Annotated in this window: 90 protein-coding genes, 1 tRNA gene and 1 riboswitch; of the genes, 71 read left to right on the forward strand and 20 right to left on the reverse strand. The window is 36.6% G+C overall.

The window, feature by feature from the left end; all coding sequences use genetic code 11:
* Positions 1–382: 382 nt before the first annotated feature.
* The 13 genes from QZR90_RS06255 to rpmH form a co-directional block, all read right to left on the reverse strand.
* Positions 383–520 carry a hypothetical protein gene (locus QZR90_RS06255; protein ID WP_295789935.1) on the reverse strand — a complete coding sequence of 46 codons (138 nt, stop codon included), beginning with the start codon at positions 518–520 and terminating at the stop codon, positions 383–385.
* Positions 521–638: 118 nt separating this feature from the next.
* Positions 639–914: a hypothetical protein gene (locus QZR90_RS06260; protein WP_295789937.1), complete on the reverse strand. Its 276-nt coding sequence runs from the start codon at positions 912–914 to the stop codon at positions 639–641.
* A 473-nt stretch (positions 915–1,387) separates the two neighbouring features.
* Positions 1,388–2,248: a methylenetetrahydrofolate reductase gene (locus QZR90_RS06265; RefSeq protein WP_295789938.1), complete on the reverse strand. Its 861-nt coding sequence runs from the start codon at positions 2,246–2,248 to the stop codon at positions 1,388–1,390.
* Positions 2,249–2,294: 46 nt separating this feature from the next.
* Positions 2,295–4,715: a homocysteine S-methyltransferase family protein gene (locus tag QZR90_RS06270; RefSeq protein WP_295789940.1), complete on the reverse strand. Its 2,421-nt coding sequence runs from the start codon at positions 4,713–4,715 to the stop codon at positions 2,295–2,297.
* 31 nt (positions 4,716–4,746) lie between these two features.
* Positions 4,747–5,412, reverse strand: a complete 666-nt coding sequence (locus QZR90_RS06275; protein ID WP_295789942.1) for a methionine synthase — start codon at positions 5,410–5,412, stop codon at positions 4,747–4,749.
* A gap of 143 nt (positions 5,413–5,555) precedes the next feature.
* A riboswitch (SAM riboswitch) is annotated at positions 5,556–5,651 on the reverse strand.
* A gap of 162 nt (positions 5,652–5,813) precedes the next feature.
* Entirely contained in the window at positions 5,814–6,533 is a 720-nt protein-coding gene (rsmG, locus tag QZR90_RS06280; RefSeq protein ID WP_295789944.1) for a 16S rRNA (guanine(527)-N(7))-methyltransferase RsmG, read from the reverse strand.
* 54 nt (positions 6,534–6,587) lie between these two features.
* Positions 6,588–8,462, reverse strand: coding sequence for a tRNA uridine-5-carboxymethylaminomethyl(34) synthesis enzyme MnmG (gene mnmG / locus QZR90_RS06285; protein ID WP_295789946.1), 1,875 nt, complete (start codon positions 8,460–8,462; stop codon positions 6,588–6,590).
* 306 nt (positions 8,463–8,768) lie between these two features.
* Positions 8,769–10,154, reverse strand: coding sequence for a tRNA uridine-5-carboxymethylaminomethyl(34) synthesis GTPase MnmE (mnmE, locus tag QZR90_RS06290; protein WP_295789949.1), 1,386 nt, complete (start codon positions 10,152–10,154; stop codon positions 8,769–8,771).
* Positions 10,155–10,259: 105 nt separating this feature from the next.
* On the reverse strand, positions 10,260–11,081 hold the full coding sequence (gene jag / locus QZR90_RS06295; protein WP_295789951.1) for an RNA-binding cell elongation regulator Jag/EloR: 822 nt from the start codon (positions 11,079–11,081) through the stop codon (positions 10,260–10,262).
* Positions 11,082–11,083: 2 nt separating this feature from the next.
* Positions 11,084–11,770: a YidC/Oxa1 family membrane protein insertase gene (locus QZR90_RS06300; RefSeq protein ID WP_295789952.1), complete on the reverse strand. Its 687-nt coding sequence runs from the start codon at positions 11,768–11,770 to the stop codon at positions 11,084–11,086.
* Positions 11,771–11,938: 168 nt separating this feature from the next.
* Complete coding sequence (gene yidD / locus QZR90_RS06305; RefSeq protein ID WP_295789954.1) at positions 11,939–12,181, reverse strand: membrane protein insertion efficiency factor YidD; 243 nt, start codon at positions 12,179–12,181, stop codon at positions 11,939–11,941.
* Positions 12,182–12,197: 16 nt separating this feature from the next.
* Positions 12,198–12,566, reverse strand: coding sequence for a ribonuclease P protein component (gene rnpA, locus QZR90_RS06310; RefSeq protein WP_295789956.1), 369 nt, complete (start codon positions 12,564–12,566; stop codon positions 12,198–12,200).
* 90 nt (positions 12,567–12,656) lie between these two features.
* Positions 12,657–12,791: a 50S ribosomal protein L34 gene (rpmH, locus tag QZR90_RS06315; RefSeq protein ID WP_006555255.1), complete on the reverse strand. Its 135-nt coding sequence runs from the start codon at positions 12,789–12,791 to the stop codon at positions 12,657–12,659.
* A 593-nt stretch (positions 12,792–13,384) separates the two neighbouring features.
* Here rpmH and dnaA point away from each other — a divergent pair.
* The 18 genes from dnaA (at position 13,385) to QZR90_RS06405 (ending at position 37,231) form a co-directional block, all read left to right on the forward strand.
* The gene (gene dnaA, locus QZR90_RS06320) at positions 13,385–15,298 is read left to right on the forward strand and encodes a chromosomal replication initiator protein DnaA (RefSeq protein ID WP_295789959.1); all 1,914 of its coding nucleotides are present in this window, start codon (positions 13,385–13,387) and stop codon (positions 15,296–15,298) included.
* A 287-nt stretch (positions 15,299–15,585) separates the two neighbouring features.
* A complete protein-coding gene (gene dnaN / locus QZR90_RS06325) occupies positions 15,586–16,692 on the forward strand; it encodes a DNA polymerase III subunit beta (protein WP_295789960.1) in 1,107 nt (368 codons plus the stop codon).
* Positions 16,693–16,789: 97 nt separating this feature from the next.
* Positions 16,790–17,026 carry an RNA-binding S4 domain-containing protein gene (locus tag QZR90_RS06330; protein ID WP_295789962.1) on the forward strand — a complete coding sequence of 79 codons (237 nt, stop codon included), beginning with the start codon at positions 16,790–16,792 and terminating at the stop codon, positions 17,024–17,026.
* Entirely contained in the window at positions 17,023–18,117 is a 1,095-nt protein-coding gene (recF, locus tag QZR90_RS06335) for a DNA replication/repair protein RecF (protein ID WP_295789964.1), read from the forward strand. Before QZR90_RS06330 ends, recF begins: the two co-directional genes overlap by 4 nt.
* On the forward strand, positions 18,104–19,009 hold the full coding sequence (locus QZR90_RS06340) for a DUF721 domain-containing protein (protein ID WP_295789966.1): 906 nt from the start codon (positions 18,104–18,106) through the stop codon (positions 19,007–19,009). Before recF ends, QZR90_RS06340 begins: the two co-directional genes overlap by 14 nt.
* A 195-nt stretch (positions 19,010–19,204) precedes the next feature.
* Positions 19,205–19,474 carry a hypothetical protein gene (locus QZR90_RS06345; protein WP_295789968.1) on the forward strand — a complete coding sequence of 90 codons (270 nt, stop codon included), beginning with the start codon at positions 19,205–19,207 and terminating at the stop codon, positions 19,472–19,474.
* Between the two features lie 152 nt (positions 19,475–19,626).
* A complete protein-coding gene (gene gyrB, locus QZR90_RS06350; protein WP_295789970.1) occupies positions 19,627–21,528 on the forward strand; it encodes a DNA topoisomerase (ATP-hydrolyzing) subunit B in 1,902 nt (633 codons plus the stop codon).
* Positions 21,529–21,605: 77 nt separating this feature from the next.
* Entirely contained in the window at positions 21,606–23,006 is a 1,401-nt protein-coding gene (locus QZR90_RS06355; protein ID WP_295790104.1) for an amino acid permease, read from the forward strand.
* 330 nt (positions 23,007–23,336) lie between these two features.
* Complete coding sequence (locus tag QZR90_RS06360; protein WP_295789972.1) at positions 23,337–25,091, forward strand: 1-deoxy-D-xylulose-5-phosphate synthase; 1,755 nt, start codon at positions 23,337–23,339, stop codon at positions 25,089–25,091.
* A gap of 71 nt (positions 25,092–25,162) precedes the next feature.
* Entirely contained in the window at positions 25,163–26,416 is a 1,254-nt protein-coding gene (locus QZR90_RS06365) for a hypothetical protein (protein ID WP_295789974.1), read from the forward strand.
* A gap of 246 nt (positions 26,417–26,662) precedes the next feature.
* Positions 26,663–28,420 (forward strand): 1-deoxy-D-xylulose-5-phosphate synthase, encoded by a 1,758-nt coding sequence (locus QZR90_RS06370; protein ID WP_295789976.1) that lies wholly within the window; start codon positions 26,663–26,665, stop codon positions 28,418–28,420.
* Between the two features lie 334 nt (positions 28,421–28,754).
* Complete coding sequence (locus QZR90_RS06375) at positions 28,755–30,116, forward strand: hemolysin family protein (RefSeq protein ID WP_295789978.1); 1,362 nt, start codon at positions 28,755–28,757, stop codon at positions 30,114–30,116.
* A gap of 402 nt (positions 30,117–30,518) precedes the next feature.
* The gene (locus tag QZR90_RS06380; protein ID WP_295789979.1) at positions 30,519–31,352 is read left to right on the forward strand and encodes an alcohol dehydrogenase catalytic domain-containing protein; all 834 of its coding nucleotides are present in this window, start codon (positions 30,519–30,521) and stop codon (positions 31,350–31,352) included.
* 6 nt (positions 31,353–31,358) lie between these two features.
* The gene (locus QZR90_RS06385; RefSeq protein WP_295789981.1) at positions 31,359–31,577 is read left to right on the forward strand and encodes a zinc-binding dehydrogenase; all 219 of its coding nucleotides are present in this window, start codon (positions 31,359–31,361) and stop codon (positions 31,575–31,577) included.
* Between the two features lie 226 nt (positions 31,578–31,803).
* Positions 31,804–32,412 (forward strand): MarR family winged helix-turn-helix transcriptional regulator, encoded by a 609-nt coding sequence (locus QZR90_RS06390; RefSeq protein ID WP_295789983.1) that lies wholly within the window; start codon positions 31,804–31,806, stop codon positions 32,410–32,412.
* Between the two features lie 268 nt (positions 32,413–32,680).
* The gene (locus QZR90_RS06395) at positions 32,681–33,778 is read left to right on the forward strand and encodes an efflux RND transporter periplasmic adaptor subunit (protein ID WP_295790106.1); all 1,098 of its coding nucleotides are present in this window, start codon (positions 32,681–32,683) and stop codon (positions 33,776–33,778) included.
* Positions 33,775–36,828, forward strand: coding sequence for an efflux RND transporter permease subunit (locus QZR90_RS06400; RefSeq protein WP_295789984.1), 3,054 nt, complete (start codon positions 33,775–33,777; stop codon positions 36,826–36,828). The genes QZR90_RS06395 and QZR90_RS06400 overlap by 4 nt, the downstream gene beginning before the upstream one ends.
* Before the next feature lie 85 nt (positions 36,829–36,913).
* A complete protein-coding gene (locus tag QZR90_RS06405) occupies positions 36,914–37,231 on the forward strand; it encodes a hypothetical protein (RefSeq protein ID WP_295789986.1) in 318 nt (105 codons plus the stop codon).
* A 144-nt stretch (positions 37,232–37,375) separates the two neighbouring features.
* On the opposite strand, the gene lnu(C) is transcribed toward QZR90_RS06405, so the two are convergent.
* Both lnu(C) and QZR90_RS06415 read right to left on the reverse strand, forming a co-directional pair.
* Positions 37,376–37,870: a lincosamide nucleotidyltransferase Lnu(C) gene (lnu(C), locus tag QZR90_RS06410; RefSeq protein WP_019543803.1), complete on the reverse strand. Its 495-nt coding sequence runs from the start codon at positions 37,868–37,870 to the stop codon at positions 37,376–37,378.
* Between the two features lie 23 nt (positions 37,871–37,893).
* Entirely contained in the window at positions 37,894–38,931 is a 1,038-nt protein-coding gene (locus tag QZR90_RS06415; protein ID WP_002837184.1) for an IS1595-like element ISSag10 family transposase, read from the reverse strand.
* A 679-nt stretch (positions 38,932–39,610) separates the two neighbouring features.
* Here QZR90_RS06415 and QZR90_RS06420 point away from each other — a divergent pair.
* From QZR90_RS06420 to QZR90_RS06440, 5 genes are all read left to right on the forward strand, one after another.
* Positions 39,611–39,687: transfer RNA gene (locus QZR90_RS06420), tRNA-Arg, on the forward strand.
* 196 nt (positions 39,688–39,883) lie between these two features.
* Positions 39,884–40,333: a hypothetical protein gene (locus QZR90_RS06425; RefSeq protein ID WP_295789989.1), complete on the forward strand. Its 450-nt coding sequence runs from the start codon at positions 39,884–39,886 to the stop codon at positions 40,331–40,333.
* A 190-nt stretch (positions 40,334–40,523) separates the two neighbouring features.
* Positions 40,524–41,903: a YfcC family protein gene (locus QZR90_RS06430; RefSeq protein ID WP_295789991.1), complete on the forward strand. Its 1,380-nt coding sequence runs from the start codon at positions 40,524–40,526 to the stop codon at positions 41,901–41,903.
* A gap of 50 nt (positions 41,904–41,953) precedes the next feature.
* Entirely contained in the window at positions 41,954–43,132 is a 1,179-nt protein-coding gene (locus QZR90_RS06435) for an amidohydrolase (RefSeq protein WP_295789993.1), read from the forward strand.
* A gap of 544 nt (positions 43,133–43,676) precedes the next feature.
* Positions 43,677–45,026: an NAD(P)-dependent oxidoreductase gene (locus QZR90_RS06440; RefSeq protein ID WP_295789995.1), complete on the forward strand. Its 1,350-nt coding sequence runs from the start codon at positions 43,677–43,679 to the stop codon at positions 45,024–45,026.
* Between the two features lie 352 nt (positions 45,027–45,378).
* On the opposite strand, the gene QZR90_RS06445 is transcribed toward QZR90_RS06440, so the two are convergent.
* A complete protein-coding gene (locus tag QZR90_RS06445; protein WP_295789997.1) occupies positions 45,379–46,572 on the reverse strand; it encodes a MalY/PatB family protein in 1,194 nt (397 codons plus the stop codon).
* A 253-nt stretch (positions 46,573–46,825) separates the two neighbouring features.
* Between QZR90_RS06445 and QZR90_RS06450 the strand changes: the two genes are divergently transcribed.
* Complete coding sequence (locus QZR90_RS06450) at positions 46,826–47,707, forward strand: PdaC/SigV domain-containing protein (protein ID WP_295789999.1); 882 nt, start codon at positions 46,826–46,828, stop codon at positions 47,705–47,707.
* A gap of 387 nt (positions 47,708–48,094) precedes the next feature.
* Here QZR90_RS06450 and QZR90_RS06455 read toward each other — a convergent pair whose 3' ends face one another.
* Entirely contained in the window at positions 48,095–48,754 is a 660-nt protein-coding gene (locus tag QZR90_RS06455; RefSeq protein ID WP_295790001.1) for a flavodoxin family protein, read from the reverse strand.
* A gap of 105 nt (positions 48,755–48,859) precedes the next feature.
* Here QZR90_RS06455 and QZR90_RS06460 point away from each other — a divergent pair, with 105 nt between their 5' ends.
* Complete coding sequence (locus tag QZR90_RS06460; RefSeq protein ID WP_295790008.1) at positions 48,860–49,528, forward strand: Crp/Fnr family transcriptional regulator; 669 nt, start codon at positions 48,860–48,862, stop codon at positions 49,526–49,528.
* Positions 49,529–49,789: 261 nt separating this feature from the next.
* On the opposite strand, the gene ychF is transcribed toward QZR90_RS06460, so the two are convergent.
* Positions 49,790–50,896, reverse strand: a complete 1,107-nt coding sequence (gene ychF / locus QZR90_RS06465; RefSeq protein WP_295790010.1) for a redox-regulated ATPase YchF — start codon at positions 50,894–50,896, stop codon at positions 49,790–49,792.
* A 464-nt stretch (positions 50,897–51,360) separates the two neighbouring features.
* On the reverse strand, positions 51,361–52,335 hold the full coding sequence (locus QZR90_RS06470; RefSeq protein WP_295790012.1) for a diaminopimelate dehydrogenase: 975 nt from the start codon (positions 52,333–52,335) through the stop codon (positions 51,361–51,363).
* A gap of 396 nt (positions 52,336–52,731) precedes the next feature.
* Between QZR90_RS06470 and rpsF the strand changes: the two genes are divergently transcribed.
* The 12 genes from rpsF to QZR90_RS06530 all read left to right on the forward strand — a co-directional run bounded on the left by rpsF (position 52,732) and on the right by QZR90_RS06530 (position 56,830).
* Positions 52,732–53,016 (forward strand): 30S ribosomal protein S6, encoded by a 285-nt coding sequence (gene rpsF / locus QZR90_RS06475; protein ID WP_295790014.1) that lies wholly within the window; start codon positions 52,732–52,734, stop codon positions 53,014–53,016.
* An 18-nt stretch (positions 53,017–53,034) separates the two neighbouring features.
* The gene (gene ssb / locus QZR90_RS06480) at positions 53,035–53,436 is read left to right on the forward strand and encodes a single-stranded DNA-binding protein (protein ID WP_295790016.1); all 402 of its coding nucleotides are present in this window, start codon (positions 53,035–53,037) and stop codon (positions 53,434–53,436) included.
* A gap of 18 nt (positions 53,437–53,454) precedes the next feature.
* Positions 53,455–53,637, forward strand: a complete 183-nt coding sequence (locus QZR90_RS06485) for a hypothetical protein (protein ID WP_295790018.1) — start codon at positions 53,455–53,457, stop codon at positions 53,635–53,637.
* On the forward strand, positions 53,630–53,986 hold the full coding sequence (locus QZR90_RS06490; RefSeq protein WP_295790019.1) for a hypothetical protein: 357 nt from the start codon (positions 53,630–53,632) through the stop codon (positions 53,984–53,986). Before QZR90_RS06485 ends, QZR90_RS06490 begins: the two co-directional genes overlap by 8 nt.
* Positions 53,986–54,402, forward strand: coding sequence for a dUTP diphosphatase (locus QZR90_RS06495; RefSeq protein ID WP_295790021.1), 417 nt, complete (start codon positions 53,986–53,988; stop codon positions 54,400–54,402). The genes QZR90_RS06490 and QZR90_RS06495 overlap by 1 nt, the downstream gene beginning before the upstream one ends.
* A 16-nt stretch (positions 54,403–54,418) precedes the next feature.
* Complete coding sequence (locus QZR90_RS06500; RefSeq protein ID WP_295790023.1) at positions 54,419–54,694, forward strand: hypothetical protein; 276 nt, start codon at positions 54,419–54,421, stop codon at positions 54,692–54,694.
* On the forward strand, positions 54,691–54,858 hold the full coding sequence (locus tag QZR90_RS06505) for a hypothetical protein (RefSeq protein ID WP_295790025.1): 168 nt from the start codon (positions 54,691–54,693) through the stop codon (positions 54,856–54,858). The genes QZR90_RS06500 and QZR90_RS06505 overlap by 4 nt, the downstream gene beginning before the upstream one ends.
* Before the next feature lie 268 nt (positions 54,859–55,126).
* Positions 55,127–55,363, forward strand: a complete 237-nt coding sequence (locus QZR90_RS06510; RefSeq protein WP_295790027.1) for a hypothetical protein — start codon at positions 55,127–55,129, stop codon at positions 55,361–55,363.
* Between the two features lie 35 nt (positions 55,364–55,398).
* Positions 55,399–55,812 carry a DUF3310 domain-containing protein gene (locus QZR90_RS06515; protein ID WP_295790028.1) on the forward strand — a complete coding sequence of 138 codons (414 nt, stop codon included), beginning with the start codon at positions 55,399–55,401 and terminating at the stop codon, positions 55,810–55,812.
* Positions 55,809–55,985, forward strand: a complete 177-nt coding sequence (locus QZR90_RS06520) for a hypothetical protein (protein WP_295790030.1) — start codon at positions 55,809–55,811, stop codon at positions 55,983–55,985. The genes QZR90_RS06515 and QZR90_RS06520 overlap by 4 nt, the downstream gene beginning before the upstream one ends.
* Before the next feature lie 11 nt (positions 55,986–55,996).
* Positions 55,997–56,455 carry a hypothetical protein gene (locus QZR90_RS06525; protein WP_295790031.1) on the forward strand — a complete coding sequence of 153 codons (459 nt, stop codon included), beginning with the start codon at positions 55,997–55,999 and terminating at the stop codon, positions 56,453–56,455.
* A 147-nt stretch (positions 56,456–56,602) separates the two neighbouring features.
* Positions 56,603–56,830: a hypothetical protein gene (locus QZR90_RS06530; RefSeq protein WP_295790033.1), complete on the forward strand. Its 228-nt coding sequence runs from the start codon at positions 56,603–56,605 to the stop codon at positions 56,828–56,830.
* Positions 56,831–56,958: 128 nt separating this feature from the next.
* On the opposite strand, the gene QZR90_RS06535 is transcribed toward QZR90_RS06530, so the two are convergent.
* Complete coding sequence (locus tag QZR90_RS06535) at positions 56,959–57,108, reverse strand: hypothetical protein (RefSeq protein WP_295790035.1); 150 nt, start codon at positions 57,106–57,108, stop codon at positions 56,959–56,961.
* Between the two features lie 377 nt (positions 57,109–57,485).
* Here QZR90_RS06535 and QZR90_RS06540 point away from each other — a divergent pair, with 377 nt between their 5' ends.
* The 34 genes from QZR90_RS06540 (at position 57,486) to QZR90_RS06705 (ending at position 82,983) form a co-directional block, all read left to right on the forward strand.
* The gene (locus QZR90_RS06540; RefSeq protein WP_295790037.1) at positions 57,486–57,920 is read left to right on the forward strand and encodes a terminase small subunit; all 435 of its coding nucleotides are present in this window, start codon (positions 57,486–57,488) and stop codon (positions 57,918–57,920) included.
* Entirely contained in the window at positions 57,917–59,173 is a 1,257-nt protein-coding gene (locus QZR90_RS06545) for a PBSX family phage terminase large subunit (RefSeq protein WP_295790040.1), read from the forward strand. The genes QZR90_RS06540 and QZR90_RS06545 overlap by 4 nt, the downstream gene beginning before the upstream one ends.
* A 9-nt stretch (positions 59,174–59,182) precedes the next feature.
* Positions 59,183–60,553, forward strand: a complete 1,371-nt coding sequence (locus QZR90_RS06550; protein WP_295790041.1) for a hypothetical protein — start codon at positions 59,183–59,185, stop codon at positions 60,551–60,553.
* Positions 60,516–62,006: a polymorphic toxin type 50 domain-containing protein gene (locus QZR90_RS06555; protein ID WP_295790043.1), complete on the forward strand. Its 1,491-nt coding sequence runs from the start codon at positions 60,516–60,518 to the stop codon at positions 62,004–62,006. Before QZR90_RS06550 ends, QZR90_RS06555 begins: the two co-directional genes overlap by 38 nt.
* Position 62,007: 1 nt before the next feature.
* Complete coding sequence (locus tag QZR90_RS06560) at positions 62,008–62,232, forward strand: hypothetical protein (RefSeq protein ID WP_295790045.1); 225 nt, start codon at positions 62,008–62,010, stop codon at positions 62,230–62,232.
* Positions 62,233–62,353: 121 nt separating this feature from the next.
* Entirely contained in the window at positions 62,354–62,965 is a 612-nt protein-coding gene (locus QZR90_RS06565; protein WP_295790047.1) for a hypothetical protein, read from the forward strand.
* A gap of 18 nt (positions 62,966–62,983) precedes the next feature.
* Complete coding sequence (locus QZR90_RS06570) at positions 62,984–63,904, forward strand: hypothetical protein (protein ID WP_295790049.1); 921 nt, start codon at positions 62,984–62,986, stop codon at positions 63,902–63,904.
* Positions 63,905–63,914: 10 nt separating this feature from the next.
* The gene (locus QZR90_RS06575) at positions 63,915–64,172 is read left to right on the forward strand and encodes a hypothetical protein (RefSeq protein WP_295790051.1); all 258 of its coding nucleotides are present in this window, start codon (positions 63,915–63,917) and stop codon (positions 64,170–64,172) included.
* Positions 64,165–64,620 carry a hypothetical protein gene (locus tag QZR90_RS06580; protein WP_295790052.1) on the forward strand — a complete coding sequence of 152 codons (456 nt, stop codon included), beginning with the start codon at positions 64,165–64,167 and terminating at the stop codon, positions 64,618–64,620. Before QZR90_RS06575 ends, QZR90_RS06580 begins: the two co-directional genes overlap by 8 nt.
* A complete protein-coding gene (locus QZR90_RS06585; RefSeq protein WP_295790054.1) occupies positions 64,574–64,978 on the forward strand; it encodes a hypothetical protein in 405 nt (134 codons plus the stop codon). The genes QZR90_RS06580 and QZR90_RS06585 overlap by 47 nt, the downstream gene beginning before the upstream one ends.
* 1 nt (position 64,979) lies before the next feature.
* Positions 64,980–65,420, forward strand: a complete 441-nt coding sequence (locus tag QZR90_RS06590; RefSeq protein WP_295790056.1) for a hypothetical protein — start codon at positions 64,980–64,982, stop codon at positions 65,418–65,420.
* A complete protein-coding gene (locus QZR90_RS06595; protein WP_295790058.1) occupies positions 65,420–65,938 on the forward strand; it encodes a phage tail tube protein in 519 nt (172 codons plus the stop codon). Before QZR90_RS06590 ends, QZR90_RS06595 begins: the two co-directional genes overlap by 1 nt.
* A 3-nt stretch (positions 65,939–65,941) precedes the next feature.
* Positions 65,942–66,328: a hypothetical protein gene (locus QZR90_RS06600; RefSeq protein ID WP_295790060.1), complete on the forward strand. Its 387-nt coding sequence runs from the start codon at positions 65,942–65,944 to the stop codon at positions 66,326–66,328.
* A gap of 176 nt (positions 66,329–66,504) precedes the next feature.
* On the forward strand, positions 66,505–66,678 hold the full coding sequence (locus QZR90_RS06605; protein ID WP_295790063.1) for a hypothetical protein: 174 nt from the start codon (positions 66,505–66,507) through the stop codon (positions 66,676–66,678).
* Positions 66,659–69,862, forward strand: coding sequence for a tape measure protein (locus QZR90_RS06610; RefSeq protein ID WP_295790065.1), 3,204 nt, complete (start codon positions 66,659–66,661; stop codon positions 69,860–69,862). The genes QZR90_RS06605 and QZR90_RS06610 overlap by 20 nt, the downstream gene beginning before the upstream one ends.
* A complete protein-coding gene (locus QZR90_RS06615) occupies positions 69,862–70,428 on the forward strand; it encodes a DUF2460 domain-containing protein (RefSeq protein ID WP_295790067.1) in 567 nt (188 codons plus the stop codon). Before QZR90_RS06610 ends, QZR90_RS06615 begins: the two co-directional genes overlap by 1 nt.
* The gene (locus QZR90_RS06620; protein ID WP_295790069.1) at positions 70,425–71,276 is read left to right on the forward strand and encodes a DUF2163 domain-containing protein; all 852 of its coding nucleotides are present in this window, start codon (positions 70,425–70,427) and stop codon (positions 71,274–71,276) included. Before QZR90_RS06615 ends, QZR90_RS06620 begins: the two co-directional genes overlap by 4 nt.
* The gene (locus tag QZR90_RS06625; RefSeq protein WP_295790071.1) at positions 71,276–71,725 is read left to right on the forward strand and encodes an NlpC/P60 family protein; all 450 of its coding nucleotides are present in this window, start codon (positions 71,276–71,278) and stop codon (positions 71,723–71,725) included. The genes QZR90_RS06620 and QZR90_RS06625 overlap by 1 nt, the downstream gene beginning before the upstream one ends.
* Positions 71,725–75,384: a phage tail protein gene (locus tag QZR90_RS06630; RefSeq protein ID WP_295790073.1), complete on the forward strand. Its 3,660-nt coding sequence runs from the start codon at positions 71,725–71,727 to the stop codon at positions 75,382–75,384. Before QZR90_RS06625 ends, QZR90_RS06630 begins: the two co-directional genes overlap by 1 nt.
* A 4-nt stretch (positions 75,385–75,388) precedes the next feature.
* A complete protein-coding gene (locus QZR90_RS06635) occupies positions 75,389–75,697 on the forward strand; it encodes a hypothetical protein (RefSeq protein ID WP_295790075.1) in 309 nt (102 codons plus the stop codon).
* Positions 75,684–75,851 carry a CD1375 family protein gene (locus QZR90_RS06640; protein ID WP_295790077.1) on the forward strand — a complete coding sequence of 56 codons (168 nt, stop codon included), beginning with the start codon at positions 75,684–75,686 and terminating at the stop codon, positions 75,849–75,851. The genes QZR90_RS06635 and QZR90_RS06640 overlap by 14 nt, the downstream gene beginning before the upstream one ends.
* Positions 75,852–75,921: 70 nt before the next feature.
* Complete coding sequence (locus QZR90_RS06645; protein WP_295790078.1) at positions 75,922–76,155, forward strand: hypothetical protein; 234 nt, start codon at positions 75,922–75,924, stop codon at positions 76,153–76,155.
* A 54-nt stretch (positions 76,156–76,209) separates the two neighbouring features.
* Positions 76,210–76,614 (forward strand): hypothetical protein, encoded by a 405-nt coding sequence (locus tag QZR90_RS06650; RefSeq protein ID WP_295790079.1) that lies wholly within the window; start codon positions 76,210–76,212, stop codon positions 76,612–76,614.
* Positions 76,589–76,825, forward strand: a complete 237-nt coding sequence (locus QZR90_RS06655; RefSeq protein ID WP_295790081.1) for a hypothetical protein — start codon at positions 76,589–76,591, stop codon at positions 76,823–76,825. The genes QZR90_RS06650 and QZR90_RS06655 overlap by 26 nt, the downstream gene beginning before the upstream one ends.
* On the forward strand, positions 76,826–77,284 hold the full coding sequence (locus QZR90_RS06660) for a hypothetical protein (protein WP_295790084.1): 459 nt from the start codon (positions 76,826–76,828) through the stop codon (positions 77,282–77,284).
* A gap of 131 nt (positions 77,285–77,415) precedes the next feature.
* On the forward strand, positions 77,416–78,339 hold the full coding sequence (locus QZR90_RS06665; protein ID WP_295790086.1) for a hypothetical protein: 924 nt from the start codon (positions 77,416–77,418) through the stop codon (positions 78,337–78,339).
* Positions 78,336–78,632, forward strand: a complete 297-nt coding sequence (locus QZR90_RS06670; RefSeq protein WP_295790089.1) for a hypothetical protein — start codon at positions 78,336–78,338, stop codon at positions 78,630–78,632. Before QZR90_RS06665 ends, QZR90_RS06670 begins: the two co-directional genes overlap by 4 nt.
* Before the next feature lie 58 nt (positions 78,633–78,690).
* Positions 78,691–78,903 carry a hypothetical protein gene (locus tag QZR90_RS06675; RefSeq protein WP_295790090.1) on the forward strand — a complete coding sequence of 71 codons (213 nt, stop codon included), beginning with the start codon at positions 78,691–78,693 and terminating at the stop codon, positions 78,901–78,903.
* Between the two features lie 9 nt (positions 78,904–78,912).
* Positions 78,913–79,248: a hypothetical protein gene (locus tag QZR90_RS06680; protein WP_295790092.1), complete on the forward strand. Its 336-nt coding sequence runs from the start codon at positions 78,913–78,915 to the stop codon at positions 79,246–79,248.
* 42 nt (positions 79,249–79,290) lie between these two features.
* Entirely contained in the window at positions 79,291–79,803 is a 513-nt protein-coding gene (locus tag QZR90_RS06685; protein WP_295790094.1) for an N-acetylmuramoyl-L-alanine amidase, read from the forward strand.
* A gap of 13 nt (positions 79,804–79,816) precedes the next feature.
* Positions 79,817–80,365: a hypothetical protein gene (locus tag QZR90_RS06690; RefSeq protein WP_295790098.1), complete on the forward strand. Its 549-nt coding sequence runs from the start codon at positions 79,817–79,819 to the stop codon at positions 80,363–80,365.
* A gap of 380 nt (positions 80,366–80,745) precedes the next feature.
* Positions 80,746–80,940 (forward strand): CPCC family cysteine-rich protein, encoded by a 195-nt coding sequence (locus QZR90_RS06695; protein WP_295790100.1) that lies wholly within the window; start codon positions 80,746–80,748, stop codon positions 80,938–80,940.
* 308 nt (positions 80,941–81,248) lie between these two features.
* Positions 81,249–82,070: a sulfurtransferase gene (locus QZR90_RS06700; protein WP_295790101.1), complete on the forward strand. Its 822-nt coding sequence runs from the start codon at positions 81,249–81,251 to the stop codon at positions 82,068–82,070.
* A 13-nt stretch (positions 82,071–82,083) separates the two neighbouring features.
* On the forward strand, positions 82,084–82,983 hold the full coding sequence (locus QZR90_RS06705) for a LysR family transcriptional regulator (protein WP_295790102.1): 900 nt from the start codon (positions 82,084–82,086) through the stop codon (positions 82,981–82,983).
* Positions 82,984–83,537 lie beyond the last annotated feature (554 nt).

Raw genomic sequence — 83,537 nt, forward strand, 5'->3', positions numbered from 1 at the left:
CTCTTCCTCTTCCTCTTCCTCTTCCTCTTCCTCTTCCTCTTCCTCTTCCTCTTCCAAAGATTATAACATTGTAAAATGGAGATTATTACACCACTAATAAACTCTAAATACTCTTTCTCTAAGTTCTAGTAAAAGTCGTATTCTATAACCTTTTGTAACTAAATACCAGACTTACAATAGTTCTACAGATTTAATTTATATAGATTATATTTTATTCGAAATCAACAGTCTTTCTTTCTCGAATAATTGAAAAGCTACTTTTTTCTCCATCAATTATTCCACTATCAATTAATCGATTTCTTAAATCGTGAAACGTATCATATGTCTTTTGAATAGAGTTTAAATTAGGCATATATTCAAAATCTACTTTCTGATGAAATTCTTAAATCTCTTTAATTAAAGCATATTTTTCATCTTCAGCTAAATTAGATTTTATAACTTCCGCTATAATATGAGCATATCCACCATGAAGAACTTCTATTGCCATATATAATTGATTTATGTATAATGCTTCTTCCATATTTACCTCCTAATTGAATAATAAAACTATATCATTGATTTCCCAAATCATCCTATTTATATGTACTAATTAATGTACTATTCGCCTATCAAATACACTAAAAAGCTCTAAAAAATAGTTAAATCTTTAAGCACTTTAAATCTAAATCCGAAATAGTTAATTGTTTCATAACTTGCTGATACGCGCCTTTTCTAATTAGCAAATCTTTATTAACCCATACGCCCTCACCTCGAAGTGATCCGCATATAGAAACTTTAAGGTAATTTTTATCAAATGACTCTGCATGTATAATCAAAGACTCCCGGTGTAATGAAAAATAAATTTCTAACAAATCTGCCACACTAATTTCTTGCATAAGCATAAACCGACTTAAATGACTCGTATCTTGTTCCATACTCACCTCTCAAGTTTTACACTACTCTCAAACAGAAAATTAAGACAAAAATCCTAAAGAATTATTCAACAATCTAACATTTACAATATCAACAAACTCAAAAACATACATCTCTGATTCCGTAATTCAATCATAAAATAAATGTTTCACGTGAAACATTTCATATACTCTCTTTTATTATATCCTCTATCTCATCTAAATATAAAATTACTTTAAGCAATTTATTAACTTTACTGTTTCACGTGAAACAAAGATCCCAGCAAATAGTAAAATGAAAATATTATAAATTTCATTTTACTATTCACTGGGATATAACTCTAAGAATTATGTACTGCCAATATAAATTATAGTCTTTAAATTAAACAAACATTAACCTATTTCTTTATACCTGAATTTACTATTTTACACTGCAAAATCTGTATAGAATAACTGCTATTTTGCAATATATATCAATATATTATTTCAACAAAGTTTTATACATGTTCAATTAAATACAGTACGGTTTGAATATTATTTAACGGCATAATATGTACGCCTTGCGCTATATTTTTGATTTCTCGCAAAGTCTCTACTGCAATCTCAAGACCTGCTTCTGCGCCTCCAATTTCCATGCGTTTTAAAATACTATCTGTTATGGAAATACCTGGCACTTTTGTATGAAGATATTGAGCCATTTTATAACTTTTTAAAGGTATTAAGCCTAACATAACTGGCACTTGTAGAGGAGCTATTAACTCAATAAATCGCTTAGCCTTTTCTAAATCATAAATAGGCTGTGTCTGAATAAAATGTGCGCCATGTTCCAATTTACGAATAATCTTTTCTTTTTCTAATTCTAAATCATCAGCACCTGGATTTCCTGTAGTCCCTATATAAAAATCTGTCGGCTCATCTAACTCATGGCCCATTAAATCCTTACCGCTATTTAATGAGCTGGCTAAATTTAAAAGTCCTAGGGAATCCATCTCAAATACAGCATGAGCTGAAGGATGATCTCCAGAAGCGGGCTTATCTCCAGTTAAAGTTAAAATATTATTTACCCCTAAAGCAGCCGCGCCTAACAATTCAGATTGAAGCCCAATACTATTTCGATCACGACAAGTTAAATGAAATATAGTATCAATTCCCTCCTTAACTTTAATTAAATGGGCTAATGCTATTGGGCTCATCCTCATTTTAGCCATGGGACAATCTGCAATATTTATTGCATCTACTTTTCCTCTTAATAAGCTGGCCTCTTCTAGTGTTTTTTGAGCTGATGCACTTTTAGGAGGATCTAATTCCACTGTAATAGTAAACTGCCCTTGTCTATGCTTTTCACGTAAAGTCTCCATAATTAAATATCCCCCCATTATGCACTTTTAAATATTAACTTTATACTTACTCATCGCCAAGAAGCTTTTTAACAATATTAACTGCTGTAATGCCATCTTTTGCATAGCAATCAGCACCAGCTTTATCTGCATACTCCTGAGTTAATACTGCGCCCCCTACTAATACCTTAGAAGATAATCCAGCCTCTCTAATGGCCTTTATAGTTACATCTATCATTGGCATTGTAGTAGTCATTAAAGAGCAAATTCCTATTACAGATGCGCCTTCTTTTTCAGCGACACTAACTATTTCCTCTGGTGAAACGTCTTTTCCTAAATCAATAACGCGATAGCCATTATTTTCTAATAAAGCTGCCACAATATTCTTCCCTAAGTCATGTATATCTCCCTTAACAGTCGCTACAATAACGGTATCTTTAGTAATGCCACCACTATCAGGTAATACTCTTTTTATAGTTTGAAAGGCTCCCTGCATTGCTTCAGCAGCTAACATAACCTGAGGTAGAAATACTATGCCACGACCAAATTTATCTCCCACTACATTCATTGCCTCAGATAAAGCTTGTTTAGTTATTTTTAGAGGATCTAGTCCATCAGCCAAGGCTTTTTCTACTAATTCTATAACTAATTCCTTTTCCCCTTGCTCCACGGCATGTTGAATAGACTCTAACGGATTATCACTGCTAAAGTCTTTTTTCTCTGCTACTAACTTTGGTGCAAGAGATACAGTTTCTGTTTCATGACCATAGGACTCAATAAATTCAGTTGTATCACAAAAACCTAATAAAGCACACCCAGCTACAAAGGCTTTTTTAACGGTTTCATTCAATGGATTCAGTATGGGAGCCGTCAATCCATGAGATAAAGCCATAGTCAAAAATTGCCCATTTAAATATGGTCGCTGTGGCATACCAAATGATACATTAGACAATCCCATTACAGTAGGAAATCCAAAAGTTTCTTTATACATAGCCAAAGTTCGCAAAGTTTGTGCTGCACTATCTTGTCCACTTGCTAAAGTTAAAACTAAAGGATCAAGTAATAAATCATTACTTCGCAACCCCACTTCATAAGCAGCTAATACAATCTCTTTAGCTAAGTCAATGCGTTCTTCTGCAGTAACTGGCAGCTCTCCTTGTCCTAAAGGCAGACAAAGTAAGGCTGCACCATATCGTTTAGCTAAAGGCAATACATTATTTAATTGCTCAGGTTCAGCATTAACTGAATTAATTAATGGACGCCCTGGATACGCTTTTAAACCGGCTTCAAGTGCTTTAGGATCTAAAGTATCTATAGCTAGCGGCACATCTACGAGCATAGTCAATTCCATAATAGCTCGTTTCATAGTCAATTCTGTATCTGTATCAGGTACTCCCATATTCACATCTAATACATTAGCCCCAGCTTGCACTTGCGCTAATGCATCGCGCTTAACCATAGCAAAACTACCATTTTTAATTTCTTGCGCTAATACTTTACGTCCTGTAGGATTAATTCGCTCACCAATAATAAGAGGCTTTTCTTTATGACCTACAGGAACTACTGCTGTACGGCTCGTAAAAGCTGTAAAAGGCTCAATGGCCATTCTTTCTTTAGGAGCATAATCGGCTAAAACACGCTTAATTTCACTAATATGATTTGGCGTACTACCACAACAAGCACCAATATACAGAGCACCGGCATCAGCTAATTGCCTTGCATAGGAGCTCATTTCAAGAGGTGTTAATGGAAATATTGTTTCCGTACCTACTAGCATAGGCATGCCTGCATTAGGCTGCGCACTAATTGGCAAATTAGTAACAGATGCAAAACGTGCCACTAAAGGAATCAACTGCTCAGGCCCTAAGGAGCAATTAATGCCTACTACATCAGCCCCCATAGCTTCCATTAAAATAGCAGCTGCCTCAGGAGGCGTACCTGTAATAGTACGACCATCTTCACTAAAAGAAAATTGGCAAATTACTTTTACCATTTCAGCTGTTTTTCCTAATTCCTCACGAGCATCTAAAGCAGCTAACAAAGCCGCCCTCATTTCCTGAATATCAATAATCGTTTCAATAATGATATAGTCTACACCTGCGGCAATCAAAGCTAAGGCCTGTTCTTTATATGTTTCATATACTTCATCAAAGGAAATATTCCCTAAAGGCTCTATAAATAAACCTGTTGGCCCCATAGAGCCTGCCACACGCGCTTTAGGATTCACTGCTTGAATAGCCGCTTTTGCAGCTTTAACAGCAGCTGTATTGATTTCTTCCACCCGATGCTGCAATCCATAATCTGCGAGCTTTAAACTACAAGCACCAAAAGTATTAGTCGTAATAATATCACTGCCACTTTTTAAATAAGCCTCATGAATCTCTTGTACTATATGAGGCCGTTCCACATTAAATAATTCCGGGCAATCCCCTTCTTTAAGCCCCGATTGTTGTAGCATAGTGCCCATAGCACCATCAAATATATACATAAAATCCCTCTTTCATACCAAAATTTAGAGATTACAATTTACGAGATGAGCAATCTCTTTGCGTACAAGATGTACAGCCTCGAGCTGTATTAAGTTGCTCTCCTTGAGGCATACAGCCAATAATAGCAGTAACAGATTTCCTAGGGAATAATAAACTAGCCTCTGTTACACTCAGCCCAATCGTATCTGTCCCTATAATATGAGCTAAGTCGCTTTGAACCCCTAAGTCCCAGTTACCATAGCCAGGGCTAAAACGCCAAGTTGTAGTATAGCCATGCTTGCTAGCTTCCTTGTTGATTAAATCATTGACTTGATCAGCTACTTGCTCCACGGCTGTTGTAGCGGCTGCATCTACAAGAAGGCCTAGCGTATAATTCCCGTCTTTAAATAATTCAGCACTGCGAAGTTCCACCCCTTCACCAATAGTAACGGCTAAGACAAATACACGCTTAGATTTTTCTAAATGCTTTCGAATAGAACTGCCTTCCACTTGCAAGGGTGGCTCACTCCCTATGATACCTGTTGAAGCATCATAGTCATATAGTTCGTATACCCCCTGTGGCACTGCTGCTAATTGGACTTCTAAACAAGCCTCTTTAATATATGTATCAGGAAAGTCTTCAGCATGTTTTAAACCTACATAGCGTCGTACTTCTGCTTCATTAATCTGCGTTAAACGACCATTATAAATTGCCATGGCAAAGACTTCCTCCCTTCTTCAACGATATGAGCTCATTATAATTAAAAGGACGATCTAAAATGAACCTAAACAAGTCTAAACTAAATTTAACAAAAAACCTCTATCTTGCTAGAAACACATCTTTTAAAACAGAGGATAACTCCTTATCTGTCAGTCTATTACTGTTGGATTTAGCACCGTGTAATCCGGTTGCTGGGCTTCCTAGGGCCAATTCCCTCCACCACTCTTGATAAGGTACTATATGAAATTAAATTACAATAAATTAAGAATACCCTGTATAGCCCTGAAAGTCAATAAAAGGCGCTCTAGAAATACCTTTTACCCTATATGTATAAATTATATATAGGTATAGATTAAATCTAGAACGCCTTCATAAGACAATCAATATTAATTTTGAACTATTTTTCTAAAGGTTTTGTCTTAATTTCCTTTGGTTTACGAGGATATTTTTTAGGTGTACTCTTAACTTTTTTAATATAAATAACAGCCCGTTTATCTTCTAACGTTGGCAAGCTTACGGTTTGTACTTCATCAATTGTGCCACCTAAGGTTTTGAGTGCAAAATCAGAAGCCTTTATTTCTTCCTCGTAAATAGCTCCTTTTAAAGCCACTACAGAGCCACCTACTTTTACATAAGGCAAAGCCCATTCCAATAAGATTGGCAAACGAGCTACAGCGCGACTCGTTACAATATCATAGGCTTCACGATGTTCCTGTTGGTGTGCCATATCTTCAGCGCGACCATGTAAAGTAGTAACTGAGGATAAGCCTAATTGATCAATTACAGTCTGCAAAAAATTAAGACGTTTTTGCAAGGAATCAAATAAAGTAATCTGTAAATCAGGTCGCCATATAGCTAGCGGAATCCCTGGAAACCCAGCCCCTGTGCCAAGGTCTAAGAACTTGGCTTCCTGCTTAAAAACGGGACTTAATGCTGTCAAGGAATCGACCATATGCTTTACCGCTACTTCATGAGGATCAGTAATCGCTGTTAAATTCAAAGTTTTATTTGTCTCAATGAGCAATTCATAATATGCTGTAAACTGCTCTAATTGCTTACTTGAAGGCTCAAAGCCAGCTGCTTGCAATTGTATTTCAAGATTTTTTGAAAAATCCACCCTATCCTCCTTCAGAGCGTACATACTTATTCGCGCCCTCACTATCTATGATTCTTAATCTTGTTCGCGGCGATATTGTTCTAATTGAATTAATAATACCGACACGTCCGCTGGTGATACACCAGAAATGCGACTTGCTTGGCCAATGGAATGAGGCTTAATCTTGGCTAATTTCTGCTTAGCTTCTAAAGAAATACCTTTCATAGATTCATAATCCCAATCTTGTGGAATAATCTTCTCTTCTAGTTTTCTAACCTTAGCCACTTGTTCCATTTGCTTTTTAATATACCCATCATAAGTAATCATAATGTCAATTTCTTCTTCCACTTCTGGGCTATAGCGTTTTAAATTAAAGGCCTCTGCTACATCACCATAGGACAATTCATTACGTTTTACTAAATCAAAGGCTTTAATACCAGTTTTAATCGGTGCTGTGCCTAAAGCTTCTAATTTAGCTTGCACTTCATTTAATGGATTAATTGGTGTATTTTTAAGCTCTTCTAAACCTTCTTCAATACATTCTTTTTTCGCCTTAAATCTAGCATAACGCTCTTCTGTTACTAAGCCGATTTCATAGCCCTTTTCAGTTAAACGCATATCTGCATTATCCTGACGAAGTAAAAGACGATATTCACTGCGGCTAGTCATCATGCGATAAGGCTCTTTAGTTCCCTTTGTTACTAAATCATCGATGAGAACGCCAATATACGCTTCAGAACGAGATAAAATAAATGGCTTCTTACCCTGTAAGTATAAAGCTGCATTAATACCCGCAATAAGACCTTGTGCGGCTGCTTCTTCATAACCAGATGTACCATTGGATTGACCTGCTGAATACAGACCCTTAATCGTTTTTACCTGTAATGCCGGTGTTAACTGCAATGGATTTAAGCAGTCATATTCAATAGCATAAGCTGGACGCATAATTTCCACTTCTTCTAGGCCTGGAATAGTGCGCAAGAACTTATACTGTACATCTATAGGAAGGCTTGTGCTCATGCCTTGTACATACATTTCATTCGTGTGATTGCCCTCAGGTTCAACGAAGAGTTGATGGCGATTCTTATCGCTAAAACGCACCACTTTGTCTTCAATGGATGGGCAATATCTAGGGCCTGTGCCTTCAATAATGCCAGTATACATAGGGGCACGGAAGAGATTAGCACGAATAATTTCGTGAGTTTCTTCACTCGTATAGGTAAGCCAACAAATTTGCTCATTTCGATCAGTCCAGTCGCTCATGAAGGAAAAGGCACGATACATAGAATCGCCTGGTTGTTCCGTCATCTGCTCTAAACTCAATGTACGTTTATCTACACGTGCTGGTGTACCAGTTTTAAAGCGCATCAATTCAATGCCATGTTTGCGCAAAGAATCAGATAAAAGCTCTGCTGTGCGCTGACCATTAGGGCCACCCGTATAGGTTAATTCGCCAGTAATAATCTTACCTTTTAAATACGTACCAGTACAAAGAATAATCGCCTTTGCTTCATACACTTCACCGAGTTCACCTAAAATACCTTTTACTTCGCCATTTTCGATGAGAATCTCATTCACCATAATCTGTTTTACATTGAGATTATCAGTGTTTTCCAGCGTTTCCTTCATTAAACGCTGGTACGCCACCTTATCGGACTGTGCACGCAAAGAATGAACAGCAGGGCCCTTACCTGTATTTAACATGCGCATCTGAATAGCGGTAGCATCAGCATTAATAGCCATTTGACCACCTAGCGCATCTAATTCATATACTAAATGGCTCTTGCCTGGGCCACCTATAGCTGGATTACATGGCATAAGCGCAATATTATCTAAATTAAGCGTGGCCATCAAAGTGCGTTGCCCCATGCGTGCTGTAGCAAGTGCTGCTTCACAACCGGCATGACCACCACCGATGACAATGACATCATACGTATCAACGGTATACATAGTATCTCCTATCTTTTTTCACTAAATTAGAACTGCCTAACTGCGAGTTCTAATTCTATTATATAACTTTATACTTCACGGTATAAACTAAGTCTGTAAAATTTCAAAATTACAGCTGCAGAAATTACAGAAACTGCACATTATAAAAACTATAAAATTATAGAAGTTGCATAATTACAATAACTTCTGAAATTACAAAAACTGCCAAATTACAAGTTTACAAATTATATGCCTTTATTAAAGAATAATAAAAATCTTAGCTTCAAACTCTTATTTGCAAACTATTAAATAAAAATACTATACACTCTATTTACCTAAACAGAAACGTGAGAATAGTTCATCCACCAAGGATTCACGCACACTATCCCCTGTAATATCGCCTAATTTTTCCCACGCGCTGCGCATATCAGTAACCACGAAATCTACAGCGATGCCATTTTCAATATTAGCTAAGGCCTCTTTCAATTGCTCTGAAGCTTCTTCCATGAGATTAATATGACGCACATTGCTAAGCATGGCTTGATTATCCTGATTTACAGTACCACCGCTGACTAGTTCCTTCGTTACTTCAGCGAGAATATCCATCCCCTCACCATTGGCTGCACTAATAGGAGCAATCATAGAAAACTCCCCTAATGGTGCTATATCAGCTACTGCAATCTGAGAGCCCATATCGGCTTTATTTAAAAATACAATCGTATGATCGCTAGCTGCCTCGGTTAAAATTTGACGCTCTTCCTCAGTTAATGGCTTAGATGCGTCAATGACACAAATAATAATTTGCGCCTTTTCTAAATATTCCTTAGCGCGATCTACACCTAATTTTTCTACTACATCTTCCGTATCGCGAATACCCGCTGTATCTACTAAGCGAACAGGGATTCCTTCAATAGTAATATTCTCTTCAATACTATCGCGAGTAGTCCCTGGAATATCCGTAACGATGGCGCGATTTTCACGAAGTAGCGCATTCATAAGGCTAGACTTACCTGCATTAGGTCGACCTACAATAGCCGTCATAATGCCATCGCGTAAGAGTCTGCCTCGATTAGCCGTGGCTAATAAATGCTCCATATTCTCTAAAATTGGGCGCACAGCCTCTCCCGTTTGCTCCATAGTCAGCTCTTCAATATCCTCCTCAGGATAATCAATCGCCACTTCTAATTGAGCTACTAAGGTAAGTAAGGATTCCCTAATTGTGCGAATCATGTGGGACAAAGTACCATCTAATTGATGGACTGCCACTTCTAAGGATTTCTCTGATTTTGCCTCTATAATATCTATAATAGCTTCTGCCTGCGTTAAGTCGATGCGACCATTTAAAAAGGCACGCTTTGTAAATTCCCCTGGTTCAGCTAATCGAACGCCTTGACGAAGCAATAATTTCAAAATTTCACGCACTACTACCATGCCACCATGACATTGTATTTCAACTACATCCTCTGCTGTGAAAGAGTGCGGACCTTTCATAAGCAATAAAAGTACTTCATCTAATACTTTATTCTCATGAGGATTGTAAATCTTACCATATTGAATGGTTCTATTTTGACGCTCTACTAAGGGAGCGGAATGACTATCTTTATATATAGAATTCACTATACTAAAGCTCTTTGCGCCGCTAACGCGAATAATGCCCACACCACCTATGCCAGGCGGTGTTGCGATAGCTGCTATGGTATCTTCTGTATACATAGTATATCTCCTATAAAGGATACAATTAATACAAATAAAACCCGATCAGAGACCGGGTTTTACTCGCTTTATAAATGCCGCGCGCCTCACGCACCAGTATTTATATTATCGCTTATATGCAATAACGATGTGACGATATGGTTCTTCACCTTCACTATCTGTCACAATATGAGGATCATTTTGAAGTGTCAAGTGAATCACTTTGCGCTCAAAAGCACTCATAGGCTCTAAGGCAATTTTTTGACGATTACGCTTAACCTTAGAAGCCAATCGTTTTGCTAAGTTTACGAGCGTCTCTTCCCGACGAGCTCGATAGTTTTCTACATCTACTACGATGTAAGCGCGACCAACACTGTCCTTGTTAGCCACTAAATTAGTCAAATATTGAATAGCATCTAATGTTTGACCATGTTTGCCGATTAAAATACCTAATTCTTCGCCATGAATTTGGTAGGTAATTTTTTCAGCAGTTACCATTTTTTCTATTTGAACAGATAGGCCCATATTAGCAAACATATCAGTTAAGAATTGTTTACCTTTATCAGCGATGACCATTTGCTCTTCTTTAGAAAGACTTGGTTTAGCTTCTTTTTTAGGCTCTGCCTCTACAGCAGTACGAGAAGATTCTTTACCAGTAGTTTTAGACTCTTCACTATCTGTAGTATCTTCTTTCACCATTGTATTAGCTGCAGGTGCCGCTTGAACAGCTGTTTCAACTGCTTCAACAGCCTCTTTAGCTGGCGCTTTATCTTCTTCAAAATAAATGCGCACTAAAGCATCACGACGGCCTACAAGACCTAAAAAGCCATTGGATGGTTCTTCCAATACTTTAGAATCTACCATTACTTTGCCTTCACTAGCAAGTTGAGTCTTTCCTTTAGCAAGTGCTTCATCAATTGTTTTAGCAGAAATCTCAATAAAATCCATACTTAAATCTCCTTATTATCATTGCGATAGATAAAGAATTGCTGAATCATTTGGAATATATTGGATACGACCCAGTATATTACCAAACCACTAGCGAAATTCAAGCTAATGTAACCAATGAATAGAGGCATGAAGATTTGCATAATCTTCTGTTGCCCTGCAGCCGCACCACCGCTAGCTGCACTGCCAGATTGTTTACTCATTACATATGTAGACAAGGCACTAAGTACTGGTAAAATATATAAATGGTCAGGCACACTAAGATTTGGTAACCATAAGAAAGCTTCATAACCAGCTTCATATGGGAAATCGCGAAGTGCGTAGAAAATGGCAATCAAAAATGGCATCTGTACTAGTAATGGTAAACAACCAGACAATGGATTGATACCAAGCTCTTTGTATAGACGACCCATTTCTTCTTGTAATTTCTTAGGATCATTTTTATATTTTTTCTGAAGCTCTTTAATTTTTGGCTGCAATGCTTGCATGCCACGCATGGATTTAATTTGCTTTACAGTTAACGGTGCTAAAATAGCTTTAATAACAATCGTCAACAAAATAATAGCAATACCATAGCTAGGAATCCCGATTAGTTTAGTAAAGTCAAAGCTATACATAACTAGGGATTGCATAAATTCAACTAATGCGTCAAAGATTCCCAATAGTCTTCTCCTATTTTGAGTATACATGGACGTATACCTTGCGCTGTCCCTTACGTGCCTATATATCGTTATGGTATGGTCTATATTTCATCCATACAGACACTTCGGTATCTCCAAAACTGTGTTATTTAAAAATCTATATTAAATTTATGAAAGTAATCTATTGTAATTAAACTATACACTGCCAAACTAAATTTAAGGTACTGGATCATAGCCACCCTTATGCCAAGGATGACATTTTAAAATCCGCTTAATTCCTAAATAACTACCTTTAAAAGGACCATATTTACGCAATGCTTCTAATGTATACGTCGAACATGTGGGATAAAAACGACAGGATTTAGGCTTCAATGGAGAAATACCATAGCGATACACCTGCACTAAAGCAATAAGTAATATATTAATAGTATATATTATATAATGTAGTACTTGACGCATGGTATACTCCTTCAGCTTAGGCCTTAGCGCTCTTAAGTAATTTAGATTTTCTAAATAAATAGAGCATCTCTTTTTCGGCATCCTTATAGGCTGCCTCACTTAATTTAGCACGACCAACGACAACTATGGCATAGCCTTCTTTAAGCTTATGTTGATTGAGTCGATATACTTCCTTCATCAACCGACGCGCTCTATTGCGCTGTACAGCACCGCCTACCTTTTTACCTGTAACAAAGCCAATACGCGTTGATTGTTTTGCTACGGGCATGCGGTATACAACACAGAGTCGCCCCACTTCATAAGTGCCATGCTTATAGACAAGACGATATTCATTATTTTTACGAATTCTCCGCTCTTTATCTAAACCATACAATACATCGTTCATCATTACTTCCTATGCTTCTATGAATGTCCCTATGAATAGAAAAACTTGGCAGCAGCGCCAAGTTTTTTCTCCTGCCTAAAAGCTATTATATTATGCAGATAATTTCTTTCTGCCTTTAGCACGACGTCTTTTTAAAACAAGACGACCGCCAATAGTCTTCATACGTTCACGGAAACCATGAGTACGTTTTCTCCAAAGCGTATTTGGTTGATAAGTACGTTTCATGTATAAAACACCTCCTTGAGATTGGTCTAGTAATTACTTATACCATAACAGTATAAGTATATGTATAAAGGACTATTCTGTCAATAGCATAAGTGTAAAAAACCTTGAAATAATGCTGTTTTTTATGATTAGTTTACATAGAAGAATAAAAAATTTTAACGAAATGAATTATTTTATAATTTCCATAATTTTTTTACATCTCATATATAGTATTGAAAGTATAAAATTTTTGCTATTTAATACTAAATAGTCTATGTGTATCTTTTTAATGTCTTATTTCAAGGGCTTCTTAGCTATAATGGACAATGACAAGGCATCTCTTTTCTGATAAAATGAAATAGATAAGAATAATAGAAAATATAAGAATCAGAATTTTAATACATGTGATTATATTGATAGGTTATAAACAAGATATACACAACTTATACACTTTTTATCCACAGTTTTGTTCATAAGTGTAAGAACCCCGTGTTTAAGGCTTGTAATAACCTTTTTATTTGTCTTTTTTTTACATTTTAAATAAGTTATCCACAAATTTTACCTATTTTATGTACAAAAGATATTCACATGTACACTCTGGGAAAGGAATTACTATGACGCTCATTGATCTTAATGATTTTTGGAGCCAAGTACGAGAAGAAACACGCAATCGTTTACCTGCTCAAATTTGGAAATCAACTATTTATTGGCTTTTACCAGTAGAATTAGATGAAACAAATAATAAATTAGAATTAACTACTATGCAGAGCTTCATTCAAGAAATCATAGAAACAGATGCTCGCATTAATCGCGAATTAACGGCCTCGGTTAATAAAATTTGGAAACAATTCAACCCTGATTCAAGCAAAACTATTAATGTTATTATTAATAGTGCAGAAGTTAAATTAGATGATACCGATTCAGATATTGTAAATTCCGGTGAATCTAATATATTAGTTGATAATACACAGGCTACAACTCATAGCTCAAATCATATAAATGATATATATATAGATTCTTCTATAGAGCCAGTGATGCCACAAACTTCAACAGTCGATGTAACATCAGCTCATATTCCTAATACGAGTTTAATGGATACAGCCACTACAGCTAATGAAATGCCAGCTGTACAGGCAATTAATACACCATCTGATGAATTTGTTGGTACGTATGAAGATATGGTTCATAAGCTAGGTTTTAAGTCCACAGCTCATACATCTTCAATCCAGACAATTAAACCTAATTATGAAGAGCCTGTATATATTGAACCGACTCGTCGCTCAAGAGACAAAATGCCTCATATTCCACAGGAAAGTCTATTTCCAGAAGAAACGGCACACCCAAGTATAACAGATTCCGCCTTTTCTCTAGATGATCCAAATCAAGAAGAACAACAATTAGCTTACGCTGATTCCACACTAGGTGCAATGAAACTAGGGACAAAAAAATCATTTACTAAGCAAGAAGAAAATATATTGTCGGCTTCCATGCTAAATCCGAAATACACTTTTGAAAATTTTATTGCCGCTGGTTCCACTTTATTAAACAAGTCTATTGCCCAAAGTGTAGCTAAAACGCCAGGTAAAATTAATCCATATTACATTTATGGACAAAGTGGGATGGGTAAAACACACTTAATGCATGCCATTGGTCATGAAATTTTAAAACATAATCCAGCTGCTCGCATTATGTGTATACCAGCTCAAAAATATGTAGAGTATTTTACCTCTTCTTTAACTAATAATAAGGATGTACCTAAGGATATTTTCCACGATATAGATGTGCTCTTATTAGATGATGTACAAGCATTCCAAAATAAAGTAGGTACACGTGCCGACTTTTTCCATCTATTCAATGATTTAATTGTAAAAAATAAGCAAATTGTACTCACCTGTGATGTATTGCCTGAAGACTTAGGCGATGTAGAAGAGCGTTTAAAAACACGCTTTGCTGCCGGCATGGTAACTACTATTGAACCACCAACACCAGAAGTATTGGAAGCCATTTTATTATCAAAGCTCGATAATGAAAGAACAACCAATCCTGATCTTCGCATGGATAATAGTGTTATCCGCTATTTAGCACAGGCCTATAGCATGGGCAGTATTCGTAAATTAGAAGGGGCTTTTACAAAACTTATTACTGTAGCCTTTATTGAGCATCGCAGTGATAATATTACAGTGGAATATGCTCTTGAAGTGTTGTCTGATTTGTTACCTAATAATGAACGACCTATTTTATCCATTAATTATATTCAAGATTTTATTGCCGATTATTTTAAAATCAAAAAAGAATTATTAGTAGGGCAAAAACGGAATAAACAATATGCACATCCTCGTCAAATTGCCATGTTCCTATGCCGCGATTTAATTAATGAAAGCTATCCACAAATTGCTTTAGCTTTTGGTAAAAAAGACCATACTACTTGTCTTCATGCATTTAACAAAATAGAAGCAGACCTAAAGAAAGATCAAGATTTAGTAAAAACCATTGAAGATATTAAGAAAAAAATTCAAGAAAATACATAAAATTCTATAGAATCAGTATTTTTTATCCTGTGTATAACTATGTGGATATACTGTGTATACTCTGTGTGTATAGTGTGCTCAACTGAGTAACTATTCACAGGGCCTAAACAGATTTGTGAATATGTGGATAAACGAAATTTTCCAGTCACAGAATTATCAACATGTGTATAGCTTTATATTTCGCTAGCTTTTAGCACTTTTCCACTTATACACAGCGCTTATTACTACAATGATTACTTAATTGAACCAATTAAACATTTTATTATTTATTAAGGAGCACGGCAGAAATGAAAATTCAGTTTTCAAAAGAGAATTTACAAAAAGCAATTAATGCTTTATCAAAAGTGAGTCAAAACAAAACAAGCTCAAACTTACCTGGCTCTATTTATATAACAACTAAAGATGGCAAAGTAGAAATGCAAGCCAATGATTATCAAATTGGTATTAAAATTATTATTGATGCCACTATTATTGAAGAAGGTACTATAGTACTAGCTATGCGTTATTTCCAAGACTGGATTCGCAAAACTCCAAGTGATATTATTACCTTAGAAACTAATGAAGATACTAAACAATTATTAATCAGCACTGATTCATCTCAATTTAAATTAGTTACTATGGATATCAATGATTTTACTTTAGTTGATCAAATTCACGATGAATACTATATCGATATTGATGGTGAACAACTAAAAGAAATGATTGATTTAACAAATTATGCCGCATCTACTGATGAAAATGCGTTTATGTATACCGGCGCTTTATTGGAAAGTTCAGATAATGAACTCACTATGGTTGCTACTAATACATATCGCATGGCTATTAAAAAAGTAACTTTAGACAATCCTATTGAAAATACGATGCGCATGATTATTCCTACTAAAACATTAGCTGAAGTATCTCGCTTATTGCCAACGGATAATCCAACAGTAGTTCGCATCGTTTGGAATCGCTCTCAAGTAGCATTTATCTTTGATACAGTGTACTTAATTTCTCGTTTAATTGAAGCGAATTTCCCTGATTATAATAAAGTTATTCCTTCTACATTTGACTCTAGTGCCGTATTAAATCGCCGTGATTTTGCTGGCGCTGTAGATCGCGTATCTCTATTAGCCAAAGATGCTGAATATAATGTAATTCGCTATGATTGGAATGAAACAGAAGTTACGTTAACAACGCAAAATGCAGAAATAGGCGCTGCTAAAGAAGAAGTTCTTTGTGAATTTAAAGGAACTCCATTTACAATTTCCTTTAACAGTAAATATATAAGCGATATTCTTCGTCATAGTACTGGCGATCGCATTCATTTATATTTAAAACAAAATGGACCTGTTGTAATTCGCCAAGATAACAATAGCAATTACACCTATGTTGTTACACCAATTCGTAAATAATTAGATACTATATAGTCTAAGTTGAGTCTTAATGGGCTACTCTTATATAGATGTATAGTCACTTAGCTTAGACTTATAGCTTGTAAGGAGGTATATTATGAAGAACACAACACCCGTTTTTATTCATACACCTTATATTAAATTGGACCAATTGTTAAAATTTGAAAGCATTATTGAAACAGGCGGTCAAATTAAATTTTTATTAGAAGAGTCTCAAATATTAGTCAATGGCGAAGTATGTACTCAAAAACGCAAGAAAATATACCCTGGTGATGTGGTGACTATCGAAGGTGTAGGTTCTTGGCAAGTGGAATTAGAGGAGGCTGAAGAGTGAATATTCACTCCTTAGAGCTCATTAATTTTCGCAACTATGAACATAAAGAATGGCAATTTAAACCCTCTATTATGGTTCTTTACGGACCTAATGGGGTGGGGAAAAGCAATCTCTTAGAATCTATTTATGTAAGTACTATTGGCAAAAGTTATCGCACCAATGAGACGAGCGATTTAATTCAATTTGGCAAAGAAGCGGCTGGGATTGTGGTCAATTTTGAAAAGAAAGAAACCAATCACAAGATTAATTTACGCCTTAGTGGCAAAGAAAAGAAAGAAATTCGACTCAACAGTAATCGAATTTCTCAAAAAGAATTGATGGGCACGCTAAATACAGTTATTTTTAGCCCTGAAGATTTACAGCTTATTAAAGGCTCTCCTTCACTTAGACGGCGTTTTATTGATATTGAAATTTCTCAGACTAGTGCCATGTATTACCAACAATTGCACATGTACAATAAGATTTTGCAGCAGCGCAATAAGGTGCTAAAAGATTCTTATGGCAAAGCAAATTTGAATTTAGAAGAATGGGATCAGCAATTAGCTAACACGGCCTCATTTATTGTAAAAAAACGCTTAGAGAGTTTGCGTAAAATCAATTTGCTCTTAGATTTAATGAATCGACGCCTTACGAATGGGAAGGAAAATTTGCGCATTATTTATGAACAAAGTTATGGCGATCAAAAATTAGTTGTAGAAGCCAAGGATTTTTATGAGCTGTTACAACAGGCCTTACCTCAAGATAGACGGCGCATGACGACATCGATTGGACCGCATCGAGATGATTTAAAATTCTTCTCTGATTCTATGGATTTAAAGCGTTTTGGCTCACAGGGACAACAGCGAACAGCTATTTTATCTTTAAAGCTAAGTGAGCTAGAATTTATAAAATCTGAAGTAGGAGAATATCCAATTTTACTTTTAGATGATGTACTCAGTGAGCTCGATAAGGAACGAAGACAGAATTTGCTAAAATTTATTCATCGCAGAATTCAGACTTTTATTACGACCACTGACCTTGATGATGTGGCAACGTTAACTGATGTGATGATTATTCAATGTGGGGAGCGTGGACAGCATGAGGAATCATAAATTAGAATCCTTTACTGAATGCATGGACTTTATTCAGGATTCCCAGTCCTATGAAGGCTATGAATTTTATGGCTTAGTTCCCCTTATGAAATTGCATTACTATTGGCCTGATGTAGTGGGCAAAAGGGTGAGCCAATACTGTAATATAGTGAGTATTAAACCTCCTACCATTGTAATTGGGACGAATACATCAGTATGGCTCAATGAATTGAAAATGGTGGCGCCTAAATTATTAAAGGTTATCAATGAGTTTTATAGTCCTTATTATAAACAGCCCATCATTACAGAAATAAAGCCTGTCATGAATAAAAAGAGCTCCATTCATGAGGTAAAAGTACAGCCTCTTGGCGTTTGGGAAGACTTTCGTCAACGAGAACGAATTGATTTTTCTAAAATTAATTTGAGTGATGAAGAAATAGCTATCATTGAGGATACTTGTGCGCAGATTAGTAATGAATCCTTGCGTAAGGCCTTTCGGGATGCACAGATAAAGCAATATAAAAAGCGTCATGTACTTCATGCTAAGGGCTATCATCCTTGTCCATCCTGTGGTTTATTGATTGAACCAGAAGATACGATGTGCAAGTCTTGCATTAATAAGGCACAGCGCGTGCGCATTAGTGATCTTCAAGAAGTATTATTTCAATATCCCTATTGGAAATATGATGAAATATTAAAAATATATCCTCATTGTTCAATGGAAGAATTTAATGAAGCTAAGCGTAATATGATTTATTATTTTTTAAATCAAATACGAGCTGGCTCAAAAGACAATTATGATTTATATATGGCGGCCATGTTGATTACGGCGAAAAAGGCGGAGGACTTAGATCCTAAATTTGTAGTGAATTTAACTAACAAATATCGCAAGCCAGAGTTTAAGAAAAAATAATTACAAAAAATTTTACTAAAAGATGATTAAATTATCATTTTATTGATAAATAAATAAAAAGTTGAAGAAAAATATGATAAAAATAAAGAAATAGGTACAAAAGTATAGATTAGTTTGATAAAATAATATAAAATATAAAAAATTAAATTGTTTTTTCATGTATATCATTGTATTATTTCAAAGAAAGAGAAGTTTATGTTTGTTCATATATCTGATACCTATAGTGTGGCCATGGATGAGATTATTGCTGTGGTGCAGACGATTCCCCTTATTAAAGGCAAGCGTCGTCGCAATAAACAATGGAATAATGCACGGGTTGTTACTGTTTTTCCCGATGAACCTGTGGAAAGTTATTTAATTACTGTGGATACTATTTATGCTCTCAGTATGTCTATTACAGGTGTAGGTAAGCGATTAGCAAAAGCTTCTAAGGGAATTCCAGTGTCCTTATACACAAAAAAATAAAATCATAGTATAATTAAATGTCTTTTTAGTATAAATAAATGTATCATAAAAGCCAGCTTAGCCTTTCGACATAAGCTAAGCTGGCTTATAACGATAAAATGGATGGATTTGATTAAGTCAAAACTAATAGATAGTTTTAGGGAGGAGCAAGTATGGCAGAACAACATTATGGAGCCCAGGATATACAAGTTTTAGAGGGTCTTGAAGCAGTTCGCTGCCGTCCAGGCATGTATATTGGTAGTACCTCAGCCAAGGGGTTACACCATCTTGTATACGAAGTGGTTGATAATAGTGTGGACGAAGCCTTAGCTGGTTACTGTACTCATATTGAAGTGAGTATTAATGAAGATAATAGTATTACCGTAGTTGATAATGGCCGTGGTATTCCTACAGGGATGCATGAAACAGGTGTACCAGCCGTAGAATTAGTATTAACTAAACTTCATGCAGGCGGTAAATTTGGTGGCGGTGGCTATAAAGTATCCGGTGGTCTCCATGGGGTAGGTATTTCCGTAGTAAATGCTTTAAGTGAATGGACGATCGTCAAGGTATGTCAAAATGGTAAAGAGCATGAAATTAGCTTTGAACGTGGTTACTTAAAGCAGCCATTAACGGTAATTGGCGAGGCTAAAGAAACAGGTACAACTGTTATTTTTAAGCCTGATGCTGAGATTTTTGAAACTACTATTTTTGATTTCAATGTACTTCGCACGCGCTTACAAGAATTAGCTTTCTTGAATAAGGGACTTCGCATTACTTTAACTGATAAGCGCGAAGAAGAAGATAAAGTTGAAAGCTTTATGTATGAAGGGGGTATTGTGTCCTTTGTACAGTTCTTAAATGAAAATAAGGATATCGTAAATCCTACGGTTATCGACATGGAAAATACCCGTGATGATGTAGTAGTAGATGTAGCCCTTCAATATAATGATGGGTATAGCGAAAATATTTTATCCTTTGTCAATAATATTAATACTATCGATGGTGGTACTCATTTGAGTGGCTTCCGCAGTGCCTTAACTCGTACGCTCAATGACTATGGTCGTAAAGCAGGACTCATTAAAGAAAATGAAGCCAATTTGTCCGGTGAAGACGTGCGTGAAGGGCTTACGGCTATTATAAGTGTTAAAGTGTTAAATCCTCAGTTTGAAGGCCAAACTAAAGCAAAGCTTGGCAATAGTGAGGTGAAGGGAATTACTGATACGGTAGTATCAGAAGGATTGAAGGTCTTCTTAGAAGAGCATCCAACTGAAGCTAAACGTATCATCGACAAGGCTACAACGGCTAATCGTGCTCGTGAAGCAGCTCGTAAAGCACGTGAGTTAACTCGTCGTAAAAATGCCCTTGAAATTAGCTCTTTGCCAGGTAAATTGGCAGACTGCTCAGAAAAAGATCCACATATGACTGAGATTTACTTAGTCGAAGGTGATTCGGCGGGCGGCAGTGCTAAACAAGGTCGCGATCGTCGCTACCAAGCTATTTTGCCTCTTCGCGGTAAAATTTTAAATGTAGAAAAAGCGCGATTAGATAAGATTTTAGCTAATAATGAAATTCGCTCCATGATTACGGCCTTTGGTACAGGGATTGGGGAAGATTTTGATCTCAGCAAGAGCCGTTACCATAAAATTATTATCATGACAGATGCGGACGTAGATGGTGCGCATATTCGTACTTTATTGCTCACATTCTTCTATCGTTATATGAAGCCATTGATTGAAGAAGGTCGCGTATATATTGCGCAGCCACCTTTATATCAAATTAAGAAGGGCAAGAGCCATTGGTATGTATATAGCGATGCTGAAATGGCTACTAAGCTCGATGAAATTGGCCGTGATAATATTACAATTCAACGTTACAAAGGTCTTGGGGAAATGAATCCTGAACAACTTTGGGAAACAACTATGAATCCTGAAAATAGAACTATTTTACAGGTAAGTTTAGAGGATTCTATTGAAGCAGATAAAATATTTAGTGTTCTCATGGGCGACAAGGTAGAACCTCGTCGTAAATTTATTGAAGACAATGCAAACTTGGTGAGAAACCTTGATTTGTAAATAGAGAAAGGGATGATGTTTACGTGGATGGACTATCTTCGGATAATAAATTACGTCGTAGTTTGAAATCACGCCATATGAATATGATTGCCCTCGGCGGATCCATTGGTACAGGCCTTTTTGTGGCCGGTGGTGAAGTTATTAGTACTGCTGGACCTGGTGGTGCTTTGGTAGCATATGGTTTTATTGGCATAATGGTATATTTCTTAATGACTAGTTTGGGGGAAATGGCAACATATTTGCCAGTGCCAGGGTCATTTGGAACTTATGCATCGCGCTATGTAGATCCAGCATTTGGCTTTGCTCTAGGCTGGAATTACTGGTTTAACTGGGCCATTACTTTAGCAGCAGAACTTGTAGCTGGTGCTTTGATTATGAAATATTGGTTTCCAGATATTCCTGCTATTATGTGGTCAGCTTTATTTTTAGTGGCCTTATTCTTGATGAATTATCTATCCACGCGTTCATTTGGGGAAAGTGAATATATTTTCTCTAGTATGAAGGTTATTACAGTATTCGTCTTTTTATTTGTTGGTTCCATGCTCATTATTGGTGTGGGCGGCAATTCACCAGGTTTTGAAAACTGGACTCGTGGGGAAGCCCCTTTTGTAGGTGGATTTAGCTCTATTATGGCTATTTTCATGGTGGCTGGTTTCTCCTTCCAAGGCACCGAGCTTATCGGCGTTGCTGCTGGTGAATCAGAAGAGCCGGAAACAAATATTCCTAAGGCGATTCACTCGATTTTCTGGCGCATTTTGATTTTCTATATTGGTGCTTTTATCGTTATTGGCTTCCTTATTCCTTACGATGATCCTAATCTTTTAAAATCCAGTGTAGAAAATGTTTCGATTAGCCCATTTACTTTGGTGCTTGATCGCTTTGGTTTTGCCTTTGCAGCTAGCTTTATTAATGCCATTATTTTAACTGCTGTATTATCAGCTGGTAACTCTGGTTTATATGCATCAACTCGCATGCTCTATGCTATGGCTAAAAATGGTGAAGCACCGGCAATGTTCACTAAGTTAAATTCTCGTGGCGTACCGTCTAATGCATTATTTGCTACAGCGGCATTTGGTCTATTTGCCTTTGCTACGTCTTTAATTGGTGAAGGGGCTGCATATACTTGGCTAATTAATATTAGTGGTATGAGTGGCTTTATTGCTTGGCTTGGTATTGCCATTGCGCATTACCGTTTCCGCCGCGCTTTTAAAGCGCAGGGTAAAGATCTTAAAGCAATTCCTTACCGCGCTTTATTATTCCCATTCGGTCCAATTTTTGCTATTATTCTCTGCTTAATTATTATGGCAGGTCAGAATTATACAGCTTTTATGGGCGAGTCTATTGACTGGTATGGTGTAAGCGTAGCCTACATTGGTATTCCAGTGTTCTTACTTGTATACTTTACGTATAAAACTAAAAATAAAACACGCGTTATTCCTTTAGAAGAAGTGGATTTAGCGCGAGACTATGATAAATAAGAAATTGTTTATCATGGGGTAGCTCATAAAGAGCGTATTGTAAAAATACTAAAAAGTATAAAAAGTAAAAAAGTAATATAAAGTACCTACTGAATATATTAACTTTGAGGAGTTAATAATCAGTAGGTATTTTTTTATACAGTTTTTTTTATAGTTTTTTATTTTTAGTATATAGTTTTCTCTTTTTGGTATTTAGTTTTTATTTTCTTTTATATATAGTTTCATTTGCTTTTGGTAGCAAGTTTTTCATTCGCTCTTTTTTACAAAATTTTATATAATAGAGAGTATATATAGTATGAGAGACAGAGTTGGACCTGGTCCATTGAAAGGATGAGTTTTTTGAATTTACTCAATAGGATTCATACACCAAGTGATGTAAAAGAATTATCACCAGCAGATTTACCAATATTGTGTGAAGAAATTAGAGAGGCTTTAATTGCAAATATGAAGGCTGTAGGGGGACATTTAGGACCTAATTTAGGCTTCCTAGAAGCAACGGTCGCTTTACATTATGTATTTGATTCACCAAGAGATAAAATTGTGTATGATGTGTCGCATCAATCTTATACTCATAAAATTTTAACAGGCCGTAAAGATGGTTTTGTAGATCCTGCGCATTATGGCAAGTATTCTGGTTATACTAATCCTAATGAAAGTGAACATGATATGTTTACCATTGGCCATACATCCACGTCAGTTAGCTTAGCTACAGGGCTCGCTAAAGGGCGTGATTTATTAGGTGGTACAGAAAATATTATTGCTGTTATTGGCGATGGCGCTTTATCTGGTGGGGAAGCTATGGAAGGCTTAAATATTGGCTCTACCTTAGATAGCAATTTAATCGTTGTATTCAATGATAATGATATGAGCATATCTCCTAATGTGGGTAGTATGTATAAGCATTTTAAAGCTTTGCGAGACCATAAGGGACAATTAGAACATAATTATTTTACTATTATGGGCTTTGATTATTATTTCGTAGAAGATGGTCACAATATAGATGAATTGATTAAGGCTTTTAAGGCCGTTAAAGATGTGCCGCGACCAAGCTTAATTCATGTAGTCACTACTAAGGGCAAAGGCTGGGCTGAAGCAGAGGCTGATAAGGAATCATTCCACTATATTAATGCAGCTCATAAGCCGAAAAAGGGCACCACTCTTACCTATGCTGGCGTAGTGGCAGATCATTTATTGGAGAAAATGAAAACTGATCCTGCCGTTATCGCTATGACTGCAGCGATTCCTGGTACATCAGGCTTTAATCCAGAGCGACGTGCTAAGGCAGGCAAACAATTTTTTGATGTAGGCATTGCAGAAGAGCATATGATTGCTATGGCAGCAGGCCTAGCTAAAAATGGAGCTAAGCCAGTTGTATTGGAAAATAGTACGTTCTTATCACGCACTTATGACCAGCTAAGCCAGGATCTTTGTTTAAATAGCAATCCTGCCACTATTATGTCCTATGGTTTAAGCGGTGGTATTGGCGCTACTGATGCTACTCATACAGGAGCCTTTGATTTAGCTATGATGGGCAGTATTCCTAATTTAATTGTCCTTTGCCCAGCATCAAAGGATGAAGTATTAGCTATGCTTGATTGGTCTTTAGAACAACGAGAACATCCCGTAGTTATTCGTGTGACAGGGGCTGTTCGGAATGAACCGAGTGGTATAGCTTTTTCAGGGAAGTTGACTAATGAAGTGACTCATAAAGGGCAAAAGGTAGCTATTCTAGGTTTAGGACCATTCTATTATTTAGGTAATCAATTGCGTGAAGCGTTAAAAGCAGAATTAGGCATTGAGGCTACTTTGATTAACCCGCGTTTAGCCTCTGATGTAGATTCTAATACATTAGATGCTTTAAAAGCAGACCATGAAATTATCATCACTTTAGAAGATGGCGTTTTAGCTGGTGGTTATGGACAGAAAGTAGCTCATTACTATGGGCCTACATCTATGAAAGTTCTTACTTATGGTATGGAAAAAGAAGTAAATGATCGAGTACCAAAAGATGAATTATATGCTCGTTATGGCTTAGAGCCTAAGTCTATAATTGAAGATATAAAAGCCTTGTTAAGAGAATTATAGTTATTATGATTGATTAGGAATAAGAGTGGTCTTAGACCAGATAGTTGATAGAATACAGTATAGAAAGGTCAATGATGGCAAATATATGGCGCATAAAAACAACTGAGGAAGCGAATAGCGAACTTTGTTTAAAAGAGCAGATGATTTGCATTGGTTGGCCTCCTTATATGGATGACGAATTATATACAACTATTGTGTCTGAGAAATTTAAATTTAAATCTGTTGAGTCTACATATATTGATACTGATGATGAACACACTAGTATGACCTCAAATATTACGGCAACTTCTGGTATTACGGCAAATTCTGGTGATTGTAATCAAGCTATTACACTTGAGGAGATTGAAAAAGAGTTTATTGCTATTAATACTTATGAAGCTTATGAAGCTGTAATTGCTAAATATGGGCTATATAGTGGACCTCAACATAAGGGGCGCAAATCCAGTGTTAATACATTTGCTAATAAGATGCAAGCTGGTGACTATGTATGGCTTAAATATAAAAGCCAGTATTATGTAGGTCAAATACGGGATGACAAACTGATTTTTAAGTATAATCAAGAGCAAGCGATATTAGATGATAAGCATGATTATATGAGGCGCTATGTACAGCGCTGGGTTCATATGGGTGATGAGAGTAAAGTGCCAGGTGCTGTTGTGAGAGCCTTTGCTTTTCGCGGTAGTACAGTACAACGCATTGTAGATGGTGAAGCAGCGGTAAAAGCATATTTGCAGTTTTTCTTAGATAGAAATAAGGCGGAACATTCTGAATTTTTACCTCCTTATAATGAAACAAATTTTTATGAGGAAGCCTATTCCTATGTGATGAAGCTTGATGAATCAATCTTAGAGGAAGCTAGTATATATGAAGCGTTTAAAAAACAATTTTTTGCTCTTTTAGGAACAGATGATTGTGAAGACTTGCTATGTTTTTTGCTATATTATACATATGGTTATATTCCTTGGCCTTCTACGAATAAAAGAAATATGGCAACATATGAATGTATTTTATTGGATCCTAAACAAGTGGGGAAGGAAATTTATATTCAGGTAAAAAGTGGCACATCGCAAATTTTACAGCCACAGGCTTATGAAGATTTAATTGCATTACATGATAGGAATGAAGTATATCTATTTAATGTATCAGACCAATATGGTGAGCCTTCAAAGTATAATCAAATACATATGATTGGAACTGATGAAATCTTTAAAGATTTGCTCAGTAAGCGAAAAAATGGGCGTGGCGAGATTCTTCTAGACCTTGTATCTGCGCGCATTATATATTGGCTGGCCATTGCATATAAGCAATTTGTTAAAAAATTTTAAAAATTATCCTTGACTTGAAGTCTACTTCAAGTTTTATAATGAATTCCGTAGTTAAGAAATTGAAACTGTTATATTTGAAAGGCAGCTATGAATTTCTTAATTATGGAATTTTTTTATCTCATAATTAGATGTAAGCGAATGCATGTAATTATGAATTATGTATTTACATGAAATTATAAATTATGTACTTACTAGATTTTAGATAGAACTGATTCAGTTCTTGTTATATATAGAAAGGAAGTATTTATGGATACATTACATTTATTAGATTCAGTAAATAGCCCTAAAGATATTAAACAGATGACAATTGAGGAATTGAAGCAATTAGCAGCTGAAATTCGCCAAGTACTTATTACACGAGTTACTGAAACTGGTGGCCATATGGCGCCAAATCTAGGTTTTGTAGAAGCTACATTAGCTTTACACTATGTATTTAATTCACCAGTTGATAAATTTGTATTTGATATATCTCATCAATCTTATATTCACAAAATTTTAACAGGTCGCAAGGAAGCCTTTACAGATCCTGCATCGTATACAAAATATTCTGGATTTACTAATCCTAATGAAAGTGAACATGATTTCTTTACTATTGGTCATACTTCTACAGCGGTTAGTTTGGCAACAGGTTTAGCAAAAGCGCGTGATCTTAAAAAAGAATCTGGCAATGTAATAGCTATTTTAGGTGATGGCTCCTTATCTGGTGGGGAAGCTATGGAAGGCCTTAATATAGCGGCTACATTAGATAGTAATTTTATAGTTCTTTTCAATGACAATGACATGAGTATTGCTCCTAATGAAGGTGGTATTTATAAACATTTAAAAGAATTGCGCGATACAAAGGGAAAGGCAAGTAATAATTACTTTAAAGCTATGGGCCTTAACTATGTATTTGTAGAAGATGGACATGATTTGGCTAGCTTAATTGAAACCTTTAAAGCAGTAAAAGATAGCCAAGAACCTATTGTTATTCACATGGTAACAGTGAAAGGGAAAGGCTATGCGCCAGCAGAGGCAGATAAGGAAACATATCACTATATTTTAGGCAAAGATTTTGATCCAGAAGTATATAGTCAAGAAGAACATTATGATGAAATTATTGCGAGTCATTTACTGGCTAAAATGAAAGCTGATCCTACCGTTATTGGCTTAACTGCTGGGGTTCCAGGTATTGCTGGCTTTGATGCAGCTCGTCGTGCAGAAGCAGGCGCTCAATTTGTAGACGTTGGGATTGCAGAAGAACATATGGTAGCTATGGCAGCAGGGCTTGCTAAAAATGGCGCTAAGCCTGTTATTTTAGATGCAGGTACTTTCTTACAACGTACATATGACCAATTGACACAAGATTTAGCATTAAATAATAATGCAGCGACTATTTTATCCTTCCCATTGGGCGGTGGTATCTCCTCTATGGATGCTACACATTCCAGTGCTTTTGATATGGCTATGATGAACAGCATTCCTAATTTAACAGTTCTATCCCCAGCTACTAAAGCTGAATTATTAGATATGCTTGATTGGTCATTGGAACAAACTGATGGTCCTGTTATGATTCGCGTTCCTGGTGGCGCTGTGAAGACTTATGAAGCAGGAAAAGCATTTGATGGTACCTTTACTAATGAAATCACTGTTAAGGGTGATACAGTAGCTATTTTAGGCCTTGGTGCTTTTTATGATTTAGGTATTCAAACTAAAGAATTATTAGAAAAAGAATGCCAAATTAAAGCGACTTTAGTTAATCCGCGCCTTTCCTCTGCAGTAGATAAGGCGACTTTAGATAGCTTAAAAGCTGACCATACATTAGTTATTACCTTAGAAGATGGTGTACTTGATGGAGGCTTTGGTGAAAAAGTAGCCCGTTACTATGGTCCAAGCTCTATGAAAGTATTAAACATTGGTATGAATAAAGAAGTAAATGATCGCGTTCCTATGGACGAACTTATTGCGCGCTATCATTTAAGTCCAGAGCTTATTGTAGAAGATATTAAAGAGATTTTAAAATAATTGGATAGATTTAAATGAAGTTTCATACTTTAAAATTAATTGAATAAAATAGATAAAATTACAAGCATATATATAATTACAAGTATATATAAAACTATCTAAATCTATCTAAATCTATCTAAAGCCTTTAAAGATATCTAGAATTATATAATTTTATATAAAGTGTTAAATACTATAGCCATAACCTCAGCTCCTATGTAGGTTATGGCTATGTTTTTCTATGGGGAATAGCGAAATAGGGAGAAATTTGATATACTTAAGATTAATACATAAGAAAATGCATGTAAAGTACGCATGTAAGTATCCACTTTAGTAAGAGGAGAGTGATATATAAGTGGACGGTGATGTAGGTCTGGAGATACTCATAATTTTATTGTTAATTGTGGCCAATGGCTTATTTTCAATGACGGAATTGGCTGTTGTGAATTCTCGTAAAGGCTTATTAGAAGATAGTGCTGAAAAAGGCAGTATAGGGGCTCAAAGAGCCATTCAATTATCGGAAGATCCGAATCAGATGTTTTCGACGATTCAAATTGGTATTACCTTGATTGGTATCGTTACAGGTTTGTATTCTGGAGCGGCCTTAAGTGACCCTCTAGCTAAGAGTATTAAGGAATATATTCCTTCCTTAGCTACCTATGCAGATTCCTTTAGCCCTATTATTATCGTTTCATTAACGACGTATTTGTCGTTAGTTATCGGTGAATTGGTGCCAAAGCGTTTGGCTTATAATTCACCAGAGCGCATTGCCATTATTATGGCTGTGCCAATGCATTATTTTGCAGTCATTGCAAAACCTTTAGTGGCTTTACTGAGTGTATCTACTTCTGGTCTATTAAAATTAATGGGCGTAAAAGATAAGGAAGAATCGCCTGTTACAGAAATGGAAATCAATAAAATGCTCACCCAAGGTGTTGAGCTTGGCGCCTTTGAAAAGGATGAACCTCGCTTAGTCGATAATGTATTTAGATTAGCTGATTTAAATGCAGGCGATGTTATGACACCGCGGACGCAGTTAAAATGGTTAGATTTAAATACATCTGAAGAAGAAATCAGAGAAACACTTTGTAATTCCACTCATTATCGCTTGCCTGTAGGTTTTGATTCCTTAGATGAATTAAAAGGCTTAATTATTGTAGCTGATGTATTTGCCTCTTATATAAAGGATGAGCAAAGCGCGTCTTTAAAAGCAATTGTAGAAGCTAATATTAAAGAGCCTGTAATGGTTCCTGAATCAATTACTTTGATGAAATTATTGGAGTTATTCCGTACAGAAGGCGTTCACGAAACAGTGGTGCTTGATGAATATGGCGGATTTAGTGGTTTAGTTACTCTTCATGACATCATGGAAAAACTAGTTGGTTTAATGCCTGCAAGTGAAGACGAGATGAAGGAAGAGGAAAATCGCATCATCAAACGCAATGATACAACTTGGCTTGTAGATGGGCTTATTAGTATTGACGAGTTTAAAGAATATTTTTCTATAAATAAAGAATTGCCTGGTGAAGATGAAGATTTATATAAAACGGTAGGTGGCTTCTTTATGTATCTCTTTGGTCGCATTCCAAAAGAGTTAGACCGCGCTACTTGGGAAGACTATACATTTGAAGTGGTAGATATGGATAATGTGCGCATTGATAAAGTAATGGTCATTCATGAAGTATTGAGCGAAGAAGCTACAGAGGAAGAATCTTAATTTACACCTAGTATATGAGCTGAGTATTCTTAAACTTACATAGAGAAAAATAAGCTAAATCATTAGATTTCATTATGTATTTTGTAATAATAAGATAGTTTGAAAATGATTGTATTGAATAATTATTAAAAAATATATATTTATATTCTCCAATATAAATATATTTGAAAATAAAAAATCCTTGGAAAAGTTATTGAATAAAAAGATAACTTTTCTGAGGATTTTTTATTATATCTATTGAATTAATGTAGTTTTCGCGATAAAATAGATATAGTGGATTATGAAGAAAGAATTAAAAATATTAATAACGAGTAATATATATTATTGTACATATTGTATAAAACTAAAAGTTAGAAAATTATATTTAATATTAAATATAATCGATTTTAGAAAGGTACACTTATGAAAGCACTGCAGTTGGTTATGCAAGGCAAGTTTTTTGATGTAAGAGTACATAATCTACAAATGCCTGCCATAGGAGCTGATGAAGTATTAGTTAAAGTTATGTATGCTGGTGTGAATCCAGCTGATTATTTAACTGCTACAGGATTTTTTAATATTGCTAAAAAGCCTACACTTCCTTATACCTTAGGTTATGAGTTGTGCGGTAAAGTTGTAGCTAAGGGGCAACTTGTTCACCATATTACTGTTGGTGATATTGTGATTGGCAGCGGTGAAGGTTGCTTCGCTTCTTATGTGGCGCTGAAAGAAAATCAAATTGCTAAATTGCCTGAATTCTTTACTATGGCGGAAGGTGCTGCCATTCCTATTGCAGCCTTGACAGCCTATCAAGCATTTAAGGCGTTAGGTATTAAAGGATTAGAAAGCAATACTACGATACACGAGGCGGTAGAAAGTACTATCTTGCCTGCTCATGAGTTGTTACAGGCTAGAGAGTCTCTATTTATAGCAGGCGGTACTGGTGCAGTTGGTTTTATGGCCATCGCACTAGCTCATAAGTTAGGGCTTATTACCTATGTAAGTGGCAATGGTAAAAAGGCAGAGCAAGCTATGGCATTAGGAGCTAAACAAGTCTTTGATTATAAGTCTACATCACTAATCCAATTAAAAGAGTCAGTAACTTATGGTCTCGATATGGTTGGTGGCACTATGACGCACAAATTGCAACAGTTAGTAAGGGACCATGGCTCTGTAGTGACTATAAAAGGGATTCCTACCGGTGAGTTTGCCAAAGCAGAAGGACTAGCTTTTTGGCAGCAACAGCTTTTACAATGAGCATCTATGCCTTATCGGTATTATGCGGCTTGGCGTCATCAGGTATATGAATTTATATCGGTTAAACCGGGAAGACAAGACTTAGAATATATGCTAGAGGTCATTCAAGAAATAGGATATAAGCCTTCGATTGATAGTATCTACTCCTTAGAGGAGGGAGAGAAGGCGTTACGCTATGTCAATGTAGGTGGTTTAAAAGGTAAGGTGCTACTAAAGATACAATAATGGTAAAGGTACAGTAATTATAAAGACTTAGTAAATCTAAAGATTGAGTATTTTAAAATAGAGAAAATTTAAAAGTATATCCAAATTAAAGATTGAGTAATATTAAAGGCATAGTTATTTTAGAGACAGTAATTTTAAGAATTCAGGTAGATACATATAATTTTAAAAGGAGATCAATAGATTTAGAACTTCGCTGGTAAATAATTAAATGAAAAAGGAGATATTTATGGAGAGACATTCAAATGTAGGGGAAAATAAAGAGCTTATGGCAGCGTTTGATACATCTATAGATCAATTTAAACCATTAATTGAAACCATCAGTGTTTTTTCTACTTATATTAATGAATTGAGAAAAGACTTTTTAAAGGAGTCTATTAAAACCTATATAGATTCTGTACCTACTGATAAGGCATCAGGTATATTAAAGAAACGATTTAATCATTCAGAGATGCAAATTATTAGCTATATAGAAGCTAATGATGATAACACAGCTACTTACCAAGAATTAGTGCAGGCTATGCCATTCTCACAGGGCATGCTGTCTCGCTATGTAAAGCGACTATCTACAGAAGGTTTAATTGTTAAGTTCCATAAGAGTAATGATTTAAAATCTATTTTGTTGCGCACTACTGAGCTAGGCAACTCCTTTGCTTTGATTCACAATGAGCTTCATAAGCTAGAAGATAAGTATTATGAAAATCTATTGGGCTCTCTTCCTTCTGAAAAAGTACAGCATACCTTAGAAGTACTGGAAATTATTTTAAATAGCAAGAGATTCTTATCTCCAGAAGATAGAGGTAAGCAAAATTCATTAGCTATTCCTAGCAAGGTATAATGAATTTTTTTGATATGTCATAATAAAATATGAATACGAATATTTAGGCTTCATACCTAGGTTTCTTTACATAAAAATAAAGGAACCTAGGTTTATTTATTAATTTTTTATTAGTTAGATATAAAATAAATCTATTAGCAGATTGACAATTTCTGACTCCATACGTACAATTAACTTAATTATTACCAGTAATATATTATATAATGAATAGGGACATATTATGTATATTAAACGAGATATAATTCTTAGTTGTAAGGAGGTTGTTTTGATGTGGAACAGAGTGAATAGATCCTGGAAAGGTAGACTAGGTATACTCAGTGTTTTACTCATTAGTATAGGGTTAGTAGTCGGCGGTTGTGGTAAGGATGAGGAGACTGTGAGTACAGTGCCTTTAGTTAAGACTATGGTCGTTGGCAAAGATTCTGTAGGTCAGGAAAATTCTTTGGCCGGTACAATTAAGAATCGCTATGAAACGGCTTTATCCTTCCAAATTGGAGGTCGTGTAGTACAAAAGAATTTTAATATTGGCGATCGCGTGAGCGCTGGTCAAGTCTTAGCTGTTTTAAGTCAAAGTGATACGAGTAGCCAAGTGCAAAATGCACAAGGTGCATTGGCTGCAGCGCAGTCCCAATATGATTTAGCTGCCACTAATGTAGAGCGTTATCGCACTTTATATTCTCAGGAAGCGATTAGCCAATTACAATTAGATCAGATGGAAAATAGCTTTAAAGTAGCTGCCGCACAATTAGCGCAAGCACAGGCTAATGTTCAGATGAGTACGAATCAACAAGAGTATACACAGCTAGTAGCGCCAGCTGATGGTATCATTACGGCTAGTTCTGTTGAAGTAGGACAAGTAGTAGGTGCTGGACAAACAGTAGGCTCTATTGCCGTAGGCAATGAACCAGAAGCTATTATTGCCATTCCAGAGCAAATGCTAGCTTCGGTCACTACTGGTACAGATGTGAAAGTTTCATTTTGGGCTTTGCCTAATGAAATTACAAATGGCGTAGTACGAGAAATTTCACCAGTACCAGACCCTACAGCCCGTACTTATACAGTAAAAATTTCCTTGCCTAATCCACCCGCTCAATTGCAATTAGGTATGACTGCTAATGCTGTATTTGACCAACAAAATGCCACAGGTGTTACTGTGCCATTAACAGCATTAGTGAATACAGACTCCAGTAACAAGGGCGAAGCTCAAGTATATGTAGTTAAAGACGATACAGTTCATTTAGTAACAGTTAAAATTGGAGCTTTAGGTAAGAACAGTGTTGTTGTTGAATCTGGTTTATCTAAAGGTGATAGAGTAGTTACCGCCGGAGCTGATAAACTAGAGGAAGGAGCTAAGGTACGTATATGAGTCGTTTTAACTTAGCTGACTGGGCTCTTAGACATAAATCGATTGTTTATTTCTTTATGGCTATTCTATTTGCTATAGGTGCCTTCTCCTTTATTAATATAGGGCGTATGGAAGATCCTAATTTTACCATTCGCACCATGGTAGTAGCAGCTACTTGGCCAGGGGCCTCACCAGAACAAATGTCAGAGCAAGTGACTGATAAATTAGAAGAAAAAATTCGCGATTTACCAGGCCTTGATTATACAAAGAGTTTTACTGATGGCAATAAAACCGTCATTTATATTAATTTAAAAGAAACCTTACCGGCTGATGAGGTGCGAGCCGCCTGGACTGAAGTGCGCCATATGGTAGATGATGAATGGCGCAACTTGCCGTCTGGTGTACAAGGGCCTATCATTAATGATCGCTTCGATGATGTGTATGGAACTATTTATGCACTCACTGGGGACGAGTATTCCTATGAAGAAAAAAGAGCCTATGCTGAAGATATTAAGCGTATTTTACTGTCTGTTCTCAATGTGAAGCGCATTGATTTAAAAGGTGTGCAAGAGCAGACTTTATATGTGGAAATAAACAAAGATAAATTAGCTTCTTATCACATTAGCAGCAATACTTTGTTAAATGCCATTAAACAGCAAAGTGCTATGGTTCCATCAGGGATGATTGATACGGATACTAATAATGTGTATTTACGTGTTAATGGTCTCTTTGATAGCGTAGAAGCTGTACGCGATATGCCTTTGCAGATTAATGGACAAACTTTACGCTTAGGTGATATGGCAACGGTGCGCTTAGATTATGAATCGCCACAAAGTCCATTATTTTACTATAATGGCAAGTCTGCTATAGGTATTGCCGTTTCCATGGATCCAGGGGCGAATAATATTGAATTTGGCGAGGCCTTAGATGCTAAATTAGCTTCCTATAAATCTGAATTGCCTTTAGGACTTGAAATTGGTCAAGTATCTAATCAACCTAAAGTAGTGGACGAATCTATTAGTGAATTTACTCGCTCTTTATTTGAAGCTATTACTATTGTACTCATTGTAAGCTTTATATCCTTAGGGGTGCGCAGTGGTGTTGTTGTAGCTCTTACAATTCCTGTCGTTGTGGCCAGTACCTTTGTGGGCATGTATGCAGATGGTTTAGAGCTACATAAAGTAAGTTTAGGGGCCTTGATTATTTCCCTGGGCTTATTAGTAGATGATGCTATTATCGTAGTGGAAATGATGACTTTAAAGATGGAAGAGGGCTTAGATACGCATAGTGCGGCTACCTTTGCATATAAGGCTACGGCCTTCCCTATGCTTAGTGGTACTTTAATTACTTGTGCAGGCTTTTTACCAATCTTTTTATCAAAAGGATCCGTAGCTGAATTTACACACACTTTATTTATCGTTGTATCAGTAGCATTACTCTTATCTTGGTTTGCCTCTGTATTGGTTAGCCCTGTTCTAGGGAGTAAGCTAATACGAATTAAAGAAAATCATGAAGAGAGTCGGGCTGTACGAGTACAAAGAGCCTTTTTAAAACGCTTTGAAAAAGTTTTACATTGGGCTCTAGGGCATCGCCGTATTGTGTTGGTGACGACTTTGATTTTATTTATTGTATCTCTTCTTAGCGTGCCACTAATTAAGGTGGAATTCTTCCCGAATTCAACGCGACCAGAAATTATGCTGTCTGTGCAATTTCCACAAAGCTCTTCCTTGCAATATACTAAGGAACAAGCTGAGAAATTAGATAATTTACTCAGTGGAGATAAGCGCATAGAACATTATTCTGCTCATATTGGTGAAGGGGCACCGCGCTTTGTGTTGACCTTAGAGCCAGAGGTGGAGCGCAATAATTTTATGCAGTATGTAATTGTCGCCAATTCTCTAGATGATCGCAATAGTTTATATGAAGAATTACAAACTAAGCTTAAAGATGAATTTCCTGCTGCTTTAATTAATATGAATTTTATTCAAACTGGGCCACCTTCTAAATATCCTATTATGTTCCGCGTATCAGGTCCTGATATGAAGGAAGTAAAAAATATTGCCCTTAAGGTAGAAGATGTTTTTAAAACCTATCCAGAAATTACCGATATTTCGCAAGACTGGCCAGATAATACACCGAATGTATCTATTCATATAGACCCAGCTAAAGCGCGCATGATGGGCGTTGATAGCTATTCTGTGAGTCTAGACTTACAAAGTAAGATTTCTGGCGTAGCAGCTGGTGAATATTATGTAGGTAATCAAACCATCCCAATGAAGTTTAAACTTGGTGGCGATGAAAGCCACAATATGAGTGTATTGCAAAATATTCCTGTGCAAACAGGCTCTGGTGCCTATGTGCCACTCAGCCAAATTGCTACGATTTCTATGGATTCGGAAGATGGAATTATTTGGCATCGCAATATGGCGCCAACCATTACAGTTCATGGTAATGTACCGCCTACAGTGATGGCCAATAGTTTAGCTAATGATATAGATAAAAAACTAGAAGCTCTACGCTCTGAAATTCCAGCAGGCTATACAATTGAAGTAGGTGGCTCCGCAGAACAAAGTAATATTGCTATGGATAATTTAAAAGGTCCTATGCCCATTATGCTCTGCTTGATTATGATAATTCTCATGTTCCAATTGAAGAAAATATCGCTTATGCTCATGGCCTTACTTACAGCTCCATTAGGACTCATTGGCGTTGTTATTACTATGTTATTAACTAATACACCTATGGGCTTTATGGTAGTACTAGGGGTTATTTCTTTAAGTGGTATGATTATCCGTAACTCTATTATCTTAATTGATCAAATAGAATTACATCGAAAAGAAGGACAAAGTTTGTATGAAGCTATAGTTAGCTCTACCATTCTTCGCTTTAGACCGATTATGCTGACTGCATTAGCAGCTATTTTAGGCATGGTGCCACTTATGCGCAGTGCCTTCTGGTCGCCTATGGCCATTGCCTTTAGTGGTGGTCTTTTAGTGGCTACGATATTAACTTTGGTAGTTTTACCGGTTATGTATGCTGTGTATTTTAAAGCACCTAATGAAGATAATTAATAAAATACATATTGATTAGTTACTGCTATATATGGTTAAATAATAACAGAAGATAAGACTAACAATTAGAAAGGGAGCTATTAGGATGACTAATGTAGCGTACTATGCTATCCATTATGGGGTAGATGAAAAGGGATATATTGCTTTTAATAAGGAAACAAAGGATGTAGAGGTAGTCTTGCCTGCTGAAGAATGGCAGCAAAAAGTATGGTCTTATTTACATACAGACCAACAAATAGAAAAGGCTACAGGTCTTGATACATATGAAACAATTACTATTGCACCTTTAGAGTCCTTAGAGAATCTAAAATTAGCCCTTACCTTGATGTGGGAACGCACTGATGTGCAAGTTGACTGGAGTCGACCTGTAGAATTAGATGGGCAATTGATTTTCCCTGAATAAGTTTTATACACAATGTGTAAGTTTTATAGCTTTGCCTTAATAAGTGAATAGATTATAAAATAAGGCTATGTCACAACAAACAGTTGATAAATAGCCATTTTTATAGGGGAGTATCAGAACTCCCCTACAAACTGTTATTTGCAGTTATCTATACTCATTTGGAATTTCGATATGAAGTGTCTCACACAATAACTTCACATCATGTGCATCATTTTCATCAAACTCGTATCCCAGATGGAACATTACTTGACTATATGGTTCAATACAGGAAACCTCTATTTCCTCAATTCTTCCTTTACCCGAAAAAGTTTCTACCGGAAAACAATCCCCATCATAAAGAATTTCACCTTCGTCCGTATATTCAAAACAATGCAAATCAATAATTCTGTTTTTCAAATCTTCCCATACAGTATGGTTCAATGTTGTATATTCCATCTTAATCTCATAAAAGCCATTAGCTTTCATTATTTCTATAAAGTTCTGATAATCGTTCTTTTCTACAAAAATGTCAATATCATTATGGGCTCTTGACTGATATCCAAGAAGAGCATCTACACCCCAGCCACCATCAAGAAAGACTTTAATCTCCGCATCTATTGCAAATTGAAGAATCTGTTTTACATCTGTTATATTGACCATCTTATCATCTCCACAAATTCTAATTAGGCGACCAGAGGAACTGCTGGTCTGTTTGATAAATCTCTGCATTTAGCAGTTTTCAATGTTGCCAAAACAAAAGTTAAGAAGATGTTCCTTTTCTCCATGTCGCTTTCTTTGGCGTAATTTACAAGGTTATTCCACACAAGATAGTTGTTCAGATACTTGGTAGAAACACCGTTAAAGCCACGCATAAACCTCTTTAGCTGGCTATGGTAGCTATTGATATGTTGGATATTATAAATGCCTTTCTTGGCTTTGCCAGTCTTTAACTGCACAAGGTCAATGCCATTGGCATTTGTAAATCTCACATAGGAGTTCATCTTGTCCGTAACAAGAGTGGAATTGGTCTTAATCCTACCATCATAAATATGATGTAAATCTCTTGTAGAAACTCTACCAGTATTCGTAATCTTGGAGATAGACAAGCCATTCCTATTAACCGCACAAGGAACACATACCTTTTCTTGGGACAAGCCTCTGATATGTGTAGAATGACCACGCTTATGAGCCTTGCGTGGCATAGCAAATGTCTTACTCTTGCTATGATTGCCCTTGTACGAGATGGCGAAAAAAGTTTCGTCAGCCTCAATAATGCCGTCAAGGGTAACATCGTCTGCCATATTCTGAAGTGCATCCAAAATCTTGTGTCTCCAAAGGAATGCGGTGTTTCTGTGAATCCCACAAGCAACAGCAGTCTTACGAATGGATAAGCCATTCATCATACAATCAATGTACTGCTCCCACACGGACAAGTCTTTTCTTGTACCAGACACAATGGAGTTCGTAGCAATCACGAAGGACTTGCCACAATCCTTACATACATATCGCTGTGTGCCATCTTTACGATGACCATTGCGAACCACATGGATACAGCCACAAAGAGGGCATACACGACCATTTGCAAAGCGTTCCTTTGCTACGAAATCTTCAATATTCAAAGACTTTACAAAGGCAGGACTTAAAAGCATTGTTTTAAGGCTTTCCTGCTCTGCGACAGTCAACTTACCGATAATATCTAATGCGTCTTTGATAGTAGGCATATCCAATTACCTCCTTCGGTGGTACTGTTTCTTACTATTATTATACGATATTTCTCGTCAAAAATCAACCATTTGTTGTGACAGAGCCTAAAATAAAAATAACATCTTACTACTAAAGTGAGATGTTATTTTTTATACATAGTTAGCTCGAACAAAGTTATACACAAAATCCTGTGAATAAGTTGTGGATAGACTGTGGATTCATTGTGTGTAAAGTCTTTGTAAAAGTGGATAAGTACAATAAATAGTGGATAATTCTGTGTATAAGTACATATTATTTGTGGAAAAACCCCGTTGTTGTGGTAAAAATTAACTCATGCACAGCAAATTGTAAAAAATATTATCCACAAGGGATAGACGCTCTATAAAATCGAATATTTGTCCACATTTAGTCTCAATTATGGGGATAAGTTTGGGTATAAGTATTAATAAATTGTAAAATATAAGTTATTAGCTTTGATAGATAACGTGTGTAAGTGTTTGAGATGTAGTGTATTGGTTATACTATCTAAAACTTGAATTTTTGAGACATAACTTGCGTAAGTGTTTGAGGTATATTGTTAAAATTTAGAGTATCTAAAACTGATGATGGTAACGTAACAATTAATGCAGCGTTTGAGAGGAGTGTAGATATTGTTGCGAGAATAGTACTGAACGTTTATAATAAGTATATTATTATGCGCCCATAGCTCAGGTGGATAGAGCAGCAGTTTCCTAAACTGCGTGCCGTGCGTTCGAATCGCGCTGGGCGCACCAAATTTTTAACTAATTTTTTAGTATATTAGTTTAAGAAGATATTCAAAATTTGAAATAGTAAATTTATAGACATAATAGCAGTTCTTATAAAGTAAAATTAATCTTTACAAGAGCTGTTTTTTTAGCTATCTTAAATATAAGATGAATTTTAAATTGGTTTATGCATTTAAATCTTATCTAAAAAAGGAGTGTTATGATGAAACGTAAATTTACTATCTTTTTAGCTTTATGTATGTTAGCATTAGCTACTTTAGTAGCAGGGTGCGGCTCTTCTGAAGGGGATAAATTTATTGGGACCTGGGAGGGGCCAACAACAGAAAGTAAATTAATCGGTACTTCTTATCGAGCGATGACTATTGAAAAGTTAAGTGAAACTCAATTTCAAATAACTTATTATCACACAACCGATGGAAGCAAAGCTTTTCATAAACTACCTGTTACATCTAGAAAAGAAGTGGTAACAGCAACATTAAACGAAAAAGATCCTAAAGTATTATTAAAACAAGCTGGAGAAAAAATAATTTTACTAGAAAATGAAAAGATACAAGATACTGAATATGATAATAATCAATATACAAAGAAATCAGATAAAGTATTAACTTATAATGAATTAAAACCACTTCCAGATGCACCAGAACCCAAATAATAAAAAAAGATAGCGTACAGCTTACTGTACGCTATCTTTTTTTGCCATTTAATAATATAATATATTTTGTAAGTTTTATGCATTTAAATGTTTAAAAATTCTGATAAACTTAATTCGAATCAGATGTAATAAAATTTACAATGAAAAAGTATGCAAAAATAATGGGTTTAGTTGAGAAGGGAGTTTAGAGATGTTTAAAAATGTAAAAGCACCACATACATTTGTGTTGCTTGTAGGTCTTATTATTTTAGCTGTTATTGCTACTCATTTTGTACCGGCAGGGTCCTTTGAACGCTTTAAAGATGCTGAAACAGGTCGTACTTTAGTAAAGGCTGGTTCCTTTGCTTTTATTGAATCAAATCCAGCCAGTCTTTGGGATGTGCCGGCCATTGTGTATAAGGGCATTGTAAAATCAGCGAGTATTGTAACTTTTATTTTAATTATTGGCGGGGCCTTTGAAATTATTATAGATACAAAAGTATTCTCGGCCTTGGCACAGCGTATATCTAAGTTATTTACAAATCGTCGCTTCTTAGTGATTCCTGCCTTTGTGACATTATTTTCAATTTTTGGTACTACCATGGGCATGTCTACGGAAGTTATGATTTTCGTACCTATTGGTATAGTGCTAGCTGAGTCTTTAGGGCTTGATCGCGTTACGGGGACGGCTATGATAGCCATGGGGGCAGCTATTGGCTTTACGTCAGGTGTACTAAATCCCTTTAGTGTTGGTGTAGCCCAATCTATTGCGCAATTGCCGTTATTTTCTGGTAGTGCTTATCGTATTTTTATCTTAGTCGTTTTAATTGTTATAACTTCTTTGTACATTATGTGGTACGCTAAGCGCGTAATAGCAGATCCTACGAAGAGTATTGTATATGGGGAAGCCAATCCTCCGGAATTTGAACTTGAAAAAGAAGAAGTTCCTCTTGATGTGCGTATGAGCCTTAGTTTGTTGGCCATTGTATTAAGTATGGGCATATTAATCTATGGCTTAGTAAAATTAGATTGGTATTATGAAGAAATGTCAGGTCTCTTCCTCACATTAGGTGTAGTAGTGGGCCTTATTGCTGGTTATGATGTAAATAAAATTGCTAAAATCTTTGGTCGCGGTTGCGCGAATATTTGCGTTGGCGCATTGATTATCGGTTTTGCTCGGGGCATTGAAGTCGTACTAGGCGATGCTAAAATCATCGATACCATCGTATATTACTTATCTAATGTAGTTGATGGCATGCCAAGTTCCTTACAGGCTGTAGGCATGTTCCTCATCCAGTCACTTATTAACTGCGTTATTGTATCTGGATCTGGTCAAGCAGTAGTTACTATGCCATTGATGACGCCATTGGCTGATATTATTGGGATGAGCCGTCAAACCGCAGTATTAGCCTTCCAATTGGGCGATGGCTTCTCTAACTCTGTATTGCCGACTTCATCATCCTTGATGGGCTTCTTGGTAGTATCGCGCATTCCATATACTAATTGGTTGAAATTTATGATGCCATTATTTATTTTATGGACTGTAGCAGGTTGTGTATTTATGATTGGTGCCATTTTAATCGGATATTAGTATTCGTATTATTGTGGCGAAATAAAGAGCGCTGGCTCTAAGGAGTATACATGAAAGAACAGGATCTTAAGGAGATTAAACAGTATTTAGCCCAATCTATAGGAGCGGACTTAATTGCATTAAATGATGCTATATTTAATCTAAGTGAATTATCTGGCGAGGAGTATGAATCGTCGAAGCGATTAATGGACTATTTAAAGGGATTAGGCTATACCGTAGAAGCTGGTGTAGGCGGCATGGAAACAGCCTTTAGAGCTACTTATGTTCATGGCGATGGGTCTGGTCCTTCCTTTGGTCTTTTAGCGGAATATGATGCGTTAGAGCGCTTAGGTCATGGCTGTGGTCATCATATGCAGGGGCCGGCTATTATTGGTGCTGCTGAAAGTATTCGAAAATTTGCCGGGCAGGCTAATTATAAAATTGTAATTTATGGCACGCCGGCAGAGGAAACATTAGGCGGTAAAATTGTTATGGCCGATAATGGCTGTTTCCAGGATATTGATATAGCTCTTATGATGCATGCTGCTGATTCTACTTGTGTAGATGTGAAATGTATGGCACTAGAAAATTTCGTCATTACATTCCATGGTAAATCCTCTCATGCCGCTATGAATCCTGAAGAAGGGCGCAGTGCTTTTGATGCTGTATTATTGAGCTTTAATGGTATTGAATTTTTACGTGAACATGTGCGTGAAGATACGCGCATGCATTACACTGTGCGCGATGCAGGAGGGGCTCCTAATGTAGTGCCTAATACGGCTATAGCAGAATATACCTTGCGCTCCTATGATACGGCGTATTTAAATGAAGTAGTGGAGCGCTTTAAGAATATTTTAAAGGGCGCTGCCTTAATGACCGATACGACCTTTGAGGTACAACGAGATTATCCATTTAAAGCTAAAATTCCTGTTCATAGTTTGAATGATTTAGTCATGGAACAGGCCATTAATTTAGGGATGCCGCAGATTACAGCACCAAGGGAGAAAACGGGGTCCACTGATTTTGGCAATGTTATGTACATGGTACCAGGTACTTGTATTCGCACGGCCTTTGTAGATCAGGGGATTGCTGCCCATTCTACGGAATATGTAGCAGCCGGCACTACTGAGCGAGGTCATGAAGCTATGCTTGATGCGGCTGTTGTTTTAGGGGCTACTTGCTTAGACTTATTACATGACCCTAGTAAATTAAAGGCGATTCAAGAGGAATTTACGAGCCATAAGAAGTAGTAAGAGAATAAAGATAAAAAGCTTTAAGTAATAGAAATATAAAGACTTAAGGAATAGAAGTATAAAGTAGTTATACAAATGAAGTACAAAGTAGAAATACAAATATAAAGTAGAAATACAAATAGCATAGTGAATACAGGAGTATTTCATCCTTAAGTTTGTGCGTAGTATTCTGATTTTGTATCCTATAGTTTTAGTATAGAGACTAAAGAAAATCCCCCATATATTCGAGTATTATATACATATATGGGGGACAATTTTGTACACAGTAAAATAAACTAGCCATATAAGGCCTTAGTAGCAAGCCTAGCCTGCGAAATTGACTAGTAAATTACAAAGTGGGTTATGATATACCCGGCAGGGGCAAATTCTGATTTTAGTAATGCTAAAAATAAAATTGTTTTGTATAATATAAGTTAGTTTATATTTAAGTGTTTATATAGTTTTGTATAAAAGCTATTACCTATTTGAGGTAGCTTGTATTATGGTATAGAGAGAGACCGTTGCTATGTAGTGACAATTAGGGCTTAGAGGAGGCAGTATTATGACTGAAGAATCAGGGAAATATGTAGAATTTGATAAAGACTATACAATGGAAGAAGCCTTGGCAGAGGCAAAGCGCTGCCTAAATTGCGCAAAGCCTTTATGCCGTACTGGTTGTCCCATTGAAAATGAAATACCGCGATTTATCCATGCTATTGCAAGTGGTAACTTTGGAGAAGCTAATGATATTATTGGTGAACGCAGTAATTTGCCGGCCATTTGTGGGCGCGTTTGTCCAAGGGAAAAACAATGTGAAGGGCATTGCATTTTAAATCGTGCTAAAAAGCCGATTAATATTGGTAAATTAGAGCGCTTTGCTGCTGATTTTGAAAGCAATCATGGACTTCGCAAATTAAAACCAATTATAAAAGACCAAGGTAAAATTGCCGTTATTGGTTCAGGCCCAGCTGGTTTGACTGTAGCAGGTGATATGGCTAAACTCGGGTATGAAGTGACCATATTTGAAAAACAAGAAGAGCCAGGTGGTATTTTACTCTATGGTATTCCTGCGTTCCGTCTTGGTAAAGATGTTGTACGCCGCGAAATCGATCGCCTTAAAAAATTAGGGGTGAAATTTGAGTGCAATACAGTTATCGGCCCTGAACGGAGTCTTGATTCCTTGATGGCTGAAGGCTATGATGCTATATTTATTGCCATTGGTACTCATGTGCCAATTCCACTTCCTATGGAAAATGATGAAAAGCCAGGCGTATTGCAGGCTATGGCTTTATTGACGGCTGTACAATTATATAAAAATGGTCGTTTAGGAGAAGAGTCTATTGCCGTAAAACCAGGTGACCGCGTTATTGTAATTGGTGCTGGTAATGTGGCGATGGATGCGGCTCGTACTTGCGTGCGCTTAGGCGCTAAGAGCGTTAGCGTAGCGTATCGTCGTGGCGAAGCTAATATGAGTGCCAATCCATCTGAGTATGAAGAAGCTAAAGAAGAAGGAGTAACTTTTAATTTCTTTAGAGCTCCTGTAGGTGTTGAAGGTGAAGGCGATGAAGTCACAGGCCTTCGCTGTGAAATCCAAGAAGGTCATGAAGATGGCTCCATTACAGGCACTGGTACATATGATATTTTACCAGCTGATAAAATCATCATTGCTATTGGCCAAAAGCCAAATACATCTATTGTAGGCCCTGAAAATGGTATTGATGTAGATAATAATGGCTATGTTATTACTCGTGAAATGCCATATGGCATGACAAGCCGTCAAGGTATTTTTGCCGGTGGTGATATTGTGCATAAACCAGCTACAGTAGTACTTGCTATGCGCGCGGCTAAAAAAGTAGTGGAAGGCATGGTTAACTATTGCGAAGCTAAAAGATACTTAGGTGAAGTGCAATAATTACAGTGTTGATACAAGCTTTTGTAGAAGTATGACAAGTCAGCAAGTAAAAACAATTAAGCAAAAAAAACTAAGTAAAAAAAGTAAGTAAAAACATTCTAAAAAAATAATCTAGTAAATAAAACTAGTAAAAAACAATTTAGTAAATAAAGCTAGTAAAAAATAATCTAGACAACAAAATAAGAAGGAAGACAAATCAAAAGAGGTTCCCTCGATGAAGTTTATAAGTAAAGTACTTATAGACGGTTATAGAGGGAACCTTTTCGTATGTATTGATTTAGTAAGTTAACCTATGTTGCAAAAACAGATAGCAATCATGGGATACAGTGTGTTTAAGTAAAATGCTAGAATCTTACTTTTGTAAGGTTTGAAGTCCTTTGATTATGCGATCTACAGCTTCATTAATAATTTCAGGTGTAGTACCTAAATTGAAGCGGGCATAACTTATGGATTTAGAGGAGAATAAATGGCCATAATTGAGACCTAGTTTGCAAGTATCGCGCAAGAAGCTAGTGGCATTTGTATTGCCAATATAGGCGGAGAAATCAACCCAGCCTAAATAAGTGCCTTCTAATGGCGAAATGACAAGTTTGGGAGCCGCTTCTAACAAACGGTTTCTAAATAGTTCATAATTGCTGTAAATTACTTCTTTTAAGGCATCAAGCCATTCATCGCCTTCTTCATAGGCAGCTTGTGTAGCTACTAAATTGAGTATAGATAGAGGATTTTTATCTATTGATGCAATATATTTATCATACTTACGGCGTAGCTCTTGATTTGGAATAACAACATGAGCAACAGGAAGTGAAGCTAGGTTGAAGCTCTTAGATGTACTAAATAAACTGATAATACGATCTTTGTATTGTCCTTCATTTATTGTGAGTGCTGGTGTAAATTGATGCTCTCCATAGATAAAATCCTGGTGAATTTCATCGCTAATAATAAGTACATCATGGCGTTCACAAATGGCGAAGAGCGTAGCTAGTTCTTCTTTAGTCCATACGCGTCCTACAGGATTGTGCGGATTACAGAAAATAAGCATTTTTACTTTTTGAGTAGTAATTTTATTTTCAATATCAGCAAAGTCCATGGTGTAGCGACCTTGTGCATCTTGAACTAAATCGCTAGTCACTAATTGACGATGGGTGTCTTCTGGCGCTGAATGGAATGGTGGATATACAGGTTGTAAGATCAAGATGCTATCGCCTTCATTAGTAAGGGCTGTGATAGCGTTATAAAAAGCTGTTACTACGCCACCACTTAGGCGCATATGTTGTGGGTCTACGGTGTAATTGTGGCGTCGTTTGAGCCAGCCATTTACCGCTTCTTTATAACCAGTAGGAATGAATGTATAGCCGAAAGCACCATGGTCAACACGTGTTTTTAAGGCCTTAATAACAGCATCTGGAACTTTGAAGTCGATATCAGCTATCCAAAGCGGTAATAGATCTTCAGTGCCAAAGAGTTGCACTAAAGCATCCCATTTTTTACAATTACTGTTACGGCGATCTACAGCATAGGTGCGTAAAAATTCTTCTTTAGTCATAGGGATCTCCTTGTATTAATTTATAGTATATAAGAGTATACGAATTTTATTGGCCAATGAGCCAGTATATAATTTTATTATAACATAGATACATTGATATCAAGTTTCAATAAAATAATAAATTTTACACTATTTAGAATGACACCATGAAATTTTCATAGTTAAATGGTATACTATAAACATACAGTTAGTTTTGTATTTATATATGGAGCTTGTAAGGCTCCTATGTTAATGATAGAGGAGGAGTTTGTGTATGAAACGTAGATTACAACGATATATTATGGCAGCTCTAGTAGGTTCTGTTGCATTAGGTGGAGCTTGGTCTGCGCAGGTACAGGCAAATGATGTAGCTGTAGTAAAAGTAGATTCTGAAGCCGCAGCTGCTGTAAAAAATGATGATGGCGATATTGTAGCAGTACAAACGCCAACAGAAGCACATGGTAATACAACTGGTGTGATGACTAAGCGCATTTCCGATGATATTGCGCCAGCTACTAATAAGGCACTTTGGGAAGATACTGATGAATTAACTCGTGATGCGGATTTAATTAAGGTACCTGATGCTGATGCATACTACCAACGTTTAGCTGTGTCTGTATCGCCAGTAGCTATTACAGGGGATCGTCTCCATATTACATATCCAGAGATTAAATCAGTTAGCCCTTATGTAACTAAAGAAGTGAATAGCCGTATTTTAAAATATGTTCAAACTTTGCAAAAGAATTTAGAGAAGAATAATCTAAAAGCTGATATGAAGGAAAATCTTTATATTACTTATGATGTCGAATCCAATGACAATGGGATTTTAAGTATTTTGATTAAATCCTATACAATTGGGGATCAAGCAGCTAATGGTTTAAATACTGTAAAAGCATTTACTTTCAATAGCACTAGCGGTAGAGTGTTAAAACTTGGTGATTTTGGTGGCGTTTCTAAAGATGTATTAAATGAAGCCATTAACAGCGATGAAGAATTAAAAGAACAATTCTTCCCAGATAGCTTGCCAATCGAAAAAGTACCAGCTGAATTCTATGCAACTGAAGACCATGAACTATACATTATCTTCCAACAAGGTACAGTAGGTCCTATGTCTTCTGGTACTATTTATGTACCAGTAGGTCAAAGTAAGCGCTAATATTAGATAGGTCATACTAAATGCTTAGTATGAAATACATAATATGAAATGAATAATAGGTAATGCGTAATATGAAATATGTGATTTGTCATGTGTATGACATATTTCGTATGACACCTTGGCGTGTTAGCAAAATATAAAAAGGATGACCTCACTAAATCATAGTGAGGTCATTTTTTGCGTTATTTTATTTTCAAGAATAGTGAATAAAATCAGTGAAATCTATGCTATCCTAGGTTTAGGGGAGCCTCCATATGGGTACTAGTTGAGGCTTTATATAAATCCACTTGAGTTTTCTATTAGCATGAGTTGAGATTTTATATTTTATATTTTATATTAGTACTAACTAAGCTTTTTATTAGGATGAGTTGAAGCTGTATATCAGTATTAGTTTAGTCCCTTAGCAGCGAATACTAATTGCTCTCCCATTTCAAAAGCTAAATTTAAATCATTTTCAAAATGTTCTTCGTGGTAGGCTTTTTTATTGCTTTCAGAGAAAATGGAGGATTCAAATTTACTGTAGTCATCAAACTGCACCGTATTATAGGCATATAGTTTTTGTGGTTCTACTCCTAAAATGCGTTGTACACCAACTTCAATGGGGCGTAAACTATCGCGTAAATGATATTGAAAACTTTGTTCTTCGGTCATATTCATGGTATAAATAAAAGCAGAAGGGATTTGCTTTCCTAATACAGAAGGAATTTCTTCGCTGTAAATGTAGTTGGAAAATAAAAATCGTTCAAATAATGCCTGCAAGGTGGCGGTTATATTGCTGAAATAAATAGGAGACCCCCAAATAATAGCATCTGCTTTTTTTAGTTTTTCTATAACAGGGCTAAGATCATCCTTAATGATACAGGTGCCATGCTCTTTGTCTTTGCGCTTGCAATAAAAGCAACTTACACAGCCGCGAAATTGTAGAGGATAGAGGGAAATAAGCTCTGTTTCGGCTCCAGCCGCTTCAGCCCCAGCTAAGGCTTTATTGAGTAGTTCTACAGTATTTTTATTGGGGCGAGGACTGCCATTAATAGCGATTACTTTCATAGTGAAGACTCCTTTTTGATTAATATGATTAGAACTTTCTAAATTAAGAGACGTATTAAATATATACTTCCTTATTTTATAAACCCCTTATATAAGGAGCGGGCTATGACATATGCAATGTATTTTTTCTCAGAAGACTTTTTATCTATTAAGACATTACTTCAAGAATTACCTTTTACAATTTGTAACTTTAAAGAAGGCGATTACTTATGGCGTCCTGGCGATGAAATTGACTACTTACATTATATTAATTCAGGCGTAGCACAGTTTGCTATTAATCATCATTCAGGGCGTGAAAAAATCATTTCCTTTCATGGTCGAGATACCTTATTTCCTGTCTTTTATGAAGGGGCTATACATCTTGAAGGCATTTTAGAAGGGCAAGTATTAACGAATACGCAAACAATGGCTATAAAAAGGGAGGATTTTTCTGAGCTATTTAAGAATCACTCAGAAGTGAGTTTAGCTATTATTGCTTGGTATACTCGATTCGTTAATTTACTCTTATATGACACTGGCCATCAAGAATATAATGATGGTCTGAAAAAATTGTGCAATATTATATATTTATTGCTCTGCCGTGATAAAACGGAATTATTTATTACACAGGAGCGTCTCGGTCGAATATTAGGCATGAGCCGTGTCAATATTAATCGTCATCTAAGTCGCCTCAAAGAAGAAGGAATTATCAAGACTCAAAGGATGCGAATTGAAGTACTTAATAAAGAAAAACTCAAGGCCTATTGTTCTAATGAAACATTAGATATTATATAGCATGCTTTTCGTATGGAATTTTGTAGTTTGTATAGAGTTTCACAGTGTATATAGACTCTTATAGTATAAGTATACTTTCTTCGTTTACATAGAACCTGACAGTTCACATAGAATGTCATAGCAAATTTAGTATATATGCATTTTATTATATTCGTCTGTAAACGGTGATACACAAGACATAAAAAAAGCCCTTAGTCGTTAGAACGGTTGAATGCCAATCTATGGACTAAGGGTTTTTATTATAGAAAATTAAATAGCAGCTTATACATTAAAGCGGAAGTATGTTACATCGCCGTCTTTCATGATATATTCCTTACCTTCTAGACGAACGAGGCCTTTTTCTTTAGCTGCATTTTGACTGCCGCAAGTTACTAAATCATTATACGCAACGATTTCAGCGCGAATAAAGCCTTTTTCAATATCGGAGTGAATTTTACCAGCTGCTTGAGGAGCTTTTGTACCGGCAACGATGGTCCAAGCACGAGCTTCCATTTCACCAGCTGTGAAGAAGTTAATAAGACCTAATAAAGCGTAGCTAGCTTTGATTAGCTTATCGAGACCACTTTCAGAAAGGCCTAATTCTTCTAAGAATGCGCTTGCTTCTTCAGCAGATAGTTCAGCAATTTCAGATTCAATGCGAGCGGATACAACAACGACGCTAGATCCTTCTTTTGCTGCGTATTCTTCCACGCGCTTTACATATTCATTAGCGGAGTAATCGCTGATTTCATCTTCAGAGATATTGGCTACATAGAGGGATTTTTTAGCAGTTAATAAGGTTAACTCTTTTAATACTTCAAGCTCGTCCTCATCAAGACCTTGAGCGCGTACTGGTACAGCATCGCCGAGGCCTACAATTACTTTTTCTAGAATGGGAAGCTCAATACGTGCGTCTTTATCGCCACTTTTCGCAAGTTTTTCAATGCGTTGTTTACGTTTTTCTACGGAGTCAAGATCTGCTAGGCAAAGCTCTGTATTGATGATTTCAATGTCGCGGATTGGGTTAATAGAGCCGGACACATGAGTAATATTAGGGTCATCAAAGCAGCGAACTACTTGTGCAATCGCATCTACTTGGCGAATATGGCTAAGGAATTTATTACCTAAACCTTCACCTTTTGAAGCGCCAGCTACTAAACCGGCAATGTCTACGAAGCGCATAGCTGCAGGGATTACTTTTTTAGAACCATACATTTCAGCCAATTTGTAAATACGATCATCAGGTACATCTACAACGCCCACATTAGGCTCAATCGTACAGAATGGATAGTTAGCGGCTTCAGCGCCTGCTTTAGTAATTGCGTTAAATAAAGTACTTTTACCAACATTTGGAAGGCCTACAATACCTACTTCAAGATTTGTGCTCATAATACCACCTTTTTAAAAATATATTTTGATTTTAATTTTAACTGTATTAAGTTCTAAGATACTAACAATATATTATATCATAGAAATCTCTTTAATGCTGTTAACATCTTATAAAAAGAGGCATAAATAAAATAGAGGGGGAACTAAATAGATACATAGCTAAAAGTGTGCAACAAAAAAATATGTTGCTAAAGAGATATATAACTAAAAAGATATGTTGCTAAAAAAATATGTAGTTAAAAAGATGTGTAACTAAAAGATACGTATCTAAAAAGAGGAGTAACAACTTATAGCGTGGTGCCAGTAGGTGTTACTCCTCTTCAGATTATGTCTTCCTATCCATATGCACTGATTTATAGTTTTTTACTGCATGCATACACTAATCATTGTATTGATGATTAGACGTACTGCATTACCATGCTTACTTATTGATAGGACAGTTTAAGTTCTAAATTTTTATTTTATTATAAGGAATGAGCACGAAGTTCTTCCGCACTGTGAGAGGAAATCCAAGCTGGTGGAATATCGAATACAGTGAAGGCCCCTTTGCCACCATGCTGTGCTAAGCGGTAAATACCACGGGCATAGGCAGTAAGTACAGAACCAGTGAATTCAGGATTGCTGTCAAGCTTTAAGGAATATTCAACAACATGACGAGTGCCTTTTGTGCTTTCACCACTGCGAAGTACGAAACCACCATGAGGAATGCCTTTATGATTTTTGTCTAATTCTTCTTGGGAAATGAAGTTAACAATAGTTTCGTAACCTACGAAATAGTTTTCCATAGTTTTAATTTCATTTTCAATTTTTGCTTTATCAGCCCCTTCAGCAGCGACTACATAGCATTCGCGGATATGGCCTGCTTGAGCAGATACTTCAGGTGTAGCGCCATTGCGGATTTCATCTAAATACTCTTCGCGAGGCACTGTATATTGGCGCGCATCCACTACACCATCAATGCGGCGAATGGCATCGGAATGACCTTGGCTAACACCACGACCCCAGAACGTATAGGATTTGCCTTGTGGTAGAATGCTTTCTGCAAATACGCGTTGTAAGGAGAACATGCCAGGGTCCCAACCGCAGGAGATAAGACCAGCAAAGCCACCTTCTTTAGCTGCTTTGTCTACATTGGCGAAATGTTCAGGAATACGTGCATGAGTGTCAAAGCTATCAATTACATTGAAGTTTTTTACAATCATTGGGGTTTGGTCGATTAGATCAGTAGCAGAGCCACCGCAGAGGACCATAACATCGACTTTACCTTTGAAATTTTCTAGTTCATCCATGGAGTAGCTAGGCACACCACTAACTGTTTGAATGCCCGCACGACGAGAGAATACGCCTACAAGTTCCATGTCTTTTTGAAGTTGAACTGATGCTTCTACACCGTGACCAAGATTACCATAACCAACGATGCCAATTTTAATTTTACTCATAAAAAACCTCCTATTTATATGAAATGTATACTGTACTATAGTTTAAAATGTATACTGTAGCAAAGTTTAAAAGCAGCTATTTTTATATATGAGCTCCTCTTAATGTAAAATCATTAGATTAAGTTTGAGAATCTAATTGATATTGTTTATCTATTTAAGTATACAGCTTGAAGAACGCGCTGTATAGAGTTAGACGTAAAATTTCTATAGAATTTTTGGTATCTTAAAATTAAAAAAAATCATATGAATGTCATAAGGCTATGAAAGTAAAATTTTATATTAAATTGCTTGCTATTTATTATCTTTTGAGATATAATAGTAAAGCTTATTGATGGTAAGCGCTTCCTACCCCTATGGAAGATAGGGGCATTAGTCCGAAAGAGGAGGTGATTTTGTATGAACAAATACGAAGTCATGGTGATTGTGAAACCAGCCGAAGAAGAAGCAACTAACGCTGTCATTGAAAAAATTGAGGCTTTAATTGCACGTGTAGGCGGCACAGTAGAAAAGGTAGATCGTTGGGGCAAGCGTCGTCTTGCTTACGCAGTGAAAAAATTCACTGACGGTTTCTACGTATTGATTAACTTTGAAGCAGATCCTGCTGAAATCAAAGAAATCGATCGTGTATTAAAAATCAACGATGAAGTCCTTAAACACCTAATTGTTAAACACGGCAACTAAGCCCTAGGAGGTTTAACTATGAATTCAGTACAAATCTTAGGTAATTTAGCTCGTGATCCTGAAATTCGCTATACAAAAACTGGTCGTCCAGTTGCTACATTTACTGTAGCTGCGACAAATACTTATTTCGATAGCAATACAAATGAAACTAAAGAGCAAACTGCTTTTATCAATTGCGTTGCTTGGGGTAAGTTAGGTGAAGCGGCAGGTAACCTTCGTAAAGGGAGCCGTTGCTTCGTGGAAGGTCGTTTAAATACTCGTTCGTATGAAACTGCGGACGGTCAAAAACGATATGTTACTGAAGTTGTGGCCAACTTTGTAGGCCAAGCATTAGATACTCAAAACACTGAAAGCTTTGGTGGTGAGTCTTCTAATTTTGATAACTTTGGTGGCGGAAACGAAGAAAACATTCCGTTCTAGTGTTTAGGAGCTGATGTTATGAGTAAATATCCTGATTGGTTAAAATGTAAGCGCTACAAAAAGAAAGCTGACTACAAATGTTATCGGATTAAGTCTGATGGCAGCAAAGAGCATGTGAAAAATGTGCGAATTAATTATCATAACAGCTCTTTGCCACAATCCTGGCGAATTGAAGCTGCGGAGGAGTTTAGTGGTGATTAAGATTAGATTAGATATAGAATATCCTAGTCTAAATGAGTACATTCAAGCAGAACGAAGTAATAAATATAAGGCTGCTAATCTAAAAAAAGAATACACATGCAAGACTATGGCTGCATCTCTTAAATATAGAGGTGCAGTTAAAAACAAAGCTGATATCCACTTTGAATGGCACACGTCACGCAAAGTAGATCCAGACAATTTAGATTTTGCGCGCAAGTTTGTGCTTGATGGTTTGGTAAAAGCTGGCGTTTTAGTCGATGATAACCAAAAGTATATTGGCAGGCTGTCGAGTGAGATTGTAAAAGATAAAAAAGGATATGTAATAGTTGTGATAAAGGAGGAAGAATAATGAAACGAGGATTTATAGTAGGCGAAGGTGTAGAAAAGCCTAGACGTAGCACTGAGTGCAGCGCAGGCTATGATTTCTTTTCGCCGATAAGCTTTTATATGAGACCAGGGCAGTCTGTAGTAATCGATAGTGGTGTACGTGCATACATGAACAAGAATGAGTACTTGTCTTGTCATATTCGTTCGAGTTTGGGCAAAAAGGGCATTGTGCTTACAAATTGTACGGCAATTATTGATAGTGATTATTTTGCTACAGGCAAAACTATAGGAATTATGTTAACCAATAATGGACATGAAACTGTAAGCTTTTACGAAGGCGACAGAATTATGCAGGGAATCTTTAGTGAGTATTTACTTGCTGATGAAGATGATGTAACTGTGGAGCGTGTAGGTGGCATAGGAAGCACTGGTAATTGATAAAGGAGTGGTAGTAATGACAATTAATGCTAGTAATATGCAAAGAATTACTGCTAGATGTAAATATAAGGCGGCTTGGATGGAGTACCGCAAAATTTTAAAGCGGATTAAAGATGAAGCTGATATTGGACATGAGTACGTAGATATGACTGTAAGACGTGATGTTGGTGATAGTTATATGCAACGGATACGAAATAAGCTAGATGATAAAGGGTTTATCACAGTGCTAAATAATTACAATCATTATTACTATTTTAGTGTGGCTTGGTGGCTAAATAAGGAGGATAAATGATGATTAATACTATCAATCTAGACGGAGTCAAATACGTTGATTTATCTGATGTTATCGATGAAATGGAATTAGTCCATGCGGAAAAGGATAATGGCTTTGATGCGTATTCAGCAGCTGTTGAGAAGCTAATCGAAAATTTGAAATATGAGCTTTTGTACTATTGAGCGATTAGTCACTATTATGCAGAATTTTAAAAATAGAGTCTATAATGCGGTTAATAAATGTTTTGAAGGTAGTAGTGGTGTTTGTAGACAACAGATAGTGTCAATTGTAAAAATAAACTCAAGTGTGACAAGGGCTGTTATAGATGTAATAACGAAGGACATGAAGTCTTATTTATTGGATATGATTTTGCGTGAGTCGGGATCTATTAGCATTTATAGGTACGATAAAAAAGACTCGTATGTACTTGATGAGAGGGAAGGATAGTATATGACATCATATGAAATTGATTTAGGTTTTATGGCTGATGATATTATAGACCAATTGGTTGAACAAGGTTATAAGCCTACAGATGTAGATGTATTTAAGAGATTTGAAAAGATTAGAGGGGCTATATCTCAACTTTATGTGTGTGGATATATTTCACATAACACAAACGTTAAATGTAAACAAAAGCTGTTGAAAGAAATAAAAGCACTAGTGTTTGAAAGTGCTAGGAAGGAATAAATATGTGTGATTTTAATGTAATAGCAATTGTGGATATGGTGTTAGATTGTACAAAGTTGCCTAATAACGAAAGAACTATCAGATTAAGAAAGGAAATTATTTGCTGCGATAATGCTCTTGGAGTTGGTGGTACTGTAGAGCAATTAAAGAAGGCGATTAAAGATTATTATCAGTATTACCTTAACTGCAATAACCATGCAATCGCACAAAATAAGTCTTCCGTTGATGCGGTACATAGTCCTAAGCACTACAAACTAAAAGGTCTAGATATTGAGAGTGTGGACGTGATTAAAGCTACTTTATCAGATGATGAATATAGAGGCTGGTGCAAGGGGAATGCTATGAAGTACTTATTTAGAGCAGGTAAAAAGGATGATGAGATACAAGATTTAAGTAAGTGCGATGTATATATTAAGTGGGCTGTAGATGCTATGGAGGGGGTTAGATGACAAGAGCCTATAAAGATCCAACTGCTGATGAAGCCTTAAATAAAATAAGACAAGAAGAAGAGCGGTTGGAGATAGTAATTAAAATTATTAAACTGGTATGTAAATTGGGTGGATTTAGACTTATGCAGCGGATTGTGCTAGTTGATAAGAAGAGTGATAGGATATATAATTAGGAGATGGTTGATTGACTGCAATGGAATGCTTAGATAAGCTTAGAGAGATGCAAATCGAATTGAGAACTCTAGAACGTGATATAAAAGAGTTAAAGTCAAAGTTATACTCTTTAAGAGCTATTGATTACAGTAAAGAACATATCAGTGGTGGAACCCCAAAAGATTTGGGAGACCAGATTGCACACTTTAATGCAAAGCTAAAAGTTGTACAGGATAAGTGGCAGAGATTTATGCAGTATAGCGAAGCGGTGGATAAAATGATAAATCAAATTGAATCTTGTCAGTTAAGGGCTTTGTTACATGAACGATATATAAATTGTGGGAGCTGGGAGCAGGTAGCGGAGGTAGTAGGGGTTACCCGTGAATGGATTAGAAAACGTATGCATAAAGAGGCTATAAAAGAATTTTCAAAAATTTATAAAAACAGTTGGCAAGAGTTGGCAGTAGTTGGCATTCAAGATGTTATATAATATAAGATGTAAAAGAAGCTGAAAGGCTAATGGTTTTACACTAACTCCTCAAAATTATACCCACATGCAAGAAGGCACCTGAAAGGGTGCTTTTCTTGTTTGAATTTTGTATAATTGGATCAGATATAGTTTTGTAAGGAGGTAAATATGATGGAATTAAGTAATCGAGCTATTGAAGTTTTAAAAATGTGGGTAGAAGAGAAACTTGAGAATATTGGGCAGGCATTTCCTAATATAGAGGATAGACAGCAATATTATAATGATGTCAGAGATGAATTAGAAGCAGCAGGGTTTATAGAAAATTCTAAGCAGAATATTTATAAAGTTACTGAATTGGGATATCAGTATATTGAAAATCAAGAAAAGAATAAATAGGCTATTAAAGCACTCAGAACAGTGGGGGCTTTTTTACATATAACAAAAAAAGCCCCTCGAATGAGAGGAGCCTTTTAAGGTTAGGCAATCATCGCGACTGATTGTCTAACATAGTGCGTTGGACGAGGTTAGCCTTTTTTCTTATTACTACCAGAGCCTAATGGAATTGGCCATGCTTTTTTACCGTAGTCACGGGCATACATGCGTTTTCCTGTTTTAGGATTTGTAATATAAGCAACGAATTTGACATTCGGTCGTTTTGAAGATTGTTTTGACATGTTCTCGCCTCCTTCCTTATTGATATAAGGCGGGCCCGCACATGATAATATTATAACATGTATTTTAAATATAAAAAGAAGAAAAACCCTTAGAATTTAATCTAAGGGTTTTCCTTCTGGACTTAACGAGCGACGAGAACATTTAATTATAATTTTGTTCTGTTATAGGTTGTCGCGAGCAACCTATATAACCTCGTGTATGTCAAACAATCTTCAATTACACTATACAACATAGAGAAACAAAATGCAACTTTTTGATGTAATTTTATACGATTATTTTTTGAGTAAGTTTGTGTTAGTTTGTATTAGTTTGTATTAGTTTAATTAAAATTAATAAATATACATATAAATTAATAAAAATGAAAGGGGGTGATGACGTGACACCAAAGCAAGATAAGTTTTGTGTAGAATATTTAGTTGATTTAAATGCAACTCAAGCAGCTATTAGAGCTGGATATAGTGAGCGTACAGCTCATAGTCAAGGGCCTAGGTTGTTGGAGAATGTTGAAGTTCAAAACCGCATACAAGAACTCAGAAAGAAAGCTTTTAAGGAAACCATCGCTACTGCTGAAGAAGTGGAAGCTATGCTATCTAAAACTATGCGTGGCGAGCTTGATGAAGAGGTTGTTGTAGTAGAAAGCCGATTTGGAATTAGTAAAGCTAAAAAAATACGAAAGCAAGTTTCGTTGAAAGATAGAATAAAGGCTGCAGAGCTTATGGGGCGACGTCATCAACTCTTTAGTGATAAGAATACTGTAGTAGATGAAGTTAGACCTATCACATTTATATTTAACCGTGAGGTAACAGAATGAGCACGATTAATATAGCTAATTTAATAGCACCTTCCTTTGATGAGTTGTTTTTTGAAATTCAAGAACATAAATATACACATTATTGGACAGAAGGGGGCCGCGGAAGCACTAAATCTTCATTGCATAGTATTAATATACCACTGTTATTGATTCAGAATCCTCAATGCCATGCAGTTGTGTTGCGCAAGGTAGGTAATACAATTAAAAATTCTGTGTATCCTCAAATTCAATGGGGAATTGAGCAATTAGACTTAACTAACCAATTCCACTTTAAGATAAGTCCACCGGAAATTACATATCTGAAGACCGGACAGAAGATTTTGTTCTTTGGTGTAGATGACCCTCAGAAGATTAAGTCGATAAAAGTACCGTTTGGTCATATAGGTATTGTCTGGTATGAAGAGTTGGATCAATATAGTGGCATGGAAGAAATACGTAATTTGAACCAATCGATCTTGCGTGGCGGTGAAAAATATTGGTGCTTTTATAGCTTTAACCCACCTAAAAGTCAAGATAGTTGGGTTAATAGTGAAAAGTTAATAGATGAGAGTGATAGAGTTGTTCATCATTCCACTTACTTAGACGTTCCTAAAGAGTGGCTTGGTGAACAATTTTTTTATGAAGCAGAAAAACTAAAGCAAAAGAATGAAATGGCCTATCGTCATGAGTATCTAGGCGAGGTTACAGGTACAGGCGGAACTGTATTTGAAAATGTGAGTCATCTAGATATGTCTAATGAAATGATTGAACAGTTTGATAGGCTTTATCGAGGTTGTGATTTTGGATTTACTATTGACCCTACAGCTTTTGTAAATACATATTACGATGCTAACCACGAAGATTTATATATTTTTGATGAGATTTATCAGCAGAAACTTAGTAATAAGCGGACTGCAGAGTTAATCTTATCTAAGTGTGGTAATGGACGTGTATTAGGTGATAGTGCTTCACCTGGTACGATTTATGAGTTAGCTAATTTAGGTGTAAATATAGTTAGTGTAAAGAAATGGCCTGATAGTGTAGATTTTGGTATTAAATGGTTGCAAAATTTACGCCATATTTATATCGATAGGCATAGATGCCCTAATACATATAAAGAGTTTGTACGTTATGAGTATGAACGCAATAAAGAAGGGAAATTTATTAGTGCATATCCAGACAAAAACAATCATGCTATTGATGCTACAAGATATGCATTAAATGATATTATGCGTAACTTACGGACACAAGTAGGTCATATTAACATTTACTAAGGAGGCCATATGGCAAATCAAAAAGATAAAATGTATAAGCTCTTGCATGATGCCTATTATGGCGATGGTATGTTTTATGATGGTTCAGCCCTTATAAAGCATGAGCGTGAGTCGATTAAAAATTATAGACGACGTCGCAAGTTAGCTTATTATTTAAACTATGTAGGTCCTATAGTTGACTGTTCAGTTTTACCAGTGTTCAATGATGAAATTAAAAGAGATTATAATGATACCGCTAAATTTAAGCTGTTTTTAGAGGATGTAGACCGTGCAGGCACTAGTTTGCAAGATTTTATGAGCCGTCAGGCAGTAGCGGCTAAGCTCTATGGTGTCGTATATATCATTGTTAATAACGATGCTGTGTTAGGCGAGTCTGATGCAGATAATATAGCAAATCGGTCACTGCCGTTTCTTACTGCTATTGAACCTAAAGATGTCATTGGTTGGCATTTTGATGAACGAGGTACTTTAAACGACTTTTCGTATAAAGGTAAATTTTATGATGATGATGGTTGGCATACACGTCAATATGTGTGGACTACTGAGAAATGGGAAGTAAAAGATGAGTATGGAAAGTTACTTCGCAGCGGAACTCATAATTTAAAACGTGTTCCGATAGTACAATGGTTTGGTCGTAATACAGACCCTAAACGAGTATTACCTGTACCTGAATTTATTTCCATTGTTCAAACTAATTATCATATTTATCATTTGTGTAGTTTGCTAAATCAGATTAGTGATAATCAAACTTTTAATATATTGACAATGCAGAGTACAGGACAGGGGTTGACGGATGTGACAATAGGGACTAATAACTTATTAGTATATCCGCAAGATACGAATGTACCACAATTTATTGCGCCTGATGCAGGGCCGGCTACAGTTCTTATGGAGCAAATCACGAGGTTAGTGAGTGAGATGTATCGTATGTCGGGGCTTAATAGTGTGATTGGGGTTGAATCTGCTAAGTCGGGGTTAGCTAAAAAATGGGACTTTGAACGTACTAATAAAAACTTGGTTAACTTTTCAGTCCAGTGTGAAAAAGCCGAAAAGGCTATTATTGCATTGTATGAATTGTGGTCTGGCGAATCTATTGGCTATGTTTGTGAATATCCACGTGATTTTAATGTAGATGATGTGGCTGACTGTCTATCACAGGCACAGCAAGCTATTGATTTGGGGGTTGGTAGTAAGACATTTAAGCTAGAAGTTGCTAAGAAGGTGCTAGAATCGTATATGCCAAATCTAACACCAGAAACATATGACATGATTATTAATGAACTCGAAGCTGCACAAGAGGATTTGGATAAATCGGAAGCATTTGGTGAAGGAGATATGTTAGGTGATAGAACAGACCAAGACAATGATCCAAGATTTTGAGGTGCGGATTAAAGAATTATTGGCAGAGGGGTATAGCGCACAGCAGGCTGTTAAAATAGCCTATGAAGAGTATCCTGTTATGCAGACGTTACGAGATGAAATTCAAATTAGTCTGCATGGATTAGCAGAAGCTGGTTATGGAGGTGTTTTATCTAAGTCTATAACAAACAGTGCTTTTAAAATAGCGTGGGCCCCTGATGGGTTGACTTTATCGAGTCGTACAATAAAAGGAGGCAGCTCCGTAAAGCAAATGGTGGTTGACACCTTACAGCAACAAATGGTTCGCAATGCTAATTATAAAAAGAATGCTTTGGCTATATTTGATGGATATCGCTGTGGTGGAGTAATTCCAGAGCAAGACATTCCTGATATGATGTCTAAGTTAATTAAACTGAGCAATGGTTCAGAATATGATAAACAAGCGTTTAGGAGCGCTATGAGGGCTGTGCAACGCAATGTTAACAGACTAACTAGTCAGAATTTAAAAGTGGCCTATAACAAGCTATTAGAGGCAATAGAAACAAGAAATGACCAAGCTCTTAATAAAGCTTTATATCGTGCTACGCAAGAGCGCACACGGTACTTTGCTGAACGGATTGCCAGAACAGAACGGGCTAGGGCTTTTATGGATGGATTTTTAGCACAATGGGAGAGTGATGAAGACTGTGTAGCATATCAATGGCAGCTCTCTACAGCGCATCCCAAACATGATATTTGTGATCTCTATGCTAATGCTAACCTTTATGGATTAGGTAAAGGCGTTTATCCCAAAGATAAAGTGCCAAGTATTCCTGTTCATCCACACTGCATGTGTAGATTAAAGCCTTTGTTTGAAGGACAGATTCCTGATATTACTGTTAAAGACCGTATTGAAGAAGGTGGACGTGAATACATTGCAACACTTTCGCGAAAGCAAAAAGAACAACTGTTGGGAGTTTATGGCAGTCGCGAGGTTGAAGCCGGGGCATCTTGGACTGCTAAGGCTAAAGCGTATAATAATCAAGTATTACAAGGCCGACTTAAGATTCCTAAATCGTTGAGAAATTATTTGGTAGATGGTAAAATTAATATAGAAGAGTTTGCTAAGCGAGTGGATAATGAAAGTGATGAAGCTTTTGAAAAAAGAATATGGGACTATATAAAATCGCCATTTTGTGTTAAGGAATTTACACCAAGACAAGAGATACACTATAAGTTTTCCGATAAGTATATTGCGGGGCGAAGCTATTATACAGAACAGATAAATATAAATGAGGTTGTAGAGTGTTTATATGATGGAGAGTTACGACTGACGAACCTAGGACATTGGAAAGGTCAAGTTGAAATAACATTTAATAGAAAGAATGGTATTGTTGTCTTGCAAAAAGATGGAGGAGGAGAAATTGCAACATCATTATCTGTAGTCCATATGAGTAATAAAGGGCTACATATTGTTCCTAAAAAGGAGGAGTAAGATGATATCTGAAGCAACTATACATAATTTGTATTTAGGAAGGCGTGTAAAGCTGATTGATACTGATGGAAAAATCTGGAAGGGCAGGCTGAAGGGGATAGAGGGAAGTAATGACACAGAAAATGGGAAATATTGTGTTGATATGAAAGTTGATGGGATGGAACATAAGCGAATTAGCTATTGTTTTGAAGAAGATGAAATTAAATCGATAGAAGTTATTGATTAACCGCTTACGTAAGTAGGCGGTTTTTTCATGCCCTGCGCAGTGGAGCGTATGGGCATTTTTTATTGGCAGAAACGGAGGAGACCGTTTTATATATTTATTTTCAGATACGGAGGTTGACGAAATGACGTTGGCAGAATTGTATTCAGCATTAGAAGGTTTGGATAAGGGGAGTGAGTTTGTATCAACGATTAAGGCAGAGATTGCACGGCTTAATAGTGAAGCGAAAACACATAGAGAAGGTAAAGAAGCAGCGGAGGCTGTAGTTGCTAAGTTAACAGGTGAGCGTGACACGTTAAGTACTAAGATTGCCGAATTTGAAACAGTAGGGGCTGGTAAAAATAGCGAAATGGCAGCGTTACAAAAGAAGATTGATGATTTAACTAAGAAGTATGAAACAGCTGAGCAAGCACGTAAAGATGCTGATACAAAACGTATTCAAGCTGACATTAATTCACAAGTAGTAGATGTCTTGACTAAAAGCAATGCTATGGATCCACAGGAATTTGCAAAATTAATTGTTCCTAGCATTAAAGTTGCTGACGATGGTACGTATAGCTATACAAAAGCTGATGGTACAGTAGGAACGATACAAGACTGTGCATCGGAATGGTTAAAAGGTAAACCTTGGGCCATTAAGAATACACAAAATCCTGGTAGTGGCGAGTCTGGTGGAGCAAGCGGTGCTGAAGGCAATGATGTACAGAAAGAATTTGAACAGAATTTAGGAATTTAAAAGAAAGAAGGTAAAAATATGGCAATTAACACTCTTGAAATGGCAAAGATTTTCCAACAGTCTTTAGATAAACAAATGTTGGTTGGTGCAACTTCTAGTTGGATGGAGGCTAATGCAAAACAAGTAAAATATAATGGTGGTGATACAGTACGAATGCCTAAGATTTCTACTACAGGTCTTGCAACATATAATCGTGATGAAGGGTTCAATCAAGGCTCTGTAACACTGTCCTACGATGACTATAAGTTAACACAAGACCGTGGTCGAACATTCCTCCTAGATGCAATGGATATTGATGAATCTAATTTTGTAGCTTCTGCAGGGAATGTAATGGGTGAGTTTCAGCGTTTACAAGTAATTCCAGAGGTAGATTCATATCGTTACTCTAAAATTACAGCGTTAGCTAAGGAAGCTAGTCACGTGACTGAAGGGTTTGCTGTAACAGCAGAAAATATCCTAAGTAAATTGGATGAAGAGATTACCAATATCCAGGATATTGTAGGCGAAGATGTGCCACTAGTTATTTGTATGGCTACACCAATCCGCACTATTTTAAATAATGCTGATAAGATTGAACGTCATATCTCTGTAGCAGACTTTAAAGCTGGAGAAATCAGTACTAAAGTTCGTACTTATAATGATATTCCGATTTTATCTGTACCTTCTGCGCGCATGAAAACGCAGTATGTGTTTAATGACGGGAAAGAAGCTGGTCAGGAGCAAGGCGGATTTAAAGCTGATGAAGCTGCTAAGGCTATTAACTGGATTATTATGGCTAAGAACGCTCCTATCGCAATTTCCAAGACTGATAAAGTGCGTATTTTTAGCCCAGATGTTAACCAAAAAGCAGATGCATGGAAGCTTGATTATCGTAAATTCCATGATTTATGGATTCCAACAAATCGCTTAGCCGGTGTTTGGGCTAATACAGGTGCTTAGGAGATGCTTTATGACACGATTAGTACGTTTAAATGAAGTTAAGTATATTGATAATGCAGAAAAAGTTGAGGGATTAAAAAGTCTTGGGTTTGAAGTAGTTGAGCTAGAGGGGGCGATACAATCTGCCCCTTCTGATTTAGCGGATAAAGCCCCTACTAAGTCAGAGTTATTAAAGGAAGCTAAGTCAAAAGGCATTAAAGGACTAACTTCTAAATCTAGTCTTGAAGAGATTTTAGATGCTCTAAAGGCAGTCGAGTCTGATGAATAATGCTCAAAATATTTTTGCAAAGCGCTTGAGGTTAGCAGTCAAAGAATCTACAGTATTAGTTCAAGAATATGCACAAAACAATCATCGGTATACGTCATATTCAAGTGAATTAGAGAAATCGGTGATGATGCGATTATTAGCAAATGGGTTAACTGGTGAGGTGTATTTAGACACCTCAGTAGCAGAGTATGGACCGTTTGTGCATGAAGGAACTAAAGCGCATATGATCTTTCCTAAAAATAAGAAAGCTCTAAGATGGTTTGAAGGTTCTAATGTTGAAATCTTTTCTAAACGAGTACATCATCCTGGAACTAGGAAAGACCCGTTTTTATATAACGCTTTAAAGGCAAAAACTGCAGATATTAACGCTATATTTGCTAAGCATACAGGAAAGGCGGTAGATGATATTGCAGGATCTATACGAAATCGAGTCTATACGTGGCGCTGATGAGCTTTTAGGACCTAATGTAACAGATGAAATTATGGAGAAGGCTGTAAAATGGTTGACCTACTTTGCGGCATCGCTATCTGTTCAAGTGGAAGAAATTGAACCTAGTTTTGTTGTGACAGAACTCATTACAGCTTATGCTATGAGAGAAGTTTGTATTAAGAAATCTTACGCACTAGGTGCTTCAGTGTTTAATCCAAGTAAGCTGGGGTCTAGTGTGGTAGATTATTTTGGTCAGAAGCTCAAGTATTACGAGTCTAAAATTAAAGAGCTAGAAAATCGAATTACAGCTGCTGATTTAACAGGTGGTAAGGAGGGTAAAGCAGGCTATCGCTCTGTAGCCTTATATAGGGGGTAATATGCTATTTTATGAAGCACTACATTATATGGGGGATGAGCTTTTAAATCGTTGCGATGGAATTAATGTTTTTTATGGATTTAGACATCCATCAAGTTTTAGCATGAATGAGAGTAGCCAAATTGTTAATATTTATCGAAATAGTGAAGACGATGAATATGTAAATATTTCCATCGCTTTATGGGTTCGTGAAGATGCTCCCGATTTAGATAGAGGATATGAGAAGTTAGCTACATTTGAGCAAAAATTTTTTAAAGCGATTCAGGATTTAAACGAAGAATTATGGGCACTCGAAGCAGAGGGCCTTTTTTTATTGGATAACGTGCAACTTTTAAGTATTGAGATTGAATCTACAGCAGGTGATGACGGTAGTTTATGGCCTGCATTTGGTTCAGAAACAAAGCTTAAATTACGCATTCATAGACATAGGGAGGTGCGGTAATGGCAACATCTAAGCCGACCAATATTACAGAAACGGAAGGAGTATCCGATATGGCAACAGTGAAAAAAGCATTAGCACCAACTAAAAATGCTAATTTAGCAACAGTTGGTAAGAATTATTTATTATATTTAAATACTGGCACAGATGAGGAAACTGGTGCGGAATGGACATTGTTAGGAGGACAACGTAGTGGTGATTTATCTCGTAAATCAGACTCTATTGATGCTTCTCATAAAGGGAGTGGTGGTTGGAAGACTACTCTACCTGGTTTAAAAGAATGGTCTATTGATTTGGAGACCTTATTAATGACTAATGATGAGGGATTAAAAGCATTGGAACAAGCTTTTTTAGATGACCAATTGGTTAATTTAAAATTTGAATATCCGGATAAGTCTTATTACACTGGATGGGCCTCTTGTACAGAATTATCTGTTTCTGCGCCACATGATGACGTGGCAACGTATAAAGGCTCTTTAAATGGCGTAGGGCCATTGTCTGAATTAAAGAAAGGAAATTAATAAATGGGTAAAAAAATTCCTTGCGATTGGTTTGGTGAAGGAGAATTTTTATATTTTAATATTATGCGTTTAGCTGAGTTTGAAAAAGCTGTTGGACGTCCGTTACAACGATTGTTATTCGAGGGATATTATCTTGATGATTTATTTGTTGCATATGAAATTGCGCTACGTCATGAAAAGAAGCGTTCTCCACAATTTTATATTGATAGAATTCAGCATTTAGTAGAAAAAGAAGGGCTTACTATTTCTGATTTAACTTTACCAATTCAAAAAGCGTTGGTTGCAAGTGGGGTTGCCGGTAAACAGGCTTATTACGCTCTGTTCCCTGAAGAGCTCACTGAAGAAGAGGATGAAGAATTAAAAGCTGAAGAGGAAGTAGCAAAAAACTAAAAAGGGGGCATATAGCCCCCTCATTTTTACAATGGATAGCATATAAAGAGCGTGTTGCGTATAGTGTTCTTCAATTAAAACCATGGGAGTTCGAACGACTGACGCCTTTAGAATTAGAGAAATTAGAACGCGGATTTAAAGAGAGGGAAAAATACCTAGATAGTAAATCAGCATTTTTGACTACATTAATAACTAATACACATTTAAAAGAGGGGCTTAATGTCGCAGATGTAATGAAAGCGTTACATCCAATGACGGCAGTTGAGCGAGTTAGAGCTGATAGAGCATTTGAACGAGAGTGGATAGAAGCACGAGGAGGTGAGATGGACAATGGCAAATACACAGATTAATGTACAGATTAATGGTAATTCTTCAGGTGCTCAGAAAGCGATAGCTGCTGTTGGAGCAAAAGCTGAGGCTGTTTTAGGTGGCAAATTACAAACTATTATGTCAAAAGCATTAAATACGTTGCCGATAGCTGGAGCAGCAATGGGCATTGGGATGATTGGTACAGCAGTATCAGATGTTACTTCAAGAGTTACTGGCTTAAGTGATAGATTAGCTTCAACTAAAGCACGTATTGATTTAATTAATGACGGGACACAGACCACGTCAGAGCTAATGGATAAAGTTTATGCAGCTGCTAATAGATCTAGGGGCTCTTACATGGAGATGGCTAACAGTGTGGCAAAGTTGAATATGTTAGCTAAAGATGCGTTTAACTCTAATGACGAAGCAATTGCTTTTGCAGAACAAATGAATAAGCAGTTTAAAATTAGTGGGGCGAGTTTACAAGAGCAACAGGCTGCTATGTACCAATTAACACAAGCTATGGCAGCAGGTAAACTTCAAGGGGATGAGTTCAGGTCTATTATGGAGAATGCCCCTATGCTTGCTCAATCTCTATCTAAAGAATTGGGAGTATCTGTCGGCCAATTAAAGAATATGTCATCTGAAGGGGCATTAACCGCTGATGTTATTAAAAGTGCTTTGCTTAATTCTGCAGACGAGACAAATGCGAAGTTTGCTGAGTTGCCAATGACTTTTGAAGAGGTAGGGGCACAATTGCAAAATAGTGCTATACAAGCCTTTCAGCCGGTGTTAGATACAATCAAAAGTACGACATCAACAGATGCTTTTCAATCAGTCCTTGCTGGGGTTCAGACTGTATTTCAAGGAATGGCAGCGGCAGCTCAAATAGGGGTGATGGGGATTCAAGGTGCGTTTTCGGTAGGAACAATTGCTGTATCAACATTTTCTAATATTGTACGCTCCACAGGTAGTGTTATAGCTGCTTTTGGGCCTGTTGCGATTGGTACATTTGCTGGAGTTACAAGTTATATAGTGGCAGCTCGAATTGCTACCACGGCTTTGGGCACTGCAATGACGGTTCAACAAGCTATTCAAAAAGGTGTAGTTGCATCTACTGCAGCTTATAACCTCATATTAAAAGGTAGTCAAAGTGCAATGGTAGCATATAGAGGCGCTATGGCAGCAGTACGGTTAGAGATGACTATAGTGAAAGCTACTACGGCAGGCCTAGGTGTATTAACAGGCATATTGCGTGCGAGATATGTAGCAGGGAAAGTAGCTACATTGGCCATGGCAGGTGGTCAAGCAGTTTTAAATGCTGTTATGAAAGCAAATCCGATTGGATTTGTTATTGGACTATTAATAGCTATTGGTAGTGCATTTGCTACTGCTAGTGTAGCAAGTAATGGATTAAGCGAAACCTTAACTAGTGTCTGGAATAGCGTTGTTCATACTTCTGCATGGGCTGTAAATAAGGTAATTGGGCTTATCAATATGTTAATCAAAGGGTTTAACATGGTTGGCTCTAAAATTGCAGGGCTTGCGGGAACTAGCTTTACAGCTGTGTCTGAGATTAGTGAATTAAATCCAGAGGATGTGCAAAGTTTTGCTGATACGACTGGAGGAATACTTAAACAGGCGTTTGATTTTACTGCAATGCCTTCAACTGATGTTGGGGATATAAGTGGAGCAGACAGTTCTGGAGGTATAGGAAGTGGCTCTGGTAGCAGCAGAGGAGGCGGCAGTCAAGGTAAAGGCAGCGAAGCGCTAGAAGAAGCTAAACGTGTACATGAAGCAATTCTAGATAGTTGGTATGATATGTTTGGTAAACAGTCGGAGTTAGTTGATAGATGGTTAGCTAAAGAACTAGAAGAATTAGAGAAGTCTAAAACCAATAATCTCAATTATGAAGAAGATAAAACACGGCTGATGGAAATGTATTCTAAAAAAAGAGAACAGGCACTTTATGAAGAAGCTAAGCGAGCACGAGAGATTCAAAACTCGGTATATGATATGTCTGTTAAGCATAACTTAGCCATGCAATTGCAAGATTCATCAGGTGCTACGTCTCCTATGACAAAATTTGCTGAAGAGTATAAACAAGCTTTGATAGATATAGAACGAACCTATCAAGAATATAGCGATGAGTATGCTGCTATGTCTAAGCGAGATCAAGACACATATATTGCTGCATTAAAAGCTCAAGGGTTAGCCTTCGAGCTAAGTAAAAACAATGAGCTAAAATTTACAGAACAAATTAATGCAGAAAAGTACGCTGCTGATGAGAACTATGCTAAACAACGGGCCGAATTGTTAAGAACTCAGGCTGAGGAAGAATGGCTTATTTCTGAGGCAATGAGAACACAAAACTTTGAGGCACTGCAACAAGCATTATCTGATGAATATGTAGCAATTAAAGAAAATTATGAGCTACGAAAAGAGCTTATGACAGAATATCAAGAAGCTGTTATGAATTCTCATTGGAGCGCACAAGAGGCTATGTTCAATACAATGAATGCTGGACTAGATAGTATGGAAGAGTCTTTATCTAGTATTTTACAAGGGACTAAAAGTATAACAACCATGTTTCAGAATATGGGGAAGGCAGTGCTAAAAACTATATCTGATATGGCAGCGCAATGGATTGCAGCACAGTTAAAGCAGATGCTATTTGGTAAAATGCTACAATCACAACAAACTGCAACAAGTATAGCTGCTGCAAATGCGCAATTAGGGCCTTGGACACAATTGGCACAACAGGTATCAATGGCTACATTTGGTGTAAGCGCCACTACTGGCATGGCTGCGTGGAGTGCTGCTAGTGCTATGGGTCAAGTGCAGAGTGCTTCTTCATCTATATTATCCGGAGGGCTATCTGGTAATGGAGTGGCATCGTTTACAGCTTCAAATACATCTTCTCTGATTAGAAGTAGCAGTATGATTGGATTGGCTGATGGAGGGCTTGCTACAGGAGAAACATATGCTCGTATTGCAGAAGGTAAATATCCGGAAGCAGTTTTACCTCTAAGTGAGAATGTATTTAACCAAATTGGGGAAGGTATTGCTCGTAGTGAAGGTGGTGGCGGTACTGTAATGCTTAATATATCTACTATGGATGCTGAATCCTTTATATCTTGGTTAGGCTCAAAAGGTGGCCAAGCTATTAAACAATATTTGTATGATAATAATCGTGAATTTGTAGCAGATACGGGAGTATGGTAATGGCAACTTTGAAGAAATTTCCTAATATTAATACCCTTGAATGGAAGTCAACTAAATCCCAAAAGTGGAATACGGTAGTAAAAACGTCAGGTGCGGGTAAAGTTCGCACCTTAACTACGTGGCAACGTCCACAATATACAATTACTACTGCCTTTGCCTATCTGACTCCTGCACAATATAAAACGCTCATGGGCTTTTTTGCTAGTACAAAAAGTGGACATCAGCCTTTCCTTTGGCTAGACCCAGAGGATTATGAAGAAAAGGGGATTCGTCTTGGTGTAGGAAGTGATGGTAAGTGGCAAGCCATGCGTAAAATGGGGGATTATTTAGAGCCGGTAGAATACATAGAAAATTTAGTATTGTATGCTGATGGGAAAAAGGTAGGTAGTGTAAGGGTTGATAAAGGATTAATCACTACATCGGATCCCTTATCGCCTACAGCTGTTATTACGGCTGATTATAAATATTACTGGAAAGTGCGCTTGAGTGGTGATGAGTTCACGGCCGAACTACAGTATAAGAATATCTATAAATCAAAATCAATAAAGTTGGTGACAGTGCGATGAAACAAGTCAGTGAAGCATTAGAAGTGCATTTGAATCAAGAAAAATCATTTTTAAGTTGTGACTTATATGAATTATTGCTTAAAAGCGGTGTAGCATACTATTGGGCTATTACAGATATGGATGTAAAGCTAGGTGGTAAGATATATCGTGCTGATGGGCCTATTATTACACGCAATCAGATTAAAACTAGCTCTACTGTTAGCGTAGATAAGTTGACAGTCACTGTTAATTGTAATCACGAGGACCGTATAGGTGGTGTACCTATTATGGCTGTAGCACATAATGGTGGTTTTGATGGGGCAACATTAAAGCTTAGACGAGCCTTTTTCAAGGATAATGGGCAGGTAATTGATGCTATTGATTTGTTCGAAGGTCTCGTTGAAGTCAAAAAAGGTGGCGGGCTTACATTACAGCTTGATGTCAAATCTACAGTACAAAAGCTAAATGTAGAATATCCAACACGCCGCTATTATCCACAATGCCCTTATTGTATTTATGATAGTGATTGTGGCGTAGATATTAAACAGTATCGTAAACGAGTTAAGGTAACAACTGTTATTAGTGCACATGAGGTGCGTTTTGATACCACATTTGCTAATGGATACTACGATGCAGGTGGCATTGAATGGTTAGATGGACCTTTGGTAGGTCAATCTACGCAAATCATGAAAAGCCAAAATAATCAGATTACATTCATGAGTGCAGCAGATGCAATGCCACAAGTTAACAATGAAGCATATATTTATCCTGGCTGTGATAAGACTCCAGCTACTTGTAAAAGCAAATTTAATAATTTTAGCCGAAATAGAGCTACACCTTATGTGCCTCTTAAGGAGTCGATACGTTAATGGAACAAGGAGAATTAATTGCTAATGTGGCTTTAACTTGGGTCGGAACGCCTTACATGAATTATGCTATGGTAAAAGGGCGAGGCGTAGATTGTGCTCATCTTATCGTGGGAGTACTCCTTGAAGCAGGTTTATTGCATGAAGGCGATTTGCGGATAGAAGCATATTCAAATGAATGGCATTTGCATCGGTCAGAAGAAAAGTTTATTAAACATATTAAGAAAATTGCCTATGAGGTAACGAAACCTCAGATTGGCGATTTTTTATTATATCAATATGGACGGTGTGTAAGTCATGGAGCAATTTTAGTAGAGCCTAATGTAGTAGCTCATGCATTTGTTGATCAAGGCGTTATTTTATCTAAGCTTGATGATGTACTTTTTTATGACAACACAGGTAAGAGTAGATTACGAAAAATTTATAGATTTAATGGAAAGGGGGAACCCTAATGGGCTTTTTATTTGGTGGTAGTAAAAATACGACTACTAGAGCTGATAAAATTGGTGATTTCCAAATTAATAGTGCTTCTTATGGTGAAGTAGTACCGGATGTATTAGGGACAACCCGAGTATCCGGTAATGTTATTTATTGGGATGATTTTACAGCTCATGAACATAAACAGACACAGCGCACAGGTAAAGGTGGCGGTTCAAAGCATACTAACATAAGTTATACATACACCGTAGCAGCTGCTCTTGCCTTATGCGAGGGGCCCATTAGCGGTGTAGGAAAGGTATGGGTAGATAAAGAAGTTTATGACTACCCACATCCAAGTATACAGCTTAGCCTTTTTAATGGAGCGAAAGGGCAATCTCCATGGCCTTATGTACAAGGGAAGCATCCAGAAAAGGCATTACCTTATTCAGGACTTGCGTATATGGCTGGTGTAGTTGATTTAGGTGATAGAGGCAGTTTACCTAATTATAATTTTGAAGTAAGAGGTAAATTGCTTAATACCGGCGATGGAGTTGATGTTAATCCAGCTGATTATATCGTGCACGTACTAAAAAGTGCAGGTATGAGTGATGTGCAAATTGATGGATTAGACAACTATCGTAAGTACTGTGCAGCGGCGGATATGTTAATCTCATCGCCGCCTAGTATGTCGGCAGAAAAGGCTCAATCAATCATTAATGATATTGCAGAGATGACTAACGCCTATTTATTTTGGTCGAATAACAAACTCAAAATTGTACCTTTAGCAGATGAGGCTATTAATGGTTGGGGTCCTGATAAACAGATTAAGTATGACCTAACACATGATGATTTGATACCTGGTAGTGATGGCCAGTTGGTTTTATATAGTCGCAAGGATAGTAGTGAATGTTATAACCAAGCTAGTGTAGAGTTTATTAATCGTGCTAACAGTTATGAAAAAGAGGTAGTATCGTTCGAAGTAGTGGCCGATGTACAGCGTAATGGATTACGTCCTGCAAGTGTAAAACAGGCACACTATTTATACACTAAAAAGAGAGCTATGTACTTAGCTGAACAGCTAGCTATGAAACAACTATATGCTAAAAATCAATATACCTTTAGATTGGACTGGGCTTTTTGTCGACTTGAACCAGGAGATTTAGTAACTTTGACTGACGATATTTGTCAGCTTAACAAGCAAGTTGTAGTTATTACTGCGGTGAACGAAGCAAATGATGGCCAACTTGAAATTACTGCTGTAGGTAAACCACCAGGCACATATGCACCTGCTAAATATGATGTCCACGAAAACGAAAGGCCTTTTGTTGACTATAACCAAGCGGCACCGAGCATTACGAACTTGAGTATTATACAAGCACCTGGGGATATTGCTGGCGATGAGCTTCTATTTGGAGTTACAGCGCCTAATGGTTGGGGTGGTTGCAATGTATGGGTGTCTGATAGTGGTGAGGCGTATAAGCAAATTGGAACAATCAGTCGAAGGGCACGCATTGGTAAGCTAGTAAGCTCCCTTTACGAGGCAGCTACAACAGGAATGATTAAGATGGACTATGGTGAGCTTAAAAGTGGTACTCATCTTGATGCGGAGCGAGGGAATACAGTATGCTGGCTTAACGGTGAATGTTTATCGTATGAAAAGGCTACACTGCAAGCTAACGGTAATTGTTTATTATCTAGTATCGTAAGAGGACAATATGGGACGTTGGCTATAGATCATATCCCTGGAGAAGAAATTGTAAGATTGGACGAAGCGTTGTTCCGCGCGCCATATAGGACAGAAGATATAGGAAAGAAAATTTACATTAAATGTACATCGATGAATATCTTTGGTGGGCAAGAACAAGATTTATCTGAAGTCAAGGCTTATGAGTATACAATTAGGCCATATTATATTCCAGAAGTAAGTAATTTAACTTTATATACTAAGTATTATGATTTAGGTCGTGGTGTTAAGAGTTTTGATGTTATTGCTACATTTAAGCAGCCTAATATTAGTAGTTTTGACACTGCAGAAGGCTGGTATAGAGAAAGTGGCGGAGAATGGAAGTATGGGGGTACTGGCAATGGTCAAGTAGTTATTAGTGGATGTGAGTTAGGAAAAACTTATGATGTAAGAGTGCAAGTAAAAGATATTCATGGGAATTATTCACAGGGTGTAACTAAATCTATTCAGGTAGTAATGAAATCAGAAAAGCCAAACGCACCTCAAGGTTTTTCTGTTTCATTTAGTGATAGAGCATATTTTTATTGGCTCGAGGTCCGAAATGCTGATGTAGACTACTATGAGGTGCGGGCCGACATGAATCCAGGTGTAACAGCTGGTCTTATTGGTCGTAGTAATAATACGACTTTTAGTACAGATACTCTTATCAATCGGCAAGGAAAGATTTATTTATATGCACATAATCCTATTAAAGGATATAGTGCACCGTCAATGGTGGAATATAATGTGCCTCAACCGCAACGTATCGCAGAGTTTAATGCAAGATATGTAATTGGAGGTCTAGTTGTTGAATTTCCGGCTATCCCAGGTAGTTGTAGAGGAGCTAATGTATATATTGATGGAAGTGCAGTATTATATATGAATAATAGTGTATTTGTTCCGCTAGATGCTGGGGTATATACAGTAAAGCTTGCTTATGTCGATATCTTTGGTGAAGGTCCACAATCAGATGAAAAGATAGTTGCTGTTAAAGATGTAATTGATAAAGAAGCAATAAAACGTATTGGCATTTCAAGAGACTTATTAGATGAGTCATTAAATCAAACGTTAAACTCTTTAGAAACTTTGCCTGGCAGTATTGATGGAATAGTAACAAAGATAGATGCAGCTAATAACTCTATTAATTCTGTTGTAGCAAACCTTCAAGGGGACCCTAGAGAATCCGGCTATAGTGCAATTACTCAGCTTTATGACAGTTTGCAGTTGAAAGTAAGTAAGGATAATATCGTTAGTAGCATTAATCTATCAAAAGAAGGTGTTCAAATTAATGGTGATTTACTTCATATAACAGGTAAGACGGTATTTGAAAAAAACATTATAGCAAAAGATATGATACAGGCAAATGCTGTTACGGCGGACAAAATATCAGTAAACGATTTAGGGGCTATTAGTGCAAATTTAGGAACGGTAACTGCAGGGACAGTAAAAGGAGTCTCAATTATCGGCTCAACGTTTAGAAATGATAACAGCTCTTTTACTATAGATGCTAACGGCAATATACGAGGTGCAACGCTAGATGCTAATAGTTTGTGGCTTAGTGGCTTACAATTTAGAGGTGCGGTTTCTGTTCAATACACTGTAAAAGATGGTGATTTATGTCCAATTCCAAATGGATATTCAGAAGGCGAATGCATATTCTTACCGTTATATTGCGAAAGCTACACGGCAGAAACGTATGACATGTACGATAGACAATATCCACCCGATTGGCTAACAGAGAGGTACAAAAGAGGTTCTTTGATTAGTGCGAGGCCGTCTGCCAATGTAACAATGAGTTATGGGCACGGGACGTTTAAAACGTCAGAGCCATTATTGGGTGGCATTTATAATCGCGAGGCAGTTTGTTTAGGATATTCAAAAGCTACGAACAACTCAACAGTTAACAGACAGCCTGCATTATTTTATCGTGGCTTTGTCCGAATCATGGTTTTAGGTATAAAGAGGTGATAGGTTGTATTACATGTTTTCAAATAAAGATAATCTATGTTCAGCCGTTGGCAATGACCCTATGCAAGACATGGAAGGATATACGATTATCGAAAGCGATGTAGAATATCCAATTAATAGGATTATTTTAGATGGTGGTACTATCAAAGTATTACCCGACGAGGAGCCAAGAGAACCGCCAATTTTAGAAGAGCTTCCACCAGAAATTATAGAAGAAGAGGAACAAGACCCAATTATAGCCGAAATATTAGAGGCGATAGCTGGGATTAATGAGATTTTATTAACAGGAGGATTTGAAGATGACAGTTTATAAATTTATGTTTCCAGTTTATGGTCGTTTAGTAATGAATGGGAGTTATACAGTAGATCCGGATGATAAACTCAAAAAGCAGGTTCCAGAAGTGTATGTACCTTATGTTTTAGAGTGGATTGCTAATTATCAAGAAAAAAGAGGGCTAGAAGGCTAGTCTTTTATTTATATGAATTGTGATTTTAAATTCTGTATAGTAGAATAAATTTATACAGGAGGCGCCTCTTATGTTCCAGTTAGACGATATTATAAAAATAAATAAGCATGGAGATATATATATCAGGTGCTTTAGTCATACGGGGCGCTCACAAGGTGTAAGGTGTCCACATTGTGGTGCTTATTCTAAAATAATATGGATTACACCGCATTTATCTAGGATTGATGGGGATTTTACTTATTATTCAAGAAGCTATGTATGTGATAATGGGCATCGATTTAAAGTAATGGAAAATATAAGATAGACAATAAAAGCTACCTTCGGGTAGTTTTTTTGTTTCTATCAGAAAGGAGAGCCTATGAATGCTAAGAATGGCGTGCCTGAGTATGATATTTACATTAATCAAGGTGATGATTTTTATTCTACTGTAAAGCTATCTATGGGCGATGAAGAGGTCCCTTTAGATATTAGTGACTGTGAGTTTAAGTTTGCCGGACGTTATTCGCTTAGTGATAAAAAGCTAGCATTTGAAGGTAGTGTAGAAAAGTTGGATACTAGCACTATTAAGCTTTATATTTCAAATGAAGTTACTGGGCAGCTATCAGCTAATACCGATTATAAGTCTTATCGTAAGCTTTACTATGATGTACAAATGATTCGAGCTAGAAGAGAGCGTCGTATTTTACAAGGTATTGCTTATTTATCGGCCGGAACAGCATATAAGGTGGTGAATAAGGATGACAGACAATCGGATAGAGGTTGAGATTAAAAAAGATGCGCGTATAGATGCAAAACTAGGTGACCTAGAACAGATTAATTTAGTTGTTGGGGAAGGAAAGGAGTTTGCTCAAGAACTATATGTTGCCAAGGGTAAACTAGGAATTACATATGGGAATGAGGTTAATGAACTGCCTTATGACTTAGATCCCACTGATTTTTTAGCTATGTATACATTAAAACGAGGGGGAATTTAGATGACTTTAATTGAACGTATCACAAAATTTGCACAACAAGTAGGTACTGATATTGGTGCTTTAACGAAGCGTATTGGTAATACGAGTACGCTTACAACTACTAATAAAGGTAATGTTGTAGATGCTATTAATGAAGTGAAGAGTACTGTAGATAACCTTGATTTAGGTTTAAATGAAACTACTGTAACTAATATTGCAACTCAAAAAGCTAAGGAAGAAGTTGCCAAAGTAGTTGGAGGGGCGCCAGCAGCCTTTGACACTTTGAAGGAATTAGCGGATGCTTTTGAAGATGGAAGTTCTATAACGCAGTCTGTTGTTGAAGGCCTTAATAGCCGATTAAGATTTGATGAGGCTCAAATCTTAAATGTTACTCAAAAATTACAAGCTTGTAACAATTTGGGGATTGGGGACCCTGATGTAGATTTAGTTGCTATTTATAATGCTGCTAAAGGAGCATAATCATGTTGTCAAAATCACTAGAGCAAGTTGTTTCTGAAATAGGTAATGACATTAAAAATATAAAGAGAGAAACAAATGAAAATCTTGAATCAATAGATGTTATAAAGGCAGATAAAGCTATAGTGGATAAGTTGAGTGCTGAGATAGATAAAAAGATGCCTATAAGTGGCGGCACGTTTAAAGGCTCACCAATTGTAGATAATCCTAATGGTTGGAGTAACATAATTTTTAAGAGTGATAATGGGGAGCAAAGTGAAATTGAAGATACTCCACGTTCGAGTGGTAGTAACACTATTGTTGGCTTTATCAGACGTGACGAAAGTGGTAAAGTCATAGCTAATGTTCGAGTACCTCATAAGTTTGATACATTAGCTACTTTAGGAGATAGAACATCTATTGATGGTAAAGTAGGAGCGACATCACTTCACAGTATTATGCACCGCTATCCTGATAATTCAGGCGGTTGGAGGGGATTAAGCAATCCTCAATGGAATCAGAAAGGGATGTTTAGTTGTTACTTTGCAGGTGGTACTTATTTTGAGAACCAACCAACAATGTATGGGCAACTCATCAACTTACCACCAAGTGCCAATATAAATAGTCAGGAGACAGCACAAATATGGATTGAACAAGCGTCAGGACATATTTGGTTTAGAGGTGCTAATGGGAGTACCGCAGGTAACTTGAGAGATAACTCATTTAAAAAAGTTGCGACTATAGACGACATCAACAATTTAAGTGGTAGACGTTATATAACTGAAGAAGCCTTTGATAATGGAACAGGTGGATTTTATCGCATATGGTCTGATGGTTGGTGCGAACAAGGTGGTTATGTAGGTGGTAAAGGGTCGTATAATAGGATAAATTTCTACAAGGCTTATCGTAGAAATCCTATAGTGGTTGCAACAGTTATAGCAGATCGAGATGCATACTTAGATCAATATAATGCGAATCCTGCTATAAACAATGTAACAACTACAAGCTTTCAGACTGCCATTAAAGATACTAATAGGGTTTCAGGGTGGCATTGGATAGCAATGGGGTATAAAGCATGATAGGTACAAAAATATATAAAGACAATTTAGATAATTACACCGAAGTTGCAAAGTGGTGTAACGCCAATAATGCGATGATTGTGGAACGTGAGGGATACTATGAGGTAGTATCTACTGAACCTCATGTTCCAACTAAAGACGAACTCAAGTCAAAGCTTAAAGAAGAGCTTGAGACAATTAAAAGTGCATACATTGGGGCTTCGCTAATGGAAAATAATAAAGATGAATTAGTTAAGCTTTATAAAGAGAAGGTGGATGAGCTTAAATTGCTTGAGCAAGAAAGAGAGGTGTAGCTTGAATTTTAGATTGGAAGATATACTTACACTTCTTAGTATAATTGCAATTATTTCTGTGTGGATTGATAGAGCTGCATTATCCGCGATTAGGCTAAAGCTTGATAATATTGAGCGTTCAACCAATGAAATAAAAGTAGAAATTGCTCAGGTTAGACAAGACCAACATATGGCGGATAATCGGATTACTAAGCTTGAAGAATCTGTAAAGAGTGCACATAAACGCATTGATGAAATGCAAGAGCATTGTGACAAAATGCATTTAGAGTAGGGAGGGCCTATGAATAAAAAGGTGCTCATTAATAAGCTAAAGGGGATATATAATAGCATACGAATTGCTAATGTTAAGCCTACGGGCGTGTTGGCAACAAGGGCACTAGTGGGATTACTTCTAGTGCCTATTTTAGTAGTCATTATGGCTTATGTTATTGCTTTTTATAAAGGTTTTGTTAGCGATGATACGGGTAAAGTAATTGATGTAGGCATTAAAATTGTTGACCATATTTTTATTCCGACCGTTTTAACTGCTATTGTAGGATTTCTCGCACTTTGGATAGATAAAAATGGGAATGGAATCCCCGATAAGTTAGAAGAGAATGATAAAAAGCCACTCTAACTACTAGAGTGGCTGAATTATTGTATAAGGAGGTTAAGGTATATGAAAGTATTTATTAATCCTGGTCATGATAGAGTATACGATAGCGGTGCAATTAATTCCGTTACAGGAGCCCGTGAATGTGATATAGTAGCTAAAGCGGGTAAATTGCTAGCTGGTTATTTACAGACTGCAGGATTAGAGGTAAGGACATTACAAGATGATAGTTTAGCGTTGGTTTGCGCTGAGAGCAATGAGTGGGGCGCAGATTTATTTATCAGCCTACACTGTAATGCATTTAACACGCAGGCTCGAGGCACCGAAACGTATTATAAATCATTTAACGGCCAACGATTGGCAGGCTTTATCCAATCACAGATTATACGTAGTGTGAAGACCATAGATCGTGGTTGTAAAACGGGTAATTTGTATGTGTTGAATAACACTGATGCAGTTGCGGTACTTGTTGAGATGGCGTTTATCGACAACATGGAAGACTTAGTATTGTTAGAGCAACAATTAGATAAAATTGTGCGTTCTATAGCACGAGGTATTACGGATTATTGGTCTGCATAGAGGCGGTGATAACATGCCTAGTAAAAGGTTATTATATTTAGCTTGTGTAGCCATGATTATTGGATTAATTATATTGGGAGTTGGATATAAATTACAAGTTGATAAACAAGAGCCTAAAATAGTTACTACTGATACATTACAAGATACAAAGGCCTTATCTAAGAGCATCAACGTTACACCTGCTACAGCAGTGCAAATCCAGCGTGAGATACAGCACATAAAAGAGCCTACAGTTACATATTATGTACAGGCCCCTGATGTAGCGACTGCAACTAAACAAACACAGCAGGCAATTAATAATAAAAGCGAGTCATTGCCCGTGGTAGTTACAGCTAAAAGTGACCGAACTGTAGTTACACCTAATGAGCAACAACAAAAGGTTGATGTGTATAAAATCAATCTTAATAAGGCACATAAGATTAAAGCAGGGATAACGGTGATTGACGATAAATCATATGCTACTGTTGGCTATCAAGCAGGCAAATTTGATAGTATGGTACATTTTAAAACTGATGGTAAAATTAAAGGAGCAACTGTACTTTATACAGTTGCTCAATGGTAGATTAGAATTTGTACAATGGTAAAGGATTTATTATTTGTCGGCTCACAGTATGTTAAGTTAAATATATCATCTATTAAAAATTTAGTTGAAGAAGTGAGTTAAAATGATTTAATTGGAGTTTATATCTTCCCTATAGCACCCACTAAGGCTATAAAGCCTTATAAATACAGGCTTTGCCATTCACAGCAGAATAATTGCAGAAGCATTAAAAACCCAGTAACCACCGTGGTTACTGGGTTCTTTTATTTTATAAAGAGAGTTGAAAGAGAGATTTCGATTTCTTGAGTAGATACTTATAATATGATATAAAGTTAATAGATGATAATTTTATAAAAAGACTTTTGCGATGATAGTAGAAGACGTAAAGGGGGCTACAAAATATGGCGGAAAAGTTTAAATGTCCTGTTTGTGGAGCGTTAACTGTAGATGAGCCTGGATACTATTCTCTTTGTGAAGTCTGTAATTGGGAGGATGATCCGGTACAGTATATGTATCCTGACCGGGGAGGCGGCGCTAATCAAATGTCATTAAATCAAGCTCGTGAAGGATATAAGCGTGGCGAAAAGGTAATTTAATTATGGAATTATTAAGCACTCATTGATTTGAGTGCTTTTTTATGGTCATTTGTAAATCTAATACACACAGGCATAAGATTTCGTATTATAATATAATTTATATATGTGATACAGTTAGTATGAGTTATTAGGTAGGTAATAATTTATTATAAATAAACTTAAGCTTAGCTATAGATTATTTGAAAATTAATACATAGTATAGCCCGATAAGGACTCAAAAATGTATTGATATAAAGCATATCTTATGATGAAACATAATAAGAAAGAGTTAGATAAAGTTAGTTGTATATTTTACAAGGAGGCTATGTATGAAAAATTTTATTACACCAAGCGAATTAGCTAATTTAGATGTAACACCAATTATTCTTGATGTTCGCGGCACAGAGGCTTATGCTAAAGGTCATATAAAAGGAGCCTTTCCTATCGATTTGGATGGCGATTTATCTGGTCCTGTAGATGTGCATGGAGGCCGCCATCCGCTTCCTAATATGGACGAATTTGCTAAGAAAATGGAATCGCTAGGTATTTTAAAAGATAGTACTGTTGTAATCTGTGATGAGTGGATTTTTCTAGCCGGTCGACTTTGGTGGATGCTTCGTTATATTGGGGTTACAAATGTAAAGGTGTTGTTAGGAGGCATAGGGCGTTGGGTAAAAGAAGGTTATGAATTAGTGACTGAGGAGACGGCTATGCCAGAGAGTGTAGGCGTATTAGAATATCGCTTGCAACCTCATATGGTAATGAGTCGCGCTGAAGTGCTTGCTAGTAGCGAAACTGGTAGCCATATTATAATTGATGCGCGGGCTGAGGAACGCTATGATGGGAGTGTTATTGACACCTTTGATGGCATGACGGGGCATATTCCGACAGCTATTAATTATTTCTGGGGCCGTTGTTATACAGCTGAAGGTATTAAAACGATAGATGAGTTAAAGGTAATGTTTAAAGATATTTTACAGGTAGAAAAACCTATTGTATCTTATTGTGGTTCAGGTATTACAGCTTGCTTAGCCATGTTGGCTATGGATGAAGTGGGGATTGATTCAGCCCTTTATGTAGGCAGCTCTAGCGATTGGGTTACCTATGAAAATTTCCCAATTAAGACCGGTCGTGAAGTGTTAGAAAAATAAGGAGAATAATATCTTGCGCATTGATACAGAGCATATGAAATACTTTTTAGAAGTAGTAAAATGGCGAAATTTTACTAAAGCAGCTGAACAATTGTATATTTCACAACCAGCCATTAGTCGCAAGATAAGTCAATTGGAAAAGCAATTAGGCGTTGAACTTATTAATCGCAGTCAGCGAGATTTTGCTTTAACGATAGCGGGGGAACGATTTTATACTCTCTTTAAAGAATACTTAAATGAATTGCATATATTGACAAATCAGTTCAGTAGTTATAGTAAAGAAGTTATCAAGTTTGGGATTTTTCATGGGTGGAATATACCTCATCATTTGCAATCACATATAAAACTATTTGAAGAGAGTCATCCAGAAGTTGCTTTTGAAGTGAGTAGTGCCGATGTAAGTGGATTGAGACAGGGCTTACGAGAGGGGCGCTATCAATTTATAATAGGCATAGATAAAATGATGCCTCCGGAAGAGCGCTTAACTAAGTATTCGTTGGGAGAATTTCATCGCGTAGCGGTTTTTCATGAGACAAATCCTTTAGCTTCTAAAATGAATACAAGTTTAGAAGAGTTAGCCCTTCAGCCTTGTTATTTATTTAGAGATCATTTAATGCCTCTAGAAGAGGTAGTTGATCAACCAGTGTTTAAATCAAGGAACATTAGACCTAAAATAGTATTAATGGACAATTTGGAGTCTGTTATTACAGCATTGGCTAATGGCAATGGTTATACCGTTTTAGATGAATGGCAACGAATTGTAGATAATAAAGAGTTTTGTCATTTAGCACTACCTGAGAAAGAGCAAATGTATTTGGCACATAGAGACGATAATAGTATTAGTCAGATTACAAAGCAGTTTATTGAAGAATTTCGCAATAGTTTATTGAAGACGTCCGAAGAAACCTATTGAAGAGTTGAAGTCATACAATTTATTGAAAGACCTAAGTTGTACTTGGCTTGTGTAATTGCTAGCGGGGTGAAATTCTACTCTATATATAGTTGCTATAGAGTAGAAACTTTATTTTTATGTGCAACTACTATGGGGATAAAGTGAGTGCTTTGGACTTGCAGAGGGAAGGTCAAAGCACTAAGCGATCTAGTTTAAAATGTGCACTTATAAGTAGAAGTGTTTATATAAATTACAAGATAAAAAACAAGGAGTTTGTATCTCTACAAAATACAAATGTAATATTTTATAAAATTGTAAAATATTTAATAAAAAGCCCTTGACGGGAATGTGTAAAAAAGGTATTATAGTTCATGTTCCCGTTGAAAGGACAATTTTAAACAAGTTAGTTGGGCTTGCTCAAATAACTTTGAAAAAATAATTTCAATCAGAACAAAAAGCGCTTGACTCGAAAGAGTGTGAGTGGTATAATAATTAAGCTGTCGCAAACGAGATATACATAAAGCGACATCAGATCTTTGAAAACTGAACAATGTAAGGTAATCATTTCAATACGA

Source organism: uncultured Veillonella sp. (genome assembly GCF_900545795.1).
Taxonomy (GTDB): domain Bacteria; phylum Bacillota; class Negativicutes; order Veillonellales; family Veillonellaceae; genus Veillonella_A.

Coding starts and splice junctions, on each gene's coding strand:
- QZR90_RS06430 (WP_295789991.1), top strand. CDS start 40,524: ATGTTTAAAAATGTAAAAGCACCACATACATTTGTGTTGCTTGTAGGT.
- QZR90_RS06680 (WP_295790092.1), top strand. CDS start 78,913: ATGAATAAAAAGGTGCTCATTAATAAGCTAAAGGGGATATATAATAGC.
- QZR90_RS06365 (WP_295789974.1), top strand. CDS start 25,163: ATGATGGCAAATATATGGCGCATAAAAACAACTGAGGAAGCGAATAGC.
- QZR90_RS06530 (WP_295790033.1), top strand. CDS start 56,603: ATGATGGAATTAAGTAATCGAGCTATTGAAGTTTTAAAAATGTGGGTA.
- QZR90_RS06700 (WP_295790101.1), top strand. CDS start 81,249: ATGAAAAATTTTATTACACCAAGCGAATTAGCTAATTTAGATGTAACA.
- QZR90_RS06670 (WP_295790089.1), top strand. CDS start 78,336: ATGATAGGTACAAAAATATATAAAGACAATTTAGATAATTACACCGAA.
- QZR90_RS06505 (WP_295790025.1), top strand. CDS start 54,691: ATGATGATTAATACTATCAATCTAGACGGAGTCAAATACGTTGATTTA.
- QZR90_RS06650 (WP_295790079.1), top strand. CDS start 76,210: ATGAATGCTAAGAATGGCGTGCCTGAGTATGATATTTACATTAATCAA.
- QZR90_RS06415 (WP_002837184.1), bottom strand. CDS start 38,931: ATGCCTACTATCAAAGACGCATTAGATATTATCGGTAAGTTGACTGTC.
- mnmE (WP_295789949.1), bottom strand. CDS start 10,154: ATGTATACAGAAGATACCATAGCAGCTATCGCAACACCGCCTGGCATA.
- QZR90_RS06655 (WP_295790081.1), top strand. CDS start 76,589: ATGACAGACAATCGGATAGAGGTTGAGATTAAAAAAGATGCGCGTATA.
- QZR90_RS06390 (WP_295789983.1), top strand. CDS start 31,804: ATGGAGAGACATTCAAATGTAGGGGAAAATAAAGAGCTTATGGCAGCG.
- QZR90_RS06640 (WP_295790077.1), top strand. CDS start 75,684: ATGACAGTTTATAAATTTATGTTTCCAGTTTATGGTCGTTTAGTAATG.
- QZR90_RS06515 (WP_295790028.1), top strand. CDS start 55,399: ATGGTGTTAGATTGTACAAAGTTGCCTAATAACGAAAGAACTATCAGA.
- QZR90_RS06570 (WP_295790049.1), top strand. CDS start 62,984: ATGGCAATTAACACTCTTGAAATGGCAAAGATTTTCCAACAGTCTTTA.
- QZR90_RS06575 (WP_295790051.1), top strand. CDS start 63,915: ATGACACGATTAGTACGTTTAAATGAAGTTAAGTATATTGATAATGCA.
- QZR90_RS06455 (WP_295790001.1), bottom strand. CDS start 48,754: ATGAAAGTAATCGCTATTAATGGCAGTCCTCGCCCCAATAAAAATACT.
- QZR90_RS06255 (WP_295789935.1), bottom strand. CDS start 520: ATGGAAGAAGCATTATACATAAATCAATTATATATGGCAATAGAAGTT.
- QZR90_RS06405 (WP_295789986.1), top strand. CDS start 36,914: ATGACTAATGTAGCGTACTATGCTATCCATTATGGGGTAGATGAAAAG.
- gyrB (WP_295789970.1), top strand. CDS start 19,627: ATGGCAGAACAACATTATGGAGCCCAGGATATACAAGTTTTAGAGGGT.
- QZR90_RS06500 (WP_295790023.1), top strand. CDS start 54,419: ATGACAATTAATGCTAGTAATATGCAAAGAATTACTGCTAGATGTAAA.
- QZR90_RS06695 (WP_295790100.1), top strand. CDS start 80,746: ATGGCGGAAAAGTTTAAATGTCCTGTTTGTGGAGCGTTAACTGTAGAT.
- QZR90_RS06620 (WP_295790069.1), top strand. CDS start 70,425: ATGAAACAAGTCAGTGAAGCATTAGAAGTGCATTTGAATCAAGAAAAA.
- QZR90_RS06585 (WP_295790054.1), top strand. CDS start 64,574: ATGATATTGCAGGATCTATACGAAATCGAGTCTATACGTGGCGCTGAT.
- QZR90_RS06360 (WP_295789972.1), top strand. CDS start 23,337: ATGAGTTTTTTGAATTTACTCAATAGGATTCATACACCAAGTGATGTA.
- QZR90_RS06685 (WP_295790094.1), top strand. CDS start 79,291: ATGAAAGTATTTATTAATCCTGGTCATGATAGAGTATACGATAGCGGT.
- QZR90_RS06590 (WP_295790056.1), top strand. CDS start 64,980: ATGCTATTTTATGAAGCACTACATTATATGGGGGATGAGCTTTTAAAT.
- ychF (WP_295790010.1), bottom strand. CDS start 50,896: ATGAGCACAAATCTTGAAGTAGGTATTGTAGGCCTTCCAAATGTTGGT.
- rpmH (WP_006555255.1), bottom strand. CDS start 12,791: ATGAAACGTACTTATCAACCAAATACGCTTTGGAGAAAACGTACTCAT.
- QZR90_RS06450 (WP_295789999.1), top strand. CDS start 46,826: ATGAAACGTAGATTACAACGATATATTATGGCAGCTCTAGTAGGTTCT.
- dnaA (WP_295789959.1), top strand. CDS start 13,385: ATGACGCTCATTGATCTTAATGATTTTTGGAGCCAAGTACGAGAAGAA.
- QZR90_RS06660 (WP_295790084.1), top strand. CDS start 76,826: ATGACTTTAATTGAACGTATCACAAAATTTGCACAACAAGTAGGTACT.
- QZR90_RS06615 (WP_295790067.1), top strand. CDS start 69,862: ATGGCAACTTTGAAGAAATTTCCTAATATTAATACCCTTGAATGGAAG.
- QZR90_RS06355 (WP_295790104.1), top strand. CDS start 21,606: ATGAATATGATTGCCCTCGGCGGATCCATTGGTACAGGCCTTTTTGTG.
- QZR90_RS06440 (WP_295789995.1), top strand. CDS start 43,677: ATGACTGAAGAATCAGGGAAATATGTAGAATTTGATAAAGACTATACA.
- QZR90_RS06690 (WP_295790098.1), top strand. CDS start 79,817: ATGCCTAGTAAAAGGTTATTATATTTAGCTTGTGTAGCCATGATTATT.
- QZR90_RS06545 (WP_295790040.1), top strand. CDS start 57,917: ATGAGCACGATTAATATAGCTAATTTAATAGCACCTTCCTTTGATGAG.
- dnaN (WP_295789960.1), top strand. CDS start 15,586: ATGAAAATTCAGTTTTCAAAAGAGAATTTACAAAAAGCAATTAATGCT.
- QZR90_RS06495 (WP_295790021.1), top strand. CDS start 53,986: ATGAAACGAGGATTTATAGTAGGCGAAGGTGTAGAAAAGCCTAGACGT.
- QZR90_RS06330 (WP_295789962.1), top strand. CDS start 16,790: ATGAAGAACACAACACCCGTTTTTATTCATACACCTTATATTAAATTG.
- QZR90_RS06630 (WP_295790073.1), top strand. CDS start 71,725: ATGGGCTTTTTATTTGGTGGTAGTAAAAATACGACTACTAGAGCTGAT.
- QZR90_RS06275 (WP_295789942.1), bottom strand. CDS start 5,412: ATGGCAATTTATAATGGTCGTTTAACGCAGATTAATGAAGCAGAAGTA.
- yidD (WP_295789954.1), bottom strand. CDS start 12,181: ATGCGTCAAGTACTACATTATATAATATATACTATTAATATATTACTT.
- QZR90_RS06445 (WP_295789997.1), bottom strand. CDS start 46,572: ATGACTAAAGAAGAATTTTTACGCACCTATGCTGTAGATCGCCGTAAC.
- jag (WP_295789951.1), bottom strand. CDS start 11,081: ATGGATTTTATTGAGATTTCTGCTAAAACAATTGATGAAGCACTTGCT.
- QZR90_RS06470 (WP_295790012.1), bottom strand. CDS start 52,335: ATGAGTAAAATTAAAATTGGCATCGTTGGTTATGGTAATCTTGGTCAC.
- QZR90_RS06260 (WP_295789937.1), bottom strand. CDS start 914: ATGGAACAAGATACGAGTCATTTAAGTCGGTTTATGCTTATGCAAGAA.
- QZR90_RS06340 (WP_295789966.1), top strand. CDS start 18,104: ATGAGGAATCATAAATTAGAATCCTTTACTGAATGCATGGACTTTATT.
- QZR90_RS06385 (WP_295789981.1), top strand. CDS start 31,359: ATGCCTTATCGGTATTATGCGGCTTGGCGTCATCAGGTATATGAATTT.
- QZR90_RS06560 (WP_295790045.1), top strand. CDS start 62,008: ATGATATCTGAAGCAACTATACATAATTTGTATTTAGGAAGGCGTGTA.
- QZR90_RS06535 (WP_295790035.1), bottom strand. CDS start 57,108: ATGTCAAAACAATCTTCAAAACGACCGAATGTCAAATTCGTTGCTTAT.
- QZR90_RS06625 (WP_295790071.1), top strand. CDS start 71,276: ATGGAACAAGGAGAATTAATTGCTAATGTGGCTTTAACTTGGGTCGGA.
- QZR90_RS06380 (WP_295789979.1), top strand. CDS start 30,519: ATGAAAGCACTGCAGTTGGTTATGCAAGGCAAGTTTTTTGATGTAAGA.
- QZR90_RS06270 (WP_295789940.1), bottom strand. CDS start 4,715: ATGTATATATTTGATGGTGCTATGGGCACTATGCTACAACAATCGGGG.
- QZR90_RS06645 (WP_295790078.1), top strand. CDS start 75,922: ATGTTCCAGTTAGACGATATTATAAAAATAAATAAGCATGGAGATATA.
- QZR90_RS06400 (WP_295789984.1), top strand. CDS start 33,775: ATGAGTCGTTTTAACTTAGCTGACTGGGCTCTTAGACATAAATCGATT.
- QZR90_RS06600 (WP_295790060.1), top strand. CDS start 65,942: ATGGGTAAAAAAATTCCTTGCGATTGGTTTGGTGAAGGAGAATTTTTA.
- rpsF (WP_295790014.1), top strand. CDS start 52,732: ATGAACAAATACGAAGTCATGGTGATTGTGAAACCAGCCGAAGAAGAA.
- QZR90_RS06345 (WP_295789968.1), top strand. CDS start 19,205: ATGTTTGTTCATATATCTGATACCTATAGTGTGGCCATGGATGAGATT.
- rnpA (WP_295789956.1), bottom strand. CDS start 12,566: ATGAACGATGTATTGTATGGTTTAGATAAAGAGCGGAGAATTCGTAAA.
- QZR90_RS06550 (WP_295790041.1), top strand. CDS start 59,183: ATGGCAAATCAAAAAGATAAAATGTATAAGCTCTTGCATGATGCCTAT.
- QZR90_RS06520 (WP_295790030.1), top strand. CDS start 55,809: ATGACAAGAGCCTATAAAGATCCAACTGCTGATGAAGCCTTAAATAAA.
- QZR90_RS06485 (WP_295790018.1), top strand. CDS start 53,455: ATGAGTAAATATCCTGATTGGTTAAAATGTAAGCGCTACAAAAAGAAA.
- mnmG (WP_295789946.1), bottom strand. CDS start 8,462: ATGTATACCGTTGATACGTATGATGTCATTGTCATCGGTGGTGGTCAT.
- QZR90_RS06610 (WP_295790065.1), top strand. CDS start 66,659: ATGGCAAATACACAGATTAATGTACAGATTAATGGTAATTCTTCAGGT.
- QZR90_RS06425 (WP_295789989.1), top strand. CDS start 39,884: ATGAAACGTAAATTTACTATCTTTTTAGCTTTATGTATGTTAGCATTA.
- QZR90_RS06395 (WP_295790106.1), top strand. CDS start 32,681: ATGTGGAACAGAGTGAATAGATCCTGGAAAGGTAGACTAGGTATACTC.
- QZR90_RS06460 (WP_295790008.1), top strand. CDS start 48,860: ATGACATATGCAATGTATTTTTTCTCAGAAGACTTTTTATCTATTAAG.
- QZR90_RS06580 (WP_295790052.1), top strand. CDS start 64,165: ATGAATAATGCTCAAAATATTTTTGCAAAGCGCTTGAGGTTAGCAGTC.
- QZR90_RS06510 (WP_295790027.1), top strand. CDS start 55,127: ATGACATCATATGAAATTGATTTAGGTTTTATGGCTGATGATATTATA.
- QZR90_RS06300 (WP_295789952.1), bottom strand. CDS start 11,770: ATGTATACTCAAAATAGGAGAAGACTATTGGGAATCTTTGACGCATTA.
- QZR90_RS06370 (WP_295789976.1), top strand. CDS start 26,663: ATGGATACATTACATTTATTAGATTCAGTAAATAGCCCTAAAGATATT.
- QZR90_RS06265 (WP_295789938.1), bottom strand. CDS start 2,248: ATGGAGACTTTACGTGAAAAGCATAGACAAGGGCAGTTTACTATTACA.
- QZR90_RS06565 (WP_295790047.1), top strand. CDS start 62,354: ATGACGTTGGCAGAATTGTATTCAGCATTAGAAGGTTTGGATAAGGGG.
- ssb (WP_295790016.1), top strand. CDS start 53,035: ATGAATTCAGTACAAATCTTAGGTAATTTAGCTCGTGATCCTGAAATT.
- QZR90_RS06595 (WP_295790058.1), top strand. CDS start 65,420: ATGGCAACATCTAAGCCGACCAATATTACAGAAACGGAAGGAGTATCC.
- QZR90_RS06435 (WP_295789993.1), top strand. CDS start 41,954: ATGAAAGAACAGGATCTTAAGGAGATTAAACAGTATTTAGCCCAATCT.